Source organism: Klebsiella sp. 2019SCSN059 (genome assembly GCF_021739525.1).
Lineage (GTDB): Bacteria > Pseudomonadota > Gammaproteobacteria > Enterobacterales > Enterobacteriaceae > Klebsiella > Klebsiella quasipneumoniae.
Genome location: NZ_JAKKOM010000006.1, coordinates 55,301 through 170,289, shown reverse-complemented (window position 1 = coordinate 170,289; position 114,989 = coordinate 55,301). Strand labels below are relative to the sequence as shown.

Below are 114,989 nucleotides of genomic sequence, written 5' to 3'. Positions count from 1 at the left end.
TCTTTGGCCGGCAGCATCTTGCCATCCGCCCGCAGCGCCACCCAGTCGCTGGGCAGGTGCGATTTCCCCCAGCCCATCTGCCCCAGCAGCGCCTGCCCGTCACTCTGCAATGTCCGCCAGGCGGTCAGGTGCGTCCGCTCCGCAAAGGCGCGCCAGGCCGGAAAGATGAAATAGGAGGGGTTAAGGTTCAGGTGGTCGTTGCGGTTGAACCCCTTCACCCCCGGGAGCATCACCTGGCGACCGGCGAAAGTCACCACCGTATATTTCAGCAGGGAGGCGGTGATGACATCGGAGGCCGTCGCGTAGCGCTTGTCCTGCCACTGCTTTTGCGCGCGCAGCAGCGCCCAGGCGATCAGGGTATCGCCATCGGTGGCGTTGTTTTTATCGGCGATCGGGTCCGGCGCCACCGGGTTATAGCGCCAGTAAAACAGCCCGTTAGACTTGTCGCGCAGGGTGCTGTCCGTCCACTGCCACAGTTTGTCGAACGCCGGGCGATCGTTATTCGCCACCGCCAGGAGCATGGCGAAGCCCTGGCCTTCCGTATGCGACACATTGCCATTGGCGGTATCAATGATACGGCCGTCCGGCATCATAAAACGGGCCTTATAGCGCTCCCATGCCGTATCCGCCCACGCCCGGGGCACCAGCATCACTGCCGTTGTCACTATCACCGCCACTAAAGCACGCAGGGGCATAAATTCACTCTTTATGGATGGTAGTAAAGAAACTGAACGTCAGAGACGGAGAACACCCGCTCACGCTGCAATATCACGTGAGCACTGCCTCCCTGACTCTGCAGCCAGCGAGAATATAACCCCTCGAGTATGGCACAGAACGCGTTGCACCAGCGCACGCGCCCCGCGTCGTCGCGGCTGACCGGCAACGCCTGATGGCGCAGGCGCAGGCCGTCCTCGCCGACGTCGATGGTCACCACTCCCCAGTGGAAATGGGTCAGCAGCCGGTTGATATTCGCCTCCAGCTCCCCCACGGTCTCCGACGCCGGCAGCGGATGGGCCTCCGCCAGCGAAGCGCCCATCTGACGCAGGAACGGCTGGCTCTCCAGCTCGCCGGCATTATTGAGCATACCTTCGACCATAATAATCAACAGATCGAACCATCCGGCAGGCGTCTGCTGCTGCTGAAACCAGGTCATCACCACCGGGTTATTGTTCTCCGTCATCATCAATGATCTCCTAACATATAGCGAATATAGAGCCCGGCGGTGCTTTCGTTATAATCCCCGAAGGTGTCATAGCCAATCTGGCCCCCCAGCGTCATCTGTTTGTTGACCTTGTAATCCGCCCCGGCGCGCAGGGTATAGCCGATGCCGCTCTTCGAGGTCGCGGAATAGTAGGCTTCCTTGGCAAACCCGTTGCTTACCGCCGTCTCCAGGGTTTGCTGCCACTCCGAATTGGTCGGGAAATAGGCGCTCTTATCCTGGCTGTAAGACTGGTAGCCCACCGAGCCGCCGAGCTTCATGGTCCAGTTATCATATTTCTCCGTCAGACTGACCGGCAGCGACACGCTGACGTAGTTTTGCGGACTAAAGTAGCCCCCCTGGCCATAGGTGAAGTAGCTGAGGTTTTTGGAGTAATCCATATAGCTCATGCTCAACCCGGCCTGCAGCTGGCGGTATTCGTCATGATAGGGCCGCAGATAGACCCCGGCATTGGCATTGATGCTGGTGTTGCTGGCGACGTTCTGTCCGAGATAGCTATATCCGCCGCCGCCAACGTAGAAGCCCGCATCGCCATCGTCATAGCTCAGCTGCAGGGTGCCGCCGTTTTTCGTCACCTGCCCCCAGTTTTTCCCGGAATAGGCATCCTTCAGACCGACATAAGAAAGCAGGCTGTCGGTCAGCGAGCGGCGTTCGCCGGTGAGGATCAGCGACAGATAGTTGGTCAGCTTGGGCGACCATTTCACCCCGCCGACAACGGTATTAAGATCCTGGCCCAGCGGCGTGCTGCCGATATCGACCCGGTAATCGTCGCCGCTTAGCGCCAGCGCCAGTTCGACGCCGTTGGCCTTCTGCGAATCGGTCGAGCCGCTGGTCTGGTCAACGTTCGGCTTGCGGCTGGACGAGGAGAGATAGCTGGCCACCTGCCCCGAATCATAGCTCCCGAGCTTGGCCAGGTTTTCCATCCCGCTGCTGGTGGTCGGATTGAAATCCGCCGCGTTCAGGGTGCCGAGGCCGCTTAGCGCCTCAGCGCCCGGATTGCTGGCAAAATAGGCCGTCCGCTCCGCCTCGGTCATCGCGGCGATCGCCGCCTGCTCGCTGGTGGCGGTACTCACCATATTGGAGACCGCATTGGCCAGCGGGTTGGCGCCGTAGCGACGCCAGGCGTCGCCGCTGGCGGTCCCGGCGTTTAACGACACCGGGGTGACGGTAAAGTCAAAGCGCGAGTCGCCAAACGGCGAGGAGGACCAGGTCAGCGGCGTTCTGAGCTCCGTCAGCTTGCTGGTGCCCGATTCGCCGTCGCGTCCGCGCACGTCCATTCCCCCCTGCAGCCAGCTGCCGGTTTTCTCCTGCAGCGACTCCATCATGGTGTCCACCTGACGCAGCATCCGCGTCTGGGCGGTGTCCACCGGCAAATCGGTGCGCTGGATCCCCGGCAGCGAGGAGCCGGGCGCGGCGGCCGACTGGGCGACCTGCCACGGCATATACTGGCCGTAGGCGGAGGCCGTCCGCGTCGGCGCCGACGTTTGCGACACGCCGATGAAGGGGTTATCCGCCGCCAGCACCCCGCCGACGGTCGGCGTTTCGCTGCTGTTGGTGCTTTGCATGCCCAGCAGTTTGCCGCGGGCGCTGCGCAGGTAGGTCATCGCCTGCTGGTGATGACCCTGGGCCTCCGCCACTCTCGCCAGCAGCAGCAGGCGATCCGGGGAGTTATCCTGACGCAAGCCGCCGGCCAGCTGTTCAGCGCGATCGTTGTTCCCCGCCGACAGCGCCACATCGATGGCCCCGGCGCGCGCATCCTGGTTCGGCGTATCGCGCGTCATCAGGTAGTCATAGACCACCCCGGCCTCTTTGTTCATTTTGCCGCTCTGGTACAGCCGCGCCATGGCGAACATCAGATCGGTGTTTTGCGGATCGCTTTGCATGGCGCGGATCAGCTTGTCATACGCCGCGGCGTAATTGCCCTGCTCGCGCAGGCGATCGGCCTCGTTGATTACATAGCCATTGCGAATGCTCGCCAGCTGCGTCGGCGTACTGCTGGCCTGCAGCTGCGGATTGCTGATCAGGTTCTGCGCCTCGCCGGTCAGCCCGGCCTGGTTCAGGACGGCGATCTGATCGGCGTAATCGCCAGCGTTGCCGGACACCCCGCCGCTGATATTGTTGCGCACCAGCGATACCGCAGTGGTCAGGTCGCCGCTCTCGGCCAGCAGCCGCGCCAGCTTGCCGGCGTCCGCCGGGGCTTTCGGCGGCGTAGAGGCCATCGCCCGCAGGGTATTGCTGGCGGCGATGGTATTGCCCTGCGCCAGGTAGTTTTCGGCCGTCACCAGCTGCAGGTTGTAGTTCACCCGCTGACGTAAATCGCGCATGTCGCTGGTCTGGCTGCCGCCGGGAATGCGCGACAGCAGCGTCTGCGCCTGCTGCCAGGCGCCGTTTTCGCTGGCGAACAGCGCGGCGGCATACAGCGCGCTGTTGCTGGCGCCGGGGCGATAGGCCGCCGACATCAGCGAAGAGGCCTCGCTGGCGTTACCCGATTTTTGCAGCAGTCGGGCCAGATCGAGACGCAGCCAGGGATCGTCCGGATAGCGGGCGACGCCCTGGCGCAGGGTGGCAATGGCGCCGGCTGGGTTACCGCTGCTGACCTGCGCCTGGGCCTGACGGCGCAGGGCGTCGCCCGGGACGCCGGCCGCCACTCGCGGCTGCAGTTTTTGCTGCAGACTCTGCGGCAGCGTCTGCAGCATCGCCTGCGCCTCGGCGGATTTATTCTGCTCGCGCAGCACGTAGTAGAGGTTTTCCCGCGCCGCCGCATTCTGCGGATCGTCGTTTAACAGTGAGCGCAGCGTTTGCTCGGCCTGGGGTAAATCTTTGTTATGCCGCAGCACATCGGCGCGAAACAGCTTCGCCGAGGCGCCCCGCGCCCCGCTCTGCTGCGCCAGCGGCGCGGAGAGCGCCAGCGCCTGGCTGATATTGCCCTGCTTATAGGCCTGCTGGGCCTGCGCCAGCTGGCCGTAGAACAGGGCATCGGCCGCCTGCTGACGGCGGGTCGCCGAGGCGTCGCCGCCGAGATCGGCCGCCCGGCTCAGATATTGTGACGCGGCCTGGTAGTCGCCGCTGCGCTGGGCGATATAGCCCATGCCCGCCAGCGCATCGGCATCCTGCGGGTTGGTCTGCAATACCTCTTCAAACTGCTGTTTCGCGGCAGCGGTATTGCCGCTGTTGAGATTGGCGTAGCCCTGACCGCGCGCCTGACCGCTGCGCCGTTCACGAAAGTAGTTCTGAACTTCGCTATCCTGCGGATGCCGCTGCATCCAGGTATCGTAATACTGCTCATCCCCGGCCTGCGGGCCCAGCCAGAGCAAGGCCTGACGCAAGCCGCTGTCCGCCTCTTTATTGCCGCTGGCCATCGGCTCGAGCAGGGCGATCCCTTCCCGACGGGTCTCTTCCCGCCAGGTTAACGCTTTGCCCAGCGCCACCCGCGGGGCGTTCTCCTGCGGATGCTGCGCCACGTACTGCCGCAGTTCGCTGATGGCCTGCGGATAAAGCGATTTGTCGCTGGCCATGGTCAGGTAATATTCCGCCGCCAGCCCGGCAGGCGGCGTATTGCCATTGAACATGCTGCGCCAGGTCGCCAGCGCCCCGGGGATATTGCCGCCGCGCGCCTGCTGGCGGGCCAGGCTGAGCTGGCCCTGCGGCACCTGCGACATCTTTTTGGCGTTGTCCAGATCCTGCAGGCCCGGGCTATCCGGCGCCGCTTTCGCCAGCCGCGCGCGCCACTGCGCCGCCGCCTGCATATCGCCGCCCTGCTGCGACCAGAGCGCCATCAGATACAGCGCCTGGGTGTTGTTGGCATCCACCGAGAGCACCTTCTGCAGGGACTCCATCGCCAGCTCGTCATGGGATTTCTCATGCCAATAGTTGGCCTGGGCGAACAGCGCCTGCAGCGCCGCGTCGTTACCCGCCGCCAGCGCGCCGCCAGAGGCGCCGAGAGCCAGGGCGCCGGTGAGGCAGAATGTGGTGAGCCGCCGGGAGCTTTTCATCGTTATCGTTATCTTTCTTTTCATTGGTTATCCCCCGAACCCAGACGCTTACGGGCGTGACGTTTAAACATCGCGGTCAGCGCCAGTCCCATTATCGAGGTGGCAATCAGCCCCAGCAGGGCGAGGAAACCGGAGTGCTGGCTGGCATACCAGACCGCCATCATGTACCACGGCATCTGACCGCTGGGGAACGGCGTACTCACCTGGAAACTGCGCACCCCGTTATCGCTGGTGATCACCGCGGTATCGCCACGGATCCCGGCGTTGATGCGCGGTGAGTCCAGATCGTTTTTCAGTCGCGCCAGCTGATCATCATTGCTGGCCATCGCCACCACCACCAGGCGGGCGGGGTTCCACGGCGAACGATAGCTGATAAACCCGCGCCAGGCGCTGCTGGACGAGAAGTAGCGATCGGCGTCGAGGCTGGCGGAGGTCCAGTCGCCGGTGAGCCGGCGCTGCGCTTTTTGCCACAGATCGGGCTCGCGGACGCTCAGCACATTATCCACCGGGCGGTAGGGTGAATCGGCCAGCAGGCTCTGGTTGAAGGCCTGCTGATCGAGAGCGGTGACCGCCAGCACGTCACGTTCGCGCAGCGACTGCAAATCCCCGCCGCCGGTGGGCATCCCGAGAACGACGCGGTTATTCGCCAGCGCGGTGCCGGTCGCATTCCCGGAGCGCGCGGCCAGATTCAGCAGGGTCGCCACCTGGGTCTCAGACGGTTCCGCCGGCAGCAGGAGCGTCGTTTGCGAATAGTCCGCCAGCCGCGAGAAGGGGAACGAGGCGCCGACAAAATAGGAAAGGTTTGGCAGCAGCGAGAAGTGTCGCGTCTTGCTCAAATCAATCCAGGAGTCGTCAGTGATGCGGCTCTTGATATTGTTATTCAGCAGCACCTGGCACGGAACATCGTCCTTCGGCACCACATTGAAGTACATCGACAGCTGGTTATCGCCGTAGATCAGGTAGGGGGCCAGCGGGATGGTAAAGCGCTCCTGGCGCGCATCGCCGCCGAGGTGGCGCCAGACTTTCTCCAGCGGCCCCTGCTTGTTCATCGGCAGGTTGTTGAGGAAGGTGCCATTGAGCGTGACGCTCAGCAGGGACTTATCCTCATTGATCCAGTTTTCCGACGGGAAGCGGTAGCCAACCTGCAGCGGGATCGTCTCGCCATCCCACAGATAGAGGTCCGGGGCGGCGCGGAAGGCGATACGTAAAGGTTCATGCCAGACGCCGCTGACGGTCGGGCTTTGATCCTTACGCAGCAGTTCGCTGAGCCTGACCGGACGATCGGTGGGGATCCAGCGCGGGGCATCATACGCTTTGCCAACCGGGATGGTCTGCGGCTCGACATCCAGCGTCGCGGTTTGCGGCGCAAAGTTACCGCGGGTTAACCGCCAGGCAGCCATGCGCAGCGCGGTATCGTTTTTGCCGACGATCAACAGCAGCTTATAGGCCGGATTGGCGGGATTGGCGATGATGCGCAGCAGCGGCTTATCGGTTTCCGGCAGCGTCATACCGCCCACCTGCTCGCCCGGATGGCCAATCACGATGCCATGGCGTTCCGGCAGGCGGTCGCGCAGCGCGCTGAAGGCGATGCCGCGATAGTCCGCCTGGATACCCAGCCAGGAGGAAACCAGCGCCGCGGCGCTGAAGACGTCGGCCGACGGCTTCGCTCCATAGGAAACGGCGATGTCCGCCGGCGTCATCTGCATGCTGTCGAAGAAGGGACGCGGGAAGTGGCTCAGATCGTCGCTGATGTTCAATTGCTGGCTTTCCCAGCTGAAATGCGACGTGGGCAGCACCGTGACCCGCGACGAATCATGAATGTCACGCTGGCACTGCAGGGTATCGCCATCGTTGATCTTCACGCTCAGGTTATTGCTGGAGACCATCAGCGCGGGCGGGATATCCAGCTGATAATGGGAGACATCCTCGCCATCGGCGCCCAGCGGCAGGGTGCCGAGCGGTTGACCGTTGAGCATCAGCTGCAGGGTGGCGTTGCGGCTCGCCATTTCCGGCGATACGCGAACGGCAAGGCTGAGCTGCGAATGGATCACCACCTGATCGGAAGGCAGGGTAAAGCTGACGCCCCCCTGCCGCTGACCGCCGCTGAGGATAATGCCGTCCGGCATCCCCATCTGCGCCAGATTCAGGTCGCCTCCCCAGACCGGGGCGACAGGAATGACCTCCGGCGCGGCCGTAGCGCTCACCGGCGGGGGTAAGTCCGGCATATCCGGCGCAGGGGCCGTCGCCGCCGCATCGCCGTCGGTGGCGGGGGCTGCCGGAGAGGCGCCCTCCTCCGGCGAGGCAGCCGGGGGTTCGTCGCCTGGCTCGCTGTCCGCCGCGCCGTTGAGCTGCGGGAAGCTCAGCGGGGCGGCGGCGCCCGGTTCTTCACTGTGCAGCGCAGGCGCAGAGAGCATCCCTGCCAGCAGCGCCAGCGTCGTTAATCGCTTCATAACGTGCCATCCTCCTGCGCCGTTTTCGCCACTGTTGCCCGATTGCGCTGGCTGCGACGGGTTTTCCACGTCAGCCAGAACAGTTCGAACACGCAGCGTAAAATGGTGAAGAAGGAGCGGAACGGGTTATCCTGCGGGCGCGGCGGATTAATCCAGGCATCCGCGCGGGCCAGCACCACGCGCACCAGTTCACGGCGGCGCGAAAGCGGAATATCTTCATCAAACTTGAGGCGCAGGAAGCGCTCGTCAGAGGTGACCAGCTGCGCCGGGATCGAAATAGCCCCGGACTGCAGGATCAGCTCAATCTCTTCGATATCATCCTCCAGATGGCGCGTATCTGGCGCCACCACGCGGCAGCCGCCCATCGACAGATCCTCGGTATGGCTGCGGGAAACGATGCCGCTGGCGTAATGGATCACCACCGGAATATCGACATCGATACGAATGGTTTTGCGCACCTGCCGCGTTTCGCGCGCTACGGCAATCGCCGCCAGCAGGAAGATCAGACTGTAGATCCCCCATCCGACGTTGAGGGCGATAACGTTGGGGTCCGAGCCAAAGTAGTCATGGCCAATCGCCCGGACGATGCCGACGATCACCCCCAGCGCCAGCAGGCAGGCCACCACCAGATGCGGGCGCACCACGGTGAAATCGAAGTAGCCGACGTCCAGCAGGCCGCCCTTATCGGTGACGTTGAATTTGCCGCGCTTGGGGAAAATCATCGTCACCAGGGTCGGCAGCACCAGGTGGAAAGCCAGCACAATATCGTAGATTTCCCCCCAGAAGCTGTAGCGATAGCGGCCGTTCATTCGCGAACCGACGTAGATGGCGAGAAACAGGTGCGGCAGCGCATAAGAGACGATCAGGCTCGCTGATGAGTAAATAATATTGAGGTTAAACAGCAGGTAAGCCAGCGGGGCGGTGACAAACACCACCCTCGGTAGCGCGAACTGGTAGTAGAGCATGGCGCTGAGATAGCACAAGCGCTGCTGGAAGGTCAGCCCGCGGCCAAACAGCGGGTTATCAACGCGAAAAATCTGCGTCATCCCGCGCGCCCAGCGGGTACGCTGGATAACGTGCACCACCAGGCGCTCGGTGGCGAGGCCAGCCGCCAGCGGAATATCGAGAAAGGCCGATTTCCACCCAAGGCGCTGGAACTTGAGCGCCGTATGGGCGTCCTCGGTGACCGTTTCGACGGCGAAACCGCCGATCTGCGCCAGCGCCTCGCGGCGGATCACCGCGCAGGAGCCGCAGAAAAAGGTGGCGTTCCAGTTATCGTTGCCCTGCTGAATCGGGCCATAGAACAGCATCCCTTCGTTCGGGATATTGCGCCCGACGGAGAGGTTGCGCTCGAACGGATCCGGGGAATAGAAGTAGTGCGGCGTCTGCACCAGCGCCAGCATCGGATCTTTCAGAAAGCCGCCGACGGTGGCCTGCAGAAACACACGCGTGGCGACGTGGTCGCAGTCGAAGACGCAGATAAGCTCTCCCTGGGTCAGGGTCAGCGCGTGGTTGAGGTTCCCCGCTTTGGCGTGCTTGTTGTCGTTGCGGGTAATATAGCCCACCCCGACGTCGGCGGCGAACACGGCAAACTCGCTGCGCTTACCGTCATCCAGAAGATAGATTTTCATTTTATCTTTTGGATAATCAATACATTGCGCCGCGAGGACGGTGTCACGCACCACCTCCAGCGGTTCGTTATAGCTCGGAATATAGATATCAACCGTCGGCCACTTGCTCATATCATCCGGCAGCGGAACAATGCCGCGCTTCAGCGGCCAGACCGTCTGCAGATAGTTAAGCAGCAGCATCACCCAGATATAGACTTCCGCCAGAAAGAGCCCCATGCCGAGAATGGTTTCAATGGCTGAGTTGAAGTGCAGGGTCTGCGTGAGGCGAAAATACATGTAACGGGTGGACATCAGCAGCGAAGCGACGACCATAATCACCGAGATGCTGCGCCGTTTGCTGAAACCCATCAGAAACAGAATACCAATGCTCAGCAGACCAAAGATGTACTGCTTCTGGCTGTCCATCGGCGTGATCACTACCAGCACGGCGACCGGAGAGAGCACCAGCGCCAGCAACCAAAAAAGAGATTTTTTCATTCAGCAGCCCTGCAATAAGTTAAAGCCCTGACATGCGTGGCTGGCTGTGCACCGTGCCATCGCCAATATGGATACCCAACAGCGAAGATATTTTTTTAGCAATAATTTCAATATCGAAGGCCGCTGCCGAGGAGGCGTTAAAGTCCAGAATCGACTTCTGCGACGCATTGGCCTCCACCACGCTTTCATCACGATGGACAATGCCAAGCAGTCGTTCGCCCAGTTTTTCTTCCATCAGGCTGGTGACGTCCCGGCTGACCTGGCGACGGCTATCGCTTTGGTTAATGACGAAATAGTGCCCATGCTTGTGATTCAGCGCCGCGCCGGTCAGGCGCTGTTTTTCCACGTGCGCCAGGGTCGACATCGAGGCGGTATCCGCCAGCAGCGGGATCAGATGCAGGTCCGCCAGACCCGTCAGCGCCTTTAGCGCCGGCGAAGGCCCTGGCGGCATATCGGCGATGGTGATCAGCCCGGGATAATTCAGCAGCGCGGAGAGACCGCGCTGGAGAAAATGGTCGTTGTGAGTCAGTTGCTCATCAAACGCCTGACGCTGCGCTTCGCTCACTTCGCCATACGGCAGGACGAAAATATTGCTGCCGGCGCTCAGCACGCACTGGCTCCAGTCGTGCATTTCCAGCGCCTTCGCCACGTAGCCGCGCTCATCGTTCAGCGGTACGCCAAAATGCAAACGCAGGGCGTTCTGGACGTCAAAATCCAGCGCCAGAACTTTGCTGCCGGTCCGCGCCAGCGCATAGGCTAAATTGGCCGCCAGGGTCGTTTTCCCTACGCCACCTTTCGGTGAACAGACGCAAATCAACGGCATGTTGCGATCCTTTCCAGAAGTGATTTCAAAGGCTGGTCTTTATTTTTCGTCACCGGCTCTGCGCTTTTCGCCGCGAACAGGTGGGCATAGTTCTCGGCGGCGGGCGCGGGTCGGGGGGCCATTCTCGGCGGCGGAGCCATTGCCGGTTCAGGCGCCGGGATGGGAGGCGCAGGGGCCACCGCAGGCTCCTGCCTGACCGGCTCCGGCGCGGCTGCGGCGGTCTCCACGACCGGCTGCGGGGCCGCTGGCGCGGCAGACGCAACAGGATCAGAGGCTGGCGCCGCTGCTACGGCCGCCTCTACCTGCCGGAACAGATCCGCAGGCACCGACTGCGGCAACGGCGCGGAGACCGAGCCTCCCAGCGCCAGGGAAGAGGGTTTCTCTGCGCCGGGATTCAGCTGATTGAGGATCGCCCAGTCTCCATGCTCCCGCGTGGCGGCTTGCGATGAAAGATCCTGAAATTTGAGGTTTTGCGTCCGCGTTTTTTCCTGAAAGCGCTGCAGATCATCATAATGGTTCATTGATAACCTCATGATTTTAAAAATTTCATATTAAGTTTGTTGTTATTTTCTGGGTATATTTAAAATATCGTGACGTCTCTGGTATGGCAGAAAAAGCGCCGGTGGAGACGTACCAATACACACGATTGACAGGGTTATAATAGTTTAGATTTTGATTTTCGGTGTGATTCCACGGCAGAAGTATCGCTACACTAACATTTCCCTTTGAGAAGAATAGCCCCATTTTTTAGGTATGCGTACATCCTCAAGCCCCGCAACCACCGCGCTTCCCATTCGTTTTTATATAAAGGTATTTCGCGATGATAGAATCATAGCGTCAGATAAGCGAAAGAATAAACCTGAACCATTTTAATTTCTCTTTAATTCTATAAAAATGGACTGAAAGTCTTATTTTTTCGGATAATCGACGAAGAATGCTCCGAGAGCGTGGCATTCACTGCGATAAAAGGCGATATCGTCGGATTTCATCTCCGGCGGGAGAGAAGCTCCCGGTCATCGGACCGGGAGCGTGCCATCAGGCGTGGGGCTTTTGCGGATTCTCATCCTGGTCGACGGCAAAGCAGGCCACCAGCTGGCCGCCGTAATCCTTCAGCTGCGGCTGAAGCTGGGTGCAAGGGCCGAAGCGCCGGCGGCAGCGCGCGTTGAAAGCGCAGCCCGGCGGCGGATTCAGCGGGCTCGGCAGCTCGCCGGTCAGCTTAATCCGCTCGCGACGGTCGTCCGGGTTCAGACGCGGCGTCGCCGACAACAGCGCCTGGGTGTATGGATGACGCGGATTGTTAAAGATCTGCTCCTTGGTGCCCTTCTCCACGCAGCGGCCGAGATACATCACCATCACTTCATCAGCGATATGCTCGACGACCGACAGGTCGTGGGAGATAAACACGTAGGACAGTCCTAAATCCTGCTGCAGATCCATCATCAGGTTCAGCACCTGAGCGCGTACCGAAACGTCCAGCGCGGAGACCGGCTCATCGGCAATCACCACGTCCGGATCGAGCATCAGCCCGCGGGCAATGGCGATACGCTGGCGCTGACCGCCGGAGAACATATGCGGATAGCGATCGTAATGCTCTGTTTTCAGGCCCACTTTCGCCATCATCGCCAGCGCTTTTTCGCGGCGCTGCTCTTTGCTCAGGCTGCTGTTAATCAGCAGCGGCTCTTCCAGAATCTGCCCCACTTTTTTACGCGGGTTCAGAGAACCGTAGGGGTTCTGGAACACAATCTGGATTTTTTGCCGCCGCAGCTTCTGCGCCTGCGGGTTGTGCTTAAGCAGATCCTGCCCCTGATAATAGAGCTCGCCGCCGGTGGGAATTTCAATCATCGTCAGCAGACGACCGAGGGTCGATTTACCGCAGCCCGACTCCCCCACCACCGCCAGCGTTTTACCGCGCTCGAGGGTAAAGGAGACGCCGTCCAGCGCCTTCACCAGCCGTTCCGGGGCGAATAACCCCTTCTTCACCGGGTAGTGTTTTTTCAGATCAATGGCCTGCAACAGCGGTTGTGGCGTGGCGGCCTTTTGCGTACTCATAATCCAGGCCTCCCGGCATCATCGAGTGGGTAGTGACATTTAGACTGGCGGCCGCCAATGAGATCCGCGAGCGCCGGCTCTTCACTACGACATTTATCCGTAGCATAGGGGCAGCGCGGGTTCAGCAGGCAGCCGTTGGGACGGTCATATTTCCCCGGCACCACGCCCGGCAGCGACGCCAGACGCGCTTTATCCTGGGCGAACTCCGGCAGCGCGCGCAGCAGCGCCTGGGTGTATGGATGGCGCGGCGCGCGGAAAATATCCTTCGCATCGCCAGTCTCCACCACCTGACCGGCATACATAACGATAATTTTATGCGCGGCCTCGGCCACCAGCGCCAGGTCGTGGGTGATCAGCACCAGCGCCATATTCTCCTGCTGCTGCAGATCCAGCAGCAGCTCGATGATCTGCGCCTGAATGGTCACGTCCAGCGCGGTGGTCGGTTCATCGGCAATCAGCAGTTTTGGCCGACAGGCAATTGCCATCGCGATCATCACGCGCTGGCTCATCCCGCCGGAAAGCTGGTGTGGATAGACGTCCAGCCGCGACGCCGGATCGGGAATGCCCACCAGGTTCAGCAGGTCGATGGCCCGCTGGCGGCGGGTTTGCTTATTGCCGCCCTGATGGACTTTAATCGCTTCCATAATCTGGTAGCCGACGGTATAGCACGGATTGAGGCTGGTCATCGGATCCTGGAAGATCATCGCCACCTCCGCCCCCACCAGCTGGCGCCGCTCTTTTTCAGAGATGCGCTGCAGATCGCGGCCGTTAAACTCCAGTTTGTCCGCCATCACCCGGCCGGGGTAATCAATCAGGCCCATAATCGCCAGCGAGCTGACGGATTTACCGGATCCAGACTCCCCGACGATGCCGACCACTTCGCCCTGCTTCACGCTATAGCTGATGCGGTCCACGGCGCGGAACGGCGCGTTTTCATCGCCGAAATGCACCGATAATTTATCTACATTCAATAACGCCATCTCGAACCTCTTACTGCTTCAGTTTGGGATCGAGCGCGTCACGCAGACCGTCACCCATCAGGTTAAATGCCAGCACCGTCAGCAGGATCGCCACGCCCGGGAAGGTCACCACCCACCAGGCGCTCTGTGCGAACTGCAATACGTCGGAGAGCATGGTGCCCCACTCCGGCGTCGGCGGCTGCGCGCCCATGCCGAGGAACCCCAGCGCGGCCATGTCGAGAATGGCGTTAGAGAAGCCCAGCGACGCCTGAACGATCAGCGGCGCGAGACAGTTAGGCAGAATATTGACGAACATCTGGCGCATCGCCCCGGCGCCCGCCACCCGGGAGGCGGTCACGTAGTCGCGGTTGACCTCCACCAGCACCGCCGCGCGCGTCAGACGCACATAGTGCGGGAGCGCCACGAAGGTGAGCGCCAGCGAGGCGTTGACGATGGAGGGCCCGAAGATAGCCACCAGCACCAGCGCCAGCAGCAGACTCGGCAGCGCCAGCATAATATCGACGACGCGCATGATGATCGAGTCCACCACCCCGCCGAAATAGCCCGCCACCAGGCCGAGCACCACGCCGAGGATCAGCGACAGGACCACCACCAGGCAGCCCACCAACAGCGACAGGCGCGCGCCATACATCAGGCGAGACAGAATATCGCGGCCCACGTCGTCGGTGCCGAGCAGATGCGCCAGGCTGCCGCCCTCCTGCCAGAACGGGGGCGCCAGCAGCGAATCACGGAACTGATCCGCCGGGTTATACGGGGCGAGGAAGTTGGCGAACACGGCGATAATGATCATCACCGCCACGTACACCAGACCGACCACCGCCCCTTTATTGCGCTTGAAATAGTGCCAGAACTCCTGCAGCGGGGTCATGGGCACCGGTGCAGCGATAACTTTATTTTCAGTAACTTGTGACATGATGGCCCCTTACTTCTTATGCCGGATACGCGGGTTCACCACGCCGTACAGCAGGTCGACCAGCAGGTTGACGAGGATAATCATCGTCGCCACCAGCAGCACCCCGCCCTGCACCACCGGATAATCGCGACGCTGCAGCGCGTCGATCAGCCAGCGGCCTAAACCAGGCCATGAGAAAATGGTTTCCGTCAGGATGGCGCCCGCCAGCAGCGTGCCCACCTGCAGGCCAATCACCGTGACCACCGGCAGCATCGCGTTACGCAGCGCGTGGATCACAATCACCCGCATCCGGGTCAGGCCTTTGGCGCGCGCGGTACGGATGTAGTCTTCGCCGAGCACTTCCAGCATCGACGACCGGGTCATACGCACGATCACCGCCAGCGGAATGGTGCCCAGCACGATGGCGGGCAGGATCATATGCATTAAGGCGTCAATAAAGTCGCCCTGCTCGCCCCAGATGGCGGTGTCGATCAGCATAAAGCCGGTCAGCGGCAGGGTATCGTCAAGGAACACCGTATCGCTGATGCGCCCGGAGACCGGCGTCAGGTTCAGCTGTACCGAAACCAGCATAATCAACATCATGCCCCACCAGAAGATAGGCATCGAGTAGCCGGTCAGCGCCAGGCCCACCGCGGTGTGGTCAAAGATGGAGCCGCGTTTTACCGCAGCCAGCACGCCCACCGGAATGCCGACGGCGACGGCGAAGATCATCGCGCAGACGCCCAGCTCAAGGGTGGCTTTAAAGCGCGGGACAAACTCCTGCCACACGGGAATGCGGCTTTTCAGCGAGATGCCTAAATCACCGTGCAGCACGCCCCAGATATAGTGGGCATATTGCTGCCACAGCGGCTTATCAAGGCCCATTTCGGCCAGCAGCTGCGCGTGACGTTCGGGGGAAATACCACGTTCGCCCGCCATAATCATCACCGGATCGCCGGGGATCATATGGACGAAGGCAAAGGTGAGAAGGGTGATACCGATAAATGTCGGGATGACAAGTCCCAGACGTCGGAGAATAAACTGCAACATAACCCGGATTCTCTCTAGTGACGCCCCGCCTGGCGACAGGGCGTCTGTATTGCTCACAAAAGCATTCCCCGGAATAGCGGGAATACGCCCCCCACCTCTCCCACGCGGGGAGAGGGGGTCAGGCATCGTGCTTATTATTCGACAGAGACGTTATCGAAGTGGTGTTTACCCAGCGGATCCACCACATAGCCTTTGACTTCTTTACGCACTGGCTCGTAAACGGTGGAGTGAGCGATGATCAGCGCCGGAGCCTGGTCATGCATCACTACCTGAGCCTGTTTGTACAGTTCAATACGCTTGTTGTGGTCGTCGGTGGCGCGGGCCGGCTGAATCAGATCTTCAAACGGCTTATAGCACCAGCGCGAGTAGTTGGAGCCGTCTTTCGCCGCGGCGCAGCTGAACAGGGTCGCGAAGAAGTTATCCGGATCCCCGTTGTCGCCGGTCCAGCCCATCATGACGGTCTGGTGCTCGCCCGCTTTCGCGCGTTTCAGATACTCGCCCCACTCGTAGGTGACGATCTTGGCCTGGACGCCAATCTTGGCCCAGTCGGCCTGGATCATCTCCGCCATACGGCGGGCGTTCGGGTTATACGGACGCTGTACCGGCATCGCCCACAGGTCGATAGTGAAGCCTTTTTCCAGGCCCGCTTCTTTCAGCAGCTGCTTCGCCTTCTCCGGATCGTAGGTGTAGTCTTTGACGTCGTCGTTATAGCCCCACATGGTCGGCGGGATCAGGTTCTTCGCCGCCTGGCCTGCGCCCTGGTAAACCGCTTTGATGATCGCTTCTTTGTTAACCGCGTAGGTCAGCGCCTGACGAACTTTCACATCGTCCAGCGGTTTCTTCTCGGTGTTGAAGGAGAGATAACCGACGTTCAGACCCGGCTGTTCCAGCAGGGTAATGTTTTTATCTTCCTTCATGCGCGCGATGTCCGCCGGGTTAGGATACGGCATCACCTGGCACTCATTTTTCTGCAGCTTGGCGTAGCGCACGGAGGCATCCGGGGTGATGGAGAAGACCAGACGATCGATCTTCGGCTTGGTGCCCCAGTAGCCCGGGAAGGCTTTATACAGAATGCGGGAATCTTTCTGGTACTGCAGCAGCTGGAATGGACCGGTACCGATAGGATTGAGGTCTACTTTTTCCGGCGTGCCGGCTTTCAGCATGTTGTCGGCATACTCTTTAGAAAGAATGGAAGCGAAGTCCATGGCCAGGTCAGCGAGGAACGGCGCTTCCGGGCGGGTCAGGACGAACTGGACGGTTTTATCGTCCACTTTCTTCACTTCGCTAATCAGGTCTGGTAACCCCATCCCTTCAAAGTATTCATAGCTGCCGCCAGAAACTTTATGGTACGGGTTATTGGTATTCTTCTGACGATCGAAGGAGAACACCACGTCATCGGCGTTCAGGTCACGGGTTGGTTTAAAGTCTTTATTATCCTGCCACTTCACGCCCTGACGCAGGTGGAAAGTATAGGTTTTACCGTCCGCACTAACTTCCCATTTCTCAGCCAGCCCCGGAATAACTTCCGTCGTACCGGTTTTGAATTCGACCAGGCGGTTGTAGATGGGTACGGAACTGGCGTCATAGGTGGTGCCAGAGGTGAAGAGCTGTGGGTTAAAGCCTTCCGGCGAGCCTTCTGAACAATAAACCAGGGTTTTCGCTTGCACGCTGGCGGCGACGGTCATGGCGACCAGGCTCAGACCAAGCTTCAGCATCCCTGATTTCTTCAAGGAAATACTCATTATTCTGCTCCAAAACTGTGATGTTATTTGCATATATCCGCCAGACCTTTATTTATTTTTATTCGTCATATTTCGAACCACGGATGCGTTGGCTGCGCTCGATTATCCCAGTCACATCGTTATCTATGTTCCTGGGGATTCGCAAACTTGCCGCCTTCCCGCAGCGCGAACTATTTAGAATATACCCGGTCCGGTCGGTGGTGCCCGAAGGCGTAGAGAGAGATGGGGATTCCTTTCGCAAAAACGACTGAGTTGCAGTACGGATTCTCCATGAAATGCCCCTCATGCCCTACAATCTGTCAACAGAATGGGGAAACGTCAATACAGCCAGCCGGGTTTTACATCCAGCGTGAGAAACGGCAGGCAAAGATTAAAAAAACTTCAAGACGCTATTTTCAGCAGAGAAATTTATGCTACAGGCGAATATGCAGAATAAAGACCTTATTAAGGTGCGACACCCAGTTGGAAACAATGCCAGCAAATGAGAAAAATTTCTTACTATGTGACCAATATGTGAGCGATTAATAGCGTGAACGTTAAAACGCACAGCGGAAAATGCTGCATTTAGCCATAAGCTTCGCGAAAAAAGATCTGTTCATCGATAAAAAAATGCAATGGAAGATGTCACAAAATAGCGAACAGCTGGCTGGAAATGGGGATAAAGACGTTTTTTGTGATTTTGATGGGGTTTTTGGCCAGTAGCGCACTGATGATGCCCGGCGGCGCTGCGCTTGCGCGGGCCTACGGAACACAAGTCGAACCTCCTGCCCCCGGAGGTTCTCATCCTCACTGGCCGCAGATGCAAAAAAGCCTGCTCATTGAGCAGGCTTTTCGAATTTGGTCGGTGATAGAGGATTCGAACCTCCGACCCCTTCGTCCCGAACGAAGTGCGCTACCAGGCTGCGCCAATCACCGAATGCGGGGCGCATCTTACTGCTGGGATGCACCCCCGTCAATGCCTTATTAGCAAAAAATCAATCAAGCGGCGAGAATCTCGCCACTATTGCTATTCCTTCGCCGCTTTCTTCGAAGCCGGCACGCGGCACCAGTTGTTGTTCTCGTTGATCCCGCCATCCGGCGAGGTATAGCCGAGGCAGCCCATAATGGTGTCGTACAGCTCGACGTGGCGTCGCGGCACCTTCATCGCGGCCTGCTGCTGCAGATGGGCGAACGCAGCGGCATGATCGGGATTCTCCAGATATTTATCCGACATCCAGACCATCATCGGCACACGGAACTGTTCCGGCGGCGCCATCTTGCGCGGCGTACCGTGCAGATGTTCGCGCTCGTTAATCGACTCGCCATGGTCGGCGGCATAGAAGACAATCGCTTTCTTATCCCGCAGCTGGTCGAGGACGCTGACGATAAAGTGATCGACATAGGTCACGCTGTTGTCGTAGGAGTTAATCAGCTCCGCTTTAGAACATTTGTTGTCGACGCCGACACACTCCGGCTTCCACTGGGCGAAGCTGCGCGGATAGCGTTGGGTATAGTTAAAGTGCGAGCCTTTAGTATGGAGGATGATCAGGTGCTTACCGGAGGCGTTGCCCTGCGCCATACCGCGCTTCATCTCATCCACCAGCAGCATATCGTCAACGCTCTTGCCGCGGTTACGCGGTTCGGCGCCAATCTGCTCGCGATAGGCGATATTGTTGGCCATCGTATTGCTGTAGAACCACATCTCACTCTGCATGGCGTACAGATTGCCGCTGAAGCCCAGTTGATGCAGCACCGCAAAGACGTTCTGCTCTTTGAGGGTCCGCTGCGGATTATCCTCTGCCCCGCCCTGACGCACAAACATGCAGCGTAACGACAGCTTGGTGGCGGTATCGCACGAGTAGCCGCGGAAGGCGACCAGATTCTTCTCTTTCGCCAGCTCTGGCGTGGTGTTGCGGCTATAGCCGAGGATGCCCATATGATCCCAGCGGGTGGTTTCGCCAATGATAAACACCACGTAGGTGTCATCGAGCCCTTCCGGGGCGACGTAGGTAAATTTCTTCGCTGGGTTAATCAGCGATTTGTTGTCTGAGGATTCATCCACCTGCGCCCAGGCGTACAGCCCCAGCGCCGACAGCCAGTTCGATGGCAGGTAGGAGTTGGCGATCACCCCGCCGTAGCTCGGCATATCCACTTCTGAATGGCGCTCTACATCGTGTTGGCGCAGCTCAAGCAGGCGGATGGGACCCCAGACGATGAGGCCGGCCAGCACCACGATCAGCACGTTTTTAACCCGCTGGCCCGGGGTACGCAGTTGGCGCAGCAGCGTATGACGGCAACGGTTGCTCCAGATAAACAGCAGCGGCGGGGCGCTCACCGCCGCCAGCCAGAGGATCAAATGCCAGCCGATGACCTCTTTCGACAGGTCGATATCGGTGGTCATCACCGAGGCGATAATCCCGTAGCCAATCACCACGTTGAGGAACGTCATGTAATAACTGGCGGCGGCGGAAAACAGAACAATCAGCGTCGCCAGAATGCGCCAGATACGGCGGCCGAACAGCGACAGAAGACGTAACAGGAAGAAGGTGACAAAGACCGTGGCCACCAGTTCAACGACACCGGAAAGCCCTTTCCAGAAAGTGAACTCTTGAGCATAACCATCGAAACGCCGAAAAAAAACGGCGACGTTCATAAACCAGCCGATGTACAGCGCCAGCCAAAAACTAAGCTTCTGCTGCGTCATCGTTCTAATATATTTCATGCAAGCAAACCTGGAAAAAGAAGAATAAAACACCGCCTGACGCTGTGGCATGAGTCAGTAGGCTAATAGGGTGCGTTAGGGTTGGTTATCAGAAACCTCTACAAAGCGCGATAAGTAGACCACAGGGAACGGGAAAAGTATCAGGAGGGAATGTGATCCAGCCAAACATTTACAAAACATTTGGCTGGATTGGCACTATTTGCTTAGGGTATTAATCAGGGGCACGTTTCACGCTGCAGGTTTCAGGCGTGCGCCTCGCTATAGACACTGCCTTTCGGCTGACGAATGGTGGTGGAAAGCGCCAGCGAAATAATCAGCAGAGCGAAGATCACGCAGAAGGTGACGTAGAAGCCCCCGAACAGCGAAGCGATGAGGGAACCACAGATGCTGCCGATACCAAAGCCCAGATAAATGACGCCATAGTTTTTCGCCAGGTTGTTCAGACCGAAGAATTCACTGACCAGCGACGGGAAGACGGTGATGGTTCCGCCGAAGTTAAAGGCGACGCAGGCAATCGCGGCGAAAAAGGTCATGGCATTCAGCGGAGCGAACAGCAGCGCGGCCATCCCCACCAGCGACACCACCTGACCGAGGGTGATCACGCGAATGCGGGAGATTTTATCGGACAGGATACCTAACACCAGGCGACCGCTAAGGTTAGCGATTGAGATAACCGTTACCGCATTGGCCGCCGTGGCGACATCCAGATGGACCATCCCCTGCGCGATATCTTTCGCCACGCCAATCACATACAGACCGCTCATGCAGGCCGTCAGGAACATCACCGCCAGCATCCAGTACTGCGGTTTACGCATCGATTCGGCGAGAGTAAAGTCATTTTCCACGACGCCGTTGGCCGCGGTGGTCGCCGTATGATTTGGCGCATCTTTCATCAGGGTCGCGCCAAAGACGATCATCACCAGCACGATAGCGCCCCAGATGACGAAGGTTTTTTCCAGACCGACGGTGGCCAGCAGATGAGTATCAATGAATTTGAACCCCAGGCTGCCGAGGCCATAGGAACCGATGGAGAAGGCGGAAATAAGCCCTTTGCGTTCCGGGAACCACTTCACGCAGTTCGACAGGGTCAGCAGATAACCGGCGCCGTCCGCCAGCCCCACCAGCACGCCCGCGCTCAGCCACAGCATCATCAGGCTGTTGGAGTGCGCGGTCAGAAAGAAGCCCAGTCCGAGCAGGATCCCGGAGGCCATGGTGACGCGCTTCACGCCGAAACGCTCCTGCAGCTTGCCGGCGACCGACGAGGAGAGCGCCAGCCCGAGGCTCAGCAGGCCAAAGGAGAAGGCGACCTGGCTGACCGGTTCGCCCAGTTTGTCAGACAGTGAACTGTTAAACAGGCTCCAGGTATAAACCGAACCGAGAGCGAATTGGGTGATGATGGTGCCGATAAGCGTAAGCCAGCGGGTCGATTGACGGTTTGCAGCGTTCATAGCAGTTGTCCTGATAAATTAACTGCCGCCACAATAGCGAAGGCCCCTCATCCAGTGGGGGAAAAAGGCATGAACTGCCATCAGCAGGGAATGAAATGCATTAATGGCGGAATGAATGGCATTGCATGACATTCATTCCGCGAATATCAGCAAAAAAGTTAGTGTGCGCTATCTCACAGAAATGCGCCATTACTGAGATTTAACAATAACCGCATCGTTTCAAACGCGTAACAATCCCCGCTCAAAAGTTGGCGCTGACCCCCATCAGATAGAGCGTATTTTCCCCCGACGGGACATTATCCGCCTGCGACAGGGTGGCCCATGCCGCCACATGCGATCCCAGCGGCATATCGGCGCCCAGGGTGACATCACTCCAGCCGCCCTCTCTGGCGCGAGTGGTCGGCGACCAGGCATCGCTGGCGAGCGACTGGTTATAGCTCACCTGAGCCCAGGGGTGCACGCCCCACAGCGACTGATAATCCATACGCCAGCCGAGCGTGTTGACATATCCCGTCTCGCCAACGCTTTTCGTCGCCGGCGCGCTGTAGTCGCTGCGCAGGCTGGCCACCGGCCCGGAGGTCATACCGTTTGCCAGCAGATAATTCCAGCCGACGCTCATCCCCCGGCTGCTGTCCGGCGGCGCCAGCCCCTGGTTTAAAGTCAGTCCGCCCGGCGTTTCAGACGACTTCATCCGCTCGGCGAGGATATCTTCATAGCGTGGTTGGTGATCGCTATCCCATGTATAACGTTCCGACGTATTACTTTTTGTATCGATAGCGATATATTCCTGTTGCCAGGCATTCGCTCCAGAGACACACGATACCCAGACGGATACGCACACCGGGAACAAGAACCCCCGGAGGCCATTGCATTTCTTTATTATCATTAATGCGACTCCAGAAAAGAGCCGAATCGGCATTATTGCTGTGTTTTTTTGGGGATACGATTTCCCTGTATTAACTATTATCTTTATCTTTCAGTCGTCAAGCCGGGGCGTCCACTTTTTTAGCGCAGAGGGAGAAATAGCTATGCAGCGTTGCGGATGGGTGAGTCAGGATCCGTTATATATCGAGTATCACGATACCGAATGGGGTGTCGCGCAAAAAGCGTCCCAGCGGCTGTTTGAAATGATCTGCCTTGAAGGCCAGCAGGCCGGGTTGTCGTGGATCACGGTGTTAAAAAAACGGCAGAACTATCGCCAGGCTTTTCACCAGTTCGATCCGGTGCGCGTGGCGGCGATGGGGGACGATGATGTCGAGCGGCTGCTACAGGATACCGGGATTATCCGCCATCGGGGAAAAATCCAGGCCATTATCGGCAACGCCCGGGCGTATCTGGCGATGGAGGAAAATGGCGAGTCGTTCACTGATTTTGTCTGGTCTTTCGTCGACAATGCGCCGCAGGTCACCCGCGCGGCGACGCTGGCGGAGATCCCGACCACGACGCCGGCCTCTGATGCGCTTTCTAAAGCGTTGAAAAAACGCGGCTTTAAGTTTGTCGGTTCGACAATCTGTTACTCTTTTATGCAGGCCTGCGGGCTGGTCAACGACCATGTCACCGGCTGCTTCTGTCACCCGGGAGGTCAGGATGATCCGCAAGTGGGTCGCTAAAGATAATACACCGCTGCTGGCCCTGTGGCTGGATAGTACGATCCATGCCCATCCCTTTATCAGCGAAAGCTACTGGCGCGACAGCGTCGCGGTGGTACGGGACGTCTATCTTCCCGCCGCCAGCACCTGGGTCTGGGAGCGCGACGGAGAGCTAAAAGGCTTTGTCAGCGTGCTGGAGTCCCGCTTCGTCGGCGCGCTGTTCGTCGCGCCGGACGCCATTCGCCAGGGCATTGGCCGGGCGCTGCTGGATGAAGTCAAGCAGCACTACGCCTGGCTTAGCCTTGAGGTTTATCAGAAAAACGAATCAGCGGTCAGTTTCTACCATGCGCAAGGCTTCCGCATTGAAGATTGCGCATGGCAGGACGATACTCAGCACCCCACCTGGATTATGCGCTGGCCGGCGGATCAAATGCTGTAAGCGGCAGCGCCGGGCCGGTATATTTCTCCAGCCACGCCAGGGCGGTGTTCCCGGCACAGCCGTTGCCCAGCCGGGATGTCGGGATATCTTTGGTTAAGACGTTCACCGCCCCGTTTTTGCAGATGCCCGCCACCGGATCCAGGTCGGGCCACGCCCCTTCATGCAGGCATATCACCCCCGGGCGGATCCCCTCCGTCACCACCGCGCCGGCCAGCACCTGACCGCGGGCGTTCCACACCCGCACCAGATCGCCATCGGCAATCCCCCGCGCCCGGGCATCCTGCGGATGAATAGTCAACGGTTCGCGTCCGGCGACGGCATAGCGTTCGCGCAGCGCGGAGTAGTTCAGTTGACTGTGCAGACGGTGTGCCGGATGGGCCGACAGCAGCTGCAGCTGCCCCGCCTCGGCGTTGCCATGCCACTCGTCGGGCTCGAGCCACATCGGGTGCGGCGGGCAGTCGGCGTAGCCAAAGGCGGCGATGGTCGGCGAGTGGATCTCAATTTTACCGCTCGCCGTTTTCAGCGGGTTGGCCAGGGGATCGTCGCGGAAGGCGGCGAAGCGGATGAAACGGGCATTCTCCGGCGCCTCCGGCATCTCAATCAGCTGGTTAGCCTGCCAGAATTCGGCAAACGGCGGCAGCGTCACCTGCTGCTGGGCGCCGCGCCGGGCGGCCATCTGATAAAAGGTCTCCAGCCACTGCAGATCGCTCTTCCCTTCGGTAAAGCGCTCGCGGCCGCCCGCCTCCCAACGTTCGCTGAGGTCGGCAAAGACCGCGAAATCATCGCGCGCTTCACCCCGCGGGGCGACCACCTGTTTCATCGGCACCAGATGCTGATTGCTGTAGTCCCCGGTCATCGTCAGATCGTTGCGCTCAAACGAGGTGGTCGCCGGCAGAACGATATCGGCATGACGCGCGGCGGCGGTCCAGAAGCATTCGGAGATGACGATAAGCTCTGGTTTCTGCCAGGCCTGAATCAGGCGATTGGTATCCTGGTGATGGGTAAAGTTGGCGCCGCCGGCCCACCAGATAAAGCGAATATCGGGGAAGCGCCGCGCCATGCCGTTGTGCTGATACTCCGCACCCGGTTTCTCCAGCGCCTCGACAATCCGCGCGACCGGGATCTTCTCCACGGCGTCCACGCCTCCGGCCACGCTCCCCTGCATCGAGCCCAGCACCGCCGCGCGGCGGGTCGGGTTGCCGCCGTTGGCGAAATGGTAGGAAAGCCCAAACCCGCCCCCCGGGGTGCCAATCTGCCCCAGCATCGTGGCCAGGGTGACCAACATCCAGTGTTTCTGCTCGCCATACTGCTGGCGCTGCATGCCCCAGCCAGACATCAGCATGGTGGTGTTTTCGTGGAAAAGTTTCGCCAGTTCGCGGATCTTATCAGCTGAGACGCCGCAAATAGCCGCCGCCCAGTCGGCGGTTTTCGCCACGCCGTCGCTTTCGCCGGTCAGATAGCGGGCAAAAATCTCGTAGCCGCTGGCGCAGCGGGCAAGAAACTCGTCGTCCTGCCAGCCATTCTCCACCAGCGTATGGGCGATACCCAGCATCAACGCGACGTCGGTGCCCATATGCGGCGCGATCCACTCCATCGAATCGCCAAAGAAATCGACCGTTTCCGATCGCATCGGATCGATGCAGATCAAGCGCTTGCCGCTCTGGCGCAGCCGGTCGAACCACGGGATACCCTGCTCGTCGGAGGCGTTCCAGGCAATTTTCAGCGTGTTCAGCGGGTTGGCGCTCCACAGCACCACTACCTCGCTGTGCTCCAGCACCAGCGGCCAGCTGGTCTGCTGCTGATACACCTCATTGCCCCCCACGACGTAAGGCATGATCGCCTGCGCCGCGCCGGTGGAGTAATCCCCGAGATGGCCGGTGTAGCCGCCCGCCAGGCTCATATAACGCTGCAGCAGGGTGGCCGCCTTATGCAGGACGCCGTTAGAACGCCAGCCGTAGGAGCCGGCAAAAATGGAGGCCGGTCCATAGCTTTCGCGGATCCGACGATGCTGGGCATCGATCAGATCCAGCGCCTGCTCCCAGCTCACCCGCACAAATTCATCCTGACCGCGGACCCCCTGGGGCTTGTCCGGAGAGGCGAGAAAGCCTTTGCGCACCATCGGGTAGCGCACGCGGGTTTTGCTGTGCACCTGGTCGCGCACCGCCGTTTGCAGCGAATTGGCAAACGGCGTCGCCAGCGCGCCGCGGGAGGAGAGGACGTTTTCCCCGTCCGTTTCCACCAGCATCGGTCCCCAGTGGGCGGCGGTTAAAATGGTTTTGGTTGCAGATGAGGTTGGCAAAGGCGGCTCCTGGTCAGCGAAGGCAGGTGTGGTGACGGCGCGATCGACGCCGTTCAATGTTATTTACAAAATGAGATGGTATGCGGGGAATTTTCTACGTATTCGCGCGTCATAATCAACCGTCACGTTCGCTGTGGCAAAGAATAAAAAGGATTAAGGACATTAAATGAAAAAACGCGTACTTATGATTGCGGCTCTGGTCAGCGGCACCCTGGCCGTTTCCGGCTGCACCACCAACCCCTATACCGGTGAGCGTGAAGCTGGCAAATCCGGTATTGGCGCAGGTATTGGCTCCTTAGTGGGCGCTGGCGTCGGCGCGCTTTCCTCCTCCAAACACGACCGCGGCAAAGGCGCGCTGATTGGCGCAGCGGCAGGCGCGGCGCTGGGCGGCGGCATTGGCTACTACATGGACGTGCAGGAAGCGAAGCTGCGCGACAAAATGCAGGGAACCGGGGTCAGCGTGACGCGAAATGGTGACAACATCGTGCTGAACATGCCGAATAACGTCACTTTCGACAGCAACAGCGCCAACCTGAAACCGGCCGGCGCCAACACCCTGACCGGCGTGGCCATGGTGCTGAAAGAGTATGAGAAAACCGCCGTTAACGTCGTCGGCTACACCGACAGCACCGGCAGTAAGGACCTGAATATGCGTCTGTCGCAGCAGCGTGCTGACAGCGTCGCCAGCGCGCTGATCACCCAGGGCGTGGCGGCCAACCGCATTCGCACCACCGGCATGGGCCCGGCGAACCCCATCGCCAGCAACAGCACGGCGGAAGGCAAGGCGCAGAACCGTCGCGTGGAAATCACCCTCAGCCCGCTGCAATAAGCGCATCCTCATGTTGCCCGGCCGCGCCTCTGCCGGGCAAAATGCTTGATATCGCTATTTTTCGCGCTAAGGTGTTGGCAGATTTTCAGCAAAGGAAGCCACCATGGCGAAAGCGGCGCGTGCAACCATTAGCGATGTGGCGAAAGCCGCAAAGACCGGCAAAACCAGCATTTCACGGTATCTTAACGGCGAGAAGCATCTGCTTTCCGACGATCTGTTATCACGTATTGAACAAGCCATTGCCGAACTCGACTACCGCCCCAGCCTGATGGCCCGCGGCCTCAAGCACGGCCGAACCCGCCTCATCGGCCTGATCATCGCCGATATCACCAACCCCTATTCGGTCAACGTTATGAGCGGCATTGAAGCGGCCTGCCGGGAAAAGGGCTTTACTCTGCTGGTGTGTAACACCAATAACGAGCTGGATCAGGAGCTGCACTACCTCGACCTGCTGCGCAGCTACCAGGTGGAAGGCATCGTCGTCAACGCGGTCGGCATGCGGGAGGATGGCCTGAACCGCCTGCAGCAGTCGGCCCTGCCGATGGTGCTGATTGACCGTAAAATCCCCGATTTCGCCTGCGATGTGGTCGGGCTTGATAACGCCCAGGCTGCCACCACCGCCACCGAACACCTGGTGGAGAAAGGCTTTGAGGCCATCCTGTTTCTTAGCGAACCGCTGGGGTCGGTCAATACCCGCCGCGAGCGCCTGAGCGCCTTCCGCGCCACGCTCACCCGCCACCACGGCGTGGTGGCCGAAAACGCCGAAGTGCAGCTCAACGACGGCGCGATGATGGACAACGTCCTGCGCCAGTTCCACGCCCGCCACCGCGGGATGCGCAAAGCGGTGATCTCCGCCAACGGCGCGCTGACGCTGCAGGTAGCCCGCGCCCTGAAGCGCGTCGGCCTGATCTGGGGCAGCGATATCGGCCTGCTGGGCTTCGACGAACTGGAGTGGGCGGAGCTGGCTGGCGTCGGCATCACCACCCTCAAACAGCCAACGTGGCAGATCGGCTACGCGGCGGTGGAACAGGTGATTCGGCGCATTGCTGGCAGTAACGACCCCATCTGCGAGCGGGTCTTCTCCGGCGAGCTTATCGTCCGCGGATCAACTTCCCGTTAACGATCCTTCGTGATGCCGATCATAAATTAAACATCTCGCCCTTTCTTATGGAACCGATACCATCTAGCGTAATAAGGAGATTAAGCAACAAACGCCGGGAGTAAGAGCGCGATGGCCAGAAAAATTATTGTCGTTACCGCTGCGTATGGTAATGACCATGTTAAATCCTTAGGCGGCCAGGCCGCCGTCCTGCCGTTTATCGCCGACGCCGGCGCGGACGGCGTCGAAATCCGCCGCGAGCTGTTCAGCGCCGAAGAGCTCAACGCCCTGCCGACGCTGGCCGCCGCCATTGAGCGCCACGGCCTGCTGGCCTGCTACTCCGCGCCCCAGGCGCTGTTCGCCGACAACGGCGAGCTTAACCCGCATCTCCCGACGCTGCTCGCGGAAGCGCAGACTCTTAACGCCCTGTGGCTGAAGCTCTCCCTTGGCCATTTCCGCCACAACCAGCAGCTCGACGAACTGCGCCATATCCTCAGCGACAGCGGCATGGCGCTGGTGGTGGAGAATGACCAGACCGACTGCGGCCAGCTGGCGCCGATGCAGCGCTTCAAAGCCGCCTGTCGGGTCCATCAGCTGCCGATCACCTTAACGTTTGATATGGGCAACTGGCTGTGGGTCGGCGATTCACCGGAAGAGGCCGCCCGCCATCTTGCGCCGGCGGTCAGCTATATTCATGTAAAAGCGGCGGAGCCTCATCAGGAGAAATTCCGCGCTGTGCCGCCGGATCAGGCCGCCGACCGCTGGCTGGCCCTGCTCGATAATCTTCCCGCCGACGCGCCGCGTGGAATCGAGTTTCCGCTGACTGGCCATGACCTGACGGCCGTGACCCGCCGCTACGTCAACCTGTTACGCGAGGAATAAGCCGTGGAAAATTTAGATGTCATCACCATCGGCGAAGCTATGGCCATGTTTGTCGCCACCGAAACCGGCGATCTGGCCGAGGTGGAGCATTTTATGAAACGTGTCGCCGGCGCTGAGCTGAACGTCGCCACCGGCCTGGCGCGCCTGGGTCTGAAGGTCGGCTGGGTCAGCCGCGTCGGCAACGACAGCTTTGGCCGCTTCGTACTGCAATCGCTGGCGAAAGAGGGGATCGATAGCCACGCTGTCGCCATCGACAACCGCTTCGCTACCGGTTTCCAGATGAAATCGAAAGTCGAAAATGGAACCGATCCCATTGTGGAATATTTCCGTAAAGGTTCTGCCGCCAGCCATCTGTCGCCGGACGATTTTCGCGCCGACTACTTCACCAGCGCCCGTCATCTGCACCTGAGCGGTGTGGCCGCCGCGCTCTCTGAAAGCTCATATGCGCTGCTGGAGCATGCGGCGAAGGTCATGAAAGCCGAGGGCAAAACCCTCTCTTTCGACCCCAATCTGCGGCCGGTGCTGTGGAAAAGCGAAGCCGAGATGGTGGAGAAACTCAACCGTCTCGCCTTCCAGGCTGACTGGGTTTTGCCAGGCTTAAAAGAGGGCGTCATCCTCACCGGCCAGCAGACCCCGGAGGGGATCGCCGATTTCTATCTCTCGCGCGGCGTCAAGGCGGTGGTCATTAAAACCGGCTGCGACGGCGCCTGGTTCAAGAGCGCCTGCGGCGAACAGGGAACGGTTGATGCCATCAAAGTCGAAAACGTCGTCGATACCGTCGGCGCCGGCGATGGCTTTGCCGTCGGGGTGATTAGCGCCCTGCTGGAAGGCAAAACCCTGCTTCAGGCGGTGAACCGCGGCAATAAAATCGGTTCGCTGGCCATTCAGGTCCAGGGCGACAGCGAGGGGCTGCCCACCCGCGACGCGCTGGGCGAATAACATTTATACGCAACCATAACAGCCGTCCTGTACCCTACCTGCAGCGCGGCACAGCAGCGTCCGTTTCGACGGACGTATGTCACCTCATTGACAGAGGCAAGCCTATGAATAGCTCAACAAATGCAACGAAACGCTGGTGGTACATCATGCCTATCGTGTTTATCACGTATAGCCTGGCGTACCTCGACCGCGCCAACTTCAGCTTCGCCTCCGCGGCAGGCATTACCGAAGACCTGGGCATCACCAAGGGGATCTCCTCCCTGCTGGGGGCCCTGTTCTTCCTCGGCTACTTCTTCTTCCAGATCCCCGGCGCTATCTATGCGGAGCGCCGCAGCGTTCGCAAACTGATCTTTATCTGCCTGATCCTGTGGGGCGGCTGCGCCTCCCTGACCGGGATTGTGCATAATATCCCGGCGCTGGCGGCCATTCGCTTTATCCTCGGCGTCGTCGAAGCGGCGGTGATGCCGGCGATGCTGATCTATATCAGCAACTGGTTCACCAAATCCGAGCGCTCGCGGGCCAATACCTTCCTGATCCTCGGCAACCCGGTGACGGTCCTGTGGATGTCGGTGGTCTCCGGCTACCTGATTCAGGCCTTCGGCTGGCGGGAAATGTTCATCATCGAAGGGGTGCCGGCGGTGATCTGGGCCTTCTGCTGGTGGGTGCTGGTGAAAGATAAACCGTCGCAGGTATCCTGGCTGGCGGAGAGTGAAAAAGCCGCGCTGCAGGAACAACTGGATCGTGAACAGCAGGGCATCAAAGCGGTGCGTAACTATGGCGAGGCCTTCCGCTCCCGCAACGTGATCCTGCTCTGCGCTCAGTACTTTGCCTGGAGCATCGGCGTGTACGGTTTTGTACTGTGGCTGCCGTCGATTATCCGCAGCGGCGGCGAAAATATGGGGATGGTGGAAGTGGGCTGGCTCTCTTCGGTTCCGTACCTGGCGGCGACTATCGCCATGATCGTGGTCTCCTGGGCCTCCGATAAAATGCAGAACCGTAAACTGTTCGTCTGGCCGCTGCTGCTGATTGGCGGACTGGCCTTCATCGGCTCCTGGGCGGTCGGCGCCAACCACTTCTGGGTCTCTTACACCCTGCTGGTGGTGGCTGGTGCGGCAATGTATGCGCCTTACGGCCCCTTCTTCGCCATTATTCCGGAAATGCTGCCACGCAACGTCGCCGGCGGCGCGATGGCGCTGATCAACAGCATGGGCGCCCTGGGCTCCTTCTGCGGCTCGTGGTTTGTCGGCTACCTGAACGGCGCCACCGGCAGCCCCGCAGCTTCCTATATTTTTATGGGGGTGGCGCTTTTCGCCTCAGTATGGCTGACTTTGATTGTTAAGCCTGCTAATAATCAAAACCTTCCACTTGGCGCTCATCACGCCTGAACGACTCACACTACGGAGATTCGCATGAAGCCGTCTGTCATTCTCTATAAAACGCTTCCCGACGACCTGCTACAGCGTCTGGAGGAGCACTTTTCCGTCACTCAGGTGAAAAACCTGCGGCCGGAGACCGTTTCGCAGCACGCTGAGGCCTTCGCCCAGGCTGAGGGCCTGCTGGGCTCCAGCGAAAAGGTTGACGCCGCGCTGCTGGAGAAGATGCCGAAGCTGCGTGCGACCTCCACCGTGTCCGTTGGCTATGACAACTTCGACGTCGAGGCGCTGAACGCCCGCCGGGTGCTGCTGATGCATACCCCGACCGTGCTGACCGAGACCGTCGCCGACACGATCATGGCGCTGGTGCTGAGCACCGCCCGCCGGGTGGTGGAAGTGGCGGAGCGCGTCAAAGCGGGCGAGTGGACGAAGAGCATTGGGCCAGACTGGTTCGGCACCGACGTACACCATAAAACCTTAGGTATCGTCGGCATGGGCCGCATCGGCATGGCGCTGGCGCAGCGCGCCCACTTCGGGTTCGGCATGCCGATCCTGTACAACGCGCGCCGCCAGCATCCGCAGGCAGAAGAGCGCTTCAACGCCCGCTATTGCGATCTCGATACCCTGCTGCAGGAAGCCGATTTTGTCTGCCTGATCCTGCCCCTGAGCGAAGAGACCCACCATCTGTTCGGTCAGGCGCAGTTCGCCAAAATGAAGTCTTCCGCCATCTTTATTAACGCCGGGCGCGGCCCGGTGGTCGATGAGCAGGCGCTAATCGCCGCCCTGCAGGCGGGGGAGATTCACGCTGCCGGCCTTGATGTCTTCGAGCACGAGCCGCTGGCTAAAGATTCGCCGCTGCTGAGCCTGCCGAACGTCGTCGCGCTGCCGCATATCGGCTCCGCCACCCATGAGACGCGCTACAACATGGCGGCCTGCGCGGTGGATAACCTGATCGATGCCCTGAACGGCAAGGTCGAGAAAAACTGCGTCAATCCGCAGGTAAAATAAGCCATAAAAAAACCCGGGTAGCGGCGGCCATCGCCCTCCCCGGGTTCTTTTTGCATTCTGTCCGTCATCCAGCCCGTTCGCCGCAGCTCACGTCAGCCAGACGGGGCATTAGCGGGTGGCGTTCACCGCCGCCGTCCATGCCTGATTAAACGCCTGATGCTGCGCCGCCAGCGGCCCAATCAGCGCATTATACTGGCTGGCCTGCTGCGAGGTCGGGAACTGAATGCCGTTGGCCACAAAGCTCACCTGGGTCCCCTGCTGAGCGACAAAATCCCCCACCTGAACCAGCTGCTGGGTAAAGATCTGCGCGGCCGGGATCAGCGGCTGCAGCGCGTCGGCTGGCGCGGTGACGACCTTGGCGTATACCTGATCGAAGACCGGCTTGAGATCGTCAGCCTGCTTCAGAGCGCCATGCGCGGCATCAGCCTGCATTTTGGCATTCTGCAGCTGCTGGCTGAGCACGCCCAGCGCGCCGTTCGCCTGACGCAGCGGCTCGCGCTGGGTCATATAGTCCTGCGGAACGCGGATCGCATTGACGCTATCCACCACCGGGCGCAGACCAGCGTCCATCGCCTGGCTCACCTGCTGCGAGTAGCCGTAGATCACCGCGTAGTCAGAGACAAACGGCCCAAACTGTTTTTTCTGATCGGCGGTCAGCGTCGGCAGTCGTTCACCGCTACGCATCGCCGTATTCTGCAGGAAGTCGATAAACGCTTTGCGCTGATCGCCCTCTTTATCAAAACACCCACTCAGGCTAACCACCATTAATAAGGCCGCCATAGCCGCAAACCAGCGAGAGCAGGACTTTCCTGTCGCCATTTTTTTACTCCTTTCAGCCAAAAAAAGCGCACAAAGACACACACGTGCCAGACGCTGACAAGGATAGTCCAGCTCGGCCTCGCAGGATACCTTTTACTGCTAATCTTACGCAGGAAAAACGCCATTCCATACGCCGCTATCGCCGCCTGGCGCGTCTGTTATGCGCATCACAAATATGCGCTTTAAATCAGGCCGACGCATATCACGTAATTTATTGATATTCTTTAAACAAAAAATCCATCAACCGGCGCCTCGCCCGGAAGCGGACGATAATCGCACGCTTTGGCGCGCGCCCGGATTGCCTGGTCAGCGCTTCAATGATTTGATGAATGAGCGATTAACGGCGATGCGTTCGATTATCGCACAAATCAAACTCAATGACGCGAAGGCGACGATAATAACAAACCTCTGTCCCTCGCTCAGTCTGCCAGGAAAGCCGTATGACTAAGACAACCATCGACATTCAGGCCTTTATCAACGAGCACCCCTTCACCCGCTACCAGTGGATGATCCTCGCGCTCTGCTTCATCACCGTCGCGATGGACGGGTTCGACACCGCGATCATCGGATTCATCGCCTCCGACCTGGTCCAGGAGTGGGGCGTGGAAAAATCCGCCCTCGGCCCGGTGATGAGCGCTGCGCTGGTGGGCCTGGCCGTCGGCGCGTTAACCGCGGGACCGCTGGCTGATCGTATCGGCCGCAAGAAAGTGCTGATTATGTCGATCGTGGTGTTCGGCGGATTCAGCCTGCTCACCGCCTTTGCCACCAGCCTTAACCAACTGACGCTGCTGCGCTTTCTGACCGGCCTGGGCCTTGGCGCAGCGATGCCCAATGCCGCCACGTTAATGAGCGAATATGCGCCGGAGCGCCGTCGGGCGCTGCTGGTGAACCTGATGTTCGTCGGCTTTCCGATGGGATCGTCGCTGGGCGGCTTTTTATCCGCCTGGATGATCCCGCACTATGGCTGGCAGAGCGTGCTGGTGCTGGGCGGCGTGATGCCTCTCCTGCTGGCGGTGGCTTTAATTTTCCTGCTGCCGGAGTCCGCCCGCTATCTGGTGGTGAAGCGTCAGCCGGCGCAGCGCATTGCCGCCATCCTGCGGCGTATCGCGCCGCTGCCGGAGGCGGTGGAATTTGAGCTGCGCGAAGCAGGCCAGGTGAAAGAGAAGTCGGCTATCGGCGTCATTTTCTCCCCGCGCTACGCAGTGGGTACCGTGATGCTGTGCCTGACCTACTTCATGGGTCTGCTGATCTTCTATCTCCTGACCAGCTGGCTGCCGCTGCTGATCCGTGAAACCGGCGCATCGATGAGTCAGGCCTCCATTATCACCGCTCTGTTCCCGCTCGGCGGCGGAATTGGCGTGCTGATCCTTGGCGCCCTGATGGACAAGATCAACCCCAATAAGGTAGTGGCCGTCGGCTGGCTGCTGACCGGCGTTTTCGTCTGTCTGGTCGGCTTCTCCACCAGCAGCCTGGCGCTGATGGGAGTGATGGTGTTTATCGCCGGCAGTATTATGAACGGCGCGCAGTCGTCGATGCCGGCGCTGGCGGCAGGCTTCTACCCGACGCAAGGGCGCGCCACCGGCGTCGCCTGGATGCTGGGTATCGGCCGCTTCGGCGGGATCCTCGGTGCGTTCAGCGGCGCCTTCCTGATGCAGGCCCAGCTCTCTTTTGAGACCATTTTCACCCTGCTGGCCATCCCGGCGTTCCTGTCAGCCATCGCGCTGCTGATTAAATACCGGGTCAGTAAATCAGCGCCCGTGGCGACAGAGGACGCGAGAGGTCTGCAGAAAGCCTGATCGATAAGCCGGCGGCCCGCGCCGGCTTTGCCGCTTTTTTCTTATCCGTTTACAAAAATTTTCGAAGCTACGCCATCGCGTTAGTAATCATTCTCTTAGGCCCCGTTGCCGTTTGGCTGACGGGGCCGATTCGATAACCTGCTGGCAAATAATCACGGACGTTACCATCCTTTACGCCTTTTTCTGACTATTCTTAAAGAGCTTTAGAAAAATCTCTTCCGCTGTGTGATAAAAGGAGTTCTCAATGGAATATAAAGATCCCGTGTTTGAACTGCTGAGCAGCCTGGAACACATCGTTTTTAAGGAAGATAATCAGACACTTACCTCAAACCGTAAGTCCACTGTGTTTAGTGAATTTGAACAGCTGCGTAAAGGCACTGGACTTAAGATTGACGACTTCGCCAACGCCATGGGCGTGAGCGTCGCCATGGTAAGAGAGTGGGAGTCGAGACGGGTAAGACCGTCCCCCACAGAGCTGAAATTAATGCGCCTGATTCAGGCCAATCCGCAGCTTTCAAGACAGTTACTCGATTAATCCAGCGCGCAGCGGCAAGGGCCAGTAAGGGAGCTTTTGCCACTGCGCCGTAAAAAAAAGTTTGCTATCAGGTGCTGAACGTGCGTTAATGCTCGCAGGTTTGATGTACAGACCACAGAGCAGTCGAATAGAGCAGTCCTTCTAAGGTTATCCAAAGATACCCCCGTAGTGAACTTTCCCTTTATCGCTTTAAATCTGTAGTCCAGACCGCTACGCCGCAAGGCTCACTTATTTTTTTAAAGGTAATTCACTATGTCCGGTAAAATGACTGGTATCGTAAAATGGTTCAACGCTGACAAAGGCTTCGGCTTCATCACTCCTGACGATGGCTCTAAAGACGTGTTCGTACACTTCTCTGCTATCCAGAACGATGGCTACAAATCCCTGGACGAAGGTCAGAAAGTCTCCTTCACCATCGAAAGCGGCGCTAAAGGCCCGGCAGCTGGCAACGTAACTTCTCTGTAAGTTCAAGCCGCTAAGAATCGAGAATCCCTGCCTGATGGCGGGGATTTTTTTTATCTGTCGCCAGCCGCCGCCAGCATACGATGGCGGCTGCCGGGCATTCAGAGTCGGGTATCGTGCCAGCCCGTTTCCCCCCACGTCAGGCTGTGGGTGAGTTTCAACCCCTGCAGAAACGCCTCGTCATGCGACACCACCACCAACGCGCCGGGAAACGTCGCCAGCGCACACTCAATGGCCTGTGTCGACGCTAAATCGAGATGGTTGGTCGGCTCATCGAGCAACAGCAGCTGGGCCGGATCGCGTCGCCAGAGTACGCAGGCCAGGGCCGCTTTCAGGCGTTCGCCGCCGCTGAGCGCCGCCAGCGGCAGGTTGACCTTATCGGCGCCCAGCTGCAGCTGCGCCAGACGGGTCCGCAGCAGCCCCTCATCCAGCGGAGTATCGTCCAGGCTCAGATGCGTTATCACCGATAACGACAGATCCAGCTGCGTCAGATGTTGATCCAGATAAGCGGCGCTCACCGACAGCCGGACATCGCCTGAGGCGGCCTGCTCCAGCCCCAGCAGCGTTTTCAGCAAGGTAGTTTTGCCGCAGCCGTTCGGCCCTCGCAGCGCAACGCGCATCGGACCATCCATGCGCCAGTCCAGCGGCGCAGCGGGGGAATGGGCGAGCTGCAATGCTTCCACGACCAGCACCTGCTTGCCCGCCGCCACTTCGCTGCCTGGCAGGGTGAACATCACCGGCGTATCCTCTTCCACCCGCTCTCGCGCCTGCTGCACCGCGCCATTCAGACTGCTGTTCTGTTCACGATGCTGACGGCGCAGCGTTTCCGGACGCTCTTTTGCCGCGCCTTTGTACTTCACGCGTTCGAAAGAGGCGATATTCAGGGTATCAACGGTACGCAGTGTCTGCGCCGAGCGCCGCTGGGCAGCATCATGCTCTTTTTGCATTCGCGCGCGGGTGCGTCGCCGCTCGGTCGTCGCATGGTCCAGCGCCGCGCGCGCGGCCTGCTGCTCCGCCTCGCGCTGCCGCTGATATTCGTCATAGTTGCCGCCGTAGCTGCGCAGCGCCGTCGGCGTCAGCTCGATGATCCTCGGCATCCGCGCCAGCAGTTGACGATCGTGGCTGGCGATCAAAGCTCCGCCGTGCCAGTTTTCCAGTTGCTGATAGAGCCACTCTCGCCCCTCACTGTCCAGATGGTTGGTGGGCTCATCCAGCAGCAGATAATCGGCGCTCGAAACAAAGGCGCCGCACAGCAGGGCCTTCATCCGCTCGCCGCCGCTGAGTGAAAAAGCGGGACGATCGGCAGAGAACGGCGGGAGACCGGCATCACGGAAAGCTAAACTCAGCCGATCGGGGAGATCCCAGTGGCCATCCAATAGCTCGAAATCGTCGGCCAGTCCATGACCCTGTTCAAGGCGGTACAAGGCGTCAAAGACCGGCGCATAGCCCAGCAGCGTAGCGAGGGTGGTCTCCGGCGTAAGCGTCGGCTGCTGCGCCACCCAGGCAATGGAAGCCGCGCGCTCGATATGGCCACCGGCAGGAGAATCCAGGCCCGCCAGCAGGCGCAACAGACGCGACTTACCGACGCCGTTCCGGCCGACCAGACCGCAAAGGGACGGTTCCAGCGAGACGTTGAGAGGACCAAACAGGGTCTGCCCCGTCGCAAACTGACAGGTGACCTGATGTAAAACAAAAGCGGGGATGTGGGCGCAATGAGCCATAAGCACTCCTGAATGAAATCAATACTCCCCTACCCGCAACGTCTGCGAGGTAAGGCGTGAAGTTCATCAGTCGTGTTTGTTCATTTGTAGGGCGCGCTCCAGTGAGACGAGGGATTCGTCGGGGCATAGGATAGCCACACTCCGCTATGAATTTCAAGCCCGTTTAATTCAACAATCGTTTAAAAATAAAAAGGCCTCCTGATATCAGGAGGCAAATGATTTATTTGGTGAACAATGAAAGGGTGCATTGAGAATGCCTGACACTGCAAGCATAGTGGGGATAGATCCCCGCCAGATGCTCTTACTGTTTACTATCACAGGCTAAGAATGCCACCAGCTCACTATTTCCCTGCCTGAGCTGTAATTCACATAGCGAATCACGAACCATCCAGGTCAATAATAAAACAGTGAAGCAAATCACTATTAAGCCAAACAACAGATACTTTCGCGACACTCCTCGCCTACCGTGTTGATTTTCAACAAGTAAGAGGCTACGCTTATGGTGTTTATGCATTAGGGGAGCCTCACTTTGATGACTATCAGGTGGGGCTTTTCTCTGTCTGTCTCCCGCTGAATACCTGAGACACACAGTCTCAAGCACCCGCCGCCATTCTAGCGTAAATAACTTGCGGAATTATGTTTATATATTCTTAAAATATTTTTTATTGATCAATGAAAATAATGAAAATATCAACGCCTGAATTATTAGCGGTTCGACCACTTATATTTCAGGTATAAAAAAACCTGCCCTGAGGCAGGTTTTTTTATTACCGATACGCTTACTGCAGCAGAGAAATATCCGCCACCTGCAGGAACAGTTCACGCAGTTTGGACAGCAGCGTCAGACGGTTGATGCGGACATCTTTGTCTTCGGCGTTGACCATCACGTTTTCGAAGAACTCATCCACCGGCTCGCGCAGGGCGGCCAGCTCAATCAGCGCATCCTGATAGCGGCCTGCGGCGAAGTACGGCTGCAGCTTGTCGCGCAGCACCACCAGATTGCCCGCCAGCTTAATTTCCGCCGCTTCTTTCAGCACGGAAGCGTGAACGATGTCGTTCAGCGTCTCGTCGGATTTCGCGAGGATGTTGGAGACACGTTTGTTCGCCGCCGCCAGCGCAGAGGACTCTTCCAGGGTACGGAAGTGCGATACGGCTTTCATGCGCGCATCGAAATCCGCCGGGCGGGTTGGACGACGCGCCAGTACCGCCTGGATAGTGTCGACGCCGTAGCCTTCGTCCTGATACCAGGCGCGGAAGCGGCCCAGCATAAAGTCGATCACGTCATCAACCACGTTGGCGTTGGTCAGCTTCTCACCGTACAGACGCACCGCTTCTTCGGTCAGCGTTTGCAGATCGAGGTTCAGGTTCTTCTCGACGATGATACGCAGGACGCCCAGCGCGGCGCGGCGCAGCGCAAACGGGTCTTTATCGCCTTTCGGGTGCTGGCCGATACCGAAGATACCCGCGAGGGTGTCCATCTTATCGGCAATCGCCACCGCGCAGGCCACCGGGTTAGACGGCAGCGCGTCGCCGGCAAAGCGCGGCTGATACTGTTCGTTCAGCGCCACGGCCACATCTTCCGCTTCGCCATCGTGGCGCGCGTAGTGCATCCCCATCACGCCCTGGGTGTCGGTGAACTCGAAGACCATGTTGGTCATCAGGTCGCACTTGGACAGCAGGCCCGCGCGGGTCGCGTGGTTCACGTCAGCGCCAATCTGCTCGGCAATCCAGCCCGCCAGCGCCTGAATGCGATCGGTCTTGTCGCGCAGCGTACCCAGCTGCTGCTGGAACAGCACGGTTTCCAGACGCGGCAGGTTGTCTTCCAGACGTTTTTTACGGTCGGTGTTGAAGAAGAACTCGGCGTCGGCCAGACGCGGACGGACCACCTTCTCGTTACCGGAGATGATCTGCTGCGGATCTTTCGACTCGATGTTGGCGACGAAGATGAAGTTCGGCAGCAGCTTACCGGCGTTGTCGTAAACCGGGAAGTACTTCTGGTCGCCCTTCATGGTGTAAACCAGCGCTTCAGACGGTACCGCGAGGAATTTTTCTTCGAACTTCGCCGTCAGCACCACCGGCCATTCCACCAGCGAGGTGACTTCTTCCAGCAGGCTTTCGCTCAGATCGGCTTGACCGCCAATCTTACGCGCCGCCTCTTCCGCATCGGCTTTGATTTTGGCTTTACGCTGTTCGTAATCGGCGATGACTTTACCGCGCTCCAGCAGGATCTGCGGGTACTGGTCGGCATGGTCGATGGTGAATTCCGGCTCGCCCATAAAGCGATGGCCGCGGATCACGCGATCGGACGGGATACCGAGGATAGTAGCCGGGATCACCTTGTCGCCCAGCAGCAGCGTGACGGTGTGAACCGGGCGCACGAAGTGGACGTCAGACGCGCCCCAGCGCATCAGTTTCGGGATCGGCAGCTTCGCCAGCGAGCTGGCAATCATGTTCGGCAGCAGCGCTTCGGTGCTTTCGCCCTTCACATGGGCGCGATACAGCAGCCACTCGCCTTTGTCCGTAGTCAGACGTTCGGCCTGATCGACGGTAATACCGCAGCCGCGCGCCCAGCCTTCGGCCGCTTTGCTTGGCTTGCCTTCGGCATCGAACGCCTGGGCAACGGCCGGGCCGCGTTTTTCCACTTCGCGATCGGCTTGCGCCGCCGCCAGGTTAGCCACCTTCAGCGCCAGACGACGCGGGGCGGCAAACCATTCCACTTTACCGTGCGCGAGGCCGGCGTTATCCAGCTCCGCGGTCACGTTCGCAGCAAAAGATTCCGCCAGGCTGCGCAGCGCTTTTGGTGGCAGCTCTTCAGTGCCGATTTCCACCAGAAAAGTATTCTCAGACATGGCCGCCTCTTATTTATTCTTGTTGCACATCGGGAAGCCGAGCGCTTCACGGGAAGCGTAGTACGCTTCCGCCACGGCTTTCGTCAGGGTGCGAATGCGCAGGATATAGCGCTGACGCTCGGTGACGGAGATGGCTTTACGCGCATCCAGCAGGTTGAAGCTGTGAGCCGCTTTCAGAATGCGCTCGTAGGCCGGCAGCGGCAGCGGGGTCTCCAGCGCCAGCAGATGCTGGGCCTCTTTCTCATACTGCTCGAAGCAGGAGAAGAGGAAATCGACGTCGGCGTATTCGAAGTTATAGGTGGACTGCTCCACTTCGTTCTGGTGGAACACGTCGCCGTAAGTGGTTTTACCCAGCGGGCCATCGCTCCAGACCAGGTCGTAGACGCTGTCGACGCCCTGGATATACATCGCCAGACGCTCCAGGCCGTAGGTGATCTCGCCGGTCACCGGCTTACACTCCAGGCCGCCCACCTGCTGGAAGTAGGTGAACTGCGTCACTTCCATGCCGTTGAGCCACACTTCCCAACCCAGACCCCAGGCCCCCAGCGTCGGGTTTTCCCAGTTGTCTTCGACGAAGCGAATGTCGTGAATGGTCGGGTCCATACCCAGCTCTTTCAGCGACCCGAGGTACAGCTCCTGGATGTTGTCCGGAGAAGGCTTAATCACCACCTGGAACTGATAGTAATGCTGTAAACGGTTCGGGTTTTCGCCATAGCGGCCATCGGTTGGACGACGGGAAGGCTGTACGTAGGCGGTCGCCATCGGCTCCGGCCCTAACGCGCGCAGGCAGGTCATCGGGTGAGAGGTGCCGGCGCCGACTTCCATGTCCAGTGGTTGAACAATGGTGCAGCCCTGACGAGCCCAGTAATCCTGTAAGGTCAGGATCAGGCCCTGGAAGGTCCTGGTATCAAACTTTTGCATATGATTTCGTGCTGGATACGTGTGGATTTAAAGGAAGGAGTCAGTATACCCGCTGGCTGCGAGATATACAGTACGAAACGGCGTAGTTTCAGGAAAACGGACGAAATTTACGCCAGGCGGGGTCGATTCAGCGCATCGAAAGATGCATAAACTGGCCGTCGGGGTCAAAGGAACAGATGAAACGTTCATTCTTGCCGGTACGACCCGACAGCTCATAGCTCGCCTGGAATTGTTCAAGATGGTTCACGTCAACTAACTGCGTTTGCGTGTTATAGCGGATAGCGGCCTGATCCTTGCAAAGCTGCGCCATATTGAGCGTAGTTTGCGGTGTAATATGCGCGCGCTGCGCCTTTTGCGCCGGCGGGGAAACGGTCTCGCTGCAGCCCGCAAGGAGCAGCGCCAGCATTATGGAAACGACACCTTTCACCACGTTCTCCTCCACCGCCTTGTCAGCAAGTTGTTATCGCAAAGATCCAGTATTACAGGTATTTTGCGAATATCATGAAACAGCGACAAGTCTGTGATCAAAAACTCAGACTAATCTCGTGCGACACCGGGGCATAAGGCGGGTCAGACCTTATATCGCCAGTAGACTTTGAGGGACTGATGCAAGAAAAGATACACTGGATCACCAACCTGCGCGGCATTGCCTGCATGATGGTGGTGATGATCCACAGTACCAGCTGGTATATCACTCATCCGCATGCGATTACCCTGCTGCAATGGGATATCGCCAATCTGCTCAATTCCGCTTCCCGCGTCAGCGTACCGCTGTTTTTTATGATCTCGGGGTATCTGTTTTTTGGGGAACGCAGCGCCCAGCCGCGCCATTTCTGGCGGATTGGCCTGTGCATTGCTTTCTATAGCGCGCTGTCTCTGCTGTATATCGCGCTGTTTACCCATATCAACGTCGAGCTGTCGTTAAAGAATTTGCTGCAGAAGCCTGTCTTCTACCACCTGTGGTTTTTCTTTGCTATCGCCGTTATCTATCTGCTCTCGCCGCTTATTCAGGTTAAATCCGTCAACGGCAAAATGCTGCTGGCGCTGATGGCGATCCTCGGCATTCTGGCCAACCCCAACATGGTTGGCGTCAAAGCCGCCGGGATTGAGTGGCTGCCGGTCAACCTCTATATCAATGGCGACACCTTTTATTACGTGCTCTACGGCGTGCTGGGCAGGGCCATTGGCACCCTGGATACCGATAAAAAATGGCTGAGCCCGCTCTGCGCCGCGCTGTTCCTCGCCGCCGTGTGGGTCATCTCCCGCGGCACGCTGCATGAGCTGCGCTGGCGCGGAGACTTCGGCGACACCTGGTATCTCTACTGCGGGCCGGCGGTGTTCGTTTGCGCGGTCGCCCTGCTGACGCTCGCCAAAAACTGGCTGAACGCGCGTCCCCTGCCCGGTATCGAATGTATTGCACGTCATTCTCTGGGAATTTACGGCTTCCATGCCCTGATTGTGCATGCGCTGCGCGCCAGCCATCTGGAACTGAGCCGCTGGCCGCTGCTGGATATTGTGTGGATTTTCAGCGCCGCCCTGCTCGGCAGCCTGCTGCTGTCCGGCCTGGTGCAGCGGGTTGATAGCCGGCGGCTGGTCAGTTAACGACCTGCCGCCGAGAGCGGGCCCGACTCACAGTTCAGGCCCCTCTTCCGGCACGCTGAGAGGCTCTCTTACACGGGTCGGGTCCCAGGCATCACGCACGTTTTTCTGCACCGCAACGGCGCCAAACAGGCTCAAAAAGTACGCCAGTCCATAGAACCCTTTCTCGCTGAGCAGCAGACTGGCATTCCACAACCCGATAACCAGCAGGCCAACGGCGATGACGAAGGCCACCAGACAGGTGGTGTAGTACAGCGCGGTGGTCGGAATGGCTTCATATTTATCGCGCACCGTCTTCTGATAAGACGCTGCGGCAAACAGCCCCAGCACCAGGACAGCAAAATAATAGCCTTTTTCATTCAACTGCATATCCGCATTCCACAGGCCGACCAGATAGGTGGCGATGCCGCCGATCAGGGCAATCCAGGAGATTAAATGAAAGGCCGGAGAATACGTCGCGTGCTTGTTTTCCATTACTTTTACCTCTTACGCGCCCACGGATGGCGCTTATTCCGTTTTTTGCATCGCGCAGGCGACGCGGATCCGTTCGGGGGTTGCCGATGCGCCATATAAGCAGACAAACCATGCCGCGATATAGACGGCTTTTTCATGCCAGCCTGCCGGCACATACCAGGCGCCCACCAGCAGCAGGCCGACCGATAGCAGCAGCACCAACCGGCATAAGGCAATAAAACCGTCGTCCTGTTCCTGCCACCGTCTGGCGCGCTGATGGGCGAGGACGGCAAACATCCCCATCACCAGTACGCCGAGAAAATAACCTTTACCGCTAAACAACGGGCAGGTTCGCCAGATACCGAGCAGATAAACCAGCGATCCTGCTGCCATCATCACCCTGGCAATATTGCGTTTTGTGTTCATCTCACCTCCCTGGTCGACAGGGGCTGATTATGACCGACTCCCCCGGCGATGCCTCAGGTTACGCACGGCCAAACGGAGATTTCGGAATAAACAAATACGCTTTTTTGGATGGATGTAGCCGGGACATTCAGGGAAGTAATCCGCCCGGCGTTGCCGGACGGACTGAGGCTATGACATCAGCGGTTTCAGCTGCTGATAAATCTGGCGGAAGGTTTCCCGCTGTGGCGCATAGTGGGCCACTCGGCGATCGTCCGGGCGATGCGCTTGCTCAAGCGGCAGCGGCGTCAACAGCCCGGCGCGGTTGGCTTCGCCGTGCACCGCCAGCTGCGCCAGCCTGGCCGCCCCCAGCGCCGGGCCGACGTCGCCCCCGGTACGATAATCGAGCTGCTGGCCGCTGATATCCGCCAGCATTTGTCGCCAGTAAGCGCTACGCGCCCCGCCGCCGATAAGGGTGATGCTCTGCGGCTTGATGCCGCAGGCGTGAACCACGTCCATGCCGTCCGCCAGCGCATAGCCCACCCCCTCCAGCACCGCCCGCGCCAGCTCTGCCGGCCCATGCTGATGCGTCAGGCCGAAGAAGACGCCCTTGGCCTGCGGGTTGTTGTGCGGCGTGCGTTCGCCCGACAGATAGGGCAGGAACCACACCGGACCAGCGCTCTCGTCGGCTGACTGCGCCGCCGCAATCAGCGCCGGCACGCTGGCGAGACCGGTTAATTTCGCCGCCCAGTCCAGACAGGAAGCCGCGCTGAGCATCACCGACATCAGATGCCAGCGGCCCGGCAGCGCATGGCAAAAGCTATGCACTGCGCTTTCAGGCTTGCTGAGGAACCCTTCGCTGACCGCGAAATACACACCTGAAGTGCCCAGCGACAGCATCGCCTGACCGGCATCGGCCATGCCGACCCCGACCGCGCCGGCGGCGTTGTCGCCGCCGCCCCCTACCACCAGCGCCTGTGGCATATTCCACGCCTGCGCCACCTCCGGACGCAGCTGCCCGGTGACGTCGCTGCCTTCAAACAGCGCCGGCATCGCGTCCCGGCTGAGATCGCAGGCGGCGAGCATCTCATCGCTCCAGTCGCGTCGGGCGACGTCCATCCACAGGGTACCGGCGGCGTCAGACATATCGCTGGCAAGCTCGCCGGTCATCCGCAGACGCAGATAATCCTTCGGCAACAGCACTTTATCGACCTGGCTGAACACCGCCGCCTCGTGGCGCTGCACCCACAAGAGCTTCGGCGCCGTAAAGCCCGGCATCATCAGGTTGCCTGTGATTTGCCGGGAAGCGCTGACTTTTTCCTCCAGCAGCTGGCACTCTTCGCCGCAGCGGCCGTCATTCCATAAAATGGCAGGACGCAGCACCTGTAGCGATTTATCCAGCAGGGTGGCGCCGTGCATCTGCCCGGCGATCCCCAGCGCCTTCACGTCGCGCAGACTATGCTGCGCGCCCAGGGCTTTCATCGCCGTGTCCGTAGCCTGCCACCACTGCTCGGGATCTTGTTCCGACCACAGCGAATGCGGACGCGAGACGGTGAGTTTTTCGGTATGCGATGCCACCACATCACCCTGCTCATTGAGCAGAATGGCTTTGACGCCCGATGTCCCCAGATCGATGCCGATATACATACTTCCTCTCCTTAAACGCGCGCCACGGCTGAGCGTGGCGCGAACAGAGCATCCTGGTGGCGGTCCCGGTCACGCCGGGCGCCGCCGCATGATTACTTGTCAAACAGATAATGGTTGACCAGGTTTTCCAGTTGTTCCTGCTGGCCGCTGCGATGCTGCGGCGCCAGCTGATGCTGAGCGGCGTACTGGGCAATGTCGCTGAGGGCCATCTGCCCGTTAAGGATCTGCTGCCCCAGCTCGCCGTTCCAGCCGGCGTAGCGTTTGGCCACGCGTTTATCCAGCTCACCGTCTTCGATCATCCGCGCCGCGACCTTCAGCGACAGCGCCATGGTATCCATCGCGCCGATATGGCCGTAGAACAGATCGTATTTGTCGGTGCTCTGACGGCGCACTTTCGCATCAAAATTGAGGCCGCCGGTGGTGAAGCCGCCCGCTTTGAGAATTTCATACATCACCAGCGCGTTCTCTTCGACGCTGTTCGGGAACTGGTCGGTATCCCAGCCCAGCTGCGGATCGCCGCGGTTGGCGTCGACGGAACCGAACAGCCCCAGCGCGATGGCCGTCGCGATCTCATGATGGAACGAGTGGCCGGCAAGGGTCGCATGGTTGGCTTCAATGTTCAGTTTAATCTCTTTTTCCAGACCAAACTGCTTGAGGAAGCCGTACACGGTAGAGGCGTCATAATCATACTGATGCTTGGTAGGCTCCTGCGGTTTGGGCTCGATCAGCAGCGTGCCTTTAAAGCCGATTTTATGCTTATGCTCCACCACCAGCTGCATAAAGCGGCCAATCTGTTCACGCTCCTGGCGCAGGTCGGTATTCAGCAGGGTTTCATAGCCCTCGCGACCGCCCCACAGGACATAGTTTTCGCCGCCCAGCTGATGGGTGGCATTCATGGCGGTAACCACCTGGGTGGCCGCCCAGCTAAACACTTCCGGGTCCGGGTTGGTGGCCGCGCCGGCGCCGTAGCGCGGGTTGGTGAAGCAGTTTGCGGTCCCCCACAGGAGCTTGACGCCGCTCTGCTGCTGCTTCTCCGCCAGCACCTCGACCATCCGGGCGAAGTTATTGCTGTACTCCTTGAGCGAACTCCCTTCCGGCGAGACGTCAACGTCGTGGAAGCAGTAGTAAGGCACGTTGAGTTTATGGAAAAATTCGAACGCCACATCGGCTTTGCGTTTGGCCATCTCCAGGGCGTCGCCAGGCTGCTGCCATGGGCGGTCGAAGGAGCCCACGCCAAACATATCGGCGCCATTCCAGCAGAAGGTGTGCCAGTAACAGGCCGCAAAACGCAGATGATCTTCCATCCGTTTGCCCAGCACCAGTTCATCCGGGTTGTAATGACGGAAAGCCAGCGGGTTAGCGGATTTCGGGCCTTCGTAACGAACGCGATCGAGTTGATCGAAATAGGTCTGCATAGAGAACTCCATATTCAGAGATGCGGCGAATAACCAATCAGATACCCTAAATAATTCGAGTTGCAGGAAGGCGGCAGGAGCGCGAGTCCCCGATAACCAGGGGGCGAAGCAACGAATGTCACCAACACACCTACAACTTGAAGTATGACGGGTTTAAGCCAATATAGAATTTCGCTTTCATTTTCCTCAATTACGTTATTTCACACCGCCATTGAGAGAATCCACAAACGTGCGCCAGCTCGCAAAAAATAATATCGGCGCGTTCTTCTGCCGTCCTGTCAGAGAGGTCCAGTGCAATAATAAGAGTGTGCATGAATAAAATACGATCGCCGTCATAATTTGCGCATTAAACGAAATTTCATAACTGCAAAATAAGAACCGGTAATTGCCAGCCCTGCTTTCCGCGTTAAGAATCTGTAACGTATCCGCAACCTCATGTATCAAACATTATTTTTCCGTTCGTCTTACCTACCCTTACAAAAAAGGTATCGTTATTATGAAGATAAAGAACCTTTGCCTTACGCTTTGCGCCAGCTCCCTCCTGCTCGCCAGCATGGCGGGGATGGCGAAAGAAGTGAAGATTGGCATGGCCATCGACGATCTGCGTCTGGAACGCTGGCAGAAAGACCGCGATATTTTCGTCAATAAAGCGGAATCCTTAGGCGCCAAAGTTTTTGTCCAGTCCGCCAATGGCAATGAAGAAACGCAGATGTCGCAAATTGAAAACATGATCAACCGCGGCGTCGATGTCTTGGTCATTATTCCTTATAACGGTCAGGTGCTCAGTAACGTTATTAAAGAGGCCAAGCAGGAAGGTATTAAAGTGCTGGCCTATGATCGCATGATTAATAATGCCGATATTGATTTCTATATTTCTTTCGACAATGAAAAAGTCGGCGAAATGCAGGCGCAAAGCCTGGTCGACAAAGTGCCGCAGGGTAATTATTTTCTGATGGGCGGCTCGCCGGTGGATAATAACGCCAAGCTGTTCCGCGCCGGCCAGATGAAGATCCTCAAGCCGTATGTCGATGAGGGCAAAATTAAGATTGTCGGCGATCAGTGGGTTGACGGCTGGCTGCCGGAAAACGCGCTGAAAATAATGGAAAACGCGCTGACGGCGAATAATAACAAAATCGATGCCGTGGTGGCCTCCAATGACGCAACCGCCGGCGGCGCCATCCAGGCCTTAACCGCCCAGGGGCTGGCAGGCAAAGTGGCGATCTCCGGTCAGGATGCTGACCTGGCGGGCGTGAAGCGTATTATTTCCGGTACCCAGACGATGACCGTCTATAAACCGATTACCACCCTGGCCACCAATGCCGCCGAAATCGCCGTTGAGCTGGGCAACGATAAGCAGCCGAAGTCTGACACCACGCTGAATAACGGCTTAAAAGATGTCCCTTCGCGCCTGTTAACGCCAATTGAAGTGAATAAAGAGAATATCGACGCCACGGTGATTAAAGACGGTTTCCATAAAAAGAGTGAACTGTAATGGCTGACGCCCCGCTACGGGGCGTCATTTTCATCCCGCCGGATATCACTTTTGCGGAGTCTTTATGGCCTGGCTACTCGAAATGAAGAACATCACCAAAACCTTCGGCGCCGTTAAGGCCGTGGATAATGTCAGCCTGCGCCTGAACGCTGGCGAGGTGGCCTCGTTATGCGGTGAAAATGGTTCGGGAAAATCGACGCTGATGAAGGTGCTGTGCGGTATCTATCCGCACGGAAGCTATGAGGGCGAGATTATTTTTGCCGGCGAAACGCTGCAGGCAAACCATATTCGCGATACCGAACGTAAAGGCATCGCCATTATTCATCAGGAGCTGGCGCTGGTGAAACATCTCACCGTGCTGGAGAACATTTTCCTCGGCGCCGAAATATCCCGCCACGGCCTGCTGGATTATGAAACCATGACGCTGCGCTGCCAGAAGCTGCTGGAGCAGGTCAATCTGCCCATTTCGCCCGACACCCGCGTCGGCGACCTCGGCCTCGGTCAGCAGCAGCTGGTGGAGATCGCCAAGGCGCTGAATAAACAGGTGCGCCTGCTGATCCTCGACGAACCAACCGCCTCCTTAACCGAACAAGAGACCGCGACGCTGCTGGCGATCGTTCGCGATCTGCAAAACCACGATATCGCCTGCATCTATATTTCGCACAAGCTCAATGAGGTCAAAGCGATCTCCGATACGATCTGCGTGATCCGCGACGGCCAGCATATCGGCACCCGCGACGCCAGCGGCATGAGCGAAGACGACATCATCACCATGATGGTTGGCCGGGAGCTCACCGCGCTCTATCCCAGCGAACCGCACGCCCACGGCGAGGAGATCCTGCGGGTCGAACATTTAACCGCCTGGCACCCGGTAAACCGTCATATTAAACGGGTCAACGACGTCTCGTTTTCCCTGCATCGCGGGGAGATCCTCGGCATCGCCGGGCTGGTCGGCGCCGGACGGACCGAGGCGGTGCAGTGCCTGTTCGGCGTCTGGCCGGGGCGCTGGCAGGGGGAGATCTTCATTGATGGCCAGCCGGTCAGCATCAATAACTGTCAGCAGGCCATTGGCCACGGCATCGCCATGGTGCCGGAAGACCGCAAAAAAGACGGCATCGTGCCGGTGATGGCGGTGGGTAAGAACATTACCCTGGCGGCGCTCAGCCAGTTCACCGGCGCGATGAGCAGCCTGGACGACGCCGCCGAGCAGCACTGTATTGAGCAGTCCATTCAGCGATTGAAAATTAAAACCTCCTCGCCGGAGCTGGCGATTGGCCGCCTGAGCGGCGGCAACCAGCAAAAGGCGATTCTGGCCCGCTGTCTGCTGCTGAATCCACGCATTCTGATCCTCGACGAACCCACCCGCGGCATCGATATCGGGGCGAAGTATGAAATTTATAAACTGATTAACCAGCTGGTGAAGCAGGGCATCGCGGTCATTGTCATTTCATCCGAACTGCCCGAGGTGCTTGGTCTTAGCGATCGGGTGCTGGTCATGCACGAAGGCAGGCTAAAAGCCAATTTGGTTAATCAACATCTGACCCAGGAACAGGTGATGGAAGCCGCGCTGAGGAGCGAACGCCATGTCGAAGAACACGTCGTCTGAAATCAAACTTACCCCAACCGCCCCCACCGCCCTGCCGGCGCTGAAGGGGCTGAACCTCCAGGTCTTCGTGATGATCGCCGCGATCGTCGTCATTATGCTGTTTTTCACCTGGGTTACCGATGGCGCCTACCTGAGCGCGCGCAATATTTCCAACCTGCTGCGCCAGACGGCCATCACCGGCATCCTCGCCGTCGGCATGGTGTTTGTGATTATTTCGGCAGAAATCGACCTGTCCGTCGGCTCGATGATGGGGCTGTTGGGCGGCGCCGCGGCGATCTTTGACGTCTGGCTCGGCTGGCCGCTGCCGCTCACCATTCTGGTGACGCTGGTGATGGGGCTACTGCTCGGCGCATGGAACGGATGGTGGGTGGCCTATCGCAAGGTCCCCTCGTTTATCGTCACCCTCGCCGGGATGCTGGCGTTTCGCGGCATTCTGATCGGCATCACCAACGGGACCACCGTCTCGCCCACCAGCCCGGCGATGGCGCAGATCGGCCAAAGCTACCTGCCAGATGGCATTGGCTTTGGCATCGGCGTTGTCGGCATGGCGGCGTTCATTATCTGGCAGTGGCGCGGACGGATGCGTCGGCAGGCGTTAGGTCTGGCGACTGCATCCTCCACCGCGGCCGTTGGCCGCCAGGCCATTACCGCGGTGATTGTGCTGGGCGCAATCTGGCTGCTCAATGACTATCGCGGCGTGCCGACGCCGGTACTGATCCTCGCCGCCCTGCTGCTGGCAGGCCTGTTCATGGCCACTCGCACCGCCTTTGGCCGCCGCATCTACGCCATCGGCGGCAACCTGGAGGCGGCACGTCTGTCCGGGATTAACGTCGAGCGTACCAAGCTGGCGGTGTTTGCCATTAACGGCCTGATGGTCGCCATTGCCGGACTGATCCTCAGCTCGCGCCTTGGCGCGGGCTCCCCCTCGGCGGGCAACATCGCCGAACTGGACGCCATCGCCGCCTGCGTCATCGGCGGTACCAGCCTGGCGGGCGGTATCGGCAGTGTCGCCGGGGCGGTAATGGGGGCGTTTATTATGTCGGCCCTGGATAACGGCATGAGCATGATGGACGTCGCCACCTTCTGGCAATATATCGTCAAAGGCGCCATTTTGCTGCTGGCGGTGTGGATGGACTCCGCCACCAAGCGGCGCGCGTAAGGAAGCGCTCTCTGAAGAATGTCTGAATTCTTTGCGCTACCACCAAACTTCGCCATAAGGCGCTTGAAATATCTCGGGCATTAGCCGGTAGTGTATACCCAACAGCATTCGGGTTGCCGACGGCGCATCCCAGCCGCGTATCGCGTACGTGGCTGGGGTGAATGAGAAAGCCAGGCCATCGGCAACATCATGAATGAAGGGGTATGACCGGGGTTAGAGCAGGAACATCATCTATGTTTGAAAAGCGTCACCGTATTACGCTGTTATTTAACGCCAACAAAGCTTATGACCGCCAGGTGGTTGAGGGTGTCGGCGAGTATCTGCAGGCCTCTCAGCTGGAGTGGGATATCTTTATTGAAGAGGATTTTCGGGCACGAATCGAAAACATCAAAGAGTGGCTAGGCGATGGCGTTATCGCCGACTATGACGATCCCGAAATCGAAAAGCTACTGGCCGATGTCAACGTCCCCATCGTCGGCGTCGGCGGCTCTTATCATCAGCCAGAGCAGTACCCGCCGGTCCACTATATCGCCACGGACAACACCGCGCTGGTGGAAAGCGCCTTTCTTCATCTGAAGGAAAAAGGGGTACACCGCTTCGCGTTTTACGGACTGCCCACCTCCAGCGGTAAACGCTGGGCGGTAGAGCGCGAGTATGCCTTCTGCCAGCTGGTGGCGAAGGAGAAGTACCGCGGCGTGGTCTACCAGGGGCTGGAGACGGCGCCGGAAAACTGGCAGCACGCGCAAAACCGGCTCGCCGACTGGCTGCAAACGCTGCCGCCGCAAACCGGCATTATCGCCGTCACCGACGCGCGCGCCCGCCACGTCCTGCAGGCCTGCGAGCTGCTGCATATCCCGGTGCCCGAGAAACTGTGCGTTATTGGCATCGATAATGAGGAGCTGACCCGCTACCTCTCGCGCGTCGCCCTCTCCTCCGTCGCCCAGGGCACCCGCCAGATGGGTTATCAGGCGGCAAAATTGCTCCACCGGCTGCTGAATAACGAGGCGCTCCCGCTGCAGCGCCAGCTGATCCCGCCGATGCGCGTCGTTGAACGACGTTCCACCGACTACCGGTCGTTAAACGATCCTTCCGTGATTCAGGCGATGCATTACATTCGCAACAACGCCTGCAAAGGCATCAAGGTGGAGCAGGTGCTCGACGCCGTCGGCATTTCACGTTCCAACCTGGAGAAACGCTTTAAAGAGGAGGTCGGGGAGACCATCCACACGGTGATCCACAGCGAGAAACTGGAAAAGGCGCGCAGCCTGCTGGTATCCACCAGCCTGTCGATCAATGAAATTTCACAGATGTGCGGCTACCCGTCGCTGCAATATTTCTATTCGGTGTTTAAGAAAGAGTACGACGTGACGCCGAAGGAGTACCGTGACCGGCACAGTGAAGTCATGATGTAGAGAGCAAAGAAAAATGCCCGGGCTTGCGCGCCGGGCATGAATAATCACGTAGATAAGCACATTACATGTGCGCGGCAATTAACCGCTGGTTATCCTGATACATCGCGAAGAGATAGTTGTTGTAGCTCGACCCTCTGGTCGAATAGCCCTTCAGCTTATGAATCATGGTGCTGGCCGTTACTTCCTGATCCGCCTTGCGCAGCTGCAGGCGCGATTTGCGGAAAGAGGAATAGGCCGGGTGAGTGTTCAGGTTTGTGACGTAAGCCTGCACCGACTGCTCCACCGACTCAAACTGCGAGTAGCCTTTCATCGCGCCGCGGCAGCGACCAGCGCCGCACTTCATGCCGAACAGATTGTTGTTCTCACGCGCCAGCTTGGAAGTACCCCAGCCACTTTCCGCCGCCGCCATGGTCGCGACCATGCTGTTCGGAATAATGTCGACACGCTCAAGCAGCGTGTTCCAGGGCACATGACGCGTATTACCTGACCACTTCACCTTATAACGTGTCGCGATGTCTTTCAGGCGCGCCTTTTCGCTCGGCGACCAGCGAGCATCGTACTGCTTGGATACAAGCCAGTTACGATCCGCAGTAATCGCCTGATTCTGCTTGGTAATATAAGGCATGACCGTCCGGAGAAACGCTTTTTTCCTTGGTGTTCCGGAAGGGTATTTTCGCAAGTCAGGAAGTGAACTGCTCTTTACACTATTGCGAGAATACTCTTGTTTACTGCTTACCTTAGTACTACTTATCTTCTTAACCGTTGGGGCTTTATGACTCTTTGTTGCTGTGTGCGTTGTTGCCAACACACTACCTGAAAAGACGCAGGTTAGTAACATAAGTATGGCGGCCCCATATCGTCGTATGGGATTCGATATCATCAGGTCTCCTGGTCGGATATATGCATTCCAACACCTTGTTTTTCACAAAAAAACGATAGCTGAATCGCTAATAGTATCAAAAATACGCACTGAGAGCATCAACAGAAATAGTCCAATTCCGAATTGCTGTCATCTGAAATCGGTTTCTGCGCCGCATCGCTAGCGCGAAAATGCTAGCTTCGTCTCATTTTTAGCCTATTTTTTGAGCGGTGTCACTCACCCCTTTTCATCCTCCTGGTAAAACGTCCGCCGGGAGGAGTTCACTCGCGCGACAACAAGGCACACTAGCTAAAAACCGCTCAAGGATCCCGCAATGAAACTCGCTGCGCTTGCCACGTTATTCGTGCCTGGGATGGCCTTTGCCGCCTGGACTACCGCCGACTTCCCTGCTTTTACCGAAGAAGGGACGGGTCGCTTCATCAGCCAGAAAGTGGTTGAGAAGGGTACACGTCCCCTGCAGCTAAATTTTGACCAACAGTGCTGGCAGCCTTCCGGCGGCATTAAGCTCAACCAGATGCTCTCCATGGAACCCTGTCGCGGCACGCCGCCGCAATGGCGCATCTTCCGCCAGGGTCTGTATACCCTGGAAGTGGATACCCGCTCCGGCACGCCGACGATGATGATTTCGCTGGAAGAAAAAGAGGCCAGCGCCGCGGCGCCGCAGATCCGCCAGTGTCCGAAGTGGGATGGAAAACCTCTCACCCTCGACGTCAGTAAAACCTTCCCCGAGGGCAGCAAAGTTCGCGATTTCTACAGCGGCAATGTCGCGACCGTCAGCGGCGGCAAAATCACGCTGCAGCCCGCCTTCGGCAGCAATGGTCTGCTGCTGCTCGAGCGCGCCGAGACGGCCGCGCCGGCGCCGTTCGACTGGCACAACGCCACCGTCTACTTCGTCCTGACCGACCGCTTCGTGAACGGTAATCCGGCCAACGACAATAGCTATGGCCGACACAAAGACGGCATGCAGGAGATCGGCACCTTCCACGGCGGCGACCTGCAGGGATTAACCAGCAAGCTGGATTATCTGCAGCAGATGGGGGTCAATGCCCTGTGGATCAGCTCCCCGCTCGAGCAGATCCACGGCTGGGTCGGCGGCGGGACGAAAGGCGATTTTCCACACTACGCCTACCACGGCTATTACACCCAGGACTGGTCGAAACTGGACGCCAATATGGGGACCGAAGCCGATCTCCGTCGGCTGGTGGATGAAGCGCATAAGCGCGGAATACGTATTCTGTTCGACGTGGTGATGAACCATACCGGTTACGCCACCCTGGCCGACATGCAGGAGTTCCAGTTCGGCTCTCTGTATCTGCAAGGGGATGAGCTGAAAAAAACCCTCGGCGAGCGCTGGACGGACTGGAAGCCCGGCGCGGGCCAGACCTGGCACAGCTTTAACGACTATATCAACTTCAGCGATAAAGCCGGGTGGGAGAAATGGTGGGGCAAGAAGTGGATCCGCACCGATATCGGCGATTACGACAACCCGGGCTATGACGATCTCACCATGTCACTGGCCTTCCTGCCGGATCTGAAAACCGAATCGAAGGAGGCGTCGGGCCTGCCGAACTTCTACAGCCATAAACCGGACACTGCGGCGAAAGCGATCCCGGGCTATACGCCGCGCGACTACCTGACGCACTGGCTGAGCCAGTGGGTGCGCGACTACGGCATCGACGGCTTCCGCGTCGATACCGCTAAACATGTGGAGATGGACGCCTGGCAGCAGTTAAAAACCCAGGCCACCGCCGCGCTGGCGGAGTGGAAGAAAGCCAATCCGGATAAAGCGCGGGATGCGGCGCCGTTCTGGATGACCGGCGAAGCCTGGGGACACGGGGTGATGGAGAGCGATTACTATCGCCACGGTTTTGATGCGATGATCAATTTCGACTACCAGGACCAGGCGGCGAAAGCGGCTAACTGCATGGCCAATATTGACCTCACCTGGCAGCAAATGGCGGACAAGCTGCAGAGCTTTAACGTCCTGAGCTACCTCTCCTCGCACGATACGCGCCTGTTCCGCGAAGGCGGCACCACGGCGGCAGAGCTGCTGCTGCTGGCCCCTGGCGCCGTGCAGATCTTCTATGGTGACGAGTCGTCGCGCCCGTTCGGCCCCACCGGCTCGGACCCGCTGCAGGGCACCCGTTCAGAGATGAACTGGCAGGATGTCAACGGTAAAGCGGCCCGCAGCGTTACCCACTGGCAGAAGATCGGCCAGTTCCGCGCGCGCCATCCGGCGATCGGTATGGGCAAACAGACAACGCTGTCGATGCCGCGGGGTTACGGATTCGTGCGCGAGAGCGGTGAAGACAAAGTGATGGTCATCTGGGCCGGACAACAGCAGTAAAGCAGGAGTGGCTCCCTGCCCGGCGGGGAGCCAGTCAGAACAATACGCTGATAAAATATCGATTCGCAGGATAAAAACAAAAACACTCCCCTTCCCTTCGATTTGCACCTCGCTGGCGCTGGCGTTATGGTTAGCCACTTTCCAGAACCACCGACAGACGATTCGCGATGACATTTTCCCTTTTCGGCGACAAATTCACCCGTCATTCAGGCATTACCCGCCTGATGGAAGACCTTAATGACGGTCTGCGCACGCCGGGCGCTATTATGCTGGGCGGCGGCAACCCCGCTCAGATCCCGGAGATGAATGACTACTTCCAGCGGCTGCTCTCCGACATGCTGGTTAATGGCAAAGCCCTTGATGCGCTTTGTAATTATGATGGTCCGCAGGGCAAAAGCGAGCTGCTGAGCCTGCTGGCGAAGATGCTGCGCGACGAGCTGGGCTGGGAGATCGAACCACAGAATATTGCGCTAACAAATGGCAGTCAGAGCGCATTTTTCTACTTGTTTAATCTGTTCGCAGGCCGTCGGGCAGATGGCACCACCCGTAAGGTGCTGTTCCCGCTGACGCCGGAATATATCGGCTATGCCGATGCCGGCCTGGAAGAGGATCTGTTCGTTGCCACCCGGCCGAATATCGAACTGCTGCCGGAAGGCCAGTTCAAGTACCACGTTGATTTTGAGCATCTGCAGGTGACGGAAGAGACCGGGATGATCTGCGTCTCGCGTCCCACCAACCCGACCGGCAACGTCATCACTGATGAAGAGCTGATCAAACTGGATGCGCTGGCGAATCAGCATGGGGTCCCGCTGGTGATTGATAACGCCTACGGCGTGCCGTTCCCGGGCATTATTTTCAGCGACGCCCGACCGCTGTGGAATCCGAACATCGTGCTGTGTATGAGCCTGTCCAAGCTGGGCCTGCCGGGCAGCCGCTGCGGGATTATCATCGCCAACGAGAAAATCATCACCGCCATCAGCAACATGAACGGCATTATCAGCCTCGCGCCCGGCGGTATCGGGCCGGCAATGATGTGTGAAATGATTAAACGTCAGGATCTGCTGCGCCTGTCAGAGACAGTGATCAAACCCTTCTATTACCAGCGGGTGCAGGAGACCATCGCCATTATTCGCCGCTATTTGCCGGAGGAGCGCTGCCTTATTCACAAACCGGAGGGGGCGATCTTCCTCTGGCTGTGGTTTAAGGATCTGCCGATCTCCACCGAGCTGCTGTATCAGCGGCTGAAAAAGCGCGGCGTGCTGATGGTGCCGGGGGATTTCTTCTTCCCGGGACTCGATAAACCGTGGCCGCATACCCACCAGTGCATGCGCATGAACTATGTGCCGGACCCGCAAAAAATCGAGGCCGGGGTGAAAATTCTCGCCGAAGAGGTTGAATTCGCCTGGCGCGAACAGGAAGCCTAATCCCTGACGCCGCTGACGGGAAACGCCCGTTAGCGGACCCGCTCACGCCAGCGCCAGCCGCTGGCGTTTTTGCGCGCATAGCGCCTCCAGCTCCGCGGGAGCCATCACCCGCAGCGCCTGCGTCGGGCAGGCGGCTACGCAGGCCGGCCCCTCGGCGCGGTGGTGACATAAATCGCATTTCAGCGCCTGCGCCTGCTGGTTCACCACCGTGACGGTCATTGCGCCGTACGGGCAGGCCACCATGCAGCTTTTACAGCCGATGCAGCGGCGCTGATCGACCCACCAGACGTCCTCCTCCCGACGAATCGCCCCCTGCGGGCAGACGCTGGCGCAAGGCGCATCCTCGCACTGCCGACAGGCCGTCGCCGTTGATATCTCGCCGCTTTTCACCACCCGGATACGCGGCGTGAAATGGCCTGTCGACAGCATGGAGACATCCTGCGCCTGCTGGTGCGCCACCGCGCAGGCCACTTCACAGGTACGACAGCCAATACACTGCTGGGCATTGGCAATAAGAAACCGGTTCATCCTCTGCTCCCTGGGGATAAAACCGCAGGGTGCCAGAATAATCCCTGCCCGCGCTTTGATCCTGAATGGAATCAGCGCTGTTTTTAGTCACTAGCACAAGTGATTTTTCATTACGCTGAATTAATGTGCTCCTTACAGTAGCGGCGCTTCCAGGCTGCAGGCGTGAGGCTGGTGTGCTTGCGAAAGATCTTGCGAAAATAACCGACGTCATTAAAGCCGCACTGGCTCGCGACTTCGGTCAACGACAGTGAATCACTGATCAATAGCTTTTCCGCCGCTCTGACCCGCTGACGATGCAGCGCTTCGGTCAACGTCACGCGAAAAACGTGACGATAGACGCGTCCTAAATAGTCCGCATTACAGTGCAGCTCTTTCGCCAACGTCGATGCTGAAACAGGCAAGTGGTAACGGGTATGGATGATCTGCTGCGCTTTCCAGGCCAGCGCAGCGCCGGGACTGTCGTCCGGTTTTTCGCTTGCCGCCGCGGCAATCTGCTGCAGTATCAGCAATAACAGGAGCTCCAGCGCCAGGCTGCGGTGAATATTCTCCTGTTCACGAAGAAACTGGCGAAACAGCGAAATAATGTATTGTGGATCGCTGACGCGGGTATGTTGCGGAACGTTAAGCAGCGCAGGCGGCAGAGACCGGACACTCTCCGTCAGTACTTCAAAATGCAGCCAATAAAATTTCAGGTCGGCGGGAAATTCCCCCACCCCAACATGAGAACGTTCTGGCCACAGCAGTAAACTCTCCCCTGCATTAACGTTAAATATTTCACCCTCCTCGCAAATCGTTAACGTCCCCTTTTCGACAAAAATAATTTCCCAGGACTGCAGTTTACGTGCCGGATGACTGCCGACGCCACGGGAAATAAATAAGCCGCCATTTTGTACGCGAATCGGGAGAGGCATGGATAATTCAAGCATATATATTTAATTTTCCGCTAACGAAACGATAAAAATCTCTTTCCAACTGATTATTAATCATAAATTAACGCCTTTCCGGATCGGAATCACACTTTTATGACGAAGTCGGAATCGTCCTCTTTTTATACTTTTCCCTTCCCTTGTTGCCTCGTTTATTCGGTGCAAAATAATTAATGTATTTGCAAAAGACAAAAAATGTCCGCCGGTCAGACAGCGGAATAATTCTGAACATCATCTTCGGGAGTTATTTATGACTACGGCTCCGATTACGACAAGCGACCTCACGAAGCACGTGCAGGACGCCAAATTATCTCTCCGTGAAAAAATAGGCTATGGTCTGGGCGACGCCGGTGGAACGGTCATCACCTGCCTGATCATGAACTTTCTCACTTTTTTCTATACTGACGTCTTTGGGCTCACCCCGGCGCTGGTCGGTACTCTGTTCCTTGCGCTGCGCGTGTTTGATGCTATTTCCGATCCGATCATGGGCGTCCTCGCCGATCGGACCCAAAGCCGATGGGGACGTTTTCGCCCCTGGCAGCTATGGATTGCGGTTCCTATTGCAGCGATCGGGGTGCTGACCTTTACCGTGCCGGATGCCGGCATGGGGGTAAAAATCGCCTGGGCCTTCGGCACTTACCTGCTGCTTTCAGTCAGCTATACCGCGATTAACGTCCCCTACTGCGCGCTCATTAATACGATGACCACTCGCCATAGCGAGGTGATATCCTGCCAGGCATGGCGCTTTGTACTGTGCGGCGTGGCAGGATTCCTGGTCTCCGTGGGCCTGCCGTGGTTGGTTAAAGCGCTCGGTCAGGGGAATACCGCCCAGGGTTATCAGTATGGTGTCGGCGTACTCTGCGCCATCGCGGCGGTGATGTTTTTGTGCTGCTTTTTCTGGGTACGTGAGCGTGTTTCCCTGGAGATGCTCGGCAAATTCACCCTGCGCGAACATATCGCCGGTTTGCGTAAAAACGATCAGTTGTTACTCATGCTGGCGATGTCATTCCTGTTGATCAACGTGTTTAACATTCGCGGTGGCGGCTACATGTACTTTATTACCTATGTACTGGGCGGCTCTACTGGCTATACATCGCTGTTTTTCACCATGGTCACCTTTTCCTCGATTCTGGGCGCCGCGATCGTCAATTGGCTGTCGCGCCACGTTGATACCGTCAAGCTCTATTACTACACCAATCTGGTATTGGCCTTACTGGCGGTGGGGATGTGGTTCCTGCCAACCGGTCCGTCCTGGCAAACGCTATGGCTGGTGGTCATTCTCGGCAATGGCATCATCCTGGGCTTTACCCTACCGCTGCATTTTTCGTTGATGGCCTTCTCTGATGATTATGGTGAATGGAAGACGGGTGTCCGTTCGTCAGGGATGAACTTTGCTTTCAACCTGTTCTTTATCAAGCTGGCATGGGCCTCCAGTGCGGGCATTATCAGCCTGGTATTTATCTACGTTGCTTATCAACCCGGCGCCAGCAACCAGACTCCATCCTCACTATCGGGGATCACGGCGATGGAAACCCTGCTGCCCGCGCTGTTCCATCTGTTGCTGGCCTTCGCTATCCGCGCCTGTAAGCTCAACAATCCCATGATGTCGCGCATTGCAACCGATCTGCGCGCACGTCACATTCAGTCTTAAGGAGAAATCATGGAAGTCGATCTGCACAAACTGAAAGTTAACGATCCGTTTCTGGGTCAGTATCAGCAACTGGTGCGTGATGTCGTCATTCCCTATCAGTGGGATGCCCTCAATGACCGGATCGCCGAGGCTGAACCCAGCCATGCGATAGAAAACTTCCGTATCGCCGCAGGTCAGCAGGCAGGGGAATTCTACGGAATGGTGTTCCAGGACAGCGATGTGGCGAAATGGCTGGAGGCAGTCGCCTGGTCATTGTGTCAGAAGCCAGATGCGGAACTGGAAAAAACCGCCGACGAGGTGATTGAGCTGATTGCCGCCGCGCAATGTGAAGATGGTTATCTGAACACCTATTTTACGGTGAAAGCGCCCGGGGAACGCTGGACCAATCTCGCCGAATGCCATGAATTGTACTGTGCCGGTCACTTGATTGAGGCTGGGGTGGCATTCTTCCAGGCAACCAGTAAACGCCGCCTGCTGGAGGTGGTATGTCGCCTCGCCGATCATATCGACAGCGTCTTTGGTCCGGACGGCAATCAGCTGCACGGCTACCCGGGACACCCTGAAATAGAGCTGGCGTTAATGCGTTTGTACGATGTGACTCAGGAACCACGCTATATGGCGCTGGCTAATTACTTCGTTGAACAGCGTGGGACACAGCCGCATTTCTATGACATCGAATATGAAAAACGCGGCAAAACCTCCTTCTGGAATACCTATGGGCCGGCGTGGATGGTGATGGATAAACCCTACAGCCAGGCGCATTTGCCGCTTGCCGAACAGACCACCGCTGTGGGTCACGCGGTTCGCTTTGTTTATTTAATGGCCGGCGTAGCGCACCTTGCACGCCTGAGCAAGAACGAAGGCAAACGCCAGGACTGCCTGCGGTTATGGAAAAACATGGTCCAGCGTCAGTTGTATATTACGGGCGGCATTGGCTCACAGAGCAGCGGGGAAGCCTTCAGCAGCGATTACGATCTGCCGAATGATACCGTTTATGCGGAAAGCTGCGCCTCTATCGGGCTGATGATGTTCGCGCGCCGCATGCTGGAACTGGAAGCCGACAGCCAATATGCTGATGTGATGGAGCGCGCACTTTACAATACCGTTCTGGGCGGTATGGCGCTGGACGGTAAACATTTCTTCTACGTCAACCCACTGGAAGTGCAGCCCAAGGCTTTAAAATTCAATCATATTTATGACCATGTTAAGCCTGTTCGTCAGCGCTGGTTCGGCTGTGCCTGTTGCCCACCGAATATCGCTCGCCTCCTGACCTCGCTGGGACATTATATCTATACGCCACGCGAAGAGGCGTTGTATATCAATCTCTACGTCGGTAATCAGGCTGAGATCCCGGTAGGAGAAAAGACGTTACGTCTGCGTATCAGCGGTGACTATCCCTGGCAGGAACAGGTCAAAATTGTCATCGAGTCTCCGTCAGCATTGAACCATACGCTGGCGCTGCGTCTCCCGGACTGGTGCGAGGGGGCACAGCTCACCCTGAACGGCGCGCCGGTCACGCAGGATATACGCCAGGGCTATCTGCATATCCAACATCTCTGGCAGGAAGGCGACACTCTGATGCTAACGTTGCCGATGCCGGTTCGCCGGGTATATGGTAATCCGCTGGTTCGCCACCAGGCAGGCCAGGTGGCGCTGCAACGCGGTCCACTGGTTTATTGTCTTGAACAAGCTGATAACGGTGAGGCGCTGCATAACCTACTGCTGCCACGCGATGCCAGGTTCACGGTGTTTGAAGGAAAGGGGCTGTTTGCTCACAAAATGTTGATTCAGGCCCCAGGCTATAGAAAACATGCAGAAAACGCCGATGCGCAGAAGCTGTGGAGCTACGATCACCCTCTGGCCACCCCCCATTCACAGACGTTGACCTTTATTCCCTGGTTTAGCTGGGCAAACCGCGGAGAAGGCGAAATGCGTATCTGGGTTCGGGAAGCCGAATAAGGCCAGGCACAACGCGACCCCCTCTTCCCCGGCAACACACCGTTCGCTGTCCGCCGGGGAGCAGGCGTTAACGATTAAAGAAACAATGCTTTATCGCGCAGGATATGATCGTTGCCGCGACGACGGGTGTAGCCAATCCGATCGAAATACTCGAGGATCTGGATCGCCAGCTTCCGCCCTACGTTTAAGGTATCGCGAAAATCCGCCGCACAGGTTGAGCCGCGCAGCTGATCCAGCTCGCGCACCCGCTGGGCGAACTGCACAATGCGATCGTTGCGGTAGTAACGATCTTTGACGATCGCGGTAATCATCCCCTGCTGCGCCGCCTGGCGCAGCGCCGCTCGCATCAGGGACTCTTCAACATGGACTTCGCGCGCGAGATCGCGCACCCACCAGGGATCATCGCCGAACAGGGTCTCCACCTTCCGCCAGACCGCCTGCTGCTCGTCGGTAAACCCGGCTTTATGCTCGGGCAGATGCAGCCAGCCGTGATGGCTGTGGACTAATCCGCTCTCGCGCATCTGCTCAATCAGCAGCAGCACCAGCGCTTCCTCTTCCATCGGCAGCGCAATGCGGCGCAGGCGCTCCCGGCCAGGGCCCGGCTCGTCACGATGCTGCTCATGGTAGCGCGCCAGGGCATCCAGCAATTTTCGCTGCCAGCGGGCGGCAAGCGGCGCACTAAGCAGGCGCTGTCCGGCCTGCAGATAGTCCGGTCGCTGGATCAAGGCCGCCATTCCGGCTTCACTCAGCTGCCGCGCCCAGGCGAAGCGCTCAAGCCGGACGGCGTCCCGCTGCAGATGCAGCTCCAGGGCCTGCGCATCGTCAGCGCCGACCGCCGCCAGGGCGTGAAGCCACTGCAGATACTCCGGTTTACGCTTGCCGCGGCGCGGGGGATCCAGCGTCACCACCCGTGCGCCGGCCAGCGTTAAGCGAGCGGAGATATCGCGGAGCACCAGCCGGTCGTTATCCGCCAGCCACAGCGGAGTATCCAGCACCAGCTCCGCCAGGCCGCCCTCCAGGAGCGACACCCGGCCGGTGATGTGGCTGGCAGCGTGGTGAATATGCAGCGGCTGCCACTGGCTGAGCGGCGTATGGCACTGCAGTTCGACAATCACCCGCTCTGCAGGCTCCGGCGGCGGTGAAGAGAGCAGCCAGTCACCGCGGTGCAATGCCTCTTTCTGCGCATCGCCGACAATATTCAGCGCAATGCGCTGCCCGGCGTGCGCCTGCTCAACCGCTTGATTCTGGGCATGCAGGCCGCGGACGCGCATCGGCGCGTTGACGCCGGTGAGCCACAAAGTATCCCCGACCCGAACTTCGCCGGAGAGCGCCGTCCCGGTGACCACCAGCCCCGCCCCCTTGACGGTAAAGGCGCGATCCAGCGCCAGGCGAAAACGCCGCTGCTGTGGATGGGGGCGCTCCGCAAGCTGCAGCAGGTGGCTGCGCAGTTCGGCAATACCGATGTTATCCACCGCCGCGGTGGGGAAGAAAGCGGCGGCGTCAAAGCCCAGTTCGCGCAGGGTCTGCTCGACCTCCGCCTGAACCTCCGCCACCCTGGCGGCCGCCACGCGGTCCGTTTTGGTGAGCGCTACCGTCAGCGTCGGCTTTCCGGTCAGCTGCAGGATCGCCAGGTGTTCGCGGGTTTGCGCCATCACGCCGTCATCGCAGGCCACCACCAGCAGCGCATGGTCGATCCCTCCCACCCCCGCCAGCATGTTGGACAAAAACTTTTCGTGCCCGGGCACGTCAATAAATCCCAGCACCCGCCCGTCCGGCTGCGGCCAGTAGGCATAGCCGAGATCGATCGTCATTCCCCGCGCTTTCTCTTCCGGCAGACGATCGGCATTTACGCCGGTTATCGCCTGCAGCAGCGTCGTTTTGCCGTGGTCAACATGTCCAGCGGTGGCAATAATCATCGTAACAACATCTCCATAAACCGGGTTTCATCTTCCAGACAGCGCAGGTCCAGCCAGAGCCGACCGTCATAAATGCGGCCAATCACCGGGCACGGCAGCGCGCGCCAGCGGGCCGCCAGCGCCTCCAGCCGGCTGCCGCGGCCGTCATGCGGGGTAAAGGTCAACGCCGCGCCAGGCAGACGGTCGACAGGTAACGAGCCGCTGCCAATCTGCGACTGGCAGGCTGCCACGTTGACGGCAAAATCAGCATAGTGTGCCGCCAGGGCAGGCTGCAGACGTTCGGCCTGCCGGCGGATTTCGTCCGCCGGGCGGGTGAGCAAGCGCAGCGTCGGTAAGGTGTCCCGCAGCGCTTCCGGATGCTGATAGAGGCGCAGCGTGGCTTCCAGCGCCGCGAGGGTCATTTTATCCGCGCGCAGGGCCCGCTTCAGCGGATGGCTTTGCAGGCGGGCAATCAGCGCGCGTTTGCCGACGATAATTCCGGCCTGCGGGCCGCCAAGCAGTTTGTCGCCGGAGAAACTGACCAGGCTCACCCCGGCGGCGATCATCTCCTGCGGCATCGGCTCCTTGGGCAGGCCATACTGACTGAGATCCACCAGCGACCCGCTCCCCAGGTCGGCCACCACCGGGACGTCCAGCTCGCGGCCGATGACCGCCAGCTCCGCTTCGTCGACGGCTTTGGTAAAGCCTTCAATGCTGTAGTTGCTGGTGTGGACCTTCATCAGCAGGGCGGTATTGTCATTCACCGCCTGGCGATAGTCTTTGGCATGGGTGCGGTTGGTGGTGCCCACTTCGTGCAGCTGACAACCCGCCTGGCGCATCACGTCGGGGATGCGGAACGCCCCGCCGATCTCCACCAGCTCGCCGCGGGAGACCACCACCTCCCTGCCGCTGGCGGTAGCCGCCAGCATCAGCAGAACGGCCGCCGCGTTGTTGTTCACGATACAGGCATCTTCCGCGCCGGTGATCTGGCACAGCAGATCGGCAATGGCGCGATCGCGATGGCCACGCCCGGCGTCGTCGAGATCATATTCGAGCGTCACCGGCGCGCGCATCGCGCTGGCGACCGCCTCCACCGCCGCCTCAGCCTGGATGGCGCGCCCGAGATTGGTGTGCAGCACCGTACCGGTGAGATTAAACACCGGACGCAGGGCGCTCTGCCTTCTGGCGGTCAGCCGCTGCGCGCAGGCGCTCAGCCAGTCATGGCTCCAGTCAGGCAGTGTCTGACACTGGCGGATCTGTTCCCGCGCCTCGTCCAGCATCTGGCGCAGCTGCGTCACCACCTGCGAATGGCCGTGCTGCGTCAGCAGGGAGGAAAAAGCGGGGTCGCGGAGTAAGCGGTCAATGGCCGGAAGCCGGGTATAAAGCGCACGAATTTCGGTAGTCATCAATGGGCCTGGCGGTTAGTTATTTTCCCCCCTCCCGACGGGAGAGGGAGTCAACAATCAGCGGCGATTGTAACGCCTCCTTGCGCAAACTGTTACCTGTCTGGGTCAAGTCCGCGGCGGTTCGGTGCGCGCAAAGCTGGCGCGCTGGAACAGCGCATCCACCAGCTTCACCAGCTGCGGCCGGGTGGCGCACCAGCCCGGCGCCACCCGGCGAAAGTTCAGGTAGGCGATGGCGCAGGCCGTGGAGATGGTCGCCAGATTGACCTCGTCGCCGCGCAGCGTCCCGTCCGCCGCGCAGGCTTCCAGCCTGTCGAGGCCGCGCGCCACTTTCTCCCGCTGGCGGAGCAGCTCTTGCTCTGACTGTTGGGCCGCGGGGCGAGCCTTTTCGCGCACCAGCGCCTGGGCGGCCTCCATCACCCCATCCGCCAGCGCCTCTAGCTGGCGCATCCTGAGAGCGGCTCTGGGATCGGCGGGGATCATCGGCGGCGCCACGCCCAGCAGCTCGAGATACTGGGCGATAACCGGGGAGTCAAACCAGCATTCGCCGTCATCCGTCACCAGCGCCGGCACTTTGCCCAGCGGGTTATAGCGCGCCACGCCGTTGCTTTCGCTGTAGGGGGATTCGTTGACAAACTCAAAAGGGATGCGCTTTTCCAGCAGGATCACCGATATTTTGCGCACAAAGGGACTGGTGTAGCTGCCGATCAGTTTCATAGCCTGCTCCTTATCGCCAACAAAGATATGAGTATGGCTCAGGGCGAGGTAAAAGGCAGGTGAGCCTCCCGCTCAACCTGCCGCCGATCGCATTAATGGTCGAGATAGAGGTAGTGCATCCAGCTGGTCATGCGCAGCAGCACTTTACGCATCACCGAAACGTGGGCGAAATGGTCGGAGTAGACCGCCACCTGAGCGTAGATGCCATCGGGTAGCGCATCAATTTCAGCATTCGGATCGAGCTCGATGGTCGCCAGCACGCCATCGCTGCCCGGCGTCACGGTCAGCGACTGCAACGCCCCCTGCGCCTGATAGGTCCCCCCGGGCACCACCGGTAAAATGCTCACCAGTTTACCGTGGAACACCTGTCCGGGCAGGGCATTAAATACCGCTTCCGCGTCGTCGCCCTTCTCCAGCCTTAACAGCGAATTTTGCCTGAACTGGGCGACGATCAGCCGTTTTTGCTCGGGGATAAACACCATCACCGGCCGTAGCGGCAGCGAGGCGGCGTAGGTCCCCGGACGGATCAACACCTGAGTGATATACCCATCGCTGGGCGCCCGCACGGTGGTCTGATCGAGATTATATTTCGCCTCCGCCAGCTGGGCGCGCAGGCTGGCCACTTGCGACTGTTCGCCGTTGATCATGCTATCCAGCTGGCTCTGGATCTGCGCCTGCTCCGCCACCGACGCCTTGACCAGCGCGTCCTGGGCCAGATAATTCTGCCTGGCGTTATCGATGTCGCTTTCCGAGAACGGATTCACCCGCGCCTGGCTGCCTTTCAGGTAGCGCTGATAGTCCTTGTATAAGCGATCGCGTTCCGCCGACACGCGGGTGGTGTTGGCCTGGGCTTCAGAGAGCTGCGCCTTGAGGGTGTTAATACTGTGCAGCGCTGTCACCAGGTCGGCCTGCAGGCGATCGACCCGCGCCTGATAGCGCGCCGGGTCAATGGTAAATAGCACCTCGCCCTTTTCGACGCGCTGATTCGCTTTGTCGGTGACGCTGCTGACAACCCCGGTCACCTGCGGCGTAATAGGAATAGATATTACCGCCTTTTGCGCCAGAAAGGTGTAAGGGTGGTTATAGTTCATTAATAAAATAAGCGCGCTAACAATAAATACGCCCCCCAGCGCCGCGGTGGGAACCGTCCATTTATTAACCGGTATTTTGAAGATTTTAAATATCGACCAGGCGATGGCCACGTAGGTCAAAATGATCAACAGATCCATAGTTTATTTCTCCGCCGCAGCGGTGGACTGTGGCCGCTGGATGGCCGCCACCTGATGTTCAAGGTCGCTCAGTCGTTGGCGAAGCTGTTGTATATCCGTCTCTTTTTCAGGTTCGTCGGGGTCCGTATTCGCCTTATGCTGCATGCCCCAACCGCGCTCAGGCTGGTACAGCGTGGCCCATATCCATAAAAACGGCCAGATGACGTGGAGAGTAAAAAGACTGACCCATCCGGCGACATGAATAGCATCGGAATGGGGGTGGTTGCGTTTTTTGGCAATCAAATAAGGAATATCGTGAATAATGATAATTCCATAAAAAATGACCAGAAAAACGAAGATCAGAACGCCCAGCGCAAAATAATTGAGAAACATAATTCCCTCGGCTTTACGCTAATAATTTATATAAATTTTAATCACGGCCCACTGATATCCGGACCGCTGATTTGAGCATAATTCACCCCTTTCATTTTTGCCATCCGGCGGAAAAAAGTTATTTAACAAACATGGTTGCTTAGTTACAGCGCCGCCTCGCCCTGGCCGCAAAACCGGGCCGAGATCACAGCGGCAAAAATCCACCATGAAATTCTTTGTGATCAAAATCACAAACAAACAACAAAAACACGAAACAAAATTGTGACAAATATCACACAAAAACGCAGATTAGCGGCAAAAACGGCGGTCTGTTGTTTTTTTACACAGCCATTATGTGATCGCAATCACTACAAAACCCTCTCCGCCCCCTATATTCATGTGATCTAACTCACACTTAAGGGCGCTGGCTGGACAGCTAAACGATTCAGTGCCAGATTTCGCACTATCAATCAGGGCCCGGCTACCTCTGCCGCCACATTAACAACAAACCTCGGGCTTTTAGCCTGCGCGATACGCAAAACAGAAGAAGGGGTGTTTTATGTCATCCGATATCAAGATCAAAGTGCAAAGCTTTGGTCGTTTTCTCAGCAATATGGTGATGCCGAATATCGGCGCGTTTATCGCGTGGGGTATCATCACCGCGCTTTTCATTCCGACAGGGTGGTTGCCAAACGAAACGCTGGCGAAGCTGGTCGGTCCGATGATCACCTACCTGCTGCCGCTGCTGATCGGTTACACCGGCGGTAAATTAGTCGGCGGCGAACGTGGCGGCGTGGTCGGGGCGATCACCACCATGGGCGTTATCGTCGGCGCGGATATGCCGATGTTCCTCGGCTCCATGATCGCCGGCCCGCTGGGCGGCTACTGCATCAAGAAATTCGATAACTGGGTAGACGGTAAGATCAAATCCGGTTTTGAAATGCTGGTGAATAACTTCTCCGCCGGCATCATCGGGATGATCCTCGCCATTCTCGCCTTCCTCGGCATCGGCCCGGCGGTAGAAGTTCTGTCGAAAATTCTGGCGGCTGGCGTTAACTTCATGGTGGCGCACGACATGCTGCCGCTGGCGTCTATCTTCGTGGAACCGGCAAAAATCCTGTTCCTCAATAACGCCATCAACCACGGTATCTTCTCGCCGCTGGGTATTCAGCAGTCCCACGAGCTGGGTAAATCCATCTTCTTCCTGATTGAAGCTAACCCGGGTCCGGGGATGGGCGTTCTGCTGGCGTACATGTTCTTTGGCCGCGGCAGCGCTAAACAGTCTGCAGGCGGGGCGGCTATCATCCACTTCCTGGGGGGTATCCATGAAATCTACTTCCCGTACGTGCTGATGAACCCACGTCTGATCCTGGCCGTTATCCTCGGCGGGATGACCGGTGTCTTCACCCTGACCATCCTCAACGGCGGTCTGGTCTCTCCGGCTTCCCCGGGCTCTATCCTGGCGGTGCTGGCGATGACGCCGAAAGGGGCCTACTTCGCGAACATCGCAGCCATTATCGCCGCGATGGCGGTCTCCTTCGTCGTCTCTGCGGTTCTGCTCAAGACCAGCAAAGTCAAAGAAGAAGACGATATCGAAGCCGCAACCCGTCGTATGCATGACATGAAAGCGGAATCCAAAGGCGCCAACCCGCTGGCGGCTGGCAATGTCACCAACGACCTGAGCCATGTGCGTAAAATCATCGTCGCCTGCGACGCCGGGATGGGCTCCAGCGCCATGGGCGCCGGGGTACTGCGCAAGAAAGTGCAGGATGCCGGCCTGAGCAACATCTCGGTCACCAACAGCGCCATTAATAATCTGCCGCCGGATGTTGACCTGGTGATCACCCACCGCGACCTGACCGAGCGCGCCATGCGCCAGGTACCGCAGGCGCAGCATATTTCGCTGACCAACTTCCTCGACAGCGGTCTGTACACCAGCCTGACCGAGCGTCTGGTGGCGGCCCAGCGCCACATCGACAACGAAGTTAAAGTCACCGATAGCCTGAAAGACAGCTTTGATGATACGGACAAAAACCTGTTCAAGCTGGGTGCGGATAACATCTTCCTCGGTCGCAAAGCGGCCACCAAAGAAGAAGCCATTCGCTTCGCCGGCGAGCAGCTGGTGAAAGGCGGCTACGTCGAGCCGGAATATGTGCAGGCGATGCTGGACCGCGAAAAACTGACCTCGACCTATCTCGGCGAGTCCATCGCGGTGCCGCACGGCACCATCGAAGCGAAAGACCGCGTGCTGAAAACCGGCGTCGTCTTCTGCCAGTACCCGGAAGGGGTGCGCTTTGGGGAAGATGAAGACGATGTTGCCCGCCTGGTGATCGGCATCGCCGCCCGCAACAACGAGCACATTCAGGTGATTACCAGCCTGACCAACGCGCTGGATGACGAAACGGTGATTGAGCGCCTGGCGAAAACCACCAGCGTCGACGACGTACTGGCGCTGCTGAATAAATAATCAGCGCTCTCCAACCCTCTCCTTTGGGAGAGGGTTGGGGTGAGGGAAAAAGCCTCACCCCAGCCCTCTCAGGTAAAAACATTAATTGAAGGTTAATACTATGAAAGCATTACATTTTGGCGCAGGTAATATCGGACGTGGCTTTATCGGTAAACTGCTGGCCGACGCGGGCATCGACCTGACGTTTGCCGATGTCAATCAGACCGTACTTGATGCCCTGAATGCCCGTCATAGCTACCAGGTTCACGTCGTTGGCGAAAATGAGCAAGTGGATACCGTCTCCGGCGTGAATGCCGTCAGCAGCATTGGCGACGAGGTAGTGGAGTTGATCGCCAGCGTCGACCTGGTGACCACCGCCGTCGGTCCCGTCGTTCTTGAGCGCATCGCCCCGGCCATCGCCAAAGGGCTGGCGAAGCGCAAGGCGCAGGGCACCGAACGCCCGCTGAACATTATCGCCTGCGAAAACATGGTGCGCGGCACCACGCAGTTAAAAGGCCACGTATTTAACGCCCTGGCGGAGGAAGATAAGGCCTGGGTGGAAACCCATATCGGCTTCGTCGACTCCGCCGTTGACCGTATTGTGCCGCCCTCGGCGTCCGCTACCCATGACCCGCTGGAAGTCACCGTGGAAACCTTCAGCGAATGGATCGTCGATAAAACCCAGTTCAAGGGCGAACTGCCGACCATCCCGGGAATGGAATTAACTGATAACCTGATGGCATTTGTCGAACGCAAGCTCTTCACCTTGAACACCGGGCATGCTATAACCGCCTACCTCGGAAAACTGGCGGGCCACCAGACGATTCGCGACGCGATACTCGACGAGAAAATTCGGGCCGTCGTGCAGGGCGCGATGGAGGAGAGCGGCGCGGTGCTGATCAAACGCTACGCCTTTGACCCGCAGAAGCACGCGGCTTATATCCAGAAAATTCTTGGCCGTTTCGAGAACCCGTACCTGAAAGACGATGTCGAGCGCGTTGGCCGTCAGCCGCTGCGCAAACTGAGCGCCGGCGACCGTTTAATTAAGCCGCTGCTGGGTACGCTGGAATACGGCCTGCCGCACCGCAATCTGGTGAAAGGGATTGCGGCGGCGATGCATTTCCGTAGCGAAGACGATCCGCAGGCGCAGGAGCTGGCGACACTGATCGCCGACAAAGGGCCGCAGGCCGCGCTGGCGCAGATTTCCGGCCTTGACGCGGCAAGCGATGTCGTCGCGGAGGCCGTTAACGACTACAACGCGGTAAAATGATGCACAACCTGGCGCGGCCGACGTCGCGCCCATTACGACTCCTGTCAGATATGCAGGCAATGATGGAAGAAACACAAGCATTTGAAAACCGTGTGCTTGAGCGTCTGAATGCTGGCAAAACCGTACGAAGCTTCCTGATCGCCACCGTCGAGCTGTTAACGGAAGCGGTCAATATTCTGGTGCTTCAGGTGTTCCGTAAAGACGACTACGCGGTGAAATACGCCGTCGAGCCCTTGCTGGAGGGCAGCGGGCCGCTCGGCGATCTCTCAGTACGCCTGAAGCTGATTTATGGCCTTGGGGTGATAAGTCGTGCCGAATATGAAGACGCCGAGCTGCTGATGGCCCTGCGCGAAGAGCTTAATCACGACGGCAATGAGTACAGCTTTACCGACGACGAAATTATCGGTCCGTTCGGCGAACTGCACTGCGTCGCCGCCCTGCCGCCAACGCCGCAGTTTGATGACAGCGACGCCGAACTGCTGGCAATGCAGAAACTGCGTTACCAGCAGATGGTGCGTTCAACGATGGTGTTGTCCTTGACTGAGCTGATTTCACGAATCAGCTTAAAAAAAGCCTTCCAGAAATCAACGCTCTGATTCCGGCTCCGTCTGGTCGCAGGTCGGCCGGTAAAGCTGACGATAATATTCCAGACGCTGCAGAAACAACGCTTCCTTATCCTGAGGGATATCTCGCGGTACATGCTGCAGCCGCGGAGACTTTTTCAAATACTCCATAAACGCCTGACTGGAAGCCATAAAATCAACCGCTTTGTCGATTAAACGTGGTACGCCGTCGCCGATCTTTGCCATCACGTCCTCCTTTTGGGAATAATCTGATTAAGCATTAGCCAATTCACCGGCGTGGGTTAAGGAAAACGTGCTTATCTGCCGACAGGCTTCACAGAAATGAAATTAGCGCGGGTATCGGAAGGAATAATTATAAAATTCAAATTATTAGCAGATTAAGGTATCGTATTCTGACGGCGATAAACGGCGAATTTTTGATAAATAGCTATCAACAATAGCGGTCACGGCACATACTATAGGCGAATGAAGCCCCTTTATTAACAGATCAAATCACCATGAAAGAAGTCGAAAAGAATGAAATCAAACGTCTGAGCGATCGTCTCGACGCCATCCGCCACCAGCAGGCCGAGCTGTCGCTGGTGGAAGCTGCCGATAAATACGCGGAGCTGGAGAAAGAAAAAGCCACTCTGGAAACGGAGATTGAACGTCTGCGTTCCGTCCAGAGCCAGAAGCTGAGCAAAGAGGCGCAGAAGCTGATGAGCCTGCCGTTCCGCCGCGCGATTACCAAAAAAGAGCAGGCCGATATGGGCAAGCTGAAGAAAAGCGTCCGCGGCCTGGTGGTCGTCCATCCGATGACCGCCCTGGGCCGGGAAATGGGCCTGAAAGAGATGACCGGTTTCGCCCGCAGCGAATTCTGATCCACAGCCCTCTCCGTTCGGAGAGGGTTATTCTGTCCTACCCCCCCTTTTTCGTTCCCTGCCCGGCCGATTGGTCCAACCAATAATTTTATCTACCCCCGGCAGTTCACAAATCCATCAAAATACATCACAAACCCGTTGCCTAAGAGTAACATCTGGTTAACCATTCGTTGTCATCAACCCTGCTATCCCTAATTGGCCGGGCCAATTTTACCTACGACGGGTCGGCAAAGAGCGCAGACTCAGCCCACCCGTCCTGGCGGCCCGATGGAGACCCTGCATGAATCTCTGGCAACAAAACTACGATCCCGCCGGTAATATCTGGTTATCCAGTCTTATCGCATCGCTACCGATTCTGTTTTTCTTTTTTGCGCTGATAAAGCTCAAACTGAAAGGCTATCTCGCCGCTACCTGGACCGTTGCGATCGCCCTGGCCGTCGCATTGCTGTTCTATAAAATGCCGGTAGACCGCGCCCTGGCCTCGGTGGTGTATGGCTTCTTCTACGGACTGTGGCCCATCGCCTGGATTATTATTGCCGCAGTCTTCGTCTATAAAATCTCGGTGAAGACCGGACAGTTCGACATTATCCGCTCGTCGATCCTGTCGATTACGCCTGACCAGCGCCTGCAGATGCTGATCGTCGGCTTCTCGTTCGGCGCCTTTCTCGAAGGGGCGGCGGGATTTGGCGCGCCGGTGGCGATTACCGCGGCGCTGCTGGTCGGCCTCGGGTTTAACCCGCTGTATGCCGCAGGCCTGTGCCTGATCGTCAACACCGCGCCGGTGGCCTTCGGCGCGATGGGCATCCCGATCCTGGTGGCCGGTCAGGTGACCGGTATCGACAGCTTCGCCATCGGCCAGATGGTGGGCCGCCAGCTGCCGTTCCTGACCATTATCGTGCTGTTCTGGATCATGGCGATTATGGACGGCTGGCGGGGCATCAAAGAGACCTGGCCGGCGGTGATGGTCGCAGGCGGCTCGTTCGCTATCGCCCAGTACCTCAGCTCTAACTTCCTTGGCCCGGAGCTGCCGGACATCATCTCATCGCTGGTCTCCCTGGTCTGCCTGACCCTGTTCCTCAAACGCTGGCAGCCGGCGCGCATCTTCCGCTTTGGCGATATCGGCGCCTCGCAGGTGGATATGACGCTGGCCCGCACGCGCTACACCGCGGGACAAGTGATCCGCGCCTGGTCGCCGTTCCTGTTCCTGACCGCCACCGTGACCCTGTGGAGCGTGCCGCCGTTCAAAGCGCTGTTCGCACCGGGCGGCGCGATGTATGACTTCGTCATCAATATTTCGGTGCCGTTCCTCGACAAAATGGTCGCCCGCATGCCGCCGGTGGTCAGCGCCGCGACGCCTTACGCCGCCATCTATAAGTTTGACTGGCTGTCGGCAACCGGCACCGCCATTCTGTTCGCCGCCCTGCTGTCCATCGTCTGGCTGCGCATGAAGCCGAAAGACGCGCTGACCACCTTCGCCGGAACGCTGAAGGACCTGGCGCTGCCGATCTACTCTATCGGCATGGTGCTGGCGTTCGCCTTTATCTCCAACTACTCCGGGCTGTCGTCGACCCTGGCCCTGGCGCTGGCCCATACCGGCCACGCGTTTACCTTCTTCTCGCCGTTCCTGGGCTGGCTGGGGGTATTCCTGACCGGTTCGGACACCTCGTCTAACGCCCTGTTCGCCGCGCTGCAGGCAACGGCGGCGCAGCAGATTGGCGTCTCCGATATCCTGCTGGTCGCAGCCAATACCACCGGCGGCGTCACCGGCAAGATGATTTCCCCGCAGTCGATCGCCATCGCCTGCGCCGCGGTAGGCCTGGTGGGTAAAGAGTCGGATCTGTTCCGCTTTACCGTCAAACACAGCCTGATCTTCACCTGCATGGTGGGTCTGATCACTACGCTGCAGGCCTACGTTTTAACCTGGATGATACCGTGATAGTGATGCCTAAACGCCTGGCCGACGACGTGGCGCGTCGCGTCCGGGCGCTGATTGAAGAACAACAGCTGGAGGCGGGCATGCGACTGCCCGCCGAGCGCCAGCTCGCCGCTCAGCTCGGCGTCTCGCGCAATTCCCTGCGCGAAGCGCTGGCGATGCTGGTCAATGAAGGGGTGCTGCTGAGCCGTCGCGGCGGCGGCACTTTCGTCCGCTTTCAGCATGAGCCGTGGTCGGAGCAAAACATCGTCCAGCCGCTGAAGACGCTGCTGGCCGATGACCCTGACTACAGCTTCGACATCCTCGAGGCCCGCCACGCCATCGAAGCCAGCACCGCGTGGCACGCGGCGATGCGGGCCACCGACGCCGATAAAGAAAAAATACGCCTGTGCTTTGAAGCGACCCAGAGCGAAGACCCGGATATCGCCTCGCAGGCGGACGTCCGCTTTCATCTGGCCATCGCCGAAGCCTCGCATAACGTGGTGCTCCTGCAAACCATGCGCGGCTTTTTCGACCTGCTGCACTCCTCCGTCAAGCAGAGCCGTCAGCGGATGTATCTGGTGCCGCCGGTGTTTGCCCGCCTGACCGAACAGCACCAGGCCGTCATGGAGGCGATTGTCTCCGGCGACGCCGAGGCGGCGCGCCAGGCGATGATGGCCCACTTAGGTTTTGTCCACGCCACCATTAAACGTTTTGATGAAGACCAGGCCCGCCAGGCGCGAATTACCCGCCTGCCCGGCGATGCTATTGATAATTCCAGGGAGAATTCGTGATGATTATTTCCGCCGCCAGCGACTATCGCGCCGCCGCCCAGCGTATCCTGCCGCCGTTCCTGTTCCACTATATCGACGGCGGGGCTTACGCCGAACATACCCTGCGCCGCAACGTCGAGGACCTTTCCGACGTGGCGCTGCGCCAGCGTATTCTGCGCAATATGTCGGACCTGAGCCTCGAGACCACCCTCTTCAACGAGAAGCTGGCGATGCCGACGGCGCTGGCGCCGGTGGGGCTGTGCGGAATGTACGCCCGCCGCGGCGAAGTGCAGGCCGCCGGCGCAGCGGATGACAAAGGCATTCCGTTTACCCTCTCCACCGTTTCCGTCTGTCCGATCGAAGAGGTCGCCCCGACCATCAAGCGGCCGATGTGGTTCCAGCTGTATGTTCTGCGCGACCGCGGCTTTATGCGTAATGCGCTGGAGCGCGCGAAGGCGGCGGGTTGTTCAACGCTGGTCTTTACCGTCGATATGCCGACTCCCGGCGCCCGCTACCGCGACGCCCATTCCGGCATGAGCGGCCCGAACGCCGCCCTGCGCCGCTACTGGCAGGCGGTCACCCATCCGCAGTGGGCATGGGACGTTGGCCTCAACGGCCGTCCGCACGATCTGGGGAATATCTCCGCCTATCTCGGCCAGCCGACCGGCCTGGAGGATTACATCGGCTGGCTGGCGAATAACTTCGATCCGTCGATTTCATGGAAAGACCTCGAGTGGATCCGTGATTTCTGGGACGGACCGATGGTGATCAAAGGGATCCTCGACCCGGAGGACGCCCGCGACGCGGTGCGCTTCGGCGCCGACGGCATTGTGGTCTCCAACCACGGCGGCCGCCAGCTTGACGGCGTGCTCTCCTCCGCCCGCGCCCTGCCGGCGATTGCCGACGCGGTGAAGGGCGACATTACCATTCTCGCCGACAGCGGCATCCGCAACGGTCTCGACGTCGTGCGAATGATCGCCCTGGGCGCCGACAGCGTACTGCTGGGCCGTGCTTACCTGTACGCCCTGGCGACCCACGGCAAGCAGGGGGTGGCGAATCTGCTGAATCTGATCGAGAAAGAGATGAAGGTCGCGATGACCCTGACCGGCGCAAAAACCATCGCGGACATTAGCCGTGATTCGCTGGTGCAGAACGCGGAGGCGCTGCAGACCTTCGATGCGCTGAAGCAGCATAACGCGGCATAAGCTGCGCCGTTTTGCTCTCCCCCGGCCCTCACCCTCAGGGAGAGGGCCGGGGTGAGGGTTGACCAAATATCTGCTATTCTGCCCCCCGCAATTAAGGGGGCAGTATGCTGAACATCGTGTTATTCGAACCAGAGATCCCGCCGAACACCGGGAATATTATCCGCCTGTGCGCCAACACGGGCTTCAGTCTGCATATCATTGAGCCCATGGGCTTCACCTGGGACGATAAGCGCCTGAGACGCGCCGGACTGGACTATCACGAGTTCACCGCCGTGCAGCGCCACGCCGATTACGCGGCGTTTATCGCCAGCGCGCAGCCGCAGCGTCTGTTCGCCCTGACCACCAAAGGTACGCCGGCGCACAGCGCGGTGAGCTATCAGGATGGCGATTTCTTGATGTTTGGTCCGGAAACCCGCGGTCTGCCGGCCAGCATCCTTGATGCCCTGCCGCCGGAGCAGAAAATTCGGATTCCGATGATGCCGGACAGCCGCAGCATGAACCTGTCAAACGCGGTGTCGGTGGTGGTGTACGAGGCCTGGCGGCAGCTGGGGTATCCAGGCGCCGTGCTGCGCAGCTAACTGACCCCTTCCCGGATGGCGGCGCACCGCGCCTTATCCGGGCGACATGCTGGCGGGCAGAGATCGTAGGCCCGGTAAGCGCAGCGCCACCGGGCAAGACGTTAAATCCCGTCGCCGTACTCGAAAGTGTGGTGGATGCCGTTGAAATGCTGATCCATATCCATCGCCGGCTTGTCGCTCTCCGGCTTGCCGACGATACGCGCCGGCACGCCTGCGGCGGTGGTGTGCGGCGGAACCGGCTGCAATACCACCGAACCGGCGCCAATCTTCGCCCCACGCCCGACTTCGATATTGCCGAGGATTTTCGCCCCGGCGCCAATCATCACGCCTTCGCGAATTTTCGGGTGACGGTCGCCGCTGGTTTTACCGGTACCGCCGAGGGTGACCGACTGCAGAATAGAGACGTCATCCTCAATCACCGCCGTTTCGCCAACCACAATACCGGTGGCGTGGTCGAGCATAATCCCGCGGCCGATTTTCGCCGCCGGGTGGATATCCACCTGGAAAGAGACGGACACCTGGTTTTGCAGGAAAATCGCCAGCGCACGCCGGCCCTGAGTCCACAGCCAGTGGCCGATACGATAGGCCTGCAGGGCATGGAAACCCTTCAGATAGAGCAACGGCGTCGAGTATTTATCCACCGCCGGGTCACGCGTGCGCACCGCCTGAATATCGCAGGCCGCCGAGGCGATCATTTCCGGGTCGGCGGCGTAGGCTTCTTCCACCACTTCGCGAATGGCGATAGCCGGCATAATCGGGGAAGCCAGCTTGTTGGCCAGCATATAGCTCAGCGCGCTGCCCAGATTTTCATGCTTGAGTAGCGTTGCGTGGTAAAAACTGGCGAGCATTGGCTCACAGTCCGCCAGAGCCCGGGCTTCGGCTTTAATATTATTCCAGACGATATCCAGTTCTTCACACGGCATTGCATACTCCAGGCGATATGGTAATGACCTGCCAGTTCTGCGCTGGCAGGGTCATTCAGGTGACAAAGGAAAGCTAATTGCTGCTGCGCTCGTCCTTGCGGGCGCGACCCAATAAGGTCAATGCTGCCTCGCGCGCAATTTTTCCGCAATACAATACCTGATAAATTTCCTCGGTTATTGGCATTTCGACACCTAAACGCTGTGCCAGAACGCGAACTTCCTTGGTATTGCGGTAGCCTTCAACCACCTGGCCAATCTTTTCCTGGGCGCTTTGCACGTCCATCCCCTGGCCGAGCATCATGCCGAAGCGACGGTTACGGGACTGGTTGTCGGTGCAGGTGAGCACCAGGTCACCGAGGCCGGCCATGCCCATAAAGGTTTCCGGGTCGGCGCCCAGCGCCGCGCCAAGGCGAGACATTTCCACCAGGCCACGGGTAATCAGCGCCGTCCGCGCATTGGCGCCGAAGCCGATGCCGTCCGACATCCCCGCCCCGATGGCGATGACGTTTTTCACCGCGCCGCCGAGCTGGACGCCGATAAAGTCCGGATTGATGTAGACGCGAAAGCTCTTGCCGCAGTGCAGCAGGTGCTGCAGATCCTCGGCAAACTGCGGATCCGTCGCCGCCAGCGAAATCGCCGTCGGCAGGCCGGCGGCCAGCTCTTTGGCGAAGGTTGGCCCGGAGATCACCGCCAGCGGGATATCATCGCCCAGCGCTTCACGCGCCACGTCCTGCAGCAGACGGCCGGTTTCGGCCTCGAGACCTTTGGTCGCCCATACCAGACGCGCGTCAGGACGCATCAGCGGTTTAATCTGGCGTAACACCTGACCAAACACATGGCTTGGCACCACCACCAGAATATCGCGGCTGGCGGCCAGGGCGGTGGCCAGGTCGCTTTCAAGATGCAGCGTATCCGGGAAAGGCACATCGGGAAGGAACGCGGCGTTGCAGCGATCGTGTTGCAGCGTCGCGATATGTTTCGGGTCATGGCCCCAGAGCACAACGTGGTGGCCATTTCTTGCCAGGGTGATGGCAAGAGCGGTGCCGTAAGAGCCGGCACCGATCACAGTCATTGCAGCATTAAGTGCGTTCATCAGGCATCCTGATGTTGTTCTGCACCTTCGCCAGCCTGCTGCTGCAGATAGTTCATAAACAGCGCATCGAAGTTCACTGGCGCAAGGTTAAGTTGCGGGAAGGTACCGCGGGAAACCAGGCTGGTGATGCACTCGCGCGCGTACGGGAACAGAATGTTCGGGCAGTATGCGCCAAGGCAGTGCGCCATCTGGGTGCCTTCAATGCCGTCGATGGAGAAAATACCGCCCTGCTGTACTTCGCAGAGGAACGCGGTCTCTTCGCCCAGCGCGGCGGTCACGGTTACACGCAGCACCACTTCATAAACGCCTTCAGCCAGCTGGGTGGAGGCGGTATCCAGATCAAGTTTAACTTCCGGCTGCCAGTCTTTCTGGAAAACTTGCGGCGCGTTCGGCGCTTCAAAAGAGATATCTTTGGTATAGATACGCTGGATCTGGAAGGTCATTTCGGTGCTGTTTTGTTCTGACATAGTAAAACCCTTTCGTGTTGTCCTTAAATACGCGCTTCCGGCAGGGAAAGCGCGCAAAAATTAGCGCAAGAGGGGATCAAGTCCACCACGTGAATCAAGCGCATACAAGTCGTCACAGCCGCCAATGTGCTGCGCATCAATAAAAATCTGCGGAACCGTCGTCCGTCCGCTGCGCTGGATCATCTCCTCACGCTTCGCGGCATCGCCATCGATCGGCAACTCATGGAACGTTACGCCTTTGCTGTTCAGCAGCGCTTTCGCGCGGATGCAGAACGGGCAGGTCGCTTTGGTGTAGATCTCAATATTGGCCATGACTTCACTCCTGTTATTACCCTGAGGGTTTTACGCCGCAGCCTGTGTTCCCCTCACGTCAGGCGCGAAGGGGAAAACGCGGCGGCATCACCACGCGAGGTAAGTTATTTGCCGCGTACCAGAGGGAGGTTTTCGCCGCTCCAGCCAGCAATGCCCTCTTTCAGTACAAAGACTTTTTCAAACCCGGCTTTGTTCAGCGCGCTGGCTGGCTCTTGCGCCTGCATGCCGGAACCGTCTACCACAATAATGGGTTGCGATTTGTGTTTTTCCAACTCGCCGACGTTATTCGCTTTGATATCGCTGGGCAGCAGGTTGATGGCGCCGGCAATATGGCCTTTACGGAAATCGTCACGCTGACGCAGGTCGACCACCACCGCGTCTTCTTTATTGATAAGACGCGTCGCTTCACCACGGGTGATGACTTTAACTTTCGACATCAGGCCCTTGAAGGTGGTGAACAGCACCGCCCCCAGCAGCGCGATCCACGCGATGCTCAGAACAGGGTGACGGCCGATGAATTGCATAATTTCTTGCATGGGGGGTTACAACTCCCGACTAAGTGAGAAAAAAACCAGGAAAGGAGTATACCTGTGCCTTGCGGCAATTACAGCCAGTGAGCGCGATGTAATGTATTTTCTGCGGGCGGCGGCGAAAAAAAGCCGTTCTCGCTGACGCGCCGCGGCCCGGCCGCTCCCTTTCTTTGATCTTTCACGGGGATTTAAACGATTCAGCTGTAGTAAAATTACGCAAAATTTCTGTCTTTGAGCATGAGGTTGTCGCAATGTCGGTTACTAAAAAACCTATGGTACTGGTGATTCTGGATGGCTACGGCTATCGCGAAGACCAACAGGATAACGCCATTTACAGCGCTAAAACGCCGGTAATGGACGCCCTGTGGGCCAAACGTCCGCATACCCTGATCGATGCATCCGGCCTGGAAGTTGGCCTGCCGGACCGTCAGATGGGGAACTCCGAAGTGGGCCACGTCAACCTGGGCGCCGGTCGTATCGTCTATCAGGACCTGACCCGTCTCGATGTGGAAATTAAAGAACGCACCTTCTTCGCCAACCCGGTACTGACCGCCGCGGTCGATAAAGCGGTTGCCGCGGGTAAAGCGGTACATATCATGGGTCTGATGTCGCCGGGCGGCGTTCACAGCCATGAGGATCACATCATGGCGATGGTGGAGCTGGCGGCAGAGCGCGGCGCTGAGAAGATCTACCTGCACGCTTTCCTCGACGGTCGTGACACCCCGCCGCGCAGCGCGGAAAAAACGCTGGCAAAATTCGAAGCCAAATTTGCCGCGCTGGGCAAGGGCCGCATCGCGTCGCTCATTGGCCGCTACTACGCCATGGACCGCGACAACCGCTGGGATCGCGTTGAGCAGGCTTACGATCTGATGACGCTGGCGAAAGGCGAATTCCAGGCCGATACCGCCGTCGCCGGCCTGCAGGCTGCCTACGCCCGTGACGAAAACGACGAGTTCGTGAAAGCGACCGTGATCCGCGCCGCCGGCCAGGCCGATGCCGCGATGGAAGATGGCGATGCGCTGATCTTCATGAACTTCCGTGCTGACCGCGCACGCGAAATCACCCGCGCCTTCGTCAACGCCGACTTCGACGGCTTTGCGCGTAAGAAAGTGGTTAACCTCGACTTCGTGATGCTCACCGAATATGCCGCCGACATCAAAGTGGCCTGCGCCTACCCGCCCGCCTCGCTGGCCAATACCTTCGGCGAGTGGATGGCGAAGCACGATAAAACCCAGCTGCGCATCTCCGAAACTGAGAAATACGCCCACGTCACCTTCTTCTTCAACGGCGGCGTAGAAGAGCCGTTCAAAGGCGAAGAGCGGATTCTGATTAACTCGCCGAAAGTGGCGACCTACGATCTGCAGCCGGAAATGAGCTCCGCCGAGCTGACCGAAAAACTGGTCGCGGCCATCAAAGGCGGCCAGTACGACACCATCATCTGTAACTACCCGAACGGCGATATGGTTGGCCATACCGGCGTGATGGAAGCGGCAGTGAAAGCCGTTGAAGCGCTGGATCACTGTATCGATCAGGTGGCGCAGGCGGTGGAATCCGTTGGCGGCCAGCTGCTGATCACCGCCGACCACGGTAACGCCGAACAGATGCGCGATCCGGCCACCGGTCAGGCGCACACCGCCCACACCAACCTGCCGGTTCCGCTGATTTACGTCGGTAACAAAGCGGTTAAAGCGGTCAATGGCGGCAAACTTTCCGACATCGCCCCGACCATGCTGTCGCTGATGGGAATGGAAATCCCGCAAGAGATGACTGGCAAGCCGCTGTTCATCGTGGAATAATCCTTCCCCATGAGGGGAAAGGCGACGTATTCAACTACATGGATCGCAACGGCAGTTCGATCCGTCCTTTACGCCAGCGCGCTCAGCGCTGGCGTATTACTGTGCGCGTCATCTGCGCACGCCGACGATCGCGATCAGCTAAAGTCCATCCAGGCCGACATCGCCGCCAGACAGCGGGCGATTAAGCAACAGCAGCAGCAGCGCGCAAGCCTGCTCGCCCAACTCAAAGCGCAGGAAGAGGCGATCGCCGCCGCGGCCCGCAAACTGCGCGAAACCCAGGACAGCCTGAACCAGCTCAATAAGCAGATTGACGAGATGAACGCTTCTCTCGCGAAGCTGGAGCGCCAGCGCGCGTCTCAGGAGCGTAACCTCGCCGCGCAGCTTGACGCGGCGTTCCGCCAGGGGCCGCATACCGGCATCCAGATGGTGCTGAGCGGTGAAGAGGGTCAGCGCAATCAGCGGATGCAGGTCTATTTCAGCTATTTCAACCAGGCCCGCCAGGAAACCATCGCCGAACTGAAGAAAACGCGCGAAGAGATGGCGGTGCAAAAATCGATGCTCGAAGAGAAGCAGAGCCAGCAGCAGACGCTGGTCTACGAGCAAAAAGCCCAGCAGGCGAAGCTGGAGCAGGCGCGTAACGAACGGAAAAAGACCCTTTCCGGCCTGGAGTCCTCCATTCAGCGGGGTCAGCAACAGTTAAGTGAATTGCGGGCTAACGAATCGCGCCTACGCGGTCGTATCGCCCAGGCGGAGGCTGCCGCCAAAGCCCGTGCCGATCGGGAAGCTCGCGATGCGCAGGCGGTGCGCGACCGCCAGCAGGAAGCATCGCGCAAAGGCACTACCTATAAACCAACGGAAAGCGAGCGTTCGCTGATGTCACGCACCGGTGGGCTGGGCTCGCCGCGCGGTCAGGCGTTCTGGCCGGTTCGCGGTCCGCTCCTTCATCGATATGGCGAACAGCTGCAAGGTGAACTACGTTGGAAAGGGATGGTTATCGCCGCGTCTGAAGGCACCGAAGTCAGAGCGATTGCCGATGGTCGGGTCATTCTGGCCGACTGGCTGCAGGGCTATGGTCTGGTGGTGGTGGTCGAGCATGGCAAAGGCGACATGAGCCTGTATGGCTATAACCAAAGCGCGCTGGTCAGCGTCGGTACGCAGGTGCGTGCCGGTCAGCCTATCGCGCTCGTAGGCAGCAGCGGCGGTCAGGGCCGTCCGTCGCTCTATTTCGAAATTCGCCGCCAGGGTCAGGCGGTCAATCCACAGCCGTGGTTGGGAAGATAAGTTTTGCTTCAATTTCGCGCAATTGCTCTTGCCGTAGCCGGTTCGCTGGCTCTGGCGGCGCCAGCGTTCGCTGGCAAACTCTCCATCGTTATTGACGATTTTGGCTACCGCCCGCAGACCGAAAATCAGGTGCTGGCGCTGCCGTCCACTATCTCCGTCGCCGTGCTGCCGAACGCGCCGCACGCCCGGGAAATGGCCACGAAAGCGCATAATCTGGGCCATGAAGTGCTCATCCACCTGCCGATGGCGCCGCTCAGCAAACAGCCGCTGGAAAAAGACACCCTGCGTCCCGAAATGAGCAGCGAGGAGATCGAGCGCATCATCCGCGAGGCCTATGGCAAAGTCCCCTACGCCGTCGGGCTGAATAACCATATGGGCAGCGCGATGACCTCCAACCTGTTTGGCATGCAGAAGGTGATGCAGGCCCTGGAGCGCTACAATCTCTATTTTCTCGACAGCGTGACCATCGGCAATACCCAGGCCATGCGCGCCGCGCAGGGCACCGGGGTGAAGGTGATTAAGCGTAAGGTGTTTCTGGACGATACGCAGAATGAAGCCGATATCCGCACCCAGTTCAACCGCGCCATCGCCCTGGCGCGGCGTAACGGTTCGGCGATAGCCATTGGCCATCCGCATCCGACGACGGTGCGGGTGCTGCAGCAGATGGTCTATAACCTGCCGCCGGATATCACGCTGGTGCGCCCGAGCAGCCTGCTCAACGAGCCACAGGTCGACAACTCGACGCCAAACTACGCTCAGCCGCCCGCGCAACAAACGCCGCAGCAGCAGCAGAAGCCGCGTAATCCGTTCCACGGCGTGAAGTATTGCAAGCCGAAGCGCCCGCTGGAGCCCGTGAACGCCAGCCGCTTCTTCACTATCCTCAGCGACAGCATCAGCCAGAGCGCGCTGGTCCAGTACTATCGCCTCAAATGGCAGGGCTGGGACAATCCCGGCAGCTAGACCACTCAGGGGTCCGTTCGCTTTTGCGCGACGGGCGCCTGGTTATCTTCGTGGGCGTACCACGCCTTAAAATATTTGAGAAAGCTGTAAAACGTGGCGTACAGGCCGGTGACCACGCCGACTTTGCCATAGCGCCACGCCCCGCTGAACAGATACCACTTAAAGAAAGCGCCAATGGCGCTGACGATCCCCCGCGTCAGCGAAGGTGTGATCTGCTGGTGCTTCACCAGCCGGGTGGTATAGCTGTTCAGCTTATTAAACACTTCATGCAGCGAATAAAAGGTGTCATGGCGTACAAAGCCCGGCAGCCTGACGGAGCGCGCGTGTCCGACCACCTGGTCATCCACCGGCCGGTCGTTAAACCGCGCCTGCTGGCGGTTAAAGAGGCGCACCGGGTAATCCGGCGAGGAAATGGGGTAGATCGTCCGCACCTGCGTGCCGAGCACAAACCAGTAGCGCGGCAAACGCCAGGCGCAGGCTGGGTCAGGCTCCTCCCCCGCTTTTAACGCCTGAATGGCCGCCACGACGTCGTTATCAATAATTTCATCGCTGTCCATGCACAGCACCCAGTCATGGCTGGCCAGCCCGATGGCATAGTTCATCTGCGCGCCGTGGGCTTTATAGGCATGGTGATGGACGGTGAGACCAAACTGCTGACAAATAGAGACCGTTTCGTCGGTGCTACCGGAGTCGACGACAATACACTCATCAGCCACCTTCAGCAGCGGGGGCAGCACCTCCATGAGCAGACGTGCAGAGTTACAGGTCAGTAAGCATACGGAGAGTTTAAGCATGATCGTTTCAAAGTTAAACCGCGACTAAACACACTGTATAAGCGAATAACCGTAAAATCGATGTAGAAATTGTGCGCTTGATATTAAGCAGGCTAAAAATGTTATCCAAATCTAAATTAAGGCGCCCGCAGGCGCCTTTTTTGCTGATGTTTACAACAGACCGGAGGCGTTATTCCCAGCTCAGAACCACTTTACCGGACTGACCGGAGCGCATGGCGTCAAAGCCCTTCTGGAAGTCGTCAATGCCGAAGCGGTGGGTGATGATCGGCGAAAGATCCAGGCCAGACTGGATCAGCGCCGCCATCTTGTACCAGGTTTCGAACATTTCGCGACCATAGATCCCTTTGATAAACAGCCCCTTGAAGATGACCTTGGTCCAGTCGATGGACATATCCGACGGCGGGATACCCAGCATCGCGATACGGCCGCCGTGGTTCATGGTATCCAGCATGCTGCGGAACGCCGGCGGCGCGCCGGACATCTCAAGACCCACGTCGAAACCTTCGGTCATCCCCAGCTCGGCCATCACGTCGTTGAGGTTCTCTTTCGCCACGTTCACCGCGCGGGTGACGCCCATTTTGCGCGCCAGCTCGAGACGGTACTCGTTAACGTCAGTGATCACCACGTTACGCGCGCCGACGTGTTTCGCCACCGCCGCCGCCATCACGCCGATCGGACCGGCGCCGGAGACCAGCACGTCTTCCCCCACCAGATCGAAGGAGAGCGCGGTGTGCACGGCGTTGCCGAATGGGTCGAAGATGGACGCCAGGTCATCAGAGATATTGTCGGGAATTTTAAAGGCGTTAAAGGCCGGGATCACCAGATACTCGGCAAAGCAGCCCGGGCGGTTGACGCCCACGCCGATGGTGTTGCGGCACAGGTGGGTACGGCCTGCGCGGCAGTTACGGCAGTGGCCGCAGGTGATATGCCCTTCGCCGGAGACGCGGTCGCCAATCTTAAAGCCGCGCACTTCCTGGCCAATCCCCACCACTTCGCCGACATATTCGTGCCCGACCACCATCGGTACCGGAATAGTCTTCTGCGACCACTCATCCCAGTTGTAGATGTGCACGTCGGTCCCGCAAATGGCGGTCTTGCGGATTTTAATCAGCAGATCGTTATGGCCGACTTCCGGTTCCGGTACGTCGGTCATCCAGATGCCTTCTTCCGCTTTCAGTTTGGATAACGCTTTCATCTCACACCCTTATTAGGCGATGACGCCCAGTTGTTTGCCGATGCGGGTAAAGGCTTCCACCGCACGCTCAATTTGTTCAGGGGTATGCGCCGCCGACATCTGGGTGCGAATACGCGCCTGGCCTTTCGGTACCACCGGATAGAAGAAGCCGGTGACATAGATCCCTTCTTTCTGCAGTTCGCGGGCAAAGTTCTGCGCCACCACCGCTTCACCCAGCATCACCGGAATGATGGCGTGGTCGGCGCCCGCCAGGGTGAAGCCTGCCGCAGTCATTTTTTCACGGAACAGACGCGCGTTGGCCCACAGGCGATCGCGCAGGTCTGCGCCCTCTTCGACCATCTCCAGCACTTTGATGGAGGCGGCCACGATGGCCGGCGCCAGAGAGTTGGAGAACAGATACGGACGGGAACGCTGGCGCAGCCACTCGACCACCTCTTTGCGTGCGGCGGTGTAGCCGCCAGAGGCGCCGCCCAGCGCTTTACCCAGCGTGCCGGTGATGATGTCGACGCGCCCCATCACATCGCAGTATTCGTGGGAGCCGCGACCGTTTTCGCCGACGAAGCCGACGGCGTGGGAGTCATCGACCATCACCAGCGCATCGTATTTATCCGCCAGGTCGCAAACGCCTTTCAGGTTGGCGATCACGCCGTCCATCGAGAAGACGCCGTCGGTGGCGATCAGCACGTGACGCGCGCCAGCGTCGCGGGCTTCTTTCAGACGCGCTTCCAGTTCCTGCATATCGTTGTTGGCATAGCGGAAGCGCTTCGCTTTACACAGGCGCACGCCGTCGATGATCGAGGCATGGTTCAGGGCGTCGGAGATAATGGCGTCTTCCGGGCCGAGCAGCGTTTCAAACAGGCCGCCGTTGGCGTCGAAGCAGGAGGAGTAGAGGATCGCGTCTTCCATACCGAGGAAATCCGCCAGCTTCTTCTCCAGCTGCTTGTGCGTATCCTGGGTGCCGCAGATGAAGCGTACCGAGGCCATCCCGAAGCCGTGGCTGTCCATACCGGATTTCGCCGCGTCGATCAGCGCCGGGTGGTTGGCCAGACCCAGATAGTTATTGGCGCAGAAGTTAATCACGTGGCTGTCGCCGACGGTAATGTCCGCCTGCTGCGCCGAGGTGATGATGCGCTCTTCTTTAAACAAGCCTTCGGCCCGAGCGGTCTCCAGATTGCTAGTTAACTGTTTGTAGAAATCACCACGCATTGCAACTCTCCAGATTCGGCAAAATTTGGCACATATTACCCAAAGCTATACGCTGATACGAGATGATGCAGGCCTGAATGAATTATTTGCAGCATAAATCACGTCAGCCCAGCACCTTATTCTGCGAATGGCTGTAGGCTTGCTCATGTGGTGATATGATATGAGCATTCATGTCCGGATTGTCTCCGGGCTCTCAACTTCAAAGGTACAGTTATGATCATCGTAACCGGCGGCGCAGGCTTTATCGGCAGCAACATCATTAAAGCGCTGAATGACAAGGGCATTACCGACATTCTGGTTGTCGACAATCTGAAAGACGGCACCAAGTTTGTGAACCTGGTTGACCTGAACATCGCTGACTACATGGATAAAGAAGACTTTCTGATCCAGATTATGGCAGGCGAAGAGTTCGGCGACATTGATGCAATCTTCCACGAAGGCGCGTGCTCTTCCACCACGGAGTGGGACGGCAAGTACATGATGGACAACAACTATCAGTACTCCAAAGAGCTGCTGCACTACTGCCTGGAGCGCGAAATTCCGTTCCTGTACGCCTCTTCGGCGGCCACCTACGGTGGACGCACCAGCGATTTCATCGAGTCTCGCGAGTATGAGCAGCCGCTAAACGTCTACGGCTACTCCAAATTCCTGTTCGATGAATACGTTCGTCAGATCCTGCCGGAAGCCAATTCGCAGATCGTCGGCTTCCGCTACTTCAACGTCTACGGGCCGCGCGAAGGCCACAAAGGCAGCATGGCGAGCGTCGCTTTCCACCTCAACACCCAGCTGAATAATGGCGAAAGTCCGAAACTGTTCGAAGGCAGCGACGGCTTCAAGCGCGACTTCGTCTACGTCGGCGACGTGGCTGACGTCAACCTGTGGTTCTGGGAAAACGGCGTTTCCGGCATCTTCAACCTCGGCACTGGCCGCGCGGAATCCTTCCAGGCCGTCGCCGACGCGACCCTGGCGTACCACAAAAAAGGCAGCATCGAGTACATCCCATTCCCGGACAAACTGAAAGGCCGCTACCAGGCGTTCACCCAGGCGGATCTGACTAACCTGCGTAAAGCGGGCTATGACAAACCGTTCAAAACCGTTGCCGAAGGCGTAACGGAGTATATGGCCTGGCTGAATCGGGATGCGTAAGAGATAACATGAAAATTCTGGTGGTAGGCCCGTCTTGGGTGGGCGACATGATGATGTCGCAAAGTCTTTATCGTACGCTCAGGGCGCGCTATCCCCAGGCGATTATCGACGTGATGGCGCCAGCCTGGTGTCGTCCGTTGTTATCGCGCATGCCGGAAGTGAACGAAGCGATCCCGATGCCGCTGGGCCACGGCGCGCTGGCTATCGGCGAACGCCGCAAGCTCGGCCACAGCCTGCGCGAGCGTCGCTACGATCGCGCTTACGTGCTGCCAAACTCGTTTAAATCGGCATTAGTCCCCTTCTTCGCCAACATCCCGCTGCGCACCGGCTGGCGCGGCGAGATGCGCTACGGTCTGCTCAACGACGCCCGGGTGCTGGACAAAGACGCCTGGCCGCTGATGGTGGAACGCTACGTGGCGCTGGCCTACGACAACGGCGTGATGCGCTGCGCCAAAGATCTGCCGCAGCCGCTGCTATGGCCGCAGCTGCAGGTCAACGAAGGGGAAAAGTCGCAGGCCTGCAGCGCCTTTAACCTGTCCAACGATCGGCCGATCATCGGCTTTTGCCCCGGCGCGGAGTTCGGCCCGGCAAAACGCTGGCCGCACTATCACTATGCTGCGCTGGCGAAAAAGCTCATCGACGATGGTTATCAGATTGCGCTATTTGGCTCGGCAAAAGATAACGAGGCCGGCAAAGAGATCATCGCCGCCCTCAGCAGCGAGCAGCAGGCCTGGTGCCGGAATCTGGCGGGTGAAACCCAGCTGGAGCAGGCGGTGATCCTGATTGCCGCCTGTAAAGCGGTGGTGACTAACGATTCGGGGCTGATGCACGTCGCCGCGGCGCTGGACCGCCCGCTGGTGGCGCTGTATGGCCCGAGCAGTCCGGACTTTACCCCGCCGCTGTCGCATAAAGCGCGCGTGATCCGTCTGATTACCGGCTACCACAAGGTGCGCAAAGGCGATGCCGCGGAAGGTTATCATCAGAGCCTGATCGACATTACGCCAGAGCGCGTCCTGCAAGAGCTGAACGAATTGCTGACGGAAAAAACCGGGCACGAGGAAGCGTAGCGGATGCGGGTATTGATTGTAAAAACCTCATCGATGGGCGACGTGCTGCACACGCTGCCCGCGCTGACCGACGCCGCGCAGGCCATCCCCGGCATCCGCTTCGACTGGGTTGTGGAAGAAGGTTTCGCGCAGATCCCCTCCTGGCATGACAGCGTCGAGCGGGTGATCCCGGTGGCGATCCGCCGCTGGCGTAAAGCCTGGTTCTCCGCGCCGATCAAAGCGGAGCGTAAAGCCTTTCGCGAGGCCGTCCAGGCGGTCAAGTATGACGCCATTATCGACGCCCAGGGGCTGGTGAAAAGCGCTGCGCTGGTCACCCGTCTGGCGCACGGCGTCAAGCATGGTATGGACTGGCAAACGGCCCGCGAGCCGCTGGCCAGCCTGTTTTACAACCGCCGCCACCACATTGCGAAACAGCAGCACGCGGTGGAGCGTACCCGCGAGCTGTTCGCCAAAAGCCTCGGCTACGCGAAACCCCAAACCCAGGGGGATTACGCCATTGCGCGCCATTTCCTGCAGCACGAGGCTAGCGCTGCCGCCCCCTATCTGGTGTTTCTGCACGCCACCACCCGCGACGATAAGCACTGGCCGGAAAACCGCTGGCAGGAACTGCTCGATCTGCTGGCCGACAGCGGCGTCCGCATTAAGCTGCCGTGGGGCGCCCCGCACGAAGAGGCGCGGGCGAAGCGGCTGGCGGAAGGCCGGGAGTATGTTGAAGTGCTGCCGCGCATGAGCCTTGAGCAGGTGGCGCAGGTTCTGGCCAGCGCCCGGGCCGTCGTCTCGGTCGATACCGGCCTGAGTCATCTGACCGCCGCGCTGGATAAACCGAACTTCACGCTCTACGGCCCGACCGATCCGGGGCTGATTGGCGGATACGGTAAAAACCAGCACATCGTGCGGCCGGAAAACAGCGCCAGCACCGGCGATATTACCGCCAGCCGGGTTCATCTTCTTCTGCAAAATCAGGGGCTGCTCTGATGGGATCCCTGTTTAAGCAGATCTATCGCTACACCCGCCCTCGCGCTTATCGTCACAATGAAAATCTGTGGCCTTTTACCCGCATCACCCGCGCGCCGAGCGGCGAAATCAGCGCGTTGCGTTATAAAGGGAAAACGGTGCCGCTGGTCAGCCTGAGCGCGCTGAAAAACAGCATGCAGGGCGAAGTCCTGCTGACCGCCACTGGCCCTTCGACCCGCAATATCGATTTTTCCCTGTTGTCGAAAACGATCCCGGTGATGGGCGTCAATGGCGCCTGGCATCTTGCCGACCGACTGCACTTTTCGCTCTATACCATCGTCGACATGGAGTTTTTCGATAAGAAGCCGGACATTATCCGCGCCATCGTCAGTCAGCCGGACATTCTGCTGTTCACCACCATGCATGGGATCGCCAAAATCGTCGATCGCCATGCGGACGCGCTGCGCTGCCGTTTGGCGTTGATTGAGGACGGTTGCTATAAGATTTACCAGCCGAAAGTCGCCAGCGAAGCGATAAAGCGCACTTACCAGCAGAATCCGGCGATGTGCTTTCATCCCCAGCGCCCGGATATCTGTTTTAGCACCGATATTCGCCAGGGCGTCTTTGATGCCGGCACGGTGGTCTACTGGGCGCTGCAGATCCTCGCCTGGCTGGGCTTCAGCACTATCCTGGTGAGCGGTCTGGATATGACTAACTTCAACCAGCCGCGATTCTACGAAACACAACAAGAAAAATTGCCTTCGTACCTGGCAACAAAAGTGGATACCCTCGTCATGCCCTCCTTTGCGCATGCCGCGCAGGTACTGCAGCAACGCCAGATCCGGGTCATTAATTTTTCACCAGAAAGCGCTGTGCCGGACACTATTTTCGAAAAGGTTGCGTTTAATGAGTACTTTAAAAATGAGTAACTACGCCAGACAGGGTTACTCGATTGTTTTTCCTTTGTTTTTATTTTTCAGCGCGATTTTTTGCATGTCCACCCGGACCAATAACCTGCTGCATTTATCGATCCTGCTGCTCTTGCTCTCGCTGGTACGCCCGGAAAACCGCCAGGCGCTGGCCGGCGTGTTACGCGAACAGTGGCAGACCTGGGCGCTGCTGGCGGTCTTCTTTATCTATTACGCCCTCAGTAACCTGTGGGGCCATACGCCGCAGCATATCGACTCGCCGATCACCCACGGCGTGTACCTGACGGGCTATCTGTTGCTGATGGCGATGCTGCTCAGCGACGAACGAACCCGCCGCCTGGCCATGCTGGCGGTGGTTGGCGGGATCACTGTGCTCTCGCTGTGGACGCTGATGTTCGACCAAACCCTGGTCCTCACCGAACGGGCGGTCTCCCCCGAGAACCCCGGGCCAACAAACGTTATCGACCTTGCCGGATACTGCGGCATCGGCATCTTAATCTGCGGCATGCTGCTGAAAGAAAAAGCCAGCCACTGGCTCTATCTGCCAGTGGCCATCATGCTGGTGATGATGCTGCTGACCCAAAGCCGCGGGCCGATCATCGCCCTGGTGCTGGCGGTCGGCTGTACGCTGCACCTGCACGTCTTCACCCGCCGCAACCTGCTGATCGCCGCGGCGCTGGCCGTGCTGGTGGCTCTGCTTTTGGTCATGACGCCGGTGGGCGACATGCTGCTCGCCCGTTTCGAAGAGTTGGGCACCCAAAGCGGACTGCGCCTGAGCATCTGGCACCATACACTGTCGGAGATGGCCAGCCAGCCCTGGCTGGGACGCGGTTTCAGCTATGAACTGGATTTCATCAACTACAGCGGCGAACACATCACCACCACCCACAGTGTATATATGGGCGCCCTGCTGAAAGGCGGCATCGTAGGTTTACTGCTGTTGCTGGCGGTCATTGCCTGCGGACTGTGGCAGGCGTGGCGCAAGCGCCGCTCCGACAGCCGCTACAGTCTGGCGATCCTGTTTTACGCGCTGGTATTTATGGCCTCGCAGGGGATGTTTATCATCAGCAACCCCCGGGAAACCTGGGTGCTGTTCTGGCTGCCGCTGGGCATTGCGCTCAGCAAAGGGCTGGCGGAAAAGCGTTAACAAGAAAGGGCCGCTGACGGCCCTTTTTTATATTCACTTTTCTATTAACTGCGGGCGGCGACCAGCCGGTCGGCCTGCTCTTTAATCACCGGCCATACCGACTCAATCGCCACATCGGCGACATTCGCTTCTTCACAAACGATCTGCCTCGCTTTGTCATAGCCCGGCGCCCAGATATGATAGCCGGGCAGCCCGGTATCCTTGAGTTTGCGTTTGTTATAGACCGCCACCATCGGTTTATCGAAAGCGCGGGCGATATGCACGATCGAGGTGTCCGGCGTAATGACTAAATCACAGCTGCGAATCACCTCCACGGCGGAGTTGATAGTGCTGTCGGCGACGTACAGCGCCATATCCAGCCCCAGCTGTTGAATTTTCTCGCTGCGACCCACCATCACGATACAGACCCGGTAAGGCAGAGCATGTAGCCGCTCGACCAGGGTCGCCACCTGATGACGACAGAAGTCTTTATCCTCGGAGGCGGTAAAAGGGTTAATGGCGATGCGCAGTGCGACCTCTCCGGCCTGGGAAAGCAAGCGCGCCACTTTCTCCCGCTCATGGCGACAGCCGGGGAGATGATAGTCGTATGGCTGGTCGTCAACGACGCCAAAAAGCTTCACCACCTGCTGATAGCGCAGGGAAATATGGCTGTTGCTGTCAAAAAAAGCGATCGAATGATCGTAAAGTTTATAGGGCTCTTTATTAAAGCCAATCACGCTGGTCGCCCGTAAATCGGCGAGTAATTTAAAGCGTTCATAGCTGGTCACGTCATCAAAATCGATAACCGCATCAAAACCCGCCGCCCGTAACGTATTTAAGGACATGCGTGGTCGATATAAATATACTTGCTCAATGAATTCTGAGCCGGCTAATATTTCGCAGCATATTGGTCCGGTTAACACCGAAACCTGATATCCCCTTTCGGCCAGTATTCTGGCGCAGCCGGTGGTCACCACCATATCGCCGACTTTATCGTCCAGGCGCAATAGCAGCACGCGGCGCACGGGGGCCGGGTCGAAGGGTTTGCGCGCCGGCTTATTTCTGTATCGATAGTTAATTAAATTAAATTTAATACCGCGGAAAAAAGCGTTCTTTTTCCGCGTCAATTGTTTAAGGATACGCATACGGTACCTTGAGCTGTGTTAGCGCTGTGTGATTTTCCGCTGGTAATATTCTGCCAACGTCATGCCCTTCACCTGCGGCGCCAGCCAGCTAAAAAAGGCTTCAAGGTCAGCGTATAAACGCTCAATATCCCGTTCATTCTGGAACGTGGGGCTGCCGCCGGGCATATATTCTGAAGAGTGGAGCATATATTCCACGTAGTCATTGCCCTGCGTCAACGTTTGTTCGACGACTTTTTTCATCGTCTCCACGTTGCCGCCCATCGGACGCAGCCAGTGCACGGAGGGGGAACGCACTTTGCCGCGCAGGCGGTCGTAGCCCTGCTTCACGCTGTTCATCCACGCGGAGTGCTTGTACTGAATGCTCATCGGCACTTCCAGCAGCGGCGAGCGGCCCTCGCGGCTGATGTCATTTTCATCGAGGAAATAGGCATGCTGCGGGAAGCGACGATAATCGGTCCCGCCATCGCCCTGCGGCGCCCCCTTGGCGGTCTTCCAGTTCACCCGCGGGGTCACCGAGCAATCCACCTGATACCCGTACTCCACCAGCAGACGCGCATAGCGCTCGTCAAAGGCCCAGCGCCCGGCGCGATGACTAACCATTTTGGTCTGGAAGGTGTCCTCCAGCAGACGCGTCATATAGTCGACCTTCTCACGCATCATGGCATCGCTGTATTCAATGAGATAAGGCTTATGCCGCCAGTCATCGGCGGTCAGCGGCTCGGTCGGCGGGCTGTTCCAGGCATGCAGATGCATACCGACTTCCGCAGTGCCGCGGGCAATCACGTCTCTGGCGAATTCGATATAAAAGGGATCGATGGCCATTTCATAATTGGTCAAATAGACCGGTTTAAAGCCATACTTTTCGCAAAGCTGCTGAAAACGCGGGAGATAACGCGCATTCTCGGTGGTGATGCTGTCATGTTTTTGCCAGAGGTTATCGCCCTCTGTATCAATCGTGATGAGAAATGCGGGATTGTGCACGAAAACGTCCTCAGGCCATACGTATCGGGTCATGGTAGAGCAATACAACGCTTCTCTCAATCTGTCTGATCCCCTAGAATCGGAACCCTTATCCTGGATGAAGAACAGAGTATGACGCCTGAAACCCTCTCCCGCAGCCCCTTGAACCCGGCGCGGATCCTGGTCATTAAGCTGCGCCATCATGGCGACATGCTGCTGATCACCCCGCTTATTCACGCGCTGAAACAGCAGTATCCCGCCGCCAGCGTGGATGTCCTGCTGTATGAAGAGACCCGGGATATGCTCGCCGCCAACCCCGATATCCACCATATTTATGGTCTCGACCGCCGCTGGAAAAAGCAGGGGAAAAAGCATCAGCTGAAGATGCAATGGCAGCTCATTCAGACGCTGCGCCAGCAGCGATACGATATGGTGCTCAACCTTGCCGACCAGTGGCCGAGCGCGATTATCAGCAAACTGACCGGCGCCGCGACGCGGATCGGCTTTGATTTTCCGAAGCGTCGCCACCCGTTCTGGCGCTATTGCCACACCGCGCTGGCCGCCACCCAACAGCATAATCAGCTGCATACGGTACAGCAGAATCTCTCTATCCTCGCTCCGCTCGGTATCCAGTTGAACGACGCCCCGGCGCGGATGGGCTACAGCGAAGCAGACTGGGCCACCAGCCGCGCCCTGCTGCCGGAGGACTTCCGGGATAACTACATCGTCATCCAGCCAACGTCGCGTTGGTTCTTCAAATGCTGGCGCGAAGATCGGATGAGCGCGCTGATCAACGCGCTGTCCGCCGAAGGGTACGCGGTGGTACTCACCTCCGGCCCCGACGATAGAGAGAAGAAGATGGTGGAGACCATCATCGCCGGCTGCCCGCAGGCGCGGCTGCACTCTTTAGCCGGCCAGTTAACGCTGCGCCAGCTGGCGGCGGTGATCGATCACGCCCGGCTGTTTATCGGCGTCGACTCGGTGCCAATGCATATGGCTGCGGCTCTCGGCACTCCGCTGGTCGCCCTGTTCGGCCCCTCGAAGCTGACCTTCTGGCGTCCATGGCAGGCGAAAGGCGAGGTGATCTGGGCAGGCGACTTCGGTCCACTGCCCGACCCGGACGCCATCAACACCAACACCGACGAACGTTATCTCGATTTAATTCCTACCGACGCCGTGATCGCGGCGGCGAAAAAGGTACTGGCATGAGTAAATTCAGGCTGGCTCTGGTGCGGCAGAAGTACCGCCCGGACGGCGGCGCAGAACGCTTTGTCTCCCGCGCGCTGGAAGCCCTCGACAGCAGTCATCTGCAGCTGAACGTCATCACCCGCGAATGGCAGGGGCCGGTGAAACCGGACTGGCAGATCCATATCTGTAATCCGCGCAAATGGGGGCGCATCAGCCGCGAGCGCGGGTTTGCCAACGCCGCGCGGGCGCTCTGGCAGCGCGAATCCTTCGACCTGGTGCAGAGCCATGAGCGTATTCCCGGCTGCGATCTCTACCGCGCCGGCGACGGCGTTCATCGCCGCTGGCTGCAACAGCGCTCGCGCATTTTACCGGCCTGGAAAAGCCGCCTGCTGTTCGCCGACCGCTACCACCGTTATGTGATGCAAGCGGAACGGGCGATGTACGAAGACCCGCATCTGCGCGGGGTGATCTGCAACGCCGAGATGATCAAACGCGAGATCATCGAAGACTTTGGCCTGCCGGCGGACAAGATCCACGTTATCTATAACGCCATTGATAACCAGCGTTTCCTGCCGCCGGGCGAAGAAACCTTTGCCGCCTTACGCGCCAAATGGCAGTTGCCGCTGCAGGCGACCTGCCTGATTTACGTCGGCTCCGGCTTTGAGCGTAAAGGGCTGGCGGCGGCGATCCGCGCCATCGCCCCGACCGATCGCTATCTGCTGGTGGTTGGCAAAGATAAAGATCAGCCGCGCTATCAGGCGCTGGCGAAGAGTCTCGGCTGCGAAGCGCGGGTGCGCTTCTTCGGCATGCAGTCGGAGACGCTGCCGTTCTATCAGATGGCCGATGGCCTGCTGCTGCCGACCCTCTACGATCCGTTCCCCAACGTCATCCTTGAGGCAATGGCCTGCGGTCTGCCGGTGATCACCACCACCGGCTGCGGCGGGGCAGAGTTTATCGTCAACGGCCACAACGGTTACGTCTGCGACGCCCTGGATATCCCGGCGCTACAGCAGGCGGTGATAGCCCTGCCTGCCCGCGCGCTGGGCTCCGCGGAAGGCGACCGCGCCCGCGAGCGCATCATGGCCTGCACCAGCAAGCGCCTCTCAACCCAGCTGCTTTCCCTTTATCAGGATCTGGTGAAATAACGATGCGCATCTTATTTGTGATTGACGGATTGCCCGGCGGCGGCGCGGAGAAAGTGGTTCTCACCCTGGCGGCGCAGTTCCTGCGCGACGGCGATCGGGTCTCGCTCATTTCGCTACGCGACGTCTGCGAGTACCCATTGCCCGAGGGGCTCGACTACCAGGTGGTGGCCGATCGCTGCCGCAAACCGTGGCGCAAGCTGACCGAGCTGTCCCGCCGCGCCCGCCAGCTGGACGCCGCGGTCATCCGGGCCGAGCAGCAGGGACAATTTGACCTTGTGCTCTCCAACCTGCACAAAACCGACCGCATCGTCGCCCGCAGCCGGGCGCTGCGCGAGCGCAACGTCTGGTTCTGCCTGCACGGCGTCTTCTCGGCCTCTTATCTTGGTCACCGTACCGGCTTTGACCGCTGGATGAAGCAGCAGAAAATTAAGCGGATTTACCAGGGGCGCAACGTGGTGGCGGTTTCCGACGCCGTGGGGCGCGATCTGGTGGACGCCTTCGCCCTGCGCCCGGCGCAGCTGAAAACCATCTATAACCCCTTCGATATCGCCGCCCTGCGCGCCGGGGCGGAAGCCGACAGCGAGCGCCCGGACGGCGACTACCTGATTCACGTCGGCCGCTTCCATCCCGGCAAACGCCACGACCGCCTGCTCGAAGCCTACGCGCAAAGCGGCATCGACGCGCCGCTGGTGCTGTTAGGCCAGGGGAAACCGGAGCAAGAGCAGCGCCTGCGCCAGCTGGCCAAAACGCTGCAGATTGACGACCGGGTGTGGTTCAAAGGTTTTCAGGAAAACCCCTTACCGTGGATCAAAGGCGCGCGGATGCTGGTTTTGAGCTCGGATAGCGAAGGATTCGGCAATGTGGTGGTGGAGGCGCTGCTGTTGCATACCCCGGTCGCCAGCACCCGCTGCCCCGGCGGCGTCACCGAGATCCTCACCGGCGAACTTGCCCGCGGTCTGGCGGATCTCACCAGTCCGGCGCTGGCTCAGACGATGCAAAGCATTTACCATAACCCGCCGGCCATCGACGATGCCGCGCTGGAAAAATTCAGCGTCGTGTCCATTTGTCAGCAGTACCGTCAGCTGCAGCGCATCTGACGCCGTTAGTTAACCAGGATCGAAGATTTATGAGTCAAACGCCTTTACTGAGCATCGTGGCTGCCGTCTACAACGGTGAGAAATTTCTTGCGCAATTCTTTGAGTGCATTGAACAGCAGCAGCTGGACAGCTATGAACTGATCCTGGTGAACGATGGGTCGACGGACAACAGCCTGGCGGTGATCGCCGAATGGCGGGATCGGCTGCAGAACGTCCAGGTGCTGGAGCAGGAAAACCAGGGCGTCTCGGTCGCGCGCAATACCGGCCTGGCGGTTGCCAGCGGCAAGTATCTCGCGTTTCCGGACATCGACGATAAACTCTATCCGGGCATGTATCGCACGCTGCTGGAGATGGCGGAGAAAGCACATCTCGATGTCGCCACCTGCAACGGCACCTACGTGTACGAAAAGCGCCGCGAGAGCCACCCGATCTTTCCGCTGGATCGCTTGCCCTCGACCGGTGTGCTGCCGGGCCATGTCTGGCTCAAGCAGGCCCTGGACTCGCGGAAATTTCTGCACGTCACCTGGCTCAATATCTATCGCCACGATTTTATCCGCCAGCATCACTTCCATTTCGAGCCCGGCCTGCGCCATCAGGATATCCCGTGGACCACAGAGGCGCTGCTGGCCGCGGAGCGCGTGCAGTACACCAGTCAGCAATTCTATGATTACTACATCCACTCTGAGTCGGTGTCGCATAAGCCGGACAACGACGACACGCTGATGCGTTCGGCGCGCCATTACATGAAAATTCTGGAGATGCTGGAGGCGATCAACCAGCGTTACCCGGACAAAGTGCGCCATATCGCCGCCTGTCGCTGGCAGATCGCCAAAGAAGGCCTGGGGATCATCCACACCTTCGACAGTATGAAAGATGAGTCGAAAAAGCATGTTATCATTAAAGAATTCTTCGACCGCGGTATCTGGCGGTTAATCTGGAAAAACGCCTGTACTTTCCGTTTACGCTGGCGCCTGGGACGCCGTTATCTGCGTATTAAGCGTTATCGCCACGCGGGATAGACCAAAAACCCGCTGTTTCCGCCAAAGAGATAGCTTTACGCGGGCTAAATGCTTAGAATTTGCCCGCCAAAACAGAGAACGGATAAATAGTTTGGAATTGCTTTATACCACCCTACTTTACCTTATTCAGCCGCTGGTGTGGCTGCGGCTGCTGCTGCGCAGTCGTAAGGCTCCTGCCTACCGTAAACGCTGGGCGGAACGCTATGGCTTCTGTCAGAACAAGGTAGAGCCGGATGGCATTCTGCTGCACTCCGTTTCCGTCGGCGAGACCTTAGCCGCCATCCCGCTGGTTCGCGCCCTGCGCCACCGCTACCCTTCTCTGCCGATCACCGTCACCACCATGACGCCGACCGGCTCCGAGCGCGCCATGTCGGCCTTCGGCAAAGATGTCCATCACGTCTATCTGCCCTACGATCTGCCCGGCGCCATGAACCGCTTCCTGGACACCGTTCAGCCGAAGCTGGTGATCGTCATGGAGACCGAACTGTGGCCGAATATGGTAGCCGCGCTGCATAAGCGTAAGATCCCGCTGGTGATTGCCAACGCCCGCCTGTCCGAACGTTCCGCCAAAGGCTATGCCAAACTGGGCGGCTTTATGCGTCGCCTGTTGAGCCGTATTACGCTTATCGCCGCGCAGAATGAAGAAGATGGCAACCGCTTCCTCGCGCTGGGACTGAAGCGCAACCAGCTGGCGGTCACCGGCAGCCTGAAATTCGATATCTCCGTCACGCCAGAACTGGCGGCCCGCGCGGTGACGCTGCGCCGGCAATGGGCGCCGCACCGCAAAGTCTGGATTGCCACCAGCACCCACGATGGCGAAGAGCAAATTATCCTCCAGGCGCATAAAAAGCTGCTGGAGACCTTTCCGAACCTGCTGCTGATCCTTGTTCCTCGCCATCCGGAGCGCTTCCCTGACGCCCGCGACATGGTGCAAAAAGCCGGAATGAGCTTCACTCTGCGCAGCACCGGCGAGATCCCCTCCTCCAGTACCCAGGTGGTCATTGGCGATACCATGGGCGAACTGATGCTGCTCTACGGCATTGCCGACCTCGCTTTCGTCGGCGGCAGCCTGGTGGAGCGCGGCGGCCATAACCCGCTCGAGCCGGCGGCGCACGCCATTCCGGTGCTGATGGGGCCGCATACCTTCAATTTCAAAGATATCTGCGCCAAGCTGCAGCAGGACGATGGCCTGATCACCGTTACCGACGCTAACTCGCTGGTCAAAGAGGTTTCCACGCTGCTGACCGATGAAGACTACCGCCTGTGGTATGGCCGTCACGCGGTGGAAGTGCTGCACCAAAACCAGGGCGCGCTGTCGCGTCTGCTACAGTTACTGCAACCTTACCTGCCGCAGCGGAGTCATTAATGTCGAACCGGCTTTCCGTGGTGATGATCGCCAAAAACGCAGCGGACCTGCTGCCGGATTGTCTGGACTCCGTTAGCTGGGCGGATGAAATTATCGTCCTCGACTCCGGCAGTACCGACGGCACCGTCGAGCTGGCTCGCCGCCTCGGGGCGCAGGTCTATACCCATACCGACTGGCGAGGCTATGGCATTCAGCGCCAGCGCGCGCAGGACTACGCCACCGGCGACTGGGTGTTGATGATCGATACCGATGAGCGCGTCACGCCGGAACTCAGGCAGGCTATTCTTACGGTACTGGCAGCCCCGCAGCGCGGCGCCATCTACAGCATCGCCCGCCGTAACTATTTTCTCGGACGCTTTATGCGCCACAGCGGTTGGTACCCCGATCGCGTCCTGCGCCTGTACGAACGCGCCCGTTACCGCTATAACGATAATCTGGTCCATGAATCGCTGGATAGCCTGGGCGCCGAGGTCATTCCGTTGACCGGCGATCTCCTGCATCTGACGTGCCGCGACTTCGCTGGCTTTCAGCAAAAACAGCTGGCTTACGCCGCCGCATGGGCGCTAGAACGCCACCGGAAGGGCAAGAAGACCTCGATGGCGGGGATATTCAGCCACACGCTGGGCGCGTTCCTGAAAACGCTGCTGCTGCGCGGTGGGGTGCTGGATGGTAAGCAGGGCTGGTTACTGGCGATGGTCAGCGCGCAGTATACGTTTACGAAATATACCGAGCTGTGGGCGCTGAGCCACGGCTACTCGGAGAAAGAGTCATCATGAGCACAAAAGCGATCTATCCGGGTACCTTCGATCCCATCACCAATGGCCATATCGATATCGTCACCCGCGCGGCGAGTATGTTCGATAAAGTGGTGCTGGCTATCGCCGCCAGCCCGAGTAAAAAGCCGATGTTCAGCCTTGATGAACGTATTGCGCTGGCGGAGCAGGCGACGGCCCACCTGGTGAATGTTCAGGTGGTCGGCTTCAGCGACCTGATGGCCAGCTTCGCGCGCGCGCAGCAGGCCAATATCCTGATCCGCGGCCTGCGGGCGGTGGCGGATTTCGAATATGAGATGCAGCTGGCCCATATGAACCGCCATTTGATGCCCACCCTTGAGAGCGTGTTCCTGATGCCGTGCAAAGAGTGGTCGTTTATCTCCTCTTCGCTGGTCAAAGAAGTCGCGCGCCACCAGGGCGATGTCTCTCACTTCCTGCCAGCCAACGTCCACCAGGCGCTGTTGAATAAGCTGAAGTAACGTATCTGCTGGGCATGAGCCAGGCTGGCGCTGCGCTTATCTGGCCTACAAACGTCCCCGGCCCACCAGATGCGCCCCCGCAGGTCCGCTGACCTGGCCGACAATCATTCCTGTTCCGGTGACTATTTCTGACACTGGCGGCAATAAAAGGTCGCCCGCTGGGCATGCTTGGTCCCGACAACCGGCGTGCCGCAGACCCGGCAGGGTTCGCCCTTGCGGCCATAGACCTGTAGCTCCTGGGCAAAATAGCCGGGCTTGCCATCGCTTTGCAGGAAGTCCTTCAGCGTGGTGCCGCCCTGCTCTATCGAACGCAGCAGGACCAGCTTAATCACCTTCACCAGCTGCTCGCACTCGTCCCGCGACAGTGAGGACGCCAGCCTGTCAGGGTGGATCCCGGCGGAGAACAGCGATTCACTGGCGTAGATATTGCCGACGCCCACCACCAGCTTGTTATCCATCAGCCAGGGTTTGATCGCGGTTTTCTTCTTCGCGCATTTCTGCTGGAGATAATCGGCGTTGAAGGCGTCGCTCAGCGGCTCCGGCCCCAGATGCGCCAGCACCGGGTGGCCTTCCAGCTCTTTGGTCCACAGCCAGGCGCCAAAGCGGCGCGGATCGGTATAGCGCAGGACTTTACCGTTACTCATAACCAGATCAACGTGATCGTGTTTTTCCGCAGGCAGCTCTTCGCTCAGGATACGCAGGCTTCCCGACATCCCGAGATGGACAATGATCCAGCCGTTCGGGAGTTCAAGAAGCAGGTATTTGGCGCGACGACGCACGCTGAGCACCGGAACGTCGCTCAGGCGATAAATCTCTTCAGAAACCGGCCAGCGCAGCCGTCCGTTGCGCACGACGGCGTGCAGAATGGTTGCGCCAACCAGGTGCGGCTCAATGCCGCGGCGGCTGGTTTCAACCTCTGGTAATTCAGGCATGATTTTCCTCCATTTACCCGGCGTATTGTGCTTCACGGACAGGTGGCTGAAAAGGGAGTGTGTGAAAGCAATATGGGGGAGTTTTAAAAACAAAAAACCCCGCCGGAGCGGGGTTTTTATACAAGGAGGCTAAAATTATTTGATTTTAGCTTCTTTGTAGATAACGTGCTGACGTACAACCGGATCGTACTTTTTCAGTTCCATTTTTTCCGGTTTGGTACGTTTGTTCTTCGTGGTGGTGTAGAAGTGACCAGTACCAGCGGAAGAAACCAGCTTGATTTTCTCACGAATACCTTTAGCCATGATTTATTTCCTCTAAGTACTTAGTACTTTTCGCCACGGGCACGCAGTTCAGCCAGAACTGTATCGATGCCTTTCTTATCGATTACACGCATACCTTTAGCAGATACGCGCAGGGTGACAAAACGCTTCTCGCTCTCAACCCAGAAACGGTGAGAGTGCAGGTTCGGCAGGAAACGGCGTTTAGTCGCGTTCAGTGCGTGGGAACGGTTGTTACCGGTCACCGGACGCTTGCCAGTAACTTGGCAGACTCGGGACATGTCTATTCTCCAAAAATCAAATTAGCTCGAGCTTCGTATGGGGTATTGGCGCCTCGTCAGGCTTTACAGCCTGGTCATCGCAGTTCAATGTGAACTCTCGACTGCCAGGCCCAAATGCCAAACCCGAGATTCTCAAAGGTGGCGTAGTATACGCTGACTCGGCGATGTGCTCAAGTCCCGAACAGACAAAGATCCCGAAGGATCGCCAGTTCGGGGCTAAATCCAGCCACGTTCGGCAAAAGATACATACGCACCGCGGCCGATAACCAGATGGTCAAGCACACGTATCTCCATGAATCGACAACACTTTACCACCCTTTCGGTAATCAGCCTGTCAGCCTGACTCGGCTCCGGACTACCGGAGGGATGATTATGCGCAAGGATCACGGCGGCGGCGTTCACTTTGATGGCTTCGCGTACAATTTCTCGCGGATGCACCTCAACGTGGCTAAGAGTACCAGAAAAAAGGCGGCTATGTTTCAACACGCGGTTCTGATTATCTAAAAAGATCACCATAAAGATCTCGCGCTCCTCTTCCGTCAGCTGGCTTTGCAAAAATTCCCGCGTCATCGAGGGGGTGACCAGCGCGGCCTCCTCAACCAGCTGCGAACTAAAATAGCGCCGCGCCAGCTCGGCAATCCCCTTCAGTTGCGCATATTTCGCCAGCCCCAGCCCGTCAACGGCAACCAGTTGCGCTTTATCAGCGGAAAGCAGAGCGTAGAGCGAACCAAAACGCTGCAATAACGCCTGGGCGTAGCTCAGCACATCCTGACGGCGTGTGCCAATGCGCAGAAACAGCGCCAGTAGCTCAACGTCCGTCAGCGCCTCGATGCCGAATTGCAGCATCTTCTCCCGTGGCATCAGATTTTCCGTTCCGTCCATGCGCCCTCCTGCGTGAATCAGCCTATCCTGGCACAACCTGACGACGCTGCCGACCCGCCGCTTTTCACCCTGCGTAGCCGCTCGCAAAGTGAATGCCCGTCAGAGGCACGACGGCGGCAGGATTGTGATAAGATGCGCGGATTCTGGTCTACGGCAACAGGAATACATCATGATGACTCTGGCGGGTAAAAAAATCGTCCTGGGCGTCAGCGGCGGTATCGCGGCGTATAAAACCCCGGAACTGGTACGGCGACTACGTGAACGCGGCGCGGAAGTGCGTGTCGCAATGACGGAGGCGGCAAAAGCGTTCATCACCCCACTCAGCCTGCAGGCGGTATCCGGCTATCCGGTTTCCGACAGCCTGCTCGATCCGGCGGCGGAAGCGGCCATGGGCCATATTGAGCTCGGAAAATGGGCCGACCTGGTGATCCTCGCCCCGGCGACCGCCGATTTGATCGCCCGCGTGGCGGCAGGCATGGCCAATGATTTGGTGTCGACGATCTGTCTCGCCACCCCTTCCCCGGTTGCCGTCTTGCCCGCCATGAACCAGCAGATGTATCGCGCGCAGGCCACCCAGCATAATCTGCAGACGCTCGCATCCCGCGGCCTGCTGCTGTGGGGACCGGACAGCGGTAGCCAGGCCTGCGGCGACGTCGGCCCGGGGCGAATGCTCGATCCGTTAACCATCGTGGAGATGGTTGCACAGCATTTCGCCTCCCCTGTCAAAGATTTGCAACATCTCAACCTCATGATTACCGCGGGCCCGACCCGTGAGCCGTTGGATCCGGTGCGTTACATCTCAAACCACAGCTCCGGTAAGATGGGCTTCGCGATTGCCGCCGCCGCCGCACAGCGCGGCGCGAACGTGACCCTGGTCAGCGGACCGGTATCGCTACCGACACCGCCCTTTGTGCAGCGCATTGATGTCACTACCGCGCTGGAAATGGAAGCGGCCGTCCAGGCCAGCGCTCAGCAGCAGCACATTTTTATTGGCTGCGCCGCGGTGGCGGATTACCGCGCCGCCGCCATCGCCGAAGATAAAATAAAAAAACAAGGTGATGAATTAACAATAAAAATGGTTAAAAACCCGGATATCGTCGCCGGGGTTGCAGCGCTAAAATCGCATCGCCCCTACGTCGTTGGGTTTGCCGCCGAAACGAATAATGTGGAAGAATATGCGCGGCAAAAACGTGCCCGCAAAAACCTCGACCTGATTTGCGCCAACGATGTTTCCCAGCCTAATCAGGGATTTAACAGCGATAGCAACGCATTACACCTTTTCTGGCAGGATGGGGAAAAGCGCTTACCACTTGAGCGCAAGGAACTCCTGGGCCAATTATTACTCGACGAGATCGTGACCCGTTATGATGAAAAAAATCGACGTTAAGATTCTGGACCCGCGTGTCGGCCAGCAATTTCCGCTGCCGACCTATGCCACCTCCGGCTCCGCCGGACTTGACCTGCGAGCCTGTCTCGACGACGCCGTAGAGCTGGCGCCGGGCGCAACCACGCTGTTGCCGACCGGCCTTGCGATTCATATCGCCGATCCCTCTCTGGCGGCGGTGATCCTGCCGCGCTCGGGCCTGGGTCATAAGCACGGCGTGGTGCTGGGCAACCTGGTGGGCCTTATCGACTCCGATTACCAGGGGCAACTGATGGTGTCCGTCTGGAACCGCGGTCAGCAGAGCTTTATTATCGAGCCGGGCGAACGTATCGCGCAGATGGTCTTTGTGCCGGTCGTGCAGGCGGAATTTAACCTGGTGGAATCTTTCGATGCCACCGACCGCGGCGAAGGCGGCTTCGGTCACTCAGGGCGTAAATAAGCCCAGCAACACGGAATCTGCATCCCAACGCGCATAATGCAATAACATCACCGCAAACTCTGGTTTGCGGTCGCGTTGTGGATGTCTGCCTGACAAGTGCTTATTTTCAGGGGTATTTTAAAACATGGCAGAAAAGCAAACTGCGAAACGGAATCGTCGCGAAGAAATACTTCAATCTCTGGCGCTAATGCTGGAATCCAGCGATGGTAGCCAACGTATTACCACCGCGAAACTGGCGGCTTCCGTCGGCGTTTCTGAAGCCGCGCTGTATCGCCATTTTCCCAGCAAAACCCGCATGTTTGACAGCCTGATCGAGTTCATTGAAGACAGTCTGATTACGCGCATCAATTTGATTCTGAAAGATGAGAAGGACACATCCGCGCGCCTGCGCCTGATTGTTCTGTTGATTCTTGGGTTTGGCGAGCGTAATCCTGGGCTGACGCGCATCCTCACCGGACACGCGCTGATGTTCGAACAGGATCGGCTGCAGGGCCGTATCAACCAGCTTTTTGAACGCATCGAAGTGCAGCTGCGTCAGGTGATGCGCGAGAAAAAAATGCGCGAAGGCGAAGGCTACACTCTCGACGAAACGCTGCTGGCCAGCCAGCTGCTGGCCTTCTGCGAGGGCATGCTGTCGCGCTTTGTGCGCAGCGAGTTCAAATACCGTCCGACGGATGATTTCGACGCCCGCTGGCCGCTGGTCGCCGCACAGCTGCAGTAGTTTTTTTGCATTGCCCGGTAGCGCTCTGCTTACCGGGCTTTTTCGTTACACGCCGTAGGCTTCGCGATAAGCGCGAACTGCCGCCAGGTGTTCCGCCATCTCCGGTTTCTCTTCCAGGTAAGCGATCAGCTCTTTCAGGGTGACGATCGAGATAACCTGGCAGCCGTAATCCCGCTCCACTTCCTGAATGGCGGAGATTTCGCCGCGGCCACGCTCCTGACGATCCAGGGAGATCAGCACACCCGCCAGCTGCGCGCCGTTGGCCTGGATGATCTCCATGGATTCGCGAATCGCCGTACCGGCGGTGATCACATCATCCACCAGCATGACCCGGCCCTGCAGTGGACTACCGACCAGATTGCCGCCTTCGCCGTGAGTCTTTGCCTCTTTACGGTTAAAGCAGTAAGGCAGGTCGCGGTCATGGTGTTCGGCTAACGCCACCGCGGTGGTGGTGGCAATCGGGATCCCTTTGTAGGCCGGGCCAAACAGCAGGTCGAACTCAATCCCGGAATCCACCAGCGCCTCGGCATAAAAACGGCCCAGCAGAGCCAGATCGCGCCCGGTGTTAAACAGGCCGGCGTTAAAGAAATAGGGGCTCTTACGCCCGGATTTCAGCGTGAACTCGCCAAACTTAAGAACCTGCTTGCTAAGCGCAAACTCAATAAACTGGCGCTGATACGGCTTCATGGATTCGCTCCTCATCTTACTTTTTTACGGTCAAAAAAAAGGCGACTTCTCAGTCGCCTTAAAAACTAATCTGCTAACGCCGCCTTCTGCGTCGTAATAATGGATTCGATCCCCCCTCGGGCTAACGCCAGGAGAGTGAGGAGCTCTTCATGGGTGAACGGCTCGCCTTCTGCCGTACCCTGCACCTCGATGATGCGACCATCTTCGGTCATCACCACGTTCATGTCGGTTTCCGCGGCAGAGTCTTCGATGTACTCCAGATCGCAGATGGCTTCGCCATTAACGATCCCAACAGAGACCGCCGCCACCATCCCTTTCATCGGGTTAGTTTTCAGCTTGCCGGCCGCCACCAGCTTATTCAGCGCGTCGGCCAGCGCCACGCAGGCACCGGTAATAGACGCGGTGCGGGTGCCGCCGTCGGCCTGCAGCACATCGCAGTCGAGGGTGATGGTAAACTCGCCCAGCGCTTTCAGATCAACCGCCGCGCGCAGCGCACGGGCGATCAGGCGCTGAATTTCCATCGTCCGGCCGCCCTGTTTGCCTTTTGCCGCTTCACGCGCGTTACGCGTGTGCGTTGAACGCGGCAGCATGCCATATTCAGCGGTGATCCACCCCTGTCCCTGTCCTTTCAGGAAACGCGGTACGCCTTCGTCAATGGAGGCGGTGCACAGCACTTTGGTATCACCGAATTCAACCAGCACAGAGCCTTCAGCGTGTTTTGTGTAATTACGGGTCAGGGTAACGGGGCGCACCTGGTTGGCGCTACGACCTGCTGGACGCATGATAGAAATCTCCGGCTTGAAACGAATGTGGCTGCGCATTATACGGATTAAAGGCGCTTATTCCTATCCTGATAAGGTCTCGAAAGCTATAATCCTCCCCACTCTCCTTTAAAAACAGGAACGACTATGATCCGCAGTATGACCGCCTATGCCCGCCGTGAAATCAAGGGTGACTGGGGTAGCGCCGCATGGGAGCTGCGCTCGGTAAACCAGCGCTATCTGGAAACGTACTTCCGCCTGCCGGAGCAGTTCCGTAGCCTGGAGCCCGTGGTACGCGAGCGCATTCGCGCCCGCCTGACTCGCGGTAAAGTCGAATGCACCCTGCGTTTTGAACAAGACCCCAGCGCTCAGGGCGAACTGATTCTCAACGAAAAGCTAGCTAAACAGCTGGTTAACGCCGCCAACTGGGTAAAAATGCAGAGCGATGAAGGGGAAATCAATCCGGTTGATATCCTGCGCTGGCCGGGCGTGATGGCCGCCAAAGAACAGGATCTTGACGCCATCGCCGCCGACATTCTGGCAGCCCTTGACGGCGCGCTGGATGACTTCATCGTCGCTCGCGAAACGGAAGGCCAGGCGCTGAAAGCGCTTATCGAGCAGCGTCTTGAAGGCGTGAGCGGCGAAGTGGCGAAAGTTCGCGCTCATATGCCGGAAATTCTCCAGTGGCAGCGCGAGCGTCTGGTCGCCAAGCTGGAAGATGCGGAAGTGCAACTGGAGAATAACCGTCTCGAGCAAGAGCTGGTGCTGATGGCGCAGCGTATCGACGTTGCCGAAGAGCTGGACCGCCTCGAAGCCCACGTAAAAGAGACCTACAACATTCTGAAAAAGAAAGAGGCTGTGGGTCGCCGTCTCGACTTTATGATGCAGGAGTTCAACCGTGAGTCGAACACCCTGGCGTCAAAATCGATCAATGCCGAGGTCACCAACTCTGCGATTGAGCTGAAAGTGCTGATCGAGCAAATGCGCGAGCAGATCCAGAATATCGAGTAATCTCAGATACCTTTCTGAAGGCCGGTTTACCGGCCTTTTTTCATTCATTTCAAAAGCACTATTTTTTATCCAGTACCCGGCAGGTCAAAAACGCCCCTGCCGCGCACAGCAGCGTCGGGGCCAGATAGCTGTGATCCATGTGGGTGAACTCCATCACCAGCACCACCGCCGTCAGCGGCATCTGCATGGACGCGGCGAGAAAAGCGGCTGCCCCCACCAGGGCGAAACTGCTTTCATCTCCGCCAGGGAACCCTGATTGCCAGAGCGCGCAGAGCAGCAGGCTGGCCAGCCCGCCCACCGCCAGCCCCGGGGTTAACAACCCGCCTTCCGCGCCGCCGCGCAACACCGCCAGGATCACCACCAGCTTCAGCCCTAACAGGATCGCGACCATGGAGTGAGGCAGCCCGTCGCTGAGCGCCAGCTGCATCGGCCCCTTGCCATTGCCCGGTAGCGCAGGGAACCAGAGGCTAAGGACGGCCAGAAGCGAAAACGCCAGCAGACAGAACACCGGCATCTGCCAGTTACTTCGCACGCGTGAACGCGCTGCGCTGGTCGCTTTGCGAAAGAGCCAGGCGCCGGCGCCAAGAATTGGGCCCGCCAGAATCGCCCACCAGAGAAAGGTGTGCGGAAGCGCGCTGGAAAAAAAAGGGTATTGCGATTCATCCCCTAACCCGAGGGTGGCCGTCCAGGCGGCAATCGCCGAGGTCATTATCGCCGCCAGCGTTTTTTCCCAGCTAAACGACTGCAGCATGACCTCGAGGGTGAACAACGCCCCTGCCAGCGGGACGTTATACACCGCCGCCAGGCCCGCGCCCGCCCCACAGGCAATCAGCGTACGGGTTTCATCCTCCAGCAGGCGCAGCTTACGCGCCACCATCCCCGCTCCCAGCGCGCCCATTTCCCGAGGAGCCACTTCGCGGCCAAGCGGGGACCCCAGCGCTACGGTGACGATCTGCAGCAGAGCGTGGATCGTCGTGGTGCCCGCGGGCATGGGGACGGAAGGGTTAGCCACCGCCGCGGCAATGGAAACCCGCTTCTGCCCATAGCGACCAAGCAGCCACCAGCCAAATCCGGCGACGATGCCGCCGGCCACGATTGCCGCGATGCGACGTGGCCAGGGCGACGCCGTGACGCCCTGTAAAAATGACACCGAACCAACGATATGCGCTGGACTGTAGCCAAAAGCCAGGTGCTGAATGGCATGTAAAATCAGCGCCAGCGCCATACCGGACAGACCGGCCAGAATCCCGGTTAATACTACGGCCATCAGGCGAGTCAGATAATGTTTGTTCCCGGCGGCGACACGCATTTTCTCATCTCCTCGAGAAAGAAAATAAAAGGATAAAGGTCGGGACTTAAACATTAGGTATTCATAGCGTTTTCAATATAGATAACCGATCGGGAATAAGACATTACTTTTTCTAATCTGTAAAAATTCAAAAAATAATACTTAACCACCAAATAAAGCCAATTTAAGCCATGTTGTCATTAATTTTTCCTGGCCTAACGACTTCACTTTAGAAAATATCAATCGTGATCCTGCGCACAAATCGTTAACCTGCCGGCCACTGTCTGGGGGGATCTATGCTGCTTCATGTTCTGTATTTAATCGGTATCACCGCGGAAGCCATGACCGGAGCGCTGGCTGCCGGTCGTCGGCGGATGGATACGTTTGGCGTCATTATTATCGCCACCGCGACCGCGCTGGGCGGGGGTTCTGTTCGCGATATCCTGCTTGGACACTATCCTCTCGGCTGGGTGAAGCATCCGGAATACGTCATCATTGTCGCCGTCGCCGCCGTCCTTACCACAATTGCCGCCCCGGTAATGCCGCACCTTCGCCGGCTTTTCCTGGTGCTGGATGCGCTGGGGCTGATCGTGTTTTCCATCATCGGCGCGCAGATCGCCCTGGATATGGGCGAAGGCCCGGTTATCGCCTCTATTGCTGCGGTCATCACCGGCGTTTTCGGCGGCGTACTGCGCGATATGTTCTGCAAGCGCATTCCGCTGGTCTTCCAGAAAGAGCTGTATGCCGGGATCTCGTTTGCCGCAGCGGTACTCTATATAGCGCTGCAACACTACGTCAGCAGCCACGATGTGGTGGTCCTGGCCACGCTGCTGTTCGGCTTTACCGCCCGCATGCTGGCGCTGCGCTGGAAGCTCGGGCTACCGGTCTTCCACTACACCCACGACGCCCACTAACCGCCTCAAAACCCGGGGATGCGCTGCCTGCTAAGCCATTGCGCCAGCGCCGCCACGTCAGGGTCATGCAGGAAAGCCACTAACTGTCGGGCTCTGATCGCCCCCACGCCCGGCAGCGTGCGCCATTGCGCTTCACTCTTTGCCGTGAGGAGGCGCCAGTTTTCACTGCCAGGCTGCGCCAGCGCCCCCTGGGGCACCGGGATCCCCATCGCCAGCACCCAGCGTATAAAAGGCCGTTTACGAATAAGATCAAACTGGTGCCAGAGGTGCTGCCCGCGGGCAGCTGAGATCCCCGGCATCGCCTGCAGCTGCTCCGGCGTGAGCGCCAGCCAGGAAAAAAGATGCTCCATCGGGTGCTGCTGCTGAATAACGCGCCATACGCTTTCCCCTACGCCATCGATATCCAGCGCCGACTTTGATGACAACCAGACCAACCGGGAAAGAAACTGTTCGCTGCACTCGGGGGTGGCGAAATAGCAGGTTAGCGCATTGAATTTCGCCGCCGGCGGCGTCGGTTTATGGCGCTCGACCGTCCGCCAGACAACAGCGTCGATCCGTGGAATACCCTGGCCAGCCAGACTGATCTGCAGCTGATCGCCAACCCCAATATCCAGCGCCTGCCAGCGGCTCACAGAGCCAACGTTAACCCGCTGCACGCGTTTGTCATCCAGCCGCTGGGGCTCAAGCTCAGCCACTACGTTGAGTCTGCCGCTGCGGCCAGTACTGAAATGGATCGCCCGTACCTCCATCACCCGCGATGCCGGAGGATATTTCCAGGCTGCCAGCCACTCGCCCCTTCCCGGTGACCAGACGCGCCCCGACGGTTCGCGTCCTTCACGCACAATCACGCCATCGCTGACGAAGGGGAGCGGCGAGCGATACCAGCGCTGGCGCCACTCCGCCACCTGCTCAACGCGCGTTATCGAATGGGTGTATTGTCCGCTGTAGCCAAACCCCGCCTGCGCCAGCAGCTGCTGTCGACGGCGCATATCCGAGGGACCGTCTGGCCAGGCCCAGATAAAAACGTCCAGCTGGCTGAGCGGCGCCGCCGCCGCGTCAGCCCGCATCATCAACCCGGCGACTTTCGCCCGCGCGTTCATTCCGCCAGCCTGCTGCTGAATATGCCCCTCCCGACGCAGAAATAGCTCCCCCTGCAGCACGCTGTTGGCCAGTTCGCCGGTCGTCAGCTTCGCCAGCGCCGGGATCTGCCGCGCTCGGGCGGTCCACAACTCACCGCGCAGGCCATCCCCGCGGCTAATAGCCTGAACCAGATGCCCCTGGCGATAGACCAGGGTGACCGCCACGCCGTCCACTTTAGGCTGTACCCACAGGTCGGCTTTATTTTTCATCCAGCGGGCCACGCTGGCCTCATCCGCCAGCTTGCGCACGCCGGTATGGGCGACCGGATGACGCGTATCGCCAGTCGGCGGAGGCAGATCGTCATCCTCCGGCGTCGCGCCCGGAAAGCATTGCCGCCACTGCGCCAGGCGCAGGGTGAGCTGGTCGTAAACGTCATCGCTCACCTCGCTGGCGCCCTGTCGCCAGTAAGCCTCGTTCCAGGCGTCAATCTGCTGATGTAGACGTGCGATCTCCTGTCTGCCTTTGGCCGGCGGCCAGTCCGGACACGTCGCCAGCGCGCTGGCGGAGAACATCCCTACCGCCAGCCACCCTCCTCCTTTACGCATTGCTGTCCCCTCCTTCATCACCTGGCGGAGAGTCTGCGGCAGAATGCCGGAAACCGCGACGGGCGCTTTTTCACCCTGCGAAGCGCCTTCCAGGATTTACACCTCGTTGCAGCAACGGCTGGCGAATTCAGGAAAACGGCAGGCAAAATGAAAGAAACAGCGGCAAAAAGTGTGACAAGGACTGCGTCACGCCGCGGCGACGTGTATAATAGGCTCGTATGTAGGACCTCTTTCGATAACCACATACAAAAGACACTCATGGCTCAAGGCACGCTTTATATTGTTTCCGCCCCTAGCGGCGCGGGTAAATCCAGCCTGATTCAGGCTTTATTAAAAACCCAACCGTTGTATGACACCCAGGTATCGGTTTCCCATACCACGCGGGCGCCGCGTCCGGGTGAAGTGCACGGCGAACATTATTTCTTCGTGAATCACGACGAATTCCGCTCGATGATTGGCGAAAACGCGTTTCTGGAACATGCAGAGGTCTTTGGCAACTATTACGGCACGTCGCGTAAAGCGATCGAGCAGGTGCTGGCGACCGGCGTTGATGTCTTCCTCGATATCGACTGGCAGGGCGCGCAGCAGATCCGTAAAAGCATGCCTGGCGCACGCAGCGTTTTTATTCTGCCGCCGTCAAAAGATGAACTGGACCGTCGCCTGCGCGGCCGCGGCCAGGACAGCGAAGAGGTGATCGCGAAACGAATGGCCCAGGCCGTTGCGGAAATGAGCCATTACGCCGAATATGATTACCTGATTGTGAACGATGATTTTGACACCGCCCTGAGCGACCTGAAAAATATCATCCGCGCTGAACGTCTGCGCATGAGCCGCCAAAAGCAGCGACATGGCGCTTTAATCACCAAACTATTGGCAGACTGAACCCACATTCAGTATCATGCCCAGTCATTTCTTCACCTGTGGAGCATTTTAAGTATGGCACGCGTAACTGTTCAGGACGCTGTAGAGAAAATTGGTAACCGTTTTGACCTGGTACTGGTCGCCGCGCGTCGCGCTCGTCAGATGCAGGTAGGCGGAAAGGATCCGCTGGTACCGGAAGAAAACGATAAAACCACCGTAATCGCACTGCGCGAAATCGAAGAAGGTCTGATCAACAACCAGATCCTCGACGTACGTGAGCGCCAGGAACAGCAAGAGCAGGAAGCCGCTGAATTACAAGCCGTTACCGCGATTGCTGAAGGTCGTCGTTAATCACACAGCGGGTCGCCCTTGTATCTGTTTGAAAGCCTGAATCAGCTGATTCAAAACTACCTGCCGGAAGACCAGATCAAACGTCTGCGGCAGGCGTATCTCGTTGCACGTGACGCTCACGAGGGTCAGACACGTTCAAGCGGTGAACCTTATATCACGCACCCGGTCGCGGTAGCCTGTATTCTGGCCGAGATGAAGCTCGACTACGAAACGCTGATGGCCGCGCTGCTGCATGATGTGATTGAAGATACTCCCGCCACCTACCAGGACATGGAACAGCTTTTTGGTAAAAGCGTCGCCGAACTGGTAGAGGGGGTATCGAAACTTGATAAGCTCAAGTTCCGCGATAAGAAAGAGGCACAGGCCGAAAACTTTCGCAAAATGATCATGGCGATGGTGCAGGACATCCGCGTCATCCTCATCAA

104 protein-coding genes, 1 tRNA gene and 2 pseudogenes (2 of these 107 running past the window's edge) are annotated in these 114,989 nt (G+C 58.6%); 52 read left to right on the top strand and 55 right to left on the bottom strand.

Annotated elements, in window-relative coordinates:
* From L2I46_RS09895 to L2I46_RS09815, 17 genes and pseudogenes are all read right to left on the bottom strand, one after another.
* Positions 1-695, bottom strand: partial view of a glycosyl hydrolase family 8 gene (locus L2I46_RS09895; RefSeq protein ID WP_236947813.1) — the 5' portion only. 307 nt of this gene lie to the left of the window's left edge; only the first 695 of its 1,002 coding nucleotides appear in the window; the start codon lies at positions 693-695; the stop codon falls past the left edge of the window.
* Positions 696-706: 11 nt separating this feature from the next.
* Positions 707-1,183: a cellulose biosynthesis protein BcsD gene (gene bcsD / locus L2I46_RS09890; RefSeq protein WP_023291301.1), complete on the bottom strand. Its 477-nt coding sequence runs from the start codon at positions 1,181-1,183 to the stop codon at positions 707-709.
* Positions 1,183-5,235 carry a cellulose biosynthesis protein BcsC gene (locus tag L2I46_RS09885; protein WP_236947812.1) on the bottom strand — a complete coding sequence of 1,351 codons (4,053 nt, stop codon included), beginning with the start codon at positions 5,233-5,235 and terminating at the stop codon, positions 1,183-1,185. Before L2I46_RS09885 ends, bcsD begins: the two co-directional genes overlap by 1 nt.
* Positions 5,232-7,661 (bottom strand): cellulose biosynthesis cyclic di-GMP-binding regulatory protein BcsB, encoded by a 2,430-nt coding sequence (gene bcsB / locus L2I46_RS09880; protein ID WP_086076067.1) that lies wholly within the window; start codon positions 7,659-7,661, stop codon positions 5,232-5,234. The genes L2I46_RS09885 and bcsB overlap by 4 nt, the downstream gene beginning before the upstream one ends.
* Positions 7,658-9,769 (bottom strand): UDP-forming cellulose synthase catalytic subunit, encoded by a 2,112-nt coding sequence (bcsA, locus tag L2I46_RS09875; RefSeq protein ID WP_050442668.1) that lies wholly within the window; start codon positions 9,767-9,769, stop codon positions 7,658-7,660. Before bcsA ends, bcsB begins: the two co-directional genes overlap by 4 nt.
* A gap of 19 nt (positions 9,770-9,788) precedes the next feature.
* Positions 9,789-10,581 (bottom strand): annotated as a pseudogene (locus L2I46_RS09870) (cellulose synthase operon protein YhjQ/BcsQ).
* A 1-nt stretch (position 10,582) separates the two neighbouring features.
* Positions 10,583-11,113: a cellulose biosynthesis protein BcsO gene (locus L2I46_RS09865; RefSeq protein ID WP_048298551.1), complete on the bottom strand. Its 531-nt coding sequence runs from the start codon at positions 11,111-11,113 to the stop codon at positions 10,583-10,585.
* A 316-nt stretch (positions 11,114-11,429) separates the two neighbouring features.
* A pseudogene (locus L2I46_RS09860) lies at positions 11,430-11,609 on the bottom strand (hypothetical protein).
* An 18-nt stretch (positions 11,610-11,627) separates the two neighbouring features.
* Entirely contained in the window at positions 11,628-12,641 is a 1,014-nt protein-coding gene (gene dppF, locus L2I46_RS09855; RefSeq protein WP_236947811.1) for a dipeptide ABC transporter ATP-binding subunit DppF, read from the bottom strand.
* A complete protein-coding gene (dppD, locus tag L2I46_RS09850; protein ID WP_236947810.1) occupies positions 12,638-13,621 on the bottom strand; it encodes a dipeptide ABC transporter ATP-binding protein in 984 nt (327 codons plus the stop codon). Before dppD ends, dppF begins: the two co-directional genes overlap by 4 nt.
* A gap of 10 nt (positions 13,622-13,631) precedes the next feature.
* Positions 13,632-14,534: a dipeptide ABC transporter permease DppC gene (gene dppC / locus L2I46_RS09845; protein ID WP_032454328.1), complete on the bottom strand. Its 903-nt coding sequence runs from the start codon at positions 14,532-14,534 to the stop codon at positions 13,632-13,634.
* Between the two features lie 9 nt (positions 14,535-14,543).
* Positions 14,544-15,563, bottom strand: coding sequence for a dipeptide ABC transporter permease DppB (gene dppB / locus L2I46_RS09840; protein ID WP_002921786.1), 1,020 nt, complete (start codon positions 15,561-15,563; stop codon positions 14,544-14,546).
* A 134-nt stretch (positions 15,564-15,697) separates the two neighbouring features.
* The gene (gene dppA / locus L2I46_RS09835; protein WP_032454329.1) at positions 15,698-17,305 is read right to left on the bottom strand and encodes a dipeptide ABC transporter periplasmic-binding protein DppA; all 1,608 of its coding nucleotides are present in this window, start codon (positions 17,303-17,305) and stop codon (positions 15,698-15,700) included.
* An 838-nt stretch (positions 17,306-18,143) separates the two neighbouring features.
* Positions 18,144-18,220: transfer RNA gene (locus tag L2I46_RS09830), tRNA-Pro, on the bottom strand.
* 91 nt (positions 18,221-18,311) lie between these two features.
* On the bottom strand, positions 18,312-20,006 hold the full coding sequence (gene eptB / locus L2I46_RS09825) for a kdo(2)-lipid A phosphoethanolamine 7''-transferase (protein WP_023291311.1): 1,695 nt from the start codon (positions 20,004-20,006) through the stop codon (positions 18,312-18,314).
* A gap of 242 nt (positions 20,007-20,248) precedes the next feature.
* Positions 20,249-21,454 carry an L-lactate MFS transporter gene (locus L2I46_RS09820; protein ID WP_023291312.1) on the bottom strand — a complete coding sequence of 402 codons (1,206 nt, stop codon included), beginning with the start codon at positions 21,452-21,454 and terminating at the stop codon, positions 20,249-20,251.
* Between the two features lie 241 nt (positions 21,455-21,695).
* The gene (locus L2I46_RS09815; protein WP_077271771.1) at positions 21,696-22,340 is read right to left on the bottom strand and encodes an autotransporter outer membrane beta-barrel domain-containing protein; all 645 of its coding nucleotides are present in this window, start codon (positions 22,338-22,340) and stop codon (positions 21,696-21,698) included.
* Between the two features lie 142 nt (positions 22,341-22,482).
* On the opposite strand from L2I46_RS09815, the gene tag reads away from it, so the two are divergent.
* Together tag and L2I46_RS09805 are read left to right on the top strand one after the other, a co-directional pair.
* The gene (gene tag, locus L2I46_RS09810; RefSeq protein ID WP_064158048.1) at positions 22,483-23,064 is read left to right on the top strand and encodes a DNA-3-methyladenine glycosylase I; all 582 of its coding nucleotides are present in this window, start codon (positions 22,483-22,485) and stop codon (positions 23,062-23,064) included.
* The gene (locus L2I46_RS09805; RefSeq protein WP_032454332.1) at positions 23,042-23,482 is read left to right on the top strand and encodes an N-acetyltransferase; all 441 of its coding nucleotides are present in this window, start codon (positions 23,042-23,044) and stop codon (positions 23,480-23,482) included. Before tag ends, L2I46_RS09805 begins: the two co-directional genes overlap by 23 nt.
* Here the strand turns inward: L2I46_RS09805 and L2I46_RS09800 are convergent.
* Complete coding sequence (locus tag L2I46_RS09800; protein WP_072421047.1) at positions 23,451-25,781, bottom strand: molybdopterin guanine dinucleotide-containing S/N-oxide reductase; 2,331 nt, start codon at positions 25,779-25,781, stop codon at positions 23,451-23,453. The two genes, L2I46_RS09805 and L2I46_RS09800, sit on opposite strands and share 32 nt — an antisense overlap.
* 166 nt (positions 25,782-25,947) lie before the next feature.
* Here L2I46_RS09800 and L2I46_RS09795 point away from each other — a divergent pair, with 166 nt between their 5' ends.
* From L2I46_RS09795 to ghrB, 6 genes are all read left to right on the top strand, one after another.
* Positions 25,948-26,610 carry an OmpA family lipoprotein gene (locus L2I46_RS09795; protein ID WP_023291317.1) on the top strand — a complete coding sequence of 221 codons (663 nt, stop codon included), beginning with the start codon at positions 25,948-25,950 and terminating at the stop codon, positions 26,608-26,610.
* 103 nt (positions 26,611-26,713) lie between these two features.
* The gene (locus L2I46_RS09790; RefSeq protein ID WP_023291318.1) at positions 26,714-27,730 is read left to right on the top strand and encodes a LacI family DNA-binding transcriptional regulator; all 1,017 of its coding nucleotides are present in this window, start codon (positions 26,714-26,716) and stop codon (positions 27,728-27,730) included.
* 111 nt (positions 27,731-27,841) lie between these two features.
* The gene (locus L2I46_RS09785) at positions 27,842-28,591 is read left to right on the top strand and encodes a sugar phosphate isomerase/epimerase family protein (RefSeq protein WP_023291319.1); all 750 of its coding nucleotides are present in this window, start codon (positions 27,842-27,844) and stop codon (positions 28,589-28,591) included.
* A gap of 3 nt (positions 28,592-28,594) precedes the next feature.
* Positions 28,595-29,530 (top strand): sugar kinase, encoded by a 936-nt coding sequence (locus L2I46_RS09780; RefSeq protein WP_048326019.1) that lies wholly within the window; start codon positions 28,595-28,597, stop codon positions 29,528-29,530.
* A gap of 104 nt (positions 29,531-29,634) precedes the next feature.
* Entirely contained in the window at positions 29,635-30,915 is a 1,281-nt protein-coding gene (locus L2I46_RS09775; protein ID WP_004205006.1) for an MFS transporter, read from the top strand.
* A 24-nt stretch (positions 30,916-30,939) separates the two neighbouring features.
* Positions 30,940-31,911 carry a glyoxylate/hydroxypyruvate reductase GhrB gene (ghrB, locus tag L2I46_RS09770; protein ID WP_023291320.1) on the top strand — a complete coding sequence of 324 codons (972 nt, stop codon included), beginning with the start codon at positions 30,940-30,942 and terminating at the stop codon, positions 31,909-31,911.
* 108 nt (positions 31,912-32,019) lie between these two features.
* Here the strand turns inward: ghrB and L2I46_RS09765 are convergent, their stop codons facing one another.
* Entirely contained in the window at positions 32,020-32,730 is a 711-nt protein-coding gene (locus tag L2I46_RS09765) for a DUF3053 domain-containing protein (protein ID WP_002921929.1), read from the bottom strand.
* A gap of 160 nt (positions 32,731-32,890) precedes the next feature.
* Here L2I46_RS09765 and L2I46_RS09760 point away from each other — a divergent pair, with 160 nt between their 5' ends.
* The 4 genes from L2I46_RS09760 to cspE all read left to right on the top strand — a co-directional run bounded on the left by L2I46_RS09760 (position 32,891) and on the right by cspE (position 35,526).
* A complete protein-coding gene (locus L2I46_RS09760) occupies positions 32,891-33,178 on the top strand; it encodes a hypothetical protein (RefSeq protein WP_064158052.1) in 288 nt (95 codons plus the stop codon).
* Positions 33,171-34,526: an MFS transporter gene (locus tag L2I46_RS09755; RefSeq protein WP_023291321.1), complete on the top strand. Its 1,356-nt coding sequence runs from the start codon at positions 33,171-33,173 to the stop codon at positions 34,524-34,526. The genes L2I46_RS09760 and L2I46_RS09755 overlap by 8 nt, the downstream gene beginning before the upstream one ends.
* A gap of 244 nt (positions 34,527-34,770) precedes the next feature.
* Complete coding sequence (locus L2I46_RS09750) at positions 34,771-35,061, top strand: HTH-type transcriptional regulator (protein WP_064183530.1); 291 nt, start codon at positions 34,771-34,773, stop codon at positions 35,059-35,061.
* Between the two features lie 252 nt (positions 35,062-35,313).
* Positions 35,314-35,526: a transcription antiterminator/RNA stability regulator CspE gene (gene cspE, locus L2I46_RS09745; RefSeq protein WP_000014594.1), complete on the top strand. Its 213-nt coding sequence runs from the start codon at positions 35,314-35,316 to the stop codon at positions 35,524-35,526.
* 98 nt (positions 35,527-35,624) lie between these two features.
* On the opposite strand, the gene L2I46_RS09740 is transcribed toward cspE, so the two are convergent.
* From L2I46_RS09740 to L2I46_RS09720, 5 genes are all read right to left on the bottom strand, one after another.
* The gene (locus L2I46_RS09740; protein WP_236947809.1) at positions 35,625-37,244 is read right to left on the bottom strand and encodes an ATP-binding cassette domain-containing protein; all 1,620 of its coding nucleotides are present in this window, start codon (positions 37,242-37,244) and stop codon (positions 35,625-35,627) included.
* A gap of 301 nt (positions 37,245-37,545) precedes the next feature.
* A complete protein-coding gene (hokA, locus tag L2I46_RS09735; protein WP_032454338.1) occupies positions 37,546-37,698 on the bottom strand; it encodes a type I toxin-antitoxin system toxin HokA in 153 nt (50 codons plus the stop codon).
* A gap of 325 nt (positions 37,699-38,023) precedes the next feature.
* Positions 38,024-40,093: a glycine--tRNA ligase subunit beta gene (gene glyS / locus L2I46_RS09730; RefSeq protein ID WP_023291325.1), complete on the bottom strand. Its 2,070-nt coding sequence runs from the start codon at positions 40,091-40,093 to the stop codon at positions 38,024-38,026.
* Between the two features lie 9 nt (positions 40,094-40,102).
* Positions 40,103-41,014: a glycine--tRNA ligase subunit alpha gene (gene glyQ, locus L2I46_RS09725; protein ID WP_023291326.1), complete on the bottom strand. Its 912-nt coding sequence runs from the start codon at positions 41,012-41,014 to the stop codon at positions 40,103-40,105.
* Positions 41,015-41,141: 127 nt separating this feature from the next.
* Positions 41,142-41,441, bottom strand: a complete 300-nt coding sequence (locus L2I46_RS09720) for a YsaB family lipoprotein (RefSeq protein ID WP_072096573.1) — start codon at positions 41,439-41,441, stop codon at positions 41,142-41,144.
* A 179-nt stretch (positions 41,442-41,620) separates the two neighbouring features.
* On the opposite strand from L2I46_RS09720, the gene L2I46_RS09715 reads away from it, so the two are divergent.
* Positions 41,621-42,616 carry an acyltransferase gene (locus L2I46_RS09715; RefSeq protein WP_085551482.1) on the top strand — a complete coding sequence of 332 codons (996 nt, stop codon included), beginning with the start codon at positions 41,621-41,623 and terminating at the stop codon, positions 42,614-42,616.
* Positions 42,617-42,643: 27 nt separating this feature from the next.
* Here L2I46_RS09715 and yiaA read toward each other — a convergent pair whose 3' ends face one another.
* From yiaA to xylA, 4 genes are all read right to left on the bottom strand, one after another.
* Positions 42,644-43,087, bottom strand: a complete 444-nt coding sequence (yiaA, locus tag L2I46_RS09710) for an inner membrane protein YiaA (RefSeq protein WP_032454340.1) — start codon at positions 43,085-43,087, stop codon at positions 42,644-42,646.
* A gap of 33 nt (positions 43,088-43,120) precedes the next feature.
* Entirely contained in the window at positions 43,121-43,492 is a 372-nt protein-coding gene (gene yiaB / locus L2I46_RS09705; RefSeq protein ID WP_032454341.1) for an inner membrane protein YiaB, read from the bottom strand.
* Positions 43,493-43,660: 168 nt separating this feature from the next.
* On the bottom strand, positions 43,661-45,115 hold the full coding sequence (gene xylB / locus L2I46_RS09700) for a xylulokinase (RefSeq protein WP_236947808.1): 1,455 nt from the start codon (positions 45,113-45,115) through the stop codon (positions 43,661-43,663).
* A 92-nt stretch (positions 45,116-45,207) separates the two neighbouring features.
* Positions 45,208-46,530, bottom strand: coding sequence for a xylose isomerase (gene xylA, locus L2I46_RS09695; protein WP_032454343.1), 1,323 nt, complete (start codon positions 46,528-46,530; stop codon positions 45,208-45,210).
* A 496-nt stretch (positions 46,531-47,026) separates the two neighbouring features.
* On the opposite strand from xylA, the gene xylF reads away from it, so the two are divergent.
* The 4 genes from xylF (at position 47,027) to xylR (ending at position 52,199) form a co-directional block, all read left to right on the top strand.
* Complete coding sequence (gene xylF / locus L2I46_RS09690; RefSeq protein ID WP_023291333.1) at positions 47,027-48,022, top strand: D-xylose ABC transporter substrate-binding protein; 996 nt, start codon at positions 47,027-47,029, stop codon at positions 48,020-48,022.
* Positions 48,023-48,086: 64 nt separating this feature from the next.
* Positions 48,087-49,628 carry a xylose ABC transporter ATP-binding protein gene (locus tag L2I46_RS09685; protein ID WP_236947807.1) on the top strand — a complete coding sequence of 514 codons (1,542 nt, stop codon included), beginning with the start codon at positions 48,087-48,089 and terminating at the stop codon, positions 49,626-49,628.
* Entirely contained in the window at positions 49,606-50,787 is a 1,182-nt protein-coding gene (xylH, locus tag L2I46_RS09680; RefSeq protein WP_017900029.1) for a xylose ABC transporter permease XylH, read from the top strand. The genes L2I46_RS09685 and xylH overlap by 23 nt, the downstream gene beginning before the upstream one ends.
* Before the next feature lie 233 nt (positions 50,788-51,020).
* Positions 51,021-52,199, top strand: coding sequence for a D-xylose utilization transcriptional activator XylR (xylR, locus tag L2I46_RS09675; RefSeq protein WP_023291336.1), 1,179 nt, complete (start codon positions 51,021-51,023; stop codon positions 52,197-52,199).
* 61 nt (positions 52,200-52,260) lie between these two features.
* On the opposite strand, the gene L2I46_RS09670 is transcribed toward xylR, so the two are convergent.
* Positions 52,261-53,079, bottom strand: a complete 819-nt coding sequence (locus tag L2I46_RS09670) for a protein bax (protein ID WP_060589859.1) — start codon at positions 53,077-53,079, stop codon at positions 52,261-52,263.
* A 313-nt stretch (positions 53,080-53,392) separates the two neighbouring features.
* Here L2I46_RS09670 and L2I46_RS09665 point away from each other — a divergent pair, with 313 nt between their 5' ends.
* Positions 53,393-55,426, top strand: coding sequence for an alpha-amylase (locus tag L2I46_RS09665; protein WP_085551486.1), 2,034 nt, complete (start codon positions 53,393-53,395; stop codon positions 55,424-55,426).
* 167 nt (positions 55,427-55,593) lie between these two features.
* Positions 55,594-56,850 carry a valine--pyruvate transaminase gene (gene avtA, locus L2I46_RS09660; protein WP_236947806.1) on the top strand — a complete coding sequence of 419 codons (1,257 nt, stop codon included), beginning with the start codon at positions 55,594-55,596 and terminating at the stop codon, positions 56,848-56,850.
* Between the two features lie 42 nt (positions 56,851-56,892).
* On the opposite strand, the gene L2I46_RS09655 is transcribed toward avtA, so the two are convergent.
* Positions 56,893-57,378: a 4Fe-4S dicluster domain-containing protein gene (locus L2I46_RS09655; protein ID WP_032454347.1), complete on the bottom strand. Its 486-nt coding sequence runs from the start codon at positions 57,376-57,378 to the stop codon at positions 56,893-56,895.
* A 110-nt stretch (positions 57,379-57,488) separates the two neighbouring features.
* On the bottom strand, positions 57,489-58,304 hold the full coding sequence (locus L2I46_RS09650) for an AraC family transcriptional regulator (RefSeq protein ID WP_044525031.1): 816 nt from the start codon (positions 58,302-58,304) through the stop codon (positions 57,489-57,491).
* A gap of 250 nt (positions 58,305-58,554) precedes the next feature.
* Between L2I46_RS09650 and L2I46_RS09645 the strand changes: the two genes are divergently transcribed.
* The gene (locus tag L2I46_RS09645) at positions 58,555-59,955 is read left to right on the top strand and encodes an MFS transporter (RefSeq protein ID WP_064158060.1); all 1,401 of its coding nucleotides are present in this window, start codon (positions 58,555-58,557) and stop codon (positions 59,953-59,955) included.
* A 9-nt stretch (positions 59,956-59,964) separates the two neighbouring features.
* Entirely contained in the window at positions 59,965-61,914 is a 1,950-nt protein-coding gene (locus L2I46_RS09640) for a glycoside hydrolase family 127 protein (protein ID WP_048298561.1), read from the top strand.
* Between the two features lie 74 nt (positions 61,915-61,988).
* On the opposite strand, the gene selB is transcribed toward L2I46_RS09640, so the two are convergent.
* The 5 genes from selB to L2I46_RS09615 form a co-directional block, all read right to left on the bottom strand.
* A complete protein-coding gene (selB, locus tag L2I46_RS09635) occupies positions 61,989-63,830 on the bottom strand; it encodes a selenocysteine-specific translation elongation factor (RefSeq protein ID WP_236947805.1) in 1,842 nt (613 codons plus the stop codon).
* Entirely contained in the window at positions 63,827-65,215 is a 1,389-nt protein-coding gene (selA, locus tag L2I46_RS09630; RefSeq protein WP_023291342.1) for an L-seryl-tRNA(Sec) selenium transferase, read from the bottom strand. The genes selB and selA overlap by 4 nt, the downstream gene beginning before the upstream one ends.
* Before the next feature lie 105 nt (positions 65,216-65,320).
* The gene (locus L2I46_RS09625) at positions 65,321-65,929 is read right to left on the bottom strand and encodes a glutathione S-transferase (RefSeq protein ID WP_004152043.1); all 609 of its coding nucleotides are present in this window, start codon (positions 65,927-65,929) and stop codon (positions 65,321-65,323) included.
* 92 nt (positions 65,930-66,021) lie between these two features.
* Positions 66,022-67,158, bottom strand: coding sequence for an HlyD family secretion protein (locus L2I46_RS09620; RefSeq protein WP_023291343.1), 1,137 nt, complete (start codon positions 67,156-67,158; stop codon positions 66,022-66,024).
* A gap of 3 nt (positions 67,159-67,161) precedes the next feature.
* Positions 67,162-67,530, bottom strand: coding sequence for a DUF3302 domain-containing protein (locus L2I46_RS09615; protein WP_032454354.1), 369 nt, complete (start codon positions 67,528-67,530; stop codon positions 67,162-67,164).
* 538 nt (positions 67,531-68,068) lie between these two features.
* On the opposite strand from L2I46_RS09615, the gene mtlA reads away from it, so the two are divergent.
* The 3 genes from mtlA to mtlR all read left to right on the top strand — a co-directional run bounded on the left by mtlA (position 68,069) and on the right by mtlR (position 71,821).
* Entirely contained in the window at positions 68,069-69,976 is a 1,908-nt protein-coding gene (gene mtlA / locus L2I46_RS09610) for a PTS mannitol transporter subunit IICBA (protein ID WP_023291345.1), read from the top strand.
* Between the two features lie 100 nt (positions 69,977-70,076).
* The gene (gene mtlD, locus L2I46_RS09605) at positions 70,077-71,225 is read left to right on the top strand and encodes a mannitol-1-phosphate 5-dehydrogenase (protein WP_023291346.1); all 1,149 of its coding nucleotides are present in this window, start codon (positions 70,077-70,079) and stop codon (positions 71,223-71,225) included.
* Positions 71,225-71,821 (top strand): mannitol operon repressor MtlR, encoded by a 597-nt coding sequence (mtlR, locus tag L2I46_RS09600; protein WP_002922401.1) that lies wholly within the window; start codon positions 71,225-71,227, stop codon positions 71,819-71,821. The genes mtlD and mtlR overlap by 1 nt, the downstream gene beginning before the upstream one ends.
* Here mtlR and L2I46_RS09595 read toward each other — a convergent pair.
* Entirely contained in the window at positions 71,810-72,034 is a 225-nt protein-coding gene (locus L2I46_RS09595; RefSeq protein WP_002922402.1) for a hypothetical protein, read from the bottom strand. The two genes, mtlR and L2I46_RS09595, sit on opposite strands and share 12 nt — an antisense overlap.
* A 272-nt stretch (positions 72,035-72,306) precedes the next feature.
* On the opposite strand from L2I46_RS09595, the gene L2I46_RS09590 reads away from it, so the two are divergent.
* The 5 genes from L2I46_RS09590 (at position 72,307) to trmL (ending at position 77,137) form a co-directional block, all read left to right on the top strand.
* Positions 72,307-72,669, top strand: a complete 363-nt coding sequence (locus tag L2I46_RS09590) for a YibL family ribosome-associated protein (RefSeq protein ID WP_002922410.1) — start codon at positions 72,307-72,309, stop codon at positions 72,667-72,669.
* 280 nt (positions 72,670-72,949) lie between these two features.
* Positions 72,950-74,605: an L-lactate permease gene (lldP, locus tag L2I46_RS09585; RefSeq protein WP_023291347.1), complete on the top strand. Its 1,656-nt coding sequence runs from the start codon at positions 72,950-72,952 to the stop codon at positions 74,603-74,605.
* Positions 74,602-75,375 (top strand): transcriptional regulator LldR, encoded by a 774-nt coding sequence (gene lldR, locus L2I46_RS09580; protein WP_072421061.1) that lies wholly within the window; start codon positions 74,602-74,604, stop codon positions 75,373-75,375. Before lldP ends, lldR begins: the two co-directional genes overlap by 4 nt.
* Positions 75,375-76,559, top strand: coding sequence for an FMN-dependent L-lactate dehydrogenase LldD (gene lldD / locus L2I46_RS09575; protein WP_004205042.1), 1,185 nt, complete (start codon positions 75,375-75,377; stop codon positions 76,557-76,559). The genes lldR and lldD overlap by 1 nt, the downstream gene beginning before the upstream one ends.
* Positions 76,560-76,663: 104 nt before the next feature.
* Complete coding sequence (gene trmL / locus L2I46_RS09570) at positions 76,664-77,137, top strand: tRNA (uridine(34)/cytosine(34)/5-carboxymethylaminomethyluridine(34)-2'-O)-methyltransferase TrmL (protein WP_023291348.1); 474 nt, start codon at positions 76,664-76,666, stop codon at positions 77,135-77,137.
* A gap of 101 nt (positions 77,138-77,238) precedes the next feature.
* On the opposite strand, the gene cysE is transcribed toward trmL, so the two are convergent.
* The 5 genes from cysE to L2I46_RS09545 form a co-directional block, all read right to left on the bottom strand.
* On the bottom strand, positions 77,239-78,060 hold the full coding sequence (gene cysE / locus L2I46_RS09565; RefSeq protein WP_002922426.1) for a serine O-acetyltransferase: 822 nt from the start codon (positions 78,058-78,060) through the stop codon (positions 77,239-77,241).
* 73 nt (positions 78,061-78,133) lie between these two features.
* On the bottom strand, positions 78,134-79,153 hold the full coding sequence (gene gpsA, locus L2I46_RS09560; RefSeq protein WP_004205045.1) for an NAD(P)H-dependent glycerol-3-phosphate dehydrogenase: 1,020 nt from the start codon (positions 79,151-79,153) through the stop codon (positions 78,134-78,136).
* Complete coding sequence (secB, locus tag L2I46_RS09555) at positions 79,153-79,620, bottom strand: protein-export chaperone SecB (protein WP_002922428.1); 468 nt, start codon at positions 79,618-79,620, stop codon at positions 79,153-79,155. Before secB ends, gpsA begins: the two co-directional genes overlap by 1 nt.
* Before the next feature lie 60 nt (positions 79,621-79,680).
* Entirely contained in the window at positions 79,681-79,932 is a 252-nt protein-coding gene (gene grxC / locus L2I46_RS09550) for a glutaredoxin 3 (protein WP_002922429.1), read from the bottom strand.
* A gap of 104 nt (positions 79,933-80,036) precedes the next feature.
* Positions 80,037-80,468: a rhodanese-like domain-containing protein gene (locus tag L2I46_RS09545; RefSeq protein WP_023291350.1), complete on the bottom strand. Its 432-nt coding sequence runs from the start codon at positions 80,466-80,468 to the stop codon at positions 80,037-80,039.
* A gap of 245 nt (positions 80,469-80,713) precedes the next feature.
* On the opposite strand from L2I46_RS09545, the gene gpmM reads away from it, so the two are divergent.
* The 3 genes from gpmM to L2I46_RS09530 are packed head-to-tail and all read left to right on the top strand — an operon-like array spanning position 80,714 to position 84,499.
* Positions 80,714-82,258 carry a 2,3-bisphosphoglycerate-independent phosphoglycerate mutase gene (gpmM, locus tag L2I46_RS09540; protein WP_023291351.1) on the top strand — a complete coding sequence of 515 codons (1,545 nt, stop codon included), beginning with the start codon at positions 80,714-80,716 and terminating at the stop codon, positions 82,256-82,258.
* A 9-nt stretch (positions 82,259-82,267) separates the two neighbouring features.
* Positions 82,268-83,539 carry a murein hydrolase activator EnvC gene (gene envC, locus L2I46_RS09535; protein WP_023291352.1) on the top strand — a complete coding sequence of 424 codons (1,272 nt, stop codon included), beginning with the start codon at positions 82,268-82,270 and terminating at the stop codon, positions 83,537-83,539.
* 3 nt (positions 83,540-83,542) lie between these two features.
* Positions 83,543-84,499 carry a divergent polysaccharide deacetylase family protein gene (locus L2I46_RS09530; RefSeq protein ID WP_048335556.1) on the top strand — a complete coding sequence of 319 codons (957 nt, stop codon included), beginning with the start codon at positions 83,543-83,545 and terminating at the stop codon, positions 84,497-84,499.
* A 5-nt stretch (positions 84,500-84,504) separates the two neighbouring features.
* On the opposite strand, the gene L2I46_RS09525 is transcribed toward L2I46_RS09530, so the two are convergent.
* From L2I46_RS09525 to kbl, 3 genes are all read right to left on the bottom strand, one after another.
* Positions 84,505-85,293 (bottom strand): glycosyltransferase family 2 protein, encoded by a 789-nt coding sequence (locus L2I46_RS09525; protein ID WP_272909761.1) that lies wholly within the window; start codon positions 85,291-85,293, stop codon positions 84,505-84,507.
* A 169-nt stretch (positions 85,294-85,462) separates the two neighbouring features.
* A complete protein-coding gene (tdh, locus tag L2I46_RS09520; protein ID WP_004205051.1) occupies positions 85,463-86,488 on the bottom strand; it encodes an L-threonine 3-dehydrogenase in 1,026 nt (341 codons plus the stop codon).
* Positions 86,489-86,500: 12 nt separating this feature from the next.
* Positions 86,501-87,694: a glycine C-acetyltransferase gene (gene kbl, locus L2I46_RS09515; RefSeq protein WP_017900044.1), complete on the bottom strand. Its 1,194-nt coding sequence runs from the start codon at positions 87,692-87,694 to the stop codon at positions 86,501-86,503.
* 213 nt (positions 87,695-87,907) lie between these two features.
* Here kbl and rfaD point away from each other — a divergent pair, with 213 nt between their 5' ends.
* Genes rfaD through L2I46_RS09490 form a run of 5 tightly spaced genes read left to right on the top strand, consistent with a single transcriptional unit; the run spans position 87,908 to position 92,937 of the window.
* Positions 87,908-88,840 carry an ADP-glyceromanno-heptose 6-epimerase gene (rfaD, locus tag L2I46_RS09510; protein ID WP_085551492.1) on the top strand — a complete coding sequence of 311 codons (933 nt, stop codon included), beginning with the start codon at positions 87,908-87,910 and terminating at the stop codon, positions 88,838-88,840.
* Positions 88,841-88,848: 8 nt separating this feature from the next.
* The gene (gene rfaF / locus L2I46_RS09505) at positions 88,849-89,907 is read left to right on the top strand and encodes an ADP-heptose--LPS heptosyltransferase RfaF (RefSeq protein WP_044525043.1); all 1,059 of its coding nucleotides are present in this window, start codon (positions 88,849-88,851) and stop codon (positions 89,905-89,907) included.
* Between the two features lie 3 nt (positions 89,908-89,910).
* A complete protein-coding gene (gene rfaC / locus L2I46_RS09500; RefSeq protein WP_065882887.1) occupies positions 89,911-90,882 on the top strand; it encodes a lipopolysaccharide heptosyltransferase RfaC in 972 nt (323 codons plus the stop codon).
* Positions 90,882-91,790 (top strand): glycosyl transferase, encoded by a 909-nt coding sequence (locus L2I46_RS09495; RefSeq protein WP_023291358.1) that lies wholly within the window; start codon positions 90,882-90,884, stop codon positions 91,788-91,790. Before rfaC ends, L2I46_RS09495 begins: the two co-directional genes overlap by 1 nt.
* Positions 91,768-92,937 (top strand): O-antigen ligase family protein, encoded by a 1,170-nt coding sequence (locus L2I46_RS09490; protein ID WP_236947804.1) that lies wholly within the window; start codon positions 91,768-91,770, stop codon positions 92,935-92,937. The genes L2I46_RS09495 and L2I46_RS09490 overlap by 23 nt, the downstream gene beginning before the upstream one ends.
* A gap of 44 nt (positions 92,938-92,981) precedes the next feature.
* Here L2I46_RS09490 and L2I46_RS09485 read toward each other — a convergent pair whose 3' ends face one another.
* Positions 92,982-94,061 (bottom strand): glycosyltransferase family 9 protein, encoded by a 1,080-nt coding sequence (locus tag L2I46_RS09485; RefSeq protein WP_032454363.1) that lies wholly within the window; start codon positions 94,059-94,061, stop codon positions 92,982-92,984.
* An 18-nt stretch (positions 94,062-94,079) separates the two neighbouring features.
* On the bottom strand, positions 94,080-95,042 hold the full coding sequence (locus L2I46_RS09480) for a polysaccharide deacetylase family protein (RefSeq protein ID WP_023291361.1): 963 nt from the start codon (positions 95,040-95,042) through the stop codon (positions 94,080-94,082).
* 111 nt (positions 95,043-95,153) lie between these two features.
* Here L2I46_RS09480 and rfaQ point away from each other — a divergent pair, with 111 nt between their 5' ends.
* From rfaQ to coaD, 7 genes are all read left to right on the top strand, one after another.
* Entirely contained in the window at positions 95,154-96,230 is a 1,077-nt protein-coding gene (rfaQ, locus tag L2I46_RS09475) for a putative lipopolysaccharide heptosyltransferase III (RefSeq protein ID WP_048298566.1), read from the top strand.
* Positions 96,227-97,354, top strand: coding sequence for a glycosyltransferase family 4 protein (locus L2I46_RS09470; RefSeq protein ID WP_236947803.1), 1,128 nt, complete (start codon positions 96,227-96,229; stop codon positions 97,352-97,354). The genes rfaQ and L2I46_RS09470 overlap by 4 nt, the downstream gene beginning before the upstream one ends.
* A gap of 2 nt (positions 97,355-97,356) precedes the next feature.
* Positions 97,357-98,451 (top strand): glycosyltransferase, encoded by a 1,095-nt coding sequence (locus L2I46_RS09465; RefSeq protein WP_023291364.1) that lies wholly within the window; start codon positions 97,357-97,359, stop codon positions 98,449-98,451.
* A gap of 29 nt (positions 98,452-98,480) precedes the next feature.
* Entirely contained in the window at positions 98,481-99,470 is a 990-nt protein-coding gene (locus L2I46_RS09460) for a glycosyltransferase (RefSeq protein WP_023291365.1), read from the top strand.
* 91 nt (positions 99,471-99,561) lie between these two features.
* Positions 99,562-100,836: a lipid IV(A) 3-deoxy-D-manno-octulosonic acid transferase gene (gene waaA, locus L2I46_RS09455; RefSeq protein WP_004205065.1), complete on the top strand. Its 1,275-nt coding sequence runs from the start codon at positions 99,562-99,564 to the stop codon at positions 100,834-100,836.
* The gene (locus tag L2I46_RS09450; RefSeq protein WP_236947802.1) at positions 100,836-101,612 is read left to right on the top strand and encodes a glycosyltransferase family 2 protein; all 777 of its coding nucleotides are present in this window, start codon (positions 100,836-100,838) and stop codon (positions 101,610-101,612) included. Before waaA ends, L2I46_RS09450 begins: the two co-directional genes overlap by 1 nt.
* Entirely contained in the window at positions 101,609-102,088 is a 480-nt protein-coding gene (gene coaD / locus L2I46_RS09445) for a pantetheine-phosphate adenylyltransferase (protein WP_004205067.1), read from the top strand. Before L2I46_RS09450 ends, coaD begins: the two co-directional genes overlap by 4 nt.
* Before the next feature lie 122 nt (positions 102,089-102,210).
* Here the strand turns inward: coaD and mutM are convergent, their stop codons facing one another.
* The 4 genes from mutM to radC all read right to left on the bottom strand — a co-directional run bounded on the left by mutM (position 102,211) and on the right by radC (position 104,462).
* Positions 102,211-103,020, bottom strand: coding sequence for a bifunctional DNA-formamidopyrimidine glycosylase/DNA-(apurinic or apyrimidinic site) lyase (gene mutM / locus L2I46_RS09440; protein WP_236947801.1), 810 nt, complete (start codon positions 103,018-103,020; stop codon positions 102,211-102,213).
* 135 nt (positions 103,021-103,155) lie between these two features.
* Positions 103,156-103,323: a 50S ribosomal protein L33 gene (rpmG, locus tag L2I46_RS09435; RefSeq protein ID WP_002922510.1), complete on the bottom strand. Its 168-nt coding sequence runs from the start codon at positions 103,321-103,323 to the stop codon at positions 103,156-103,158.
* 20 nt (positions 103,324-103,343) lie between these two features.
* A complete protein-coding gene (rpmB, locus tag L2I46_RS09430) occupies positions 103,344-103,580 on the bottom strand; it encodes a 50S ribosomal protein L28 (protein ID WP_000091955.1) in 237 nt (78 codons plus the stop codon).
* 216 nt (positions 103,581-103,796) lie between these two features.
* Positions 103,797-104,462: a RadC family protein gene (gene radC / locus L2I46_RS09425; RefSeq protein WP_017900054.1), complete on the bottom strand. Its 666-nt coding sequence runs from the start codon at positions 104,460-104,462 to the stop codon at positions 103,797-103,799.
* A gap of 172 nt (positions 104,463-104,634) precedes the next feature.
* Between radC and coaBC the strand changes: the two genes are divergently transcribed.
* The 3 genes from coaBC (at position 104,635) to slmA (ending at position 107,006) form a co-directional block, all read left to right on the top strand.
* Positions 104,635-105,849: a bifunctional phosphopantothenoylcysteine decarboxylase/phosphopantothenate--cysteine ligase CoaBC gene (gene coaBC, locus L2I46_RS09420; protein ID WP_004205070.1), complete on the top strand. Its 1,215-nt coding sequence runs from the start codon at positions 104,635-104,637 to the stop codon at positions 105,847-105,849.
* Positions 105,827-106,285, top strand: coding sequence for a dUTP diphosphatase (gene dut, locus L2I46_RS09415; RefSeq protein WP_004145270.1), 459 nt, complete (start codon positions 105,827-105,829; stop codon positions 106,283-106,285). Before coaBC ends, dut begins: the two co-directional genes overlap by 23 nt.
* Positions 106,286-106,409: 124 nt before the next feature.
* Positions 106,410-107,006 (top strand): nucleoid occlusion factor SlmA, encoded by a 597-nt coding sequence (slmA, locus tag L2I46_RS09410; protein WP_004205072.1) that lies wholly within the window; start codon positions 106,410-106,412, stop codon positions 107,004-107,006.
* 45 nt (positions 107,007-107,051) lie between these two features.
* On the opposite strand, the gene pyrE is transcribed toward slmA, so the two are convergent.
* Positions 107,052-107,693 carry an orotate phosphoribosyltransferase gene (gene pyrE, locus L2I46_RS09405; protein ID WP_004205073.1) on the bottom strand — a complete coding sequence of 214 codons (642 nt, stop codon included), beginning with the start codon at positions 107,691-107,693 and terminating at the stop codon, positions 107,052-107,054.
* Between the two features lie 65 nt (positions 107,694-107,758).
* Positions 107,759-108,475 carry a ribonuclease PH gene (gene rph / locus L2I46_RS09400; protein WP_023319338.1) on the bottom strand — a complete coding sequence of 239 codons (717 nt, stop codon included), beginning with the start codon at positions 108,473-108,475 and terminating at the stop codon, positions 107,759-107,761.
* 126 nt (positions 108,476-108,601) lie between these two features.
* Between rph and L2I46_RS09395 the strand changes: the two genes are divergently transcribed.
* Positions 108,602-109,465, top strand: coding sequence for a YicC/YloC family endoribonuclease (locus tag L2I46_RS09395; protein ID WP_002922636.1), 864 nt, complete (start codon positions 108,602-108,604; stop codon positions 109,463-109,465).
* Between the two features lie 58 nt (positions 109,466-109,523).
* Here the strand turns inward: L2I46_RS09395 and L2I46_RS09390 are convergent, their stop codons facing one another.
* Complete coding sequence (locus L2I46_RS09390) at positions 109,524-110,774, bottom strand: chloride channel protein (RefSeq protein WP_236947800.1); 1,251 nt, start codon at positions 110,772-110,774, stop codon at positions 109,524-109,526.
* Between the two features lie 275 nt (positions 110,775-111,049).
* Between L2I46_RS09390 and L2I46_RS09385 the strand changes: the two genes are divergently transcribed.
* Positions 111,050-111,667, top strand: coding sequence for a trimeric intracellular cation channel family protein (locus tag L2I46_RS09385; RefSeq protein WP_002922654.1), 618 nt, complete (start codon positions 111,050-111,052; stop codon positions 111,665-111,667).
* A 5-nt stretch (positions 111,668-111,672) separates the two neighbouring features.
* Here L2I46_RS09385 and ligB read toward each other — a convergent pair whose 3' ends face one another.
* A complete protein-coding gene (gene ligB, locus L2I46_RS09380) occupies positions 111,673-113,352 on the bottom strand; it encodes an NAD-dependent DNA ligase LigB (protein ID WP_101862241.1) in 1,680 nt (559 codons plus the stop codon).
* 258 nt (positions 113,353-113,610) lie between these two features.
* On the opposite strand from ligB, the gene gmk reads away from it, so the two are divergent.
* The 3 genes in view from gmk to spoT are tightly spaced (at most 54 nt apart) and all read left to right on the top strand, a layout consistent with a single transcriptional unit that may run on beyond the window.
* Positions 113,611-114,234, top strand: coding sequence for a guanylate kinase (gmk, locus tag L2I46_RS09375; protein WP_101862240.1), 624 nt, complete (start codon positions 113,611-113,613; stop codon positions 114,232-114,234).
* A gap of 54 nt (positions 114,235-114,288) precedes the next feature.
* A complete protein-coding gene (gene rpoZ, locus L2I46_RS09370) occupies positions 114,289-114,564 on the top strand; it encodes a DNA-directed RNA polymerase subunit omega (protein WP_000135058.1) in 276 nt (91 codons plus the stop codon).
* A gap of 18 nt (positions 114,565-114,582) precedes the next feature.
* On the top strand, positions 114,583-114,989 hold the 5' portion of the coding sequence (gene spoT / locus L2I46_RS09365) for a bifunctional GTP diphosphokinase/guanosine-3',5'-bis pyrophosphate 3'-pyrophosphohydrolase (RefSeq protein WP_004205080.1). The gene runs 1,714 nt beyond the window's last position; 407 of the gene's 2,121 nt are visible here — the first part of the coding sequence; it begins with the start codon at positions 114,583-114,585; its stop codon lies beyond the right edge, outside the window.

Excerpts from the sequence above, each read along its gene's own strand:
- bcsD (WP_023291301.1), bottom strand. The coding sequence starts at position 1,183 with ATGATGACGGAGAACAATAACCCGGTGGTGATGACCTGGTTTCAGCAG.
- L2I46_RS09750 (WP_064183530.1), top strand. The coding sequence starts at position 34,771 with ATGGAATATAAAGATCCCGTGTTTGAACTGCTGAGCAGCCTGGAACAC.
- L2I46_RS09755 (WP_023291321.1), top strand. The coding sequence starts at position 33,171 with ATGACTAAGACAACCATCGACATTCAGGCCTTTATCAACGAGCACCCC.
- L2I46_RS09525 (WP_272909761.1), bottom strand. The coding sequence starts at position 85,293 with ATGCTTAAACTCTCCGTATGCTTACTGACCTGTAACTCTGCACGTCTG.
- L2I46_RS09645 (WP_064158060.1), top strand. The coding sequence starts at position 58,555 with ATGACTACGGCTCCGATTACGACAAGCGACCTCACGAAGCACGTGCAG.
- L2I46_RS09815 (WP_077271771.1), bottom strand. The coding sequence starts at position 22,340 with ATGATAATAAAGAAATGCAATGGCCTCCGGGGGTTCTTGTTCCCGGTG.
- cysE (WP_002922426.1), bottom strand. The coding sequence starts at position 78,060 with ATGCCGTGTGAAGAACTGGATATCGTCTGGAATAATATTAAAGCCGAA.
- slmA (WP_004205072.1), top strand. The coding sequence starts at position 106,410 with ATGGCAGAAAAGCAAACTGCGAAACGGAATCGTCGCGAAGAAATACTT.
- coaD (WP_004205067.1), top strand. The coding sequence starts at position 101,609 with ATGAGCACAAAAGCGATCTATCCGGGTACCTTCGATCCCATCACCAAT.
- dppB (WP_002921786.1), bottom strand. The coding sequence starts at position 15,563 with ATGTTGCAGTTTATTCTCCGACGTCTGGGACTTGTCATCCCGACATTT.
- L2I46_RS09590 (WP_002922410.1), top strand. The coding sequence starts at position 72,307 with ATGAAAGAAGTCGAAAAGAATGAAATCAAACGTCTGAGCGATCGTCTC.
- dppC (WP_032454328.1), bottom strand. The coding sequence starts at position 14,534 with ATGTCACAAGTTACTGAAAATAAAGTTATCGCTGCACCGGTGCCCATG.
- xylB (WP_236947808.1), bottom strand. The coding sequence starts at position 45,115 with ATGTATATCGGCATCGATCTGGGGACATCGGGCGTCAAAGCCATTCTG.
- L2I46_RS09390 (WP_236947800.1), bottom strand. The coding sequence starts at position 110,774 with ATGCGTGTCGCCGCCGGGAACAAACATTATCTGACTCGCCTGATGGCC.
- xylF (WP_023291333.1), top strand. The coding sequence starts at position 47,027 with ATGAAGATAAAGAACCTTTGCCTTACGCTTTGCGCCAGCTCCCTCCTG.
- L2I46_RS09460 (WP_023291365.1), top strand. The coding sequence starts at position 98,481 with ATGAGTCAAACGCCTTTACTGAGCATCGTGGCTGCCGTCTACAACGGT.
- L2I46_RS09620 (WP_023291343.1), bottom strand. The coding sequence starts at position 67,158 with ATGGATCTGTTGATCATTTTGACCTACGTGGCCATCGCCTGGTCGATA.
- L2I46_RS09790 (WP_023291318.1), top strand. The coding sequence starts at position 26,714 with ATGGCGAAAGCGGCGCGTGCAACCATTAGCGATGTGGCGAAAGCCGCA.
- rpmG (WP_002922510.1), bottom strand. The coding sequence starts at position 103,323 with ATGGCTAAAGGTATTCGTGAGAAAATCAAGCTGGTTTCTTCCGCTGGT.
- yiaB (WP_032454341.1), bottom strand. The coding sequence starts at position 43,492 with ATGAACACAAAACGCAATATTGCCAGGGTGATGATGGCAGCAGGATCG.
- dppD (WP_236947810.1), bottom strand. The coding sequence starts at position 13,621 with ATGGCGTTATTGAATGTAGATAAATTATCGGTGCATTTCGGCGATGAA.
- dppA (WP_032454329.1), bottom strand. The coding sequence starts at position 17,305 with ATGAGTATTTCCTTGAAGAAATCAGGGATGCTGAAGCTTGGTCTGAGC.
- envC (WP_023291352.1), top strand. The coding sequence starts at position 82,268 with ATGAGGGGAAAGGCGACGTATTCAACTACATGGATCGCAACGGCAGTT.
- bcsB (WP_086076067.1), bottom strand. The coding sequence starts at position 7,661 with ATGAAGCGATTAACGACGCTGGCGCTGCTGGCAGGGATGCTCTCTGCG.
- ghrB (WP_023291320.1), top strand. The coding sequence starts at position 30,940 with ATGAAGCCGTCTGTCATTCTCTATAAAACGCTTCCCGACGACCTGCTA.
- L2I46_RS09615 (WP_032454354.1), bottom strand. The coding sequence starts at position 67,530 with ATGTTTCTCAATTATTTTGCGCTGGGCGTTCTGATCTTCGTTTTTCTG.
- pyrE (WP_004205073.1), bottom strand. The coding sequence starts at position 107,693 with ATGAAGCCGTATCAGCGCCAGTTTATTGAGTTTGCGCTTAGCAAGCAG.
- L2I46_RS09795 (WP_023291317.1), top strand. The coding sequence starts at position 25,948 with ATGAAAAAACGCGTACTTATGATTGCGGCTCTGGTCAGCGGCACCCTG.
- mtlA (WP_023291345.1), top strand. The coding sequence starts at position 68,069 with ATGTCATCCGATATCAAGATCAAAGTGCAAAGCTTTGGTCGTTTTCTC.
- eptB (WP_023291311.1), bottom strand. The coding sequence starts at position 20,006 with ATGAAATATATTAGAACGATGACGCAGCAGAAGCTTAGTTTTTGGCTG.
- tdh (WP_004205051.1), bottom strand. The coding sequence starts at position 86,488 with ATGAAAGCGTTATCCAAACTGAAAGCGGAAGAAGGCATCTGGATGACC.
- xylH (WP_017900029.1), top strand. The coding sequence starts at position 49,606 with ATGTCGAAGAACACGTCGTCTGAAATCAAACTTACCCCAACCGCCCCC.
- lldD (WP_004205042.1), top strand. The coding sequence starts at position 75,375 with ATGATTATTTCCGCCGCCAGCGACTATCGCGCCGCCGCCCAGCGTATC.
- ligB (WP_101862241.1), bottom strand. The coding sequence starts at position 113,352 with ATGCGTAAAGGAGGAGGGTGGCTGGCGGTAGGGATGTTCTCCGCCAGC.
- L2I46_RS09740 (WP_236947809.1), bottom strand. The coding sequence starts at position 37,244 with ATGGCTCATTGCGCCCACATCCCCGCTTTTGTTTTACATCAGGTCACC.
- L2I46_RS09650 (WP_044525031.1), bottom strand. The coding sequence starts at position 58,304 with ATGCTTGAATTATCCATGCCTCTCCCGATTCGCGTACAAAATGGCGGC.
- selA (WP_023291342.1), bottom strand. The coding sequence starts at position 65,215 with ATGACTACCGAAATTCGTGCGCTTTATACCCGGCTTCCGGCCATTGAC.
- avtA (WP_236947806.1), top strand. The coding sequence starts at position 55,594 with ATGACATTTTCCCTTTTCGGCGACAAATTCACCCGTCATTCAGGCATT.
- L2I46_RS09395 (WP_002922636.1), top strand. The coding sequence starts at position 108,602 with ATGATCCGCAGTATGACCGCCTATGCCCGCCGTGAAATCAAGGGTGAC.
- xylR (WP_023291336.1), top strand. The coding sequence starts at position 51,021 with ATGTTTGAAAAGCGTCACCGTATTACGCTGTTATTTAACGCCAACAAA.
- L2I46_RS09715 (WP_085551482.1), top strand. The coding sequence starts at position 41,621 with ATGCAAGAAAAGATACACTGGATCACCAACCTGCGCGGCATTGCCTGC.
- gmk (WP_101862240.1), top strand. The coding sequence starts at position 113,611 with ATGGCTCAAGGCACGCTTTATATTGTTTCCGCCCCTAGCGGCGCGGGT.
- L2I46_RS09685 (WP_236947807.1), top strand. The coding sequence starts at position 48,087 with ATGGCCTGGCTACTCGAAATGAAGAACATCACCAAAACCTTCGGCGCC.
- cspE (WP_000014594.1), top strand. The coding sequence starts at position 35,314 with ATGTCCGGTAAAATGACTGGTATCGTAAAATGGTTCAACGCTGACAAA.
- L2I46_RS09820 (WP_023291312.1), bottom strand. The coding sequence starts at position 21,454 with ATGAACGCTGCAAACCGTCAATCGACCCGCTGGCTTACGCTTATCGGC.
- L2I46_RS09760 (WP_064158052.1), top strand. The coding sequence starts at position 32,891 with ATGCGCATCACAAATATGCGCTTTAAATCAGGCCGACGCATATCACGT.
- L2I46_RS09545 (WP_023291350.1), bottom strand. The coding sequence starts at position 80,468 with ATGCAAGAAATTATGCAATTCATCGGCCGTCACCCTGTTCTGAGCATC.
- dppF (WP_236947811.1), bottom strand. The coding sequence starts at position 12,641 with ATGAGTACGCAAAAGGCCGCCACGCCACAACCGCTGTTGCAGGCCATT.
- L2I46_RS09485 (WP_032454363.1), bottom strand. The coding sequence starts at position 94,061 with ATGCGTATCCTTAAACAATTGACGCGGAAAAAGAACGCTTTTTTCCGC.
- gpmM (WP_023291351.1), top strand. The coding sequence starts at position 80,714 with ATGTCGGTTACTAAAAAACCTATGGTACTGGTGATTCTGGATGGCTAC.
- coaBC (WP_004205070.1), top strand. The coding sequence starts at position 104,635 with ATGACTCTGGCGGGTAAAAAAATCGTCCTGGGCGTCAGCGGCGGTATC.
- L2I46_RS09665 (WP_085551486.1), top strand. The coding sequence starts at position 53,393 with ATGAAACTCGCTGCGCTTGCCACGTTATTCGTGCCTGGGATGGCCTTT.
- L2I46_RS09655 (WP_032454347.1), bottom strand. The coding sequence starts at position 57,378 with ATGAACCGGTTTCTTATTGCCAATGCCCAGCAGTGTATTGGCTGTCGT.
- trmL (WP_023291348.1), top strand. The coding sequence starts at position 76,664 with ATGCTGAACATCGTGTTATTCGAACCAGAGATCCCGCCGAACACCGGG.
- rpoZ (WP_000135058.1), top strand. The coding sequence starts at position 114,289 with ATGGCACGCGTAACTGTTCAGGACGCTGTAGAGAAAATTGGTAACCGT.
- kbl (WP_017900044.1), bottom strand. The coding sequence starts at position 87,694 with ATGCGTGGTGATTTCTACAAACAGTTAACTAGCAATCTGGAGACCGCT.
- rpmB (WP_000091955.1), bottom strand. The coding sequence starts at position 103,580 with ATGTCCCGAGTCTGCCAAGTTACTGGCAAGCGTCCGGTGACCGGTAAC.
- L2I46_RS09785 (WP_023291319.1), top strand. The coding sequence starts at position 27,842 with ATGGCCAGAAAAATTATTGTCGTTACCGCTGCGTATGGTAATGACCAT.
- L2I46_RS09865 (WP_048298551.1), bottom strand. The coding sequence starts at position 11,113 with ATGAACCATTATGATGATCTGCAGCGCTTTCAGGAAAAAACGCGGACG.
- yiaA (WP_032454340.1), bottom strand. The coding sequence starts at position 43,087 with ATGGAAAACAAGCACGCGACGTATTCTCCGGCCTTTCATTTAATCTCC.
- radC (WP_017900054.1), bottom strand. The coding sequence starts at position 104,462 with ATGGACGGAACGGAAAATCTGATGCCACGGGAGAAGATGCTGCAATTC.
- L2I46_RS09450 (WP_236947802.1), top strand. The coding sequence starts at position 100,836 with ATGTCGAACCGGCTTTCCGTGGTGATGATCGCCAAAAACGCAGCGGAC.
- mtlR (WP_002922401.1), top strand. The coding sequence starts at position 71,225 with ATGCACAACCTGGCGCGGCCGACGTCGCGCCCATTACGACTCCTGTCA.
- L2I46_RS09775 (WP_004205006.1), top strand. The coding sequence starts at position 29,635 with ATGAATAGCTCAACAAATGCAACGAAACGCTGGTGGTACATCATGCCT.
- gpsA (WP_004205045.1), bottom strand. The coding sequence starts at position 79,153 with ATGAACGCACTTAATGCTGCAATGACTGTGATCGGTGCCGGCTCTTAC.
- grxC (WP_002922429.1), bottom strand. The coding sequence starts at position 79,932 with ATGGCCAATATTGAGATCTACACCAAAGCGACCTGCCCGTTCTGCATC.
- dut (WP_004145270.1), top strand. The coding sequence starts at position 105,827 with ATGATGAAAAAAATCGACGTTAAGATTCTGGACCCGCGTGTCGGCCAG.
- rfaC (WP_065882887.1), top strand. The coding sequence starts at position 89,911 with ATGCGGGTATTGATTGTAAAAACCTCATCGATGGGCGACGTGCTGCAC.
- L2I46_RS09885 (WP_236947812.1), bottom strand. The coding sequence starts at position 5,235 with ATGAAAAGAAAGATAACGATAACGATGAAAAGCTCCCGGCGGCTCACC.
- rph (WP_023319338.1), bottom strand. The coding sequence starts at position 108,475 with ATGCGTCCAGCAGGTCGTAGCGCCAACCAGGTGCGCCCCGTTACCCTG.
- mtlD (WP_023291346.1), top strand. The coding sequence starts at position 70,077 with ATGAAAGCATTACATTTTGGCGCAGGTAATATCGGACGTGGCTTTATC.
- L2I46_RS09470 (WP_236947803.1), top strand. The coding sequence starts at position 96,227 with ATGAGTAAATTCAGGCTGGCTCTGGTGCGGCAGAAGTACCGCCCGGAC.
- L2I46_RS09640 (WP_048298561.1), top strand. The coding sequence starts at position 59,965 with ATGGAAGTCGATCTGCACAAACTGAAAGTTAACGATCCGTTTCTGGGT.
- lldP (WP_023291347.1), top strand. The coding sequence starts at position 72,950 with ATGAATCTCTGGCAACAAAACTACGATCCCGCCGGTAATATCTGGTTA.
- L2I46_RS09385 (WP_002922654.1), top strand. The coding sequence starts at position 111,050 with ATGCTGCTTCATGTTCTGTATTTAATCGGTATCACCGCGGAAGCCATG.
- mutM (WP_236947801.1), bottom strand. The coding sequence starts at position 103,020 with ATGCCTGAATTACCAGAGGTTGAAACCAGCCGCCGCGGCATTGAGCCG.
- L2I46_RS09670 (WP_060589859.1), bottom strand. The coding sequence starts at position 53,079 with ATGATATCGAATCCCATACGACGATATGGGGCCGCCATACTTATGTTA.
- L2I46_RS09595 (WP_002922402.1), bottom strand. The coding sequence starts at position 72,034 with ATGGCAAAGATCGGCGACGGCGTACCACGTTTAATCGACAAAGCGGTT.
- rfaD (WP_085551492.1), top strand. The coding sequence starts at position 87,908 with ATGATCATCGTAACCGGCGGCGCAGGCTTTATCGGCAGCAACATCATT.
- rfaQ (WP_048298566.1), top strand. The coding sequence starts at position 95,154 with ATGACGCCTGAAACCCTCTCCCGCAGCCCCTTGAACCCGGCGCGGATC.
- L2I46_RS09465 (WP_023291364.1), top strand. The coding sequence starts at position 97,357 with ATGCGCATCTTATTTGTGATTGACGGATTGCCCGGCGGCGGCGCGGAG.
- xylA (WP_032454343.1), bottom strand. The coding sequence starts at position 46,530 with ATGCAGACCTATTTCGATCAACTCGATCGCGTTCGTTACGAAGGCCCG.
- L2I46_RS09495 (WP_023291358.1), top strand. The coding sequence starts at position 90,882 with ATGGGATCCCTGTTTAAGCAGATCTATCGCTACACCCGCCCTCGCGCT.
- L2I46_RS09805 (WP_032454332.1), top strand. The coding sequence starts at position 23,042 with ATGATCCGCAAGTGGGTCGCTAAAGATAATACACCGCTGCTGGCCCTG.
- glyQ (WP_023291326.1), bottom strand. The coding sequence starts at position 41,014 with ATGCAAAAGTTTGATACCAGGACCTTCCAGGGCCTGATCCTGACCTTA.
- L2I46_RS09490 (WP_236947804.1), top strand. The coding sequence starts at position 91,768 with ATGAGTACTTTAAAAATGAGTAACTACGCCAGACAGGGTTACTCGATT.
- secB (WP_002922428.1), bottom strand. The coding sequence starts at position 79,620 with ATGTCAGAACAAAACAGCACCGAAATGACCTTCCAGATCCAGCGTATC.
- glyS (WP_023291325.1), bottom strand. The coding sequence starts at position 40,093 with ATGTCTGAGAATACTTTTCTGGTGGAAATCGGCACTGAAGAGCTGCCA.
- selB (WP_236947805.1), bottom strand. The coding sequence starts at position 63,830 with ATGATTATTGCCACCGCTGGACATGTTGACCACGGCAAAACGACGCTG.
- L2I46_RS09625 (WP_004152043.1), bottom strand. The coding sequence starts at position 65,929 with ATGAAACTGATCGGCAGCTACACCAGTCCCTTTGTGCGCAAAATATCG.
- L2I46_RS09765 (WP_002921929.1), bottom strand. The coding sequence starts at position 32,730 with ATGGCGACAGGAAAGTCCTGCTCTCGCTGGTTTGCGGCTATGGCGGCC.
- rfaF (WP_044525043.1), top strand. The coding sequence starts at position 88,849 with ATGAAAATTCTGGTGGTAGGCCCGTCTTGGGTGGGCGACATGATGATG.
- bcsA (WP_050442668.1), bottom strand. The coding sequence starts at position 9,769 with ATGAAAAAATCTCTTTTTTGGTTGCTGGCGCTGGTGCTCTCTCCGGTC.
- tag (WP_064158048.1), top strand. The coding sequence starts at position 22,483 with ATGCAGCGTTGCGGATGGGTGAGTCAGGATCCGTTATATATCGAGTAT.